Source organism: Sphingobacterium chungjuense (assembly GCF_011316935.1).
Lineage (GTDB): Bacteria > Bacteroidota > Bacteroidia > Sphingobacteriales > Sphingobacteriaceae > Sphingobacterium > Sphingobacterium chungjuense.
In genome coordinates, this window is the sequence record NZ_WLYS01000003.1 from 1 (window position 1) to 115,343 (window position 115,343).

At 42.7% G+C, this 115,343-nt stretch carries 87 protein-coding genes and 1 tRNA gene (1 of these 88 running past the window's edge); 46 read left to right on the plus strand and 42 right to left on the minus strand.

Annotation, left to right across the window (positions count from 1 at the left end; all coding sequences use genetic code 11):
* Window positions 1-254: 254 nt before the first annotated feature.
* The 4 genes from GKO22_RS07775 to GKO22_RS07790 all read left to right on the plus strand — a co-directional run bounded on the left by GKO22_RS07775 (window position 255) and on the right by GKO22_RS07790 (window position 3,512).
* Window positions 255-1,265 carry a ligand-binding sensor domain-containing protein gene (locus tag GKO22_RS07775; RefSeq protein ID WP_166333894.1) on the plus strand — a complete coding sequence of 337 codons (1,011 nt, stop codon included), beginning with the start codon at window positions 255-257 and terminating at the stop codon, window positions 1,263-1,265.
* A 148-nt stretch (window positions 1,266-1,413) separates the two neighbouring features.
* Entirely contained in the window at window positions 1,414-2,268 is an 855-nt protein-coding gene (locus GKO22_RS07780; protein ID WP_166333896.1) for a LytTR family DNA-binding domain-containing protein, read from the plus strand.
* 386 nt (window positions 2,269-2,654) lie between these two features.
* A complete protein-coding gene (locus GKO22_RS07785; protein ID WP_166333898.1) occupies window positions 2,655-3,113 on the plus strand; it encodes a CPBP family intramembrane glutamic endopeptidase in 459 nt (152 codons plus the stop codon).
* Between the two features lie 168 nt (window positions 3,114-3,281).
* Complete coding sequence (locus GKO22_RS07790) at window positions 3,282-3,512, plus strand: hypothetical protein (RefSeq protein WP_166333900.1); 231 nt, start codon at window positions 3,282-3,284, stop codon at window positions 3,510-3,512.
* 62 nt (window positions 3,513-3,574) lie between these two features.
* Here the strand turns inward: GKO22_RS07790 and GKO22_RS07795 are convergent, their stop codons facing one another.
* Complete coding sequence (locus GKO22_RS07795; protein ID WP_240920208.1) at window positions 3,575-3,979, minus strand: DUF4180 domain-containing protein; 405 nt, start codon at window positions 3,977-3,979, stop codon at window positions 3,575-3,577.
* A 210-nt stretch (window positions 3,980-4,189) separates the two neighbouring features.
* Here GKO22_RS07795 and GKO22_RS07800 point away from each other — a divergent pair, with 210 nt between their 5' ends.
* From GKO22_RS07800 to GKO22_RS07810, 3 genes are read left to right on the plus strand one after another with little or no spacing between them, the layout of a single operon-like run.
* On the plus strand, window positions 4,190-4,774 hold the full coding sequence (locus GKO22_RS07800) for a hypothetical protein (protein ID WP_166333902.1): 585 nt from the start codon (window positions 4,190-4,192) through the stop codon (window positions 4,772-4,774).
* 3 nt (window positions 4,775-4,777) lie between these two features.
* A complete protein-coding gene (locus GKO22_RS07805; protein ID WP_166333903.1) occupies window positions 4,778-6,898 on the plus strand; it encodes a cation:proton antiporter in 2,121 nt (706 codons plus the stop codon).
* A gap of 11 nt (window positions 6,899-6,909) precedes the next feature.
* On the plus strand, window positions 6,910-7,614 hold the full coding sequence (locus GKO22_RS07810) for a hypothetical protein (RefSeq protein WP_166333905.1): 705 nt from the start codon (window positions 6,910-6,912) through the stop codon (window positions 7,612-7,614).
* A gap of 101 nt (window positions 7,615-7,715) precedes the next feature.
* On the opposite strand, the gene GKO22_RS07815 is transcribed toward GKO22_RS07810, so the two are convergent.
* Window positions 7,716-10,793 carry a non-ribosomal peptide synthetase family protein gene (locus GKO22_RS07815; RefSeq protein WP_240920209.1) on the minus strand — a complete coding sequence of 1,026 codons (3,078 nt, stop codon included), beginning with the start codon at window positions 10,791-10,793 and terminating at the stop codon, window positions 7,716-7,718.
* A 702-nt stretch (window positions 10,794-11,495) separates the two neighbouring features.
* On the opposite strand from GKO22_RS07815, the gene GKO22_RS07820 reads away from it, so the two are divergent.
* From GKO22_RS07820 to GKO22_RS07855, 8 genes are all read left to right on the plus strand, one after another.
* A tRNA-Ser gene (locus GKO22_RS07820) sits at window positions 11,496-11,583 on the plus strand.
* Window positions 11,584-12,657: 1,074 nt separating this feature from the next.
* Window positions 12,658-13,710, plus strand: a complete 1,053-nt coding sequence (locus GKO22_RS07825) for a patatin-like phospholipase family protein (RefSeq protein WP_166333907.1) — start codon at window positions 12,658-12,660, stop codon at window positions 13,708-13,710.
* A gap of 123 nt (window positions 13,711-13,833) precedes the next feature.
* The gene (locus tag GKO22_RS07830) at window positions 13,834-14,799 is read left to right on the plus strand and encodes an ROK family protein (protein WP_166333909.1); all 966 of its coding nucleotides are present in this window, start codon (window positions 13,834-13,836) and stop codon (window positions 14,797-14,799) included.
* 89 nt (window positions 14,800-14,888) lie between these two features.
* Window positions 14,889-15,074: a CsbD family protein gene (locus GKO22_RS07835; RefSeq protein ID WP_066751133.1), complete on the plus strand. Its 186-nt coding sequence runs from the start codon at window positions 14,889-14,891 to the stop codon at window positions 15,072-15,074.
* Window positions 15,075-15,334: 260 nt separating this feature from the next.
* A complete protein-coding gene (gene sbnA, locus GKO22_RS07840) occupies window positions 15,335-16,309 on the plus strand; it encodes a 2,3-diaminopropionate biosynthesis protein SbnA (protein ID WP_166333911.1) in 975 nt (324 codons plus the stop codon).
* 10 nt (window positions 16,310-16,319) lie between these two features.
* On the plus strand, window positions 16,320-18,161 hold the full coding sequence (locus GKO22_RS07845) for an FAD/NAD(P)-binding protein (protein WP_166333913.1): 1,842 nt from the start codon (window positions 16,320-16,322) through the stop codon (window positions 18,159-18,161).
* On the plus strand, window positions 18,133-19,566 hold the full coding sequence (locus GKO22_RS07850; protein WP_166333915.1) for a Y4yA family PLP-dependent enzyme: 1,434 nt from the start codon (window positions 18,133-18,135) through the stop codon (window positions 19,564-19,566). The genes GKO22_RS07845 and GKO22_RS07850 overlap by 29 nt, the downstream gene beginning before the upstream one ends.
* 104 nt (window positions 19,567-19,670) lie before the next feature.
* Entirely contained in the window at window positions 19,671-20,324 is a 654-nt protein-coding gene (locus tag GKO22_RS07855; protein ID WP_166333917.1) for a hypothetical protein, read from the plus strand.
* Window positions 20,325-20,357: 33 nt separating this feature from the next.
* On the opposite strand, the gene gdhA is transcribed toward GKO22_RS07855, so the two are convergent.
* Window positions 20,358-21,692, minus strand: a complete 1,335-nt coding sequence (gene gdhA / locus GKO22_RS07860) for an NADP-specific glutamate dehydrogenase (RefSeq protein WP_166333919.1) — start codon at window positions 21,690-21,692, stop codon at window positions 20,358-20,360.
* 251 nt (window positions 21,693-21,943) lie between these two features.
* Here gdhA and GKO22_RS07865 point away from each other — a divergent pair, with 251 nt between their 5' ends.
* The 5 genes from GKO22_RS07865 (at window position 21,944) to GKO22_RS07885 (ending at window position 30,416) form a co-directional block, all read left to right on the plus strand.
* Complete coding sequence (locus GKO22_RS07865) at window positions 21,944-22,540, plus strand: RNA polymerase sigma factor (protein ID WP_166333921.1); 597 nt, start codon at window positions 21,944-21,946, stop codon at window positions 22,538-22,540.
* A gap of 81 nt (window positions 22,541-22,621) precedes the next feature.
* Window positions 22,622-23,728 (plus strand): FecR family protein, encoded by a 1,107-nt coding sequence (locus GKO22_RS07870; protein WP_166333923.1) that lies wholly within the window; start codon window positions 22,622-22,624, stop codon window positions 23,726-23,728.
* A gap of 3 nt (window positions 23,729-23,731) precedes the next feature.
* On the plus strand, window positions 23,732-26,824 hold the full coding sequence (locus tag GKO22_RS07875; protein ID WP_206367852.1) for a SusC/RagA family TonB-linked outer membrane protein: 3,093 nt from the start codon (window positions 23,732-23,734) through the stop codon (window positions 26,822-26,824).
* 30 nt (window positions 26,825-26,854) lie between these two features.
* Window positions 26,855-28,411 (plus strand): RagB/SusD family nutrient uptake outer membrane protein, encoded by a 1,557-nt coding sequence (locus tag GKO22_RS07880; protein WP_240920211.1) that lies wholly within the window; start codon window positions 26,855-26,857, stop codon window positions 28,409-28,411.
* Between the two features lie 88 nt (window positions 28,412-28,499).
* Complete coding sequence (locus GKO22_RS07885) at window positions 28,500-30,416, plus strand: alkaline phosphatase (protein ID WP_166333927.1); 1,917 nt, start codon at window positions 28,500-28,502, stop codon at window positions 30,414-30,416.
* Window positions 30,417-30,725: 309 nt separating this feature from the next.
* On the opposite strand, the gene GKO22_RS07890 is transcribed toward GKO22_RS07885, so the two are convergent.
* From GKO22_RS07890 to GKO22_RS07915, 6 genes are all read right to left on the minus strand, one after another.
* The gene (locus GKO22_RS07890; RefSeq protein WP_166333929.1) at window positions 30,726-31,274 is read right to left on the minus strand and encodes a hypothetical protein; all 549 of its coding nucleotides are present in this window, start codon (window positions 31,272-31,274) and stop codon (window positions 30,726-30,728) included.
* Between the two features lie 3 nt (window positions 31,275-31,277).
* Complete coding sequence (locus GKO22_RS07895; RefSeq protein WP_166333931.1) at window positions 31,278-33,026, minus strand: ATP-binding protein; 1,749 nt, start codon at window positions 33,024-33,026, stop codon at window positions 31,278-31,280.
* Between the two features lies 1 nt (window position 33,027).
* Window positions 33,028-34,047, minus strand: coding sequence for an SIR2 family protein (locus GKO22_RS07900; protein ID WP_166333933.1), 1,020 nt, complete (start codon window positions 34,045-34,047; stop codon window positions 33,028-33,030).
* Window positions 34,048-34,085: 38 nt separating this feature from the next.
* Window positions 34,086-34,316, minus strand: coding sequence for a hypothetical protein (locus GKO22_RS07905; protein WP_166333934.1), 231 nt, complete (start codon window positions 34,314-34,316; stop codon window positions 34,086-34,088).
* 120 nt (window positions 34,317-34,436) lie between these two features.
* Window positions 34,437-34,913 (minus strand): hypothetical protein, encoded by a 477-nt coding sequence (locus GKO22_RS07910; protein WP_166333936.1) that lies wholly within the window; start codon window positions 34,911-34,913, stop codon window positions 34,437-34,439.
* Window positions 34,914-35,285: 372 nt separating this feature from the next.
* The gene (locus tag GKO22_RS07915) at window positions 35,286-36,926 is read right to left on the minus strand and encodes a DUF4980 domain-containing protein (protein ID WP_166333938.1); all 1,641 of its coding nucleotides are present in this window, start codon (window positions 36,924-36,926) and stop codon (window positions 35,286-35,288) included.
* Between the two features lie 397 nt (window positions 36,927-37,323).
* Between GKO22_RS07915 and GKO22_RS07920 the strand changes: the two genes are divergently transcribed.
* The 3 genes from GKO22_RS07920 to GKO22_RS07930 all read left to right on the plus strand — a co-directional run bounded on the left by GKO22_RS07920 (window position 37,324) and on the right by GKO22_RS07930 (window position 40,550).
* Window positions 37,324-38,250, plus strand: coding sequence for a family 2A encapsulin nanocompartment shell protein (locus GKO22_RS07920; RefSeq protein ID WP_166333940.1), 927 nt, complete (start codon window positions 37,324-37,326; stop codon window positions 38,248-38,250).
* 31 nt (window positions 38,251-38,281) lie between these two features.
* Window positions 38,282-40,039, plus strand: a complete 1,758-nt coding sequence (locus GKO22_RS07925; RefSeq protein WP_166333942.1) for a family 2A encapsulin nanocompartment cargo protein cysteine desulfurase — start codon at window positions 38,282-38,284, stop codon at window positions 40,037-40,039.
* Window positions 40,040-40,103: 64 nt separating this feature from the next.
* Complete coding sequence (locus GKO22_RS07930) at window positions 40,104-40,550, plus strand: DUF4395 domain-containing protein (protein ID WP_166333944.1); 447 nt, start codon at window positions 40,104-40,106, stop codon at window positions 40,548-40,550.
* A gap of 42 nt (window positions 40,551-40,592) precedes the next feature.
* Here GKO22_RS07930 and GKO22_RS07935 read toward each other — a convergent pair whose 3' ends face one another.
* The 4 genes from GKO22_RS07935 to GKO22_RS07950 form a co-directional block, all read right to left on the minus strand.
* Window positions 40,593-41,258 (minus strand): DUF6624 domain-containing protein, encoded by a 666-nt coding sequence (locus GKO22_RS07935; RefSeq protein ID WP_206367853.1) that lies wholly within the window; start codon window positions 41,256-41,258, stop codon window positions 40,593-40,595.
* Between the two features lie 136 nt (window positions 41,259-41,394).
* Window positions 41,395-43,179, minus strand: a complete 1,785-nt coding sequence (locus GKO22_RS07940; protein WP_166333946.1) for an MGH1-like glycoside hydrolase domain-containing protein — start codon at window positions 43,177-43,179, stop codon at window positions 41,395-41,397.
* Window positions 43,180-43,324: 145 nt separating this feature from the next.
* A complete protein-coding gene (locus GKO22_RS07945; RefSeq protein ID WP_166333948.1) occupies window positions 43,325-44,041 on the minus strand; it encodes a DUF2490 domain-containing protein in 717 nt (238 codons plus the stop codon).
* Between the two features lie 39 nt (window positions 44,042-44,080).
* Window positions 44,081-45,385 carry a CitMHS family transporter gene (locus tag GKO22_RS07950; RefSeq protein ID WP_166333950.1) on the minus strand — a complete coding sequence of 435 codons (1,305 nt, stop codon included), beginning with the start codon at window positions 45,383-45,385 and terminating at the stop codon, window positions 44,081-44,083.
* A 185-nt stretch (window positions 45,386-45,570) separates the two neighbouring features.
* Between GKO22_RS07950 and GKO22_RS07955 the strand changes: the two genes are divergently transcribed.
* From GKO22_RS07955 to GKO22_RS07975, 5 genes are all read left to right on the plus strand, one after another.
* The gene (locus GKO22_RS07955; protein WP_166333952.1) at window positions 45,571-46,749 is read left to right on the plus strand and encodes a hypothetical protein; all 1,179 of its coding nucleotides are present in this window, start codon (window positions 45,571-45,573) and stop codon (window positions 46,747-46,749) included.
* A 417-nt stretch (window positions 46,750-47,166) separates the two neighbouring features.
* Window positions 47,167-50,370, plus strand: coding sequence for a SusC/RagA family TonB-linked outer membrane protein (locus tag GKO22_RS07960; protein ID WP_166333954.1), 3,204 nt, complete (start codon window positions 47,167-47,169; stop codon window positions 50,368-50,370).
* A 12-nt stretch (window positions 50,371-50,382) separates the two neighbouring features.
* On the plus strand, window positions 50,383-51,831 hold the full coding sequence (locus tag GKO22_RS07965) for a RagB/SusD family nutrient uptake outer membrane protein (RefSeq protein WP_166333956.1): 1,449 nt from the start codon (window positions 50,383-50,385) through the stop codon (window positions 51,829-51,831).
* Window positions 51,832-51,842: 11 nt separating this feature from the next.
* The gene (locus GKO22_RS07970; RefSeq protein WP_166333958.1) at window positions 51,843-54,083 is read left to right on the plus strand and encodes a redoxin domain-containing protein; all 2,241 of its coding nucleotides are present in this window, start codon (window positions 51,843-51,845) and stop codon (window positions 54,081-54,083) included.
* Window positions 54,080-56,245 (plus strand): S9 family peptidase, encoded by a 2,166-nt coding sequence (locus GKO22_RS07975; RefSeq protein WP_166333960.1) that lies wholly within the window; start codon window positions 54,080-54,082, stop codon window positions 56,243-56,245. Before GKO22_RS07970 ends, GKO22_RS07975 begins: the two co-directional genes overlap by 4 nt.
* 14 nt (window positions 56,246-56,259) lie before the next feature.
* Here the strand turns inward: GKO22_RS07975 and GKO22_RS07980 are convergent, their stop codons facing one another.
* Window positions 56,260-58,815 (minus strand): Kelch repeat-containing protein, encoded by a 2,556-nt coding sequence (locus GKO22_RS07980; RefSeq protein ID WP_166333962.1) that lies wholly within the window; start codon window positions 58,813-58,815, stop codon window positions 56,260-56,262.
* 300 nt (window positions 58,816-59,115) lie between these two features.
* Between GKO22_RS07980 and GKO22_RS07985 the strand changes: the two genes are divergently transcribed.
* From GKO22_RS07985 to GKO22_RS08005, 5 genes are all read left to right on the plus strand, one after another.
* Window positions 59,116-60,600: a glycoside hydrolase family 76 protein gene (locus GKO22_RS07985; RefSeq protein ID WP_166333964.1), complete on the plus strand. Its 1,485-nt coding sequence runs from the start codon at window positions 59,116-59,118 to the stop codon at window positions 60,598-60,600.
* A gap of 66 nt (window positions 60,601-60,666) precedes the next feature.
* Window positions 60,667-63,843 carry a SusC/RagA family TonB-linked outer membrane protein gene (locus GKO22_RS07990; RefSeq protein ID WP_166333966.1) on the plus strand — a complete coding sequence of 1,059 codons (3,177 nt, stop codon included), beginning with the start codon at window positions 60,667-60,669 and terminating at the stop codon, window positions 63,841-63,843.
* A 27-nt stretch (window positions 63,844-63,870) separates the two neighbouring features.
* Window positions 63,871-65,934, plus strand: a complete 2,064-nt coding sequence (locus GKO22_RS07995) for a RagB/SusD family nutrient uptake outer membrane protein (protein ID WP_166333968.1) — start codon at window positions 63,871-63,873, stop codon at window positions 65,932-65,934.
* A gap of 19 nt (window positions 65,935-65,953) precedes the next feature.
* Complete coding sequence (locus tag GKO22_RS08000) at window positions 65,954-66,769, plus strand: DUF3823 domain-containing protein (RefSeq protein WP_166333970.1); 816 nt, start codon at window positions 65,954-65,956, stop codon at window positions 66,767-66,769.
* 14 nt (window positions 66,770-66,783) lie between these two features.
* A complete protein-coding gene (locus GKO22_RS08005; protein WP_206367854.1) occupies window positions 66,784-68,988 on the plus strand; it encodes a hypothetical protein in 2,205 nt (734 codons plus the stop codon).
* A gap of 104 nt (window positions 68,989-69,092) precedes the next feature.
* On the opposite strand, the gene GKO22_RS08010 is transcribed toward GKO22_RS08005, so the two are convergent.
* Window positions 69,093-69,683, minus strand: a complete 591-nt coding sequence (locus GKO22_RS08010; RefSeq protein ID WP_166333972.1) for a hypothetical protein — start codon at window positions 69,681-69,683, stop codon at window positions 69,093-69,095.
* 387 nt (window positions 69,684-70,070) lie between these two features.
* Here GKO22_RS08010 and GKO22_RS08015 point away from each other — a divergent pair, with 387 nt between their 5' ends.
* Window positions 70,071-70,640 carry an AAA family ATPase gene (locus tag GKO22_RS08015; protein WP_166333974.1) on the plus strand — a complete coding sequence of 190 codons (570 nt, stop codon included), beginning with the start codon at window positions 70,071-70,073 and terminating at the stop codon, window positions 70,638-70,640.
* Window positions 70,641-70,684: 44 nt separating this feature from the next.
* On the opposite strand, the gene gloA2 is transcribed toward GKO22_RS08015, so the two are convergent.
* The 9 genes from gloA2 to dinB form a co-directional block, all read right to left on the minus strand.
* Window positions 70,685-71,071, minus strand: coding sequence for an SMU1112c/YaeR family gloxylase I-like metalloprotein (gloA2, locus tag GKO22_RS08020; RefSeq protein WP_166333976.1), 387 nt, complete (start codon window positions 71,069-71,071; stop codon window positions 70,685-70,687).
* Between the two features lie 37 nt (window positions 71,072-71,108).
* Window positions 71,109-71,840, minus strand: a complete 732-nt coding sequence (locus GKO22_RS08025; protein WP_166333978.1) for an HAD family hydrolase — start codon at window positions 71,838-71,840, stop codon at window positions 71,109-71,111.
* Entirely contained in the window at window positions 71,833-72,873 is a 1,041-nt protein-coding gene (locus GKO22_RS08030) for a lysylphosphatidylglycerol synthase transmembrane domain-containing protein (protein ID WP_166333980.1), read from the minus strand. Before GKO22_RS08030 ends, GKO22_RS08025 begins: the two co-directional genes overlap by 8 nt.
* A complete protein-coding gene (locus GKO22_RS08035) occupies window positions 72,851-73,834 on the minus strand; it encodes a CDP-alcohol phosphatidyltransferase family protein (protein ID WP_166333982.1) in 984 nt (327 codons plus the stop codon). Before GKO22_RS08035 ends, GKO22_RS08030 begins: the two co-directional genes overlap by 23 nt.
* On the minus strand, window positions 73,794-74,690 hold the full coding sequence (locus tag GKO22_RS08040) for a hypothetical protein (RefSeq protein WP_166333984.1): 897 nt from the start codon (window positions 74,688-74,690) through the stop codon (window positions 73,794-73,796). The genes GKO22_RS08035 and GKO22_RS08040 overlap by 41 nt, the downstream gene beginning before the upstream one ends.
* A 1-nt stretch (window position 74,691) precedes the next feature.
* Window positions 74,692-75,414, minus strand: a complete 723-nt coding sequence (locus GKO22_RS08045; RefSeq protein WP_166333986.1) for a nucleotidyltransferase family protein — start codon at window positions 75,412-75,414, stop codon at window positions 74,692-74,694.
* Window positions 75,415-75,519: 105 nt separating this feature from the next.
* Entirely contained in the window at window positions 75,520-76,848 is a 1,329-nt protein-coding gene (locus GKO22_RS08050; RefSeq protein ID WP_166333988.1) for an inositol-3-phosphate synthase, read from the minus strand.
* A gap of 289 nt (window positions 76,849-77,137) precedes the next feature.
* The gene (locus tag GKO22_RS08055) at window positions 77,138-80,194 is read right to left on the minus strand and encodes a DNA polymerase III subunit alpha (RefSeq protein ID WP_166333990.1); all 3,057 of its coding nucleotides are present in this window, start codon (window positions 80,192-80,194) and stop codon (window positions 77,138-77,140) included.
* A 12-nt stretch (window positions 80,195-80,206) separates the two neighbouring features.
* Window positions 80,207-81,391 carry a DNA polymerase IV gene (dinB, locus tag GKO22_RS08060; RefSeq protein ID WP_166333991.1) on the minus strand — a complete coding sequence of 395 codons (1,185 nt, stop codon included), beginning with the start codon at window positions 81,389-81,391 and terminating at the stop codon, window positions 80,207-80,209.
* An 81-nt stretch (window positions 81,392-81,472) separates the two neighbouring features.
* Here dinB and GKO22_RS08065 point away from each other — a divergent pair, with 81 nt between their 5' ends.
* Complete coding sequence (locus tag GKO22_RS08065) at window positions 81,473-81,712, plus strand: helix-turn-helix domain-containing protein (RefSeq protein WP_166333993.1); 240 nt, start codon at window positions 81,473-81,475, stop codon at window positions 81,710-81,712.
* A gap of 24 nt (window positions 81,713-81,736) precedes the next feature.
* Here the strand turns inward: GKO22_RS08065 and GKO22_RS08070 are convergent, their stop codons facing one another.
* Window positions 81,737-82,825, minus strand: coding sequence for a hypothetical protein (locus GKO22_RS08070; RefSeq protein WP_166333996.1), 1,089 nt, complete (start codon window positions 82,823-82,825; stop codon window positions 81,737-81,739).
* Between the two features lie 254 nt (window positions 82,826-83,079).
* Here GKO22_RS08070 and GKO22_RS08075 point away from each other — a divergent pair, with 254 nt between their 5' ends.
* Window positions 83,080-83,304: a hypothetical protein gene (locus tag GKO22_RS08075; protein ID WP_166333998.1), complete on the plus strand. Its 225-nt coding sequence runs from the start codon at window positions 83,080-83,082 to the stop codon at window positions 83,302-83,304.
* A gap of 44 nt (window positions 83,305-83,348) precedes the next feature.
* Here the strand turns inward: GKO22_RS08075 and GKO22_RS08080 are convergent, their stop codons facing one another.
* Genes GKO22_RS08080 through GKO22_RS08090 form a run of 3 tightly spaced genes read right to left on the minus strand, consistent with a single transcriptional unit; the run spans window position 83,349 to window position 86,731 of the window.
* Window positions 83,349-84,407, minus strand: coding sequence for a PA0069 family radical SAM protein (locus GKO22_RS08080; protein ID WP_240920213.1), 1,059 nt, complete (start codon window positions 84,405-84,407; stop codon window positions 83,349-83,351).
* A gap of 44 nt (window positions 84,408-84,451) precedes the next feature.
* Window positions 84,452-86,518 carry a polyphosphate kinase 1 gene (ppk1, locus tag GKO22_RS08085; RefSeq protein WP_166334002.1) on the minus strand — a complete coding sequence of 689 codons (2,067 nt, stop codon included), beginning with the start codon at window positions 86,516-86,518 and terminating at the stop codon, window positions 84,452-84,454.
* Between the two features lie 60 nt (window positions 86,519-86,578).
* Window positions 86,579-86,731, minus strand: a complete 153-nt coding sequence (locus GKO22_RS08090; protein WP_166334003.1) for a hypothetical protein — start codon at window positions 86,729-86,731, stop codon at window positions 86,579-86,581.
* Between the two features lie 269 nt (window positions 86,732-87,000).
* On the opposite strand from GKO22_RS08090, the gene GKO22_RS08095 reads away from it, so the two are divergent.
* The 3 genes from GKO22_RS08095 (at window position 87,001) to GKO22_RS08105 (ending at window position 93,091) form a co-directional block, all read left to right on the plus strand.
* Entirely contained in the window at window positions 87,001-87,303 is a 303-nt protein-coding gene (locus tag GKO22_RS08095; protein WP_166334005.1) for a hypothetical protein, read from the plus strand.
* Between the two features lie 85 nt (window positions 87,304-87,388).
* The gene (locus GKO22_RS08100; protein WP_240920215.1) at window positions 87,389-88,519 is read left to right on the plus strand and encodes an efflux RND transporter periplasmic adaptor subunit; all 1,131 of its coding nucleotides are present in this window, start codon (window positions 87,389-87,391) and stop codon (window positions 88,517-88,519) included.
* A 9-nt stretch (window positions 88,520-88,528) separates the two neighbouring features.
* Window positions 88,529-93,091, plus strand: coding sequence for an efflux RND transporter permease subunit (locus GKO22_RS08105; protein ID WP_166334007.1), 4,563 nt, complete (start codon window positions 88,529-88,531; stop codon window positions 93,089-93,091).
* 125 nt (window positions 93,092-93,216) lie between these two features.
* On the opposite strand, the gene GKO22_RS08110 is transcribed toward GKO22_RS08105, so the two are convergent.
* On the minus strand, window positions 93,217-94,425 hold the full coding sequence (locus tag GKO22_RS08110) for a pyridoxal phosphate-dependent aminotransferase (RefSeq protein WP_240920216.1): 1,209 nt from the start codon (window positions 94,423-94,425) through the stop codon (window positions 93,217-93,219).
* 95 nt (window positions 94,426-94,520) lie between these two features.
* Here GKO22_RS08110 and GKO22_RS08115 point away from each other — a divergent pair, with 95 nt between their 5' ends.
* Window positions 94,521-95,510: a bile acid:sodium symporter family protein gene (locus GKO22_RS08115; protein WP_166334009.1), complete on the plus strand. Its 990-nt coding sequence runs from the start codon at window positions 94,521-94,523 to the stop codon at window positions 95,508-95,510.
* Between the two features lie 31 nt (window positions 95,511-95,541).
* Here GKO22_RS08115 and GKO22_RS08120 read toward each other — a convergent pair whose 3' ends face one another.
* Window positions 95,542-96,210 carry a DUF4397 domain-containing protein gene (locus tag GKO22_RS08120; protein WP_166334011.1) on the minus strand — a complete coding sequence of 223 codons (669 nt, stop codon included), beginning with the start codon at window positions 96,208-96,210 and terminating at the stop codon, window positions 95,542-95,544.
* 238 nt (window positions 96,211-96,448) lie between these two features.
* On the opposite strand from GKO22_RS08120, the gene GKO22_RS08125 reads away from it, so the two are divergent.
* Window positions 96,449-96,952 carry a lipocalin-like domain-containing protein gene (locus tag GKO22_RS08125; protein WP_166334013.1) on the plus strand — a complete coding sequence of 168 codons (504 nt, stop codon included), beginning with the start codon at window positions 96,449-96,451 and terminating at the stop codon, window positions 96,950-96,952.
* An 87-nt stretch (window positions 96,953-97,039) separates the two neighbouring features.
* Window positions 97,040-98,953, plus strand: a complete 1,914-nt coding sequence (locus tag GKO22_RS08130; RefSeq protein ID WP_166334015.1) for an amidophosphoribosyltransferase — start codon at window positions 97,040-97,042, stop codon at window positions 98,951-98,953.
* A gap of 22 nt (window positions 98,954-98,975) precedes the next feature.
* On the opposite strand, the gene GKO22_RS08135 is transcribed toward GKO22_RS08130, so the two are convergent.
* Window positions 98,976-99,575, minus strand: coding sequence for an HPP family protein (locus tag GKO22_RS08135; RefSeq protein WP_166334017.1), 600 nt, complete (start codon window positions 99,573-99,575; stop codon window positions 98,976-98,978).
* Between the two features lie 56 nt (window positions 99,576-99,631).
* On the opposite strand from GKO22_RS08135, the gene GKO22_RS08140 reads away from it, so the two are divergent.
* On the plus strand, window positions 99,632-100,975 hold the full coding sequence (locus GKO22_RS08140; protein ID WP_166334019.1) for a neutral/alkaline non-lysosomal ceramidase N-terminal domain-containing protein: 1,344 nt from the start codon (window positions 99,632-99,634) through the stop codon (window positions 100,973-100,975).
* Between the two features lie 8 nt (window positions 100,976-100,983).
* Here GKO22_RS08140 and GKO22_RS08145 read toward each other — a convergent pair whose 3' ends face one another.
* Window positions 100,984-101,277: a SelT/SelW/SelH family protein gene (locus GKO22_RS08145; protein WP_166334021.1), complete on the minus strand. Its 294-nt coding sequence runs from the start codon at window positions 101,275-101,277 to the stop codon at window positions 100,984-100,986.
* 63 nt (window positions 101,278-101,340) lie between these two features.
* Between GKO22_RS08145 and GKO22_RS08150 the strand changes: the two genes are divergently transcribed.
* A complete protein-coding gene (locus GKO22_RS08150) occupies window positions 101,341-102,210 on the plus strand; it encodes a DUF808 domain-containing protein (protein WP_166334022.1) in 870 nt (289 codons plus the stop codon).
* Here GKO22_RS08150 and GKO22_RS08155 read toward each other — a convergent pair.
* A complete protein-coding gene (locus GKO22_RS08155) occupies window positions 102,207-103,088 on the minus strand; it encodes a YitT family protein (RefSeq protein ID WP_166334024.1) in 882 nt (293 codons plus the stop codon). The two genes, GKO22_RS08150 and GKO22_RS08155, sit on opposite strands and share 4 nt — an antisense overlap.
* Before the next feature lie 140 nt (window positions 103,089-103,228).
* On the opposite strand from GKO22_RS08155, the gene GKO22_RS08160 reads away from it, so the two are divergent.
* Together GKO22_RS08160 and GKO22_RS08165 are read left to right on the plus strand one after the other, a co-directional pair.
* Window positions 103,229-103,684 carry a hypothetical protein gene (locus GKO22_RS08160; RefSeq protein WP_166334026.1) on the plus strand — a complete coding sequence of 152 codons (456 nt, stop codon included), beginning with the start codon at window positions 103,229-103,231 and terminating at the stop codon, window positions 103,682-103,684.
* Window positions 103,685-103,751: 67 nt separating this feature from the next.
* Window positions 103,752-104,921 carry a lycopene cyclase family protein gene (locus tag GKO22_RS08165; protein WP_166334028.1) on the plus strand — a complete coding sequence of 390 codons (1,170 nt, stop codon included), beginning with the start codon at window positions 103,752-103,754 and terminating at the stop codon, window positions 104,919-104,921.
* A 459-nt stretch (window positions 104,922-105,380) separates the two neighbouring features.
* Here GKO22_RS08165 and GKO22_RS08170 read toward each other — a convergent pair whose 3' ends face one another.
* From GKO22_RS08170 to GKO22_RS08210, 9 genes are all read right to left on the minus strand, one after another.
* On the minus strand, window positions 105,381-109,073 hold the full coding sequence (locus GKO22_RS08170; protein WP_166334030.1) for an ATP-binding protein: 3,693 nt from the start codon (window positions 109,071-109,073) through the stop codon (window positions 105,381-105,383).
* 98 nt (window positions 109,074-109,171) lie between these two features.
* A complete protein-coding gene (locus GKO22_RS08175; RefSeq protein ID WP_166334032.1) occupies window positions 109,172-109,894 on the minus strand; it encodes a tRNA threonylcarbamoyladenosine dehydratase in 723 nt (240 codons plus the stop codon).
* Between the two features lie 14 nt (window positions 109,895-109,908).
* Window positions 109,909-110,565, minus strand: coding sequence for a TatD family hydrolase (locus tag GKO22_RS08180; protein ID WP_166334034.1), 657 nt, complete (start codon window positions 110,563-110,565; stop codon window positions 109,909-109,911).
* 17 nt (window positions 110,566-110,582) lie between these two features.
* Entirely contained in the window at window positions 110,583-110,954 is a 372-nt protein-coding gene (locus GKO22_RS08185; RefSeq protein WP_166334036.1) for a hypothetical protein, read from the minus strand.
* Entirely contained in the window at window positions 110,951-111,514 is a 564-nt protein-coding gene (locus GKO22_RS08190) for an NADPH-dependent FMN reductase (RefSeq protein WP_166334038.1), read from the minus strand. The genes GKO22_RS08185 and GKO22_RS08190 overlap by 4 nt, the downstream gene beginning before the upstream one ends.
* 48 nt (window positions 111,515-111,562) lie before the next feature.
* The gene (locus GKO22_RS08195; protein ID WP_240920218.1) at window positions 111,563-112,246 is read right to left on the minus strand and encodes a hypothetical protein; all 684 of its coding nucleotides are present in this window, start codon (window positions 112,244-112,246) and stop codon (window positions 111,563-111,565) included.
* Window positions 112,247-112,690: 444 nt separating this feature from the next.
* Window positions 112,691-113,812, minus strand: coding sequence for a lipid-A-disaccharide synthase (lpxB, locus tag GKO22_RS08200; RefSeq protein ID WP_166334040.1), 1,122 nt, complete (start codon window positions 113,810-113,812; stop codon window positions 112,691-112,693).
* A gap of 27 nt (window positions 113,813-113,839) precedes the next feature.
* Window positions 113,840-114,856 carry a WD40/YVTN/BNR-like repeat-containing protein gene (locus tag GKO22_RS08205; protein ID WP_240920219.1) on the minus strand — a complete coding sequence of 339 codons (1,017 nt, stop codon included), beginning with the start codon at window positions 114,854-114,856 and terminating at the stop codon, window positions 113,840-113,842.
* A gap of 24 nt (window positions 114,857-114,880) precedes the next feature.
* Window positions 114,881-115,343, minus strand: partial view of a YceH family protein gene (locus GKO22_RS08210; RefSeq protein WP_166334042.1) — the 3' portion only. Its footprint extends 197 nt past the window's final position; the window shows 463 of its 660 coding nt (coding positions 198-660); its start codon lies off the right edge, out of view; it ends in the stop codon at window positions 114,881-114,883.

The following is a 115,343-nucleotide window of genomic DNA, read 5'->3' on the forward strand; positions in this document are numbered from 1 at the left end:
CACGAAGGGCTGGGTAATCGTACGCCGATTGAAGCGGTCAGAAAAATACCCAAAAACGAAGCTGCAGAAGTACTAAAATAAATTAGAAAATAGCAGATTTTGCTGTCTGAAAAATGGGGTACTTACAACACGAGCGCTATTATTAACCGCTAAATCACTATTTTTAACGTAGTAACATTCAGGAATTCAAAATTGATTTTTTGCTTTCTGAAGTTTTGTGATCACTTAAAAATCTAACTTGTTATAATCGACTTATGAAGCTTTCGTCTTTATGTACCATTGTTTTATTGTTAACCATACTGAACGGCTGTACGCACGAAAGGAAAAGCAAGTCTGCGGTTGAAACGAAGCAGTCACACCATATCACCGTACCGAAGCATATTACGCGCACGATCAAACAGGATAAAAATGGCATTATATGGATCGCTGCATTTGACGGTGTGTTTCGGTATGATGGAGAATCCTTCGAAAACATTATGGAAGGCATCAGTACCGCTCGCTATTTCTCGATTTTAGAAGATCAAAAGGGCAGATTTTGGATATCTTCTGTAGGATCAGGTGTATTTCACTACGATGGGAAGTGCTTCGAACACTTTACGACTAAAGATGGGCTTGTGCATGACAACGTAACCGAAATCTTTGAAGATAGTGCTGGCGCTGTATGGTTCAGTACAGAAAATGGAATCAGTAAATACGACGGTCAGCGATTCCAAAACTTTATTATAAAGGAGGGAACGAAAGATAATGCCGTCAATGCCATCGTGGAAGATCAAAATGGAAATTACTGGGTAGGAACTAGAGGAAATCTTTACTTATACGATGGTACAGATTTCAATATAGTCACTCATCAAAATAGTTCATTGCAAAATGTGCGAAGCATTATAAAAGATCAAGAGGGACGCATTTGGTTGGGAGGTAATGATGGGCTCTGGCGATATGATCATACTGGTTTTACACAGTTATCGCAGGATTTTGTTGGCAATATCTACGAGGACGAGAAAGGTAATATCTTAACTAGTTCTTCGGAAAATCAAAATGACAACGTTCATCTCCAACACGATAAAAACAATGAAGTAAAAAACTGGAAAATAGTACGCTACGATAAAAATGATTTAGATAAGGCTGTGATTTCACCAACTGCTGTCATAGAAAATCAAAAAATGCTTTTTGGAATGTTGCAAAGTGCGGATAAAGACTTGTGGTTTGGGTCACTATATGGTATCAATCGCTTTGATGGTCATACCATTGAGGATTTTAAGCAATAAATAAAAGTTTCAGAAGTCAGTAATGGCTCAGTTCAATCTATAATAAAACGTCGTTAAATTGTTATCTATGCACATTATTATGCTTAGATTAGAAGTAACTATTTAGGCAAAAAAGTAAATCGTAAACGAATTTCAATTTTTACAGCATATGCTTAGTATCCAATATCCAAATCCCAGTAGTGAAACACGCAAGGAGCTGGTGTGGACATCAGCACTTGCGGGAGTTTTTCTTTACGTTCTTTTGTTAATCTACCAGCCGTTTGGCACCAGCCAATTCAATCATGAATACAAATATGTATTGCTTTTCCCGTATGCTTTAATAGCCGCTACCGCATTCGGAGTTGTAGGATGGCTAATTCCAAAGGCAAAGAACACTTGGACATTAGGTTTAGAGATCCTTAAAATGGCGCAAATACTTTTGATCACCTCGGTGTTGTCATACATTTACAATACGATATTTATCAGCAAGATTCCCATTTCGATCGAAAACTACGTGTATATGTTAATATACACATTGGCATTGTGGACTCCGATATCGATCATTTACCTACTGGCAAGGTATATTTATCTAAATAACAAACAAACTGAAATCATAGATAGGAGCGAGGTAGTCTCAGAAGAGTTTGCTAAAACCGATTTAGAAGATCTTAAACTGTGCATTGTTTCTGATTATGCCTTGGATAGCTTAGAAATTAGATGTGGTGATTTTTTATATGCTGAATCTGCTGACAACTATTGCAGCCTCTTTTTCTACCAGAACGGCATAGTGCATCATAAAATGATTAGAATTTCGCTGACCAAGTTAATAGAACGGATACCTGCTGATGGGATACAACAAGTACATCGTTCATTGGTGGTTAATCTAAACAAAGTGGTCAGTTTTAAAGGAAATAGTGCAGGCTATAAAATTTCGATGGAAAATGTGGGTAAGCCACTCAGTGTTTCTAGAAAATATATTAGTTCAACTATCCCATTTCTTAAAAAGCTGAACACTCGTCCCTAAACATTGTCAGTCGCCACTTTTGACTATTTCGTATTGCTTATGCATCCTACATTTGCCTGAAATACGAAATGAATATGAAAAAGCGCTCCTATTATCCAATCTTCGTGATTGGGTTCGTTATCTATTATTTGTTGGACATTAGTTTCTTTTCTGCATGCCAAAAACAGATTATGATTTGGATACAGTCTAAATCATTAGGACATGTTCTTACCTATGCTATAACTATACTTCCGCTACTCTTAACTACAGCTCTGTTGCGTAAGAGTCTCAAATATGTTTCTAGAAATTTAGGGGTTAATGGCAATCTGCTTGTTGGTATGTTATACGCTTTTTTATGTACTTTGCCAATGCTGGTCGCGTTTACACTAAGATTCGAACTGACTACGATGTCATTTGATACCATTATCATAAATACCATTTCATCGGCGTTTTTCGAAGAGCTTATATTTAGAGGCTTTCTATTTGGCATGTTGTACAGATTTACACACTTAGGTTTTCTACCCGCGGTTTTTCTAGGTTCGTTGCTTTTTGGTATCGCCCACCTCTATCAAAGTACAGATACGACTGAACTGGCTGGAATATTTATCATGACGTTTCTAGGATCTATCTTATTTGCGTGGATTTACAGCGAATGGAACTTTAACCTTTGGACTGCCATCTTCCTACATTGTTTTATGAATCTATATTGGTTGATTTTTAATGTGGATGATACAGCTCTAGGAGGAATTTATGCTAATGCATTTCGGTTTGCTACTATTTTTATCGCTATAGCCGGCACCATCATTTACAAGCAGAAATTTAATATTCCGATGAGTATAAGTCGTAAAGATTGGTGGCTAAAGTGATCCATAGATCAAAGAATTGCTAAGTGAAATTCAATAATTTTCCTAATTATTGTTAAAAAATACCTGCTTTTGGTAAAATATTGAATTTTTGCAATATCATTGTGATATTAATAAAATGGCGATCCAAAATGGAGCGTTATATATTTACAACCAAAAACTGATCTTTATATGTTTGCCTATTTTATACGACTGATAGTTGCACTATGTGCATATATAGTATTTCCCAATGATTTGCAGGCGCAACAGGGGAGTGAAATAGGAATCATTTCAAATGATATAGATAAGGTAGAATTAGATATGAACTTGGAGAATGATGTACCACTAAAAACACAAAACACTTCATTAATGAAAGTTAGAGGTCATTTAAAAACACCAGATCTAGCATTTATTTTTAGCTAAAGATTTTTCTTATAGAACTAGCTAAATCAAAGTTCGATTGCCTTCAAATATCTAGAGTCCTATTAATTAGATAATACCTCTATCGCTTCTTCTTTAGATTTAACAAAATTTACTTGTCGTCCTTTATTACTCTCTCTGATAAAGTCCTGTAAGCTATTACTAGTGTAGGCTGAGAAATCACCGACAATCACTAATCGAAGACGATAGTTGCTGAATTTTTGCAAAATATCACCAGCTAAACCACTTTTAAGATCGAAAAAACTAGGCGCCAGATTGTGCTCGTAAACAATCACACGCTCAGCGCCATGATAGTAAAGATTGCCTACTAGATCTGATCCATCTTCGCTATTTGTAACTACATCATCTCTTGAAGTCAATTCAGCAATTTCAAAATTTCCAATTTTATATACTTCTATTTTAATGTTTTCCATTTCTTCAAAGTTTTTAACCACTTTTTTAGGTAGCATTTCGCACCTATTAGGTATATATACGCCAATTGAATCCTCACTTTTAAGACTACGCTAACAATATAGCACGAATTGAGTGATTTCTATATCTTTTCTCAACAAATGCCACATCCATCCAACAATGGTACAATTACTGTAGATAAAAACAAATATGAAAATTGCCAGTTAATCAGGAAGACCATATTCTATCAAATCCAAACGAAATTCACGATGCGAACGACGTCTTTATATCTATCTGCAATTGTTATTATTTTCCTATCGGCCTGTGGTGGCGATAACTCAAGATCTGTCGAATTAGATAGACGCGAAGCGGCACTTGCAGAACGCGAGAAGCAGGTTGACTCCATTACCAAAGATTACCAAGCGCTATTAAACATGCGAGATAGCTTATCGCATATTAAGACGGTGCAACTTGACACGATCATCATGAATGCACCTTGGACAGATTCTTTGGTTGGCGAATGGGAGAGTAGATTGGTCTGTATATCCACGACTTGTCGGGGATATGTAATTGGCGATCAACGCACAGAACATTGGAGTTTCCTATCAGATAGCACTGGTCTTTATTTAGAAGTGACAGGTAAAGCCAAGTCTCCCAAAACATATCTGGCGAAAGCCTCCGCAAATAGAAATGAACTAACCTTGAAAGAACAAGAAACTGAAAGTGCTAGCCCAGCTTCTTTATTGTCATTTTCAGAAATTAGCAGCAGACAAATACGTGGGCAAAAACGCAACACCGGAGCAGACAATTGTAAACTAGTATTTTCCGTTCTTTTAACGCCGAGATCAAAATAAAACATGGTAAACTTAGCTATTCACGGATTCACTTTGCCGGTAGAAGATCCGATCATCAAGTTTTTAATCGAGTTGGTGATCATTCTCTTTATTCCGATTCTATTAAATAAAATTAAAGTTCCCCATCTTTTAGGGCTCATCATTGCAGGTGCTATTGTCGGGCCAAATGGCTTCAATATTTTGCTTCGCGATAGCAGCGTTGTTGTGATTGGTACGACCGGATTGCTGTATATCATGTTCTTGGCAGGACTAGAAATTGATATGGGCGACTTCAAAAAAAATAAATGGAAAAGCATTACCTTTTCTGTCTATACCTTTGCCGTACCATTTGCTTTAGGACTATTAGGAGGATACTATGTGCTAAATTTCTCTTTATTAACCTCCATTCTCTTCGCCAGTTTATTCAGCTCGCACACACTCATTGTATATCCATTAGTCAGCAGTTTGGGCGTGACCAAGAAAATCTCCGTAAACGTTACCGTTGGCGGTACCATGATTACCGATGTGCTTTCCTTATTAGTTTTGGCAGTCGTCGTCGGGATGACGCAAGGAGAAGTCGGAACGGCATTTTGGGTACAGCTCACCGTATCCATGATCTTATTTTCGTTGATCGTATTATTTGTATTCCCAATCATCGCTCGTTGGTTTTTCAAAACCATCCACGATAAAATATCCCAATACATTTTCGTCGTGGTGATTATCTATTTGGGTGCGCTTTTGGCAGAACTTGCCGGTGTAGAAGCCATCATCGGGGCATTTTTCGCCGGCTTGGCTTTGAATCGATTAATTCCGCATACCTCACCGCTGATGAACCGAGTTGAGTTTGTCGGCAATGCTTTATTCATACCTTTCTTTTTGATTAGCGTCGGTATGTTAATTGATTTTCGCGCATTTATTAGTAGCTGGGAAACATTAGGTGTTGCTGCAGTGATGTTGGTAGCTTCTATTGGCGGTAAATATGTTGCTGCGATATTAACGCAAAAAACTTTCCGTTTTACCAAAGATGAGGGCATGTTGATCTTTGGTATGAGTTCCGCATCAGCGGCAGCTACATTAGCAGCGGTACTCGTCGGTTACAATATCATTTTGGGCGAATCACCCAATGGCGAACCCATTCGATTGCTCAGCGAACATGTGCTCAACGGCAGTATTTTACTGATTTTAGTTTCCTGTACCATTTCTTCCTTCGTATCGATGTCCAGTGCCCAACGCATTGCGGAAGCAGAGAATGAGAAAACCGTGTCGGATAGTGATGGGCAGGAAGAGAAGATCTTGATGCCCATCAATAATGAAGAGATGACGCAAAAGATGATCAATCTGGGTCTACTGATTAAAAATAAAGGCACTAAAGAAGGTGTGTATGTAATGAACGTGATCAATGAGGAAACCAAGGAATCCTCCTTGAAAAATGCGGAAAAGATCCTGGAGAATGCGGTGAAATTAGGTGCTTCGGCAGATACCTTGATTACCCCAATCAAGCGATATGATAGCTCGGTCGTATCGGGGATTAATAATGTGATTAAAGAAAATGAAGTAACAGATTTGATCATCGGATTGCAGAAGGAGCGTGGCTTTACACCATCCTTTATCTATAACTTGTATAATGGATATCTCAAAAATGAGCATGTCAATCTGTTGCTGTATCATGCGATTCAGCCGCTTTCCACGATTAAGAATTATGTGGTTTTGATTCCGCCAAGAGCGGATCGTGAGCCCGGATTCTTTTACGCCTTGCTTCGGATCTGGAATATTGCCAAAAACTCTGGCGCTACCATGCACTTCTATGCCTCTGCGGCCATGATTGATGTACTACAACGCATTTTGAAAAAGTCAAATATCGAAGCAGAAATGAGCGAAATAGCGACTTGGGATGAGGCGCAACAAAAAGCAGAGGATCTTGGGCGTGATCAGGGACTCATTATTGTGATGGCGGATCGCAATCTATTCAGCTATGCTTCGCAAATGCATGCCGTCCCTGATTATTTGAATAGACAAGCGGTGGACAACAATTATATTCTCATTTATCCGTTCTCAAAAGAACGAAACATTGCGCAAGAATCTAGATCAGTAAATAATATTAATGATTTTGCCACCATCGGTAAATTGATCTCGAAGGTTTTTTAAATAGATTGATCATGAGTACTATATCTATTCCGATGCTTGTAGCACTATTATTTGCTGTGATAATAAATAATTCAGCGACTGCGCAGCAAGGGGAACTTAACCAACTGCAACGATCAACTGTGGGTGACTGTCAATGTCCGGAGAACATATATACTAGTTCTGCCCCTAATCATACATTTACATTTTCGAATGACAAGCAAATAGTGGTCTGCGGTTACGGAGTGGACGAGCAACAACCGGATGTCTTATCCGAATTTGTATTAGCAGAATGCGGAGTCGATACGGTAATCGATTTTTGGGGTGCTATGACGATTTGTCGATTGGGGTTTAAACCAGACACGCTATTCGTGCAGGAATTATATGAGTTGCCTACGGGCGATGATTTTCAGCTTCGCGAAATCGTATGGACGATAGAGGAATTTTCTTATAAAGGCGGCGAATTAATGCGGAAAAAACGTATAAATCGTAACTTAAAATTGTATGATAACGCCACTATTGAAAACGTGTTGTACCGATACAAAGAGGCCGATAACGTCTTAAACGAGGATAAAATGCTATTAGCGGATCAATTGTTTACCGCCGCTTTAAGCGCTCATGCAAAAGCGAAATCAGCCTTCTTGGATTTTCGTCGGCGTTTTCCAGAATTAAGTGGAGCGTACCTACAACAATATCGCATTCTCACCGAGATGCTTAGTGCATGGGAAGAAGGGAGATGAAGTGCTTTAGATATTGCGCATCTGCTGTTGATCTCTATCGAAGAAAAAATAGAGCGTCATTTTGGTTTCAAAATGACGCCCAGTAGTATTTTTATTTTTCGCTAATCTTTTATGACGCCCATGTATTTCAGGTAGGGTGTCATCAGTTTTTCGTCAAAAACTGGTGGCTCTAAATCCGAATCAGCTAAGAAACGCTTCGTGTTGGAGCGATCGTAATAATAGGTATTTTCATAGGCTTCTACCAAACACTTACCTTCGTGGATATCTTCTGTAAATAATGCTAACAAAGGATATATCGGTAATTGATCATCATTTATCCATTGTTCCAACCACTGATGGTATTCCATTCCATCCAACTTAAGATCGTAATACTCTTTCATTTTCGAGCAGAAATCTGTTAGTGAAACGTCGTTCTCTGCCAATGGAGAAAGGTGAAAATTTAAGCCTACGGATTCTTTTTTCTTACTGATATGCACAATCGCTTTGCACATATAATCTACGGTAGTCAATTCGTCTTTCAGCCCCATGACCAAAGGGAATGATTTGAGTTGCACACAGCTCCTGATTAGAGCGCCCCACCATTGATTCATCACGGTAGCACCAGAAGTACTATGACACACGGCAAACCCTAATCTAAAATTGATGATCGGCAATCCCTTGGCTTTGGCCTTTTCGGCGATACTTTCCATCACCCATTTGCTTTTGATGTATCCCAAATCTCGTGTTATGGCAGGCATATTCTGGTAAATGGAATCATCTTCGTACATCCACGTTTTTTGGGTAAATGGGCGACCCCAGCTAAATACACCCATCGAAGACAGTAATACGAGATATTTCGTCTTTTGATGAACAGCCAATTCAATAATATGGTGCAAACCATCTATATTTGGCTTTTTGATGAGAGAATAAGGTTGCACGTAACTAACCGAACTGCCAGAATGATAAATTACTTCCACCTTATCCGATATAAAGTCATAATCTTGATCACTGATGCCAAATTTATCTACGGATAGATCGCCGATCACTGCAACGGTACGATGGTCATATGCTGCCAACCACGGCAATTTGAACTTTGCAAAAGTGTCCTTGATTCTTTGTATGCCATCCTCGGCATTGGCAGCACGCACCAAGCTGTAGATCGTAGCAGTGGTATTTTTTAATAGCTCTTCGAGCAGATGCGAACCCACAAATCCTGTCACTCCAGTCAGAAATATATACTTGGGATTAGCTAATATAGCAGGGTCAGGCAGCGTAGTAATGTTGAAGTCTGTATGCAATTGGGCATCTTGAATCAGTTCTCTCTCCATCTCCTGTGCCCGAATTTTTTGAGAAACTTCCACTTGTTTCAATCGGTTTTCCACTTCGGTCACAAAAGAAGAAAGCGTCGTATAAAGGTATAATTCAGGCAAGGTAATTCTATTCCGTACCTTTTCTGGAAGCAATACATGCCAATGAGCAACCAGCAGCGAATAACCACCCAGTTCGAAAAAATCGTCATCATCGTGAACTTCCGTAATATCTAATAATTCTGACCAAATATGCTGTACCACATCCCGTAGATTATTTTCATTCCATATTGGCATAGGGGATGCTTCAGAAACCGTTTCTGGAATGATCAATTTTGCCTTATCTATTTTTCCAGCATGCGTAAGTGCCATTTTTTCGACAAAGACAATCTTATCGGGAATCATATATGCCGGCATCACCTGCTGTAGCTTTGTTTTAACAGCATGATGCGTTAAGGTTTGTAGATCCTGATGCTCGGCGAACTGCACAAATGCGATCAACGATGGTAAACCATTCGCTTTTTGCTGCACTTTGATAGCAGCACGCTGGATTTGTGGGAGTTTGGTCATATGGTGTTCAATTTCAGCCAGCTCTATACGGTATCCTCGTATTTTTACCTGCTCATCTCTTCTTCCAGAAAACTCCAAGTTACCATCGGATCGCCATTGGACAATATCACCGGTTTTATATAATGTACGATATTCGCCCAATTTTCCGTGAAGCCATTCCGGCGCCTCAATGAAAGATTTCTCAGTATCTTCCGGTCTATTCAAGTATCCTAAAGCCAATGGTAAACCACCGACATAGAGCTCGCCAGCAACAGCTGTGCCTACAGGTATTAAATTTTCATCCAACACGAATAGGTGTGCATACGGAACTGGATTGCCTATAATCCTTGGATTTGGTTCTTCCTTAAATTCGTAATTGGTGACCGCTACAGTGGCCTCAGTCGGACCATAACTATTGATAAGCTTGATTTTCTTGTACCAAGCTTTCACAGTAGCTTCTGTACAAGCTTCTCCACCTATTCCGATGGTATGCAATTGTCCAATGGATTTATTTGTAGGCAACGACGCCAATACCATTGGTGGCATCAAGGGCACCGTGTCAATGTTATGTGCTACTATGTAATCAAGTAATGATTCTCCGACTATTTTATTGTTGGGATAAAGATAAACCGTAGCTCCATTGACCAAAGGAACCCAAATATCAATGACAGCCGCATCAAAACTTGGAGAAGCAAATTGTAATGTCTTACTGTGATGATCTATACCTAAAATCGCTGCTTGATGCATCACAAAATGAAAAAAGGAGCGATGACCTATCATCACTCCCTTTGGAACTCCAGTACTTCCCGAAGTATATATCACATAAGAAGTAGATTCAGGATCAAAATTTACATCAATATTCTCTTTTGATAGGTTATTAAAGTCCGCATTATAATGCAATAAATCCAAAGATACAGAACGCGTATGGCGACGCTCTATTTTGTCTTGGTACAGATCCTCCGTTAATAAGAAATCTACAGCAGCATCTTCTATCATAAAATTAATGCGTGCCTCTGGCAGTTCCCCATCAATTGGCAGATAAGCTGCACCACTTTTCAGTACTGCTAAAAATGCGATAATTCTTCGAGCCGATTGAGCAATGCATACGCCAACAATACTGCCTGCTGTAATATCGTGCTCAAGGAGATAGGTGGCCAATTGATTAGCCTGTTGATTCAGTTCCTGATAAGTAATCTGAACATCACCATCGACCAAAGCGATTTTAGTCGGATTTTGATCACTTTGCTGCTCCAATGCTGTAACGACATTGGGATTTTCATTCCACAACTCTGATTGTTCAAAATCAGAATTTAGTTTACTGAACATTAATGCTTTTTCTTTCATAGGAATTTTAAATTAATGATTGTAATTAGGATTACGTTTGAGAAAAACGTACACCATCAGTGTACTGTTGGAGGGACAGTATGGAGGATGCATACAGCTATGACCTTTTAAAAAAAAGGTCGAAAACGATACGTCTATACACTTCTTTTCCATAACTGAGTTTTAAAATTTTGTCAGTGAAATGGGCGTAATTTATGGACTCATATGCCACTTAGCACTTGTAGAGCTATAGTAAAAGATGTTCTAAATCTAGTTTATACTGTACATGGCCGCTACAGGTAGCTTCTAAAATCATGAGAAAGCTCATCTTTAAATAACACATAAAATTCACACATATGACCTTATTTAATAATAAATAATTAGTGCTGAATTATTATTATTAATCAAGACACTATCGTCAATAATTTTAAAAACATATAATGCAGAAATACAATTATTTAAGACCGTAAATTATTACACGAATATCAATTGCTTCATTCATGGAATACATACCTAATGATATAAAGGTATAAAGAGATCATAATTAATAGTTTCTCATAGATGGTTTATTTACAAATAAACAAAAAACTTAAATAGGGTTTAGCATATTTTTGTTATTTTCTTCTTAAAAAATCATTAACGACCGTGTGAAAAACGTCGTCGAAGCACTTAATAATTGTTTGGTGTTAATGCGGATAAATACTATATTTGCACTCCATTCACGGATAGGTGTCAGAGTGGTTGAATGAGCAGACCTGGAAAGTCTGTATACGGGATGACCGTATCGAGGGTTCGAATCCCTCCCTCTCCGCAGGAAAAATCCCTTGTTGAAAGACAAGGGATTTTTTGCGTTATATTAATTCGAATACAAGCATAGGGTAGGGTTCGATCCGAAGGAGGTTTAAGGCTGAGTTTGGGGAATGTGAGGCTAAACCAATCCCTCCCTCTCCGCAGGAAAAATCCCTTGTTGAAAGACAAGGGATTTTTTGCGTTATATTAATTCGAACCGAAGCATAGGGTAGGGTTCGATCCGAAGGAGGTTTAAGGCTGAGTTTGGGGAATGTGGGGCTAAACCAATCCCTCCCTCTCCGCAGGAAAAATCCCTTGTTGAAAGACAAGGGATTTTTTGCTTTATATTAATTCGAACCGAAGCATAGGGTAGGGTTCGATCCGAAGGAGGTTTAAGATTGAGTTTGGGGAATGTGAGGCTAAACCAATCCCTCCCTCTCCGCAGGAAAAATCCCTTGTTGAAAGACAAGGGATTTTTTGCGCTATATTAATTCGAACCGAAGCATAGGGAGGGTTCGATCCGAAGGAGGTTGAAGGCTCGGAATTCTATATTAATGCGAAAACAGCAAAAACTAAAAAACCCTCTAAAAAGATGAGCTTTAAAGAGGGTTCATTTTTGTCATTTTGTATCAGTTGATACACCTTTGATACTAACGAATGTTAGTTGTAATTGTATCGCAAATATAAAATTATTCTTTGCATAAGGAAAGAAAGAAAAACCGTAAAACGATGCTTTGAATCTACTTCCAATATTTAAAACAATTGATTACTAGCTTACTTAGCACAATACCCCCTTAAAATTTGGGGATTTTAGTATGATTAAATACTTTTTAAAATAGGAGATCAGTGAATCTCTCTATTTAGCGTGCGAAATTTAGTGCAATTTCAGGACTACTGGCAGTTAGTCTATTACATGTACTTTCAAACTTAATATCCTGGTTGCAAGCAGCACTCACAAAACCGCAAGTCAAGTCAAAAAAGTTCAATACCAATAATCAAACAATTATACTATCATTTTAATATTATTACAACCTTCGCAGACCTGAATCATCTAAAGAAAAGTTTCTTTTATTAACTTTATCGAAAACAATACAGTATGAAGCGAATTTTATCAATTGATGGCGGAGGGATTCGTGGTATAATTCCAGGAATGGTTTTATTAACCATGGAGCAGCGGTTGCAAGAAAAGACTGGCAACCCCGAGGCACATCTGTCCGAGTATTTTGATTTTTTTGCCGGCACAAGTACAGGAGGCATCCTTACTTCGATTCTATTATGTCCGCATCCTGATGATGCGACTAAGCCACGTTTTTATGCTAAAGAAGCATTAGACATTTACCTCAAATACGGACCATCGATCTTTTCGACAACACGTTGGCGGCGATTTCTGAGTAAGTTTGGGTTTCTGACAGAACTATACGATGCAAAAACACTAGAAGTTACGCTGGAAAAATATTTTGGCGATGTGAAGTTAAGCGAGTTATTGAAGCCTGCTATTATGACAGCGTATAACATTGAATTACGTAAAAATCATATTTTTCGACAGCAGAAAGCAATCTCGCACGGCGTTACAAGGGACTTTTACATCAAAGATGTGTGTCGCGCAACGGCCGCAGCACCAACCTTTTTCTCAGTCGCTGAAATCTTTTCGCTTGCCGGGACGCGTTTTCCTTTATTAGATGGCGGAGTGTTTGCGCACAACCCAGCCTTAACTGGACTTTTGGAAATGCTAAAGACATACAACACCTTTGAAATAGACGATGTGCACATTTTGTCGCTAGGCACCGGCGCTGCTAAGAATGTATATGATTACGAAGATTTTAAGAAAAAATGGGCTATCTCGATTGGACCCGCATTGGTCGATATTATGACTAGCAGCTCTTCCGAGAGCAACGATTATTTTCTAAGACAACTGTTTCGATCCGTCAAAAAATCACGGCAATACACTCGCATAGAACCTGCCAACGTATCCTCCATATCTCCTGCAATGGACGATGCATCGCCCGGAAATATTCAAAAGCTAGTCTCACTCGCCGATAATGTCATTAGTGATTACGATGAAGTGCTGAATAAAGTTCTCGATGATCTTATTATCGATAAGAAACAACACAAAGACAATTCTATGTGGAATTTTCTTCGTAGAGATTAAGGTATCACCAATCGTAATTTTATATTTTGCTATATTCAAGTGTGTAAAAATCACACAAAGTACCTATATTAGCAATCGTGATGCTCGATGGAGCGATACCGTAAAATCAAGAAATAAAAAGAAATGTCTGTAGTGCAATCGGAGGAACGTGTAGTTCTTGGGATAGATATTGGAGGTACCAATACAAAGTTTGGATTAGTAAATGATCAAGGTGTGGTACTTGAAAGAGGAACTATACGCACCAATATTTACAAGGAAGTAAATGATTTTATTGATGCCTTATATTCGGCAGTAACTCCGTTGTTAGAAAAGCATTTGTCTGAGAAAGCTTTGACTGGTATAGGTTTAGGCGTGCCAAACGGCAATTTCTATACAGGTACGGTAGAGTATGCGCCAAATCTTCCTTGGAAAGGCGTTATTCCATTTGGAGAATTAATCTCAGAAAAATTTAGTGTACCATGTAAAATCACCAACGACGCGAATGCTGCTGCACAAGGCGAGATGTTATTCGGAGCTGCTCAGGGTATGAAAGATTTTATCATGATTACATTGGGAACGGGTGTTGGAAGCGGAATTGTAGCTAATGGAAGTCTAATCTACGGTCATGATGGCTTTGCTGGAGAATTAGGACATACCATCGTGAAACCTGGCGGTCGCAAGCATTGGAGCACCGGATCCGAAGGAAGTTTAGAATCATATGCCTCAGCAACAGGTATCGCCATCACGGCTAAAAAGATGCGCGCGGAATTTCCCGAATCCATGCTCAATAATTATCCAGAAGATGCTATTAACTCAAAGACCGTATTTGAATGCGCTTCTCAGGGAGATGCCATCGCGATCGAAGTTTTCCGCTACACAGGTCAGAAATTGGGCGAAGCATTGGCCAACTTTGTCATGTTTTCTTCTCCAGAAGCTATTCTATTATTTGGTGGCGTAATCCGTGCAGGTGATTTCATCTTGAATCCAGCAAAATTGCATATGGAAAGAAACCTTTTACCGATCTTCCGCAATAAAGTTAAAATTATTTTCAGCGGTCTAGATGAGTCAGACGCTGCTATTTTGGGCGCCAGTGCACTAATTCTTAGCTAAATCATTTTTCCTTCCGAAAATTTGTATCTACAAGCAAACATAATTTTAGACTGCTTGTTGTACTACTAAACAAACTTAAGGAGGATATCATGAGTGAATTAACATGGAAAGGCCGTTGGAACGAGCTTAAAGGAAAAGTAAAACAACAATACGGTAAATTAACTGATGACGATTTGACTTACGCAGAAGGTAAGGAAGATGAGTTGATCGGCCGTTTGCAAAAAGAAACTGGTAAAACCAAAGAAGAGGTTGAAACCTGGTTGAACAAACTATAGATTCTGTTTTCCCTGATCAGGGCACAGCATCAGCGTAGAAAGTGCGGATTATATGTATAATCCGCACTTTTTTGTTGCAAGAAAACGTAAAAATACAACCCCCTTCAAGCAAAACCTACATCGCATAAATTTGTTATATAATTTGGAAGGCTGATCTCGCAATCTTTGAATCGATCATGCCTTCGATAACGTTCGTTACCTAGAAGCGACTTGGTGATCACAAAGAATGGATAACAGATAATTTAGCAAGGGAGGTCACGATGCAACTCACACAAATCAAAAATCAGAAAAACGATATATTATCGTGTATTGGAAATACGCCACTCGTCCGATTCAATAACCTATTTTTAGGACTGGATTCGACCGTATACGGCAAACTAGAAATGTTGAATCCCGGTGGAAGCATCAAAGATCGCACAGCGCATAATATCATTCGCCACGCGATGAATCTCGGAAAGATAAATGCCAACAGTGTGATAATAGAGTCTACCTCTGGAAATATGGGGATTGGATTAGCTCGAATCTGCCACTTTTATGGCCTAAAACTTTTCTTGGTAACAGATCCACACATCAATCCATTAGCAGAGAAGATTTTGCGCACATTCCACGCCGAAATTGTAAAAGTGACTACGGATGACGGTACGGGTGGTTATCTTAATTCCAGATTGAAAAAGGTCGAGGAATTGCTGCAGGCAATACCAAATAGTTTTTGGCCAGATCAGTACCATAATATGGACAATCCAGCCGCGCATGAGCAAACGTTCAAAGAAATTGTTGAAGATCTGGGCACCGCACCCGATTATCTATTTATCCCTACCAGTACTTGTGGTACTTTGCGCGGATTTGCAGATGCGATCCAGCAAATGGGTGCGCAAACACGCATTGTCGCAGTTGATTCGGAGGGAAGTTTGATTTTTAAAGACAAACCAAGTCCAAGGTTAATTCCAGGAATGGGTGCCAGTCGTAAATCGCATTTTTTGCTTCAAGATCAAGTACACGATGTCGTGCATGTGAGTGATGCAGATTGTGTAACGGGTTGTCATCAATTGTTGGCTCAAGAAAGTATTTTGGCGGGCGGATCATCTGGTGCTGTCGTCAAAGCTATCGCTAGCTATCAACAGAATTTCTTGTCGGGACAACAAGTTGTCGCTATCATTCCAGATAACGGTGAGCGCTACCTCGACACCATTTATTCCACGGAGTGGTTGGAAAAACATGGCTTGAAAACGGATTAATGCCACGCGTATGATTTGGAAAAAAGAACATTTGTCTGCCGTAGCAAAGCAGTCACCAAACCTCATTAGCCAGCTAATCACCACGATTGATCAAATCAACAACGATGTGCGGCACAAAGGGATAAAACGCATTGGTATCGTAGGTGGTGGCCCAAAGGGAATGTATGCTTTAGAACGCCTATTGCACACGCTACAACAAACAGAATATGACGAACCCATACAGGTTTTGTGGTTTAATGAAAATCCACATTTTGGTAGTGGCAATAATTACTCTGTACAGCAGCCTGATAATTTACTCATAAATTACTGTATTGGTAATATCGACGGCTGGCTTCGCGACGATGTAAACACCGAAGTCAATGAACAGCTTTCTTTAACGGATTGGGTTGCTAAACATCAGACTACTGATGTAGAAGTAGCTCCCACAGATTTCGCGTCGCGTGCATTAGTCGGCTATTACTTGCAGGATATGCTGGCGCAATTGCATTCATCTTTACCAAATCAGGTGGCATTATCGCTCATTGTAGGTGCGGTGACAGATATTTCATATACCAATCAGTTCAAGATTTCCTTAGCAAACACCGATGACACTTTGCTAGTAGATTATCTCTTAATGGCGACGGGGCATTGTTACCAGAATGTGCCACCTTTTAAGATTTCAAAAGATGACGCACCGCAAGAATATATCGCTAGCGCTTATCCCGTCAATCGGTTAGACGCTTTACCAAAAGGTCGGCCTGTCGCAGTGATGGGACTCGGACTTACTTTTATTGACATTTGTTTGCAATTGACCGAAGGTCGAGGCGGTGTATTTACCGAATCAGGCACGTATATTCCATCTGGTGATGAGCCTGTTATTTATCCCTTTAGCCGCACCAATTTACCCATTCAACCCCGGGGCCCGATATACGGTGATGCACGGTATGTCGTTCGTACAAACACAAAACAAGCGTTGCAAGACTTAGCCGATGAACGAGCCGACCGGAAAATTGACTTTCAGCAAGAAGTATTGCCGATCCTGAATGCGGAAATACAATTTGCCTATTACAGCACGCTTTTACAATCTTCTGATGAGGAGACCGTGGAAAGATACATAGATGAACTATTTGCAGATGAAATATTCTCGATAGACCAATTATTATTTCCAAAAATGGATTCCTCAGCAAACCAACAGCAGGTTGCAATAACCTATCTGGATGAAAGCATTAAAAGGGCAGAAGAAGGGGAGTTGCACAATCCGTACATGGCAGCGGCAGCGGTTTGGCGCGAACTGACGCCGCAGATTGGCGAGTTGTATAACTTCGGTGGACTCACGGCCGCAAGTCACGCATATTTAGATAAGCAATTGTGGAGCGCTTGTTGCCGCACCAGTTTTGGACCACCGATCGCCAACATGAAAAAAATTAGCGCATTGGCCGATGCTGGAATTATTCAGTTTGCCATACCTCCACAATCACAGATCAGCTACGATGCCGACAAAAAAACTTTTCAAATTGGAAATGAAGAAGAATACCAAACAGTATCGTATCTCATTGATGGGCGCATTGCGCGCAGCGAGATTGTCCGGAAAAATTCTCCTTTATACGATCAATTACTCAATCGTCGATTAATCGAGATCTTTAAGAATGATACTTACCAGCCTGGCTGTATTGCTATCGAACAAGACGGCAGAACAACATCTACCAGCGATAATCAGGAGATTCCGCTTTATTTCTATGGTACGCCGACAGAAGGCATATTATTTGATAATGATTCCCTTTCTAGGGTTCGAAACAATTTGGCTAGTCCTTGGGCAGACCGTATTCTACAATTAATCAACACACATGACATCTACGCACAACACGAAAGATAGTAACCACCTACCGCTTACACCTATCATGCATCCGTGGATCCAGGATTTGGTGGCCAATTCGTCTTTACTGCATAAATCCGTCAGTAAATTCAGTTCGCCACTTAACGTACAATCTTTAGTTCCTTTTGAGGAAAATATACGAGCCTTCAAGTCAGTGTTTGACACCTATCAGCTTAAACATCGTGTTTATTTTGCGCGCAAAGCAAATAAGTGCGTTACCTATACTAAACAGGCTGCAGAACTGGGCGAAGGTGTCGATACGGCCAGTTTTGAGGAGCTTGCGCAATGTCTGGAGGCTGGCATAAATCCCACGCAACTGATATCAACTGCTGCTGTTAAAACGCAGCGATTAATGGAGTTGGCCGTAGATAACCACGTTACGATCGTCATTGATAATCTCGATGAACTGGACTTATTGGAAAAAGTAACTGAACGCACCGGTAAGCAAGCCAACATCAGCCTGCGTGTGGGCGGGTTTACGATGGATGAAGTTAAACTGCACACCCGATTTGGTTTCTCCATTTCCGAGGCTAAAAAGTTGATATTGGAAAATTTAGCCCATCATCCCAAGATGGAATATGTGGGTTTACATTTCCATCTCAATGGCTACTCTATTCCAGAGCGCGCATCAGCAATCGGACAATGTATTGAGCTAATTGATGCGCTCGCAGAGCAAGACGTGAAAACTTTCCACTTGGATATTGGCGGTGGTTATCTCGTAAATTATTTGTCAGATCGCTCAGAATGGGAAACTTTTCATAAGGAACTTAAGCGCGCCTTGCTCGAAGAACGTCCTGAGTTGACGTATCGTAATGATCCCTTAGGAATTGTAAAGATTGACGATACGCTATATGGTGAGGCGAAAGTGTACCCTTACTACAATGAAGTACACAAAGAAGGATTTTTGGACAGTATATTGACAAGTAACGTCAAAGGATATGATCAGCCTATTTACCAGTTATTGCGAGATCGTGAGATAGAAATGCGTATCGAACCGGGAAGATCACTATTGGATCAAACTGGTATTACCGTTGCACGCGTAGCATTTCGCAAGCATGATTCTGCCGGAAACCTGTTGGTTGGCTTGGAGATGAATCGTACACAGATGAAAAGTTCCAGTGCCGATTTTTTGTTGGATCCGATTCATTTGCCGCACAATTTGCTGGACTCGTCCGATGGTGAACAAGAAACTTTCGGTTATGTGGTTGGTGCGTATTGTTTAGAACAAGAATTTATTCTGCTTCGCAAAATCAAATTTCAAGGTACTCCAGCCGTTGGCGATTTATTGGTTTTTGTGAATACCGCAGGCTATATGATGCATTTCTTCGAATCGCAAGCGCATCAATTTGCGCTGGCAGAGAATGTGTTTTATAGTGGAGATAAGGAGTTTCGGTTGGATAGTTGATGATAGGCTTCGAAAAGACACTACCTTTTAATAGCTGGCAAATTATTTATCAGACTATTAAACTCTGGTATCTTGCATACAGTCCAATTTATATATCGATTATTATGAAAAAACTTGCGCTATTTCTATTTCTGATAGGTATAAATTGGGGGTTATTTGCCCAGAGACAAGCAATAGATACCGATATATTCGGAGATCTTAACTATCGCAGCAATGAAGGCAATTATAGGGCGACATTGAAGAAAAATATCTTTGACGATCTGGTCTTTAGTGATAATCAGCGTAATGAAATTACTTACGAAAAGAAGTATCTGCTCAATCAGTATCCCGGTATTCTAACCGATAATAATCAAAAGCGTACCGTCTTCTTAAATCTGATTCGAGAGAATCGTCGGAGTGAGGGCTACAAAGCAAAGTTTAGCATTGATATTTTTGATAAGCTTGTCATTGAAGACAATGAGGGATATAAATTGGAAGAAGGGAAGGATATTTTCGGTTCGATACAACGTGATGAGCGGATTAATGGTGTGAATACGAAGCTCAATAAAACCCTCAATGGTACGTTGGAATTTACTGCTGGAAGAGATAGAGCTTCCCTACAAAAAGAGTTCTCTAACAAACGGGTCTACAGCGATAGCATGGGCAATAGATTGGAGTTTTCAGCAGAAACTTGGCAGCGATTGGTAAAACGCTATAGAACAGAGGAAGACGCCTTTATGTCGTTAGTAGATCAATATTTAGGGCAAATTACGCCCTAAATATTGATCTGACAACTTCCTAATAGAAGTACGTTAAACAGCACCTTGATCCATCATCGCACCAGCGACTTTGATAAATCCGCCGATATTTGCTCCTTTCAGATAGTTAGGAATACTTGTTTTGCTATCCCCATATTGGATACAGGTTTCGTGAATATTTTGCATAATCTGCTTAAGTCTTTCGTCGACTTCCTCGCGCGACCAGGATTGACCGATCGCATTTTGCGACATTTCTAAACCAGAAACGGCAACACCACCGGCATTAGCCGCCTTTGCTGGACCAAATAAAACCTCATTTTCCTTAAACAAGTGAATCGCTTTGGCTGTCGATGGCATGTTGGCACCTTCGGCAACCAATATGCATCCTGATTTTATTAAGCGCTCGGCATCTTCCTCATCCAATTCGTTTTGTGTGGCACAAGGAAGTGCAATGTCGCACGCGAATTGCCAAGGCTTCTCGTCTGCATGAAAAGTAGCTGCTGGATACGTGGAAGTGTATTTTTCCAGTTCACGGCCAAGTGTAGCTATATGGGCTAGTTTTTCCGCGTCAAAACCGTCTTTATCATACAGCGTCCCCGAACTATTGGATAGCGTAATTACTTTTGCACCTAGTTCGATGGATTTTTCAGCGGCATATTGCGCCACGTTGCCGGCACCTGAGATACACACAACCAGTCCGCTAATATCCTTCTTCTGATGCGAAAGCATTTCTTGTACAAAATACAAAAGCCCATAACCCGTCGCTTCCGGACGAATATAAGAACCACCCCAAGCCGTATCTTTACCCGTAAGTACGCCGGTGAAATGATTGCGTAAACGCTTGTACTGACCGAAAAGAAAACCAATTTCTCGGCCGCCAACGCCAATATCGCCAGCAGGAACATCCGTATCCGACCCGATATGTCGGTGTAGCTCGGTCATGAAACTTTGGCAAAAACGCATTATCTCATGATCTGATTTCCCCTTCGGATTAAAATCTGAACCACCTTTTCCGCCTCCTAATGGTAATCCCGTCAAACTATTTTTAAAGACCTGCTCAAAGGCCAGAAACTTTAAAATACTAAGATTGACCGTCGGGGAGAAGCGCAAGCCACCCTTATAAGGCCCAATGGCACTATTCATCTGTACACGATAGCCACGGTTAACCTGTACTTCTTGCTTGTCATCTAACCACACCACACGGAAACTAACCACGCGTTCGGGTTCTGTAATGCGTTCTACAATTTTTGCCTGCAGCCAATCTTGATGGTTTTCCTGCATATAAGGAATCACGTCTTCCATGACCTCATCCACTGCTTGTAAAAATTCTGGCTGGTGTTGATTTCGTTCCGCAATGCTATGCAGCATGCTTTCGTAAGTTTCTATCATCTATAACTTTATTTCTACGTTTTTGATTTGTACGGGAGTGTACACATAGCATCATAACAATATGCCATATGCAAATTAAGATTTATTCGATAAATAGCGTAAGGATTCTTGGGATTATTTTGATTTTTCCTTCGCAAAATTAAGGTGCAATTTTTAATAATTTGATAACATAAGGAGCTAATGATCGCCCAGCGTTTTTAGATATTTTTGTCCAAAATCACCAACCCAAAGGCGATTTTGGAAACATCGGTATGAAAAGCGATTACTTGGAACAACAAGATGTACAGCAACTAGCTTTAGGCGATATCAGCGCCTTCAACCGCTTGTACGCACATTACCATAAGCAAGTGCACGCCAATATTTTGAAATTGGTGCATTCGCCAGAAAGTGCTAGCGAACTGCTTCAAGATGTGTTTGTATCCCTATGGCAGAATCGTTTCAAGTTCGAATCCAGAGAATCCGTTGGCGGTTGGCTATTTGTGGTCAGCTATAACAAATCCTTGAATAGCATTCGGCAGAAACTTAAAGAAACGGTCGAGTACGTCGGTGAATACCCGAATCTGTCCATCATAGCCGATAGCGCCGAGGACGATGAGGAACTGCACCGACAGCTTGCACTCATTGATGATGCGATTGCAATACTTCCTGCTCGTAAAAAGGAAGTATTTGAGTTGTGCCGCTACGAAGGTCTCTCCAAAGCAGATGTCGCAGCCCTGTTGGGCATTAGCCAACAATCGGTATCGGATTATCTCAAACAATCCAACAAAGCCATCAAGATGCACGTCATGCAGCACTATACATCCTATGTTCCAGAGGTGGTTTTGCTTTCTTTTCTATTGCAATTCTAAACTATCCATTTACAATTTGTTCATCATTACTTAACCTAAAAGGGCATCCCCAAAGGGGCAACGCTGGTGTATTTACTCCTGATGAAACACCAGATTGGAAAACGTATTGCTGCTTTATGGAAAGGACTGTTGAGCCAGAGAGAGAAAGAAAATCTTTTAGCGGATTTGGAGATACACGAAAGTGATCTGAAAAGTGAGCTGGAGAAATCTTTTACCAACGTTAATGAGCAAGAACAGACCAATCTGCTATCCGATCCAGAATATGCTGCCATATTGCGCCAAGTACATGCTAAGATTGATGTGCAAGAGCAGAAACCGCGTCGCATCTTCCAGCCATGGGCAGCTGCCGCAGCTATTTTGCTGCTAATTGGTGCCGCGGGAGTGATCTTCAAATATCAAAATCCGAAAGAGCCAAGTAAATCATTCGCACAAGCGAATGCCCAACCAACAGATACGATCACCGTACGCAATACCACGTCACAAGATCGTATTGCTCGTCTCAAAGACGGTTCCGTGGTCACGTTGTCCGCTGGTGCACAGCTCGCTTACGCACGTCAATACGGTGAGACCGATCGCGTACTTCATTTGCAAGGCAAGGCCACATTTGAGGTGGCACACGATACGGCCCGTCCATTCGTCGTGTGGACAGATAAATACAGTACGACCGCATTGGGTACGGTCTTTATGATCGATGCCACATCGAAGCAACAGATTGATATCGCGCTCTTATCAGGCAAGATCGTAGTGAAGAAAGCAGCTCATACTGGTCGTGCGATGGAAGATCAATATCTAGAAGCTGGGGATCAGTTATCGATTGATCGCCAAAATCAAAGGTTTGTATTTATTCCAGCAAAGCAAATCAAGCCCGTTAGTACGCCGCCAATAGTAGCGCCAGAAGTCACACCTGTGGAGCCCACCTTAGAATTTGCAGATGCGCCATTGCAATCCGTTTTTGAAACGATTGCCGTACGGAAACAAATTCAAATCAACACAACGAATTTAGATCTTGACGGATTGACATTTACGGGTGAGTTTTTGGAATCAGATTCCGCTGCCGCCATGGTTCGGGTGATCTGCCAGATGAATAATTTGCGCTGCGAAGAAACAGCAAATGGCTTGATCATCAGCCAAAAAACACCTATAAATCAAACAGTTTCTACCGAAATAAAAAACCAAACAACAAATTAATAGATGAAAAAGAGAAGCATTTTTAGAAATGTTCGGCTAGCCATGAGTGGAGTTGCATTCTTCCTCGCTGCCAATGCTTGGGCACAATCTACCGGCCAACTACGCGGTACGATTATGGACAATACGGGCACGTACATTCCAGGCGCCAATGTGCAACTGGTAGACGCCAGCGGCAAAGCCGTGGCTCAGGTATCTACCGATGCCAAAGGTATGTTCGTCTTAGAAGGCGTAAGCGCTACGACGCAATACCGCATTCGCGTGAGTATGGTGGGTTATCAATCGTATGAGATGGCTACCAAAACACTCAATGCAGGCGAGAGCAGCTCAATGCTGATCCGCCTAGAGCAACAACAATCCGAATTGGACGAGATTGTGGTGGTGGGTTACGGTCAGCAACGTCGTGGTGATTTGACCACAGCGGTCAGTTCATTACCAGATGTAGCTGATCAAGTCAATCGTCCGCTAAGCAATATCGCGGATATGATGCAGGGAAATGTGGCGGGTCTTACCGTCATGTCGCCAGGTGGCGATCCCAGCGCCAATCCAAAAGTAATGGTGCGCGGTATGGGTACGCTAAATGCCGAGGAACCATTGTATGTAGTAGATGGTATGCCTTACTATGGCGGTCCCATCAACCCGAATGATATTGAGAAAGTAGATGTCTTGAAAGATGCGGCTGCTGCCGCGATTTATGGTGCGCAAGCATCTTCAGGGGTGATCGTCATTACCACTAAAAGTGGTAAATCTGGAGCGCCAAGATTGAATGTAGATCTTTACCGCGGCTGGCAAACGGCAAGCAATCTGCCAACAGCGCTCAATGCAGCACAATATTCGCAAGCCTACAATCAAGCGTATGCCACTAGCGGCTTGAACTTGCAAGCGGGGCACGATGCGCAGCAAAATCCTTGGGGACAAGTAACGCGTACTAACTGGATGGACGAAATCTTCCAAACAGGAAATATCCTAAATGCCAATGCGCAAATATCTGGAGGCGGCGAAAAGTCTACGTATAGCAGTTCATTTGGCTACCACGACCGCGAAGGCATGTTGCTAAACACCGGTTACAAGCGTTTCGCTTACCGTTTAAAATCCGAGTTCCAATTGCATGATCGTTTCACCGTAGGACAAAATTTCTACGTGAACCAAACCACGACCCGTGGTACAAATACGACCAGTAGCTATAGCGGTGCTATTATCAATGCAATTTACATGAACCCCGCCGCACCAGTTTATGACGAAGCAGGCAATTTCCACGGAACCGTGCCGAGCGATTTGTCGGGCTTCTCCAGCATTTATGGCGATACCTACAATCCAGTAGCCTTGTTATTGCGACCTACGGTCAATAACCCAACCTTGAACCTGAACGGAAATGCCTTCGTGAAAGTAGATATCGTGGATGGACTGACCTTCAAATCCAATTTTGGCCTGAATATGAGACGCTATTCGTTGAAACGTTTTGATCCAAAAATTCCAGAGATCGGACGGGCTAACTTAAACAACTACCTGACGCACGAAGAATCCAAAGAAGACCGTTGGATCTGGGATCAGCAGTTGAACTACACCAAAAGCTTTGGCGATCACAACTTAGATGCGGTAGCCGTATTTTCAGTGCAAAAAACACGTTATGAGCAATTCTATGTACAGGGAATGGGCTTCGAACGTGAGGATGATTGGTACCAGTACATTGGTAATGCCGCATCGTTGCCAACATTGCCCACCAGTGCCGTTTGGGAAGATGCCTTAACTTCGGCTATTGCGCGTGTAAACTACAACTATGCCAACCGTTATTTCTTGGGCGCCAGTATTCGTAAAGATCGTACCTCTCGTTTGTCGTCACAAAATCGCTCAGATGTATTCCCATCTGTATCGGGTGCGTGGAAGATCTCTTCCGAACCTTTCTTCAACAGTTCCATTGTCAATGATTTAAAAGTGAGAGCATCTTGGGGACAGATTGGTAACATTCAATCCGTAGATCGCTATGCGTTCAACATCCCGTTATCGACCGGTACGCTGACGCCAATAGGCGCAGATGGGCAATTGGTGCGTCACTTTGCGGTGAACAAGCAATTTAATCCAAACTTGCTATGGGAGACTTCCCAATCATTCGATATTGGTCTAGATATGACCATTTTGAATAAGATCACAGTTGCAGCCGACTACTATGAGAAGAAAACGTTGGGTATGGTATACACCAATGATGCCAATCCACATGCCGGTTTCTCACAAGGACCAACGTCCAACATCGGTGATATCTTAAACAAAGGATTTGAAGGATCGGTACGTTACAACGATACTTTTGGTGAATGGCGCATAGGCATGCAAACCAACATTAGTGTCAATACCAATAAGGTGCTGAACCTAGATGGTTACTTCAATGACTTTATCCAACACGGTGATAATGTGCGTGGTGTGGTCTTGCCATACCGTTCTACGCCGGGAGAGCGATTGTATTCGTACTACTTGATTCCAAGTGCTGGTATCTTTAATTCACAAGCCGAAGTAGATGCACATGCTGTGAATGGTCAGCTGATTCAGCCGCAGGCTCGCCCCGGCGATTTACGTTTTGTAGATACCAATGGTGATGGTCGCATCAATGATGATGATCGCGTGTACATGGGTAGCGCTATTCCTAAATTCACGTACGGTTTCTCTTTCAACGTAGATTACAAGCGTTTTGATTTGAACGTGTTGACTTATGGTGTATCTGGCTCGAAGATTTTTAACGGATATAAATACACCGCATACAATGCAGCCTCAAACGGTTACAACTTAGATAGCCGCGTGCTAGGTGCTTGGACACCACAAAATACTAATAGCGATATTCCAATTCTTTCCCGTCAGGATCCAAACAATAACTTCGGTACAGCATCCGACTGGTACTTAGAAAGTGGCGATTATTTCCGTATCAAAAACATCACGCTAGGTTATACCTTGCCATTAGGCAAATTCCAGTCTCGTGTGTATATCGCTGCAGAGAATCCATTCACATTCACCTCGTACACCGGTATCGATCCAGAAGTAGGTAGCGTAGGATTGGATGTGGCTAACTATCCATTAGCGAAAACGTACACCGTCGGATTAAACGTTAACTTTTAACCTGTAGAATTACCCATCATGTCATTAAAAATGAATAAATATATCGCGTTGGCCTTACTAAGCATAGGCCTTACCGCGCAGTCTTGCTCGACTGACTTTACCGATCTTACGCCAGAAGGTACGATCACCGATGCCAATTATTGGAAAACGGAAGCAGATGCCATCTTTGCTTCGAATGGATTGTACGAGCACTTTACCGACGACGCCATGTTTGGCCGTGGACTGTTCTGGTACGTCAATGCATCCGACGATATGGTGACCGGACGTACCGATGCCGGTTCGGCGGCCGTGCGCAACTTCACCGCCAATGGTAATGAAAGTCGTGTGAATAGCATGTACAAGAAGTTTTACCAAATCATCCAACGGGCAAATACGATTATCAGTAAAGTGCCCACCATGGAGATTCAAGAAGCGACTAAGCAGCGCGTATTAGGCGAAGCCTACTTTATGCGTGGTTACGCTTATTTTTACCTAGCGCAATACTACGGCGATCAGCGTGCAGGAATTCCGATCGTGACCGAAGAAAACATGCTAGAGACCCGTTTTGAGCGTCCAACTCATGTGCGTGAAAACCTCGCCATGATCGAAGCCGATCTTTTGCGTGCCGCAAACATGTTGCCATTAGTTACGACGTATGGGTCAAGTGATTTGGGGCGTGCCAATAAAGATGCGGCTTATGCTTATTTGGCCAAAGCCAATGTGCAATGGGCCCGTTACGATGCCGCGAAATGGGCAGAAGTAGCCAAATACTGTGACCTCGTGACCAACTCAGGTTCTGGTCGCAAATTGATTGATACCAACAATCCGGAAGAAGACTTTGCCAGCGTGTTCTACATGGCGAACAATTACTCTTCTGAGTATATCTTTTCGGTGGTGTCCAACAAGGTTCGCGGATCCATCTTGCCAGCCGTCTTGTTTGAAAACACCGGCTATGGTCTGTACAATGGTTGGGGATATTTTCACCCGACATTAGAATTGTATAATTCTTTTGAGACGGGTGATCAACGCAAAAAAGCCACCATTTTGGAGTTCAATGACACGTACACGCTTTTTGGGGCGGAACGCAAATATTATTCGTCCAACTCCCAAACGGGTTTTCAGTTCAAGAAATACATGGAGCCGTTTAGATATCCTATTTCCCAGCATCTGAATCCGAATGGTGATTACCCGACTTCGGACTTGAATGTGCCATTGGTACGCTACGCGGATATTTTGCTGATGAAATCGGAAGCTCAGATTATGCAAGGGCAGAATGGCGATGCAGGCATCAACCTCGTACGTAATCGTGCTGGTTTAGCGGCCATCACCGGCGCAACAATGGTAGACTTGAAACGCGAGCGTCGCTCGGAGTTTGCCGGAGAATATACCGACCGTCACTCTGACCTGGTACGCTGGGGCGATGCGCAAGCCGCATATGCTAAGCCAGCAACAGGCAGACAGCACGTGACCAAGACTGATCCAGCATCTACTTTTACCACGATCACCGTATGGCCGGCACGTAACTACAATCCTGCTGTGCACCACGTGTGGCCAATTCCGCCGCAAGATGTGAGCAATGCAGGCATTGCACAGAATGAAGGCTGGTAAACAAGATTAGAATCAATAACTTTAAGCTATGCAAACCCGAAAGTTTTACGACGTATCGGGTGCGCATAGCTTTTTAAGAATAATACAGATGAGGAAGAATTTTTTGTGGATTGCATTCACTTGGCTTGCTGTAGGTAGTCAGCAGCAGCTGGTGGCGCAAGAAGCGCCCGATATGCGCCAACGTTTTGAGCAATTGATGTTTGCGGATAAAACCGCTGGGCAATTAGCGGTGTATGGCCACAGTCATAATGATTACGAGCAAGCCATCCCATTCTTGACGGCGTATCATGCTGGGATGGAATCCATCGAGGTGGATCTTTTCTTGCGTAAGGATAGCCTGTATGCGGCGCATGACAAAGAAGATATTCAAGTAGGGCGTACGCTGGAGCAATTGTATTTGCAACCCTTGGCAGCATTATACCGCGCCAATAACAATCATCCATTCGCCGATGCGAACAAAAATCTACAGCTCTTATTCGATTTTAAAGAAGATTACCAACGATTGATGCCTGCATTGATCAAGCTATTGCAGCAGTACGACTTTATGTTCGACCATCATAAATCAGCTCATCCAGTACGTGTGGTAATTAGTGGCAATATGCCGCCAGCAGAATTATTCTCTCAGTTTCCAACCTGGATCTTATTTGATGGTCGACCAAACGTAGACTACACCGAAGCGCAGCGTAAACATTTGGGGATGATTAGTCAAGATTTGAAGGCTTACAGCCAATGGAATGGCAAAGCTGTACCGCCAAAAGCCGAAATGCAAAAGATCATGGAAGATGCACAACGCGCGAAAGAATGGGGTATTTCTTTTCGCCTATGGGGCACAGCAGATAATGTGAATACATGGTTAGTACTCGAGAAAATGGGTGTGAGTTGGCTCAATACCGATCATCCAGCGAAGCTGAAAGTATATTTAGACGAGTTGAATGCTTCCCGTTTTCAGCTCGCCAATCCGTACGAAGTATATACGCCCAACTACAAAAGCGATGGTACAAATGCAGAGATCCGCAATGTGATTTTGCTGATTGGTGATGGGATGGGATTAGGCCATCTGCAAACGGCCATAATTGCCAATCGTGGCCAATCCAATATGCATAGCATGCGTCACATCGGTTTTTCATCCACCACATCGTATAGCCCCAGCAATACCGATTCTGGTGCAGGTGGCACAGCCATCGCGACAGGAACGAAAACCTATAATGGATACCTGAGCGTAGATACCAACGGAACCGCCTTGCCCGCTATTCCAGATCGCATCAGAAGTTTAGGGATGCGTTCCGGCATTATTTCTACTGGTGATGCTTCGGATGCGACACCCGCCTCTTTTTATGCCAAGAATCCCGATCGCAATGCTTCGGAAGCCATTACGCGGTCGCTCTTGACTAATTCCAGCGTAGATCTATTAATCGGCGGAACACCAGCACCTTACCGTACGAAACAATCCTATGAACAATTGAAAAACGAGTTGACGACGAATGGATTTACCTTGGTAAATAGTGTGGCGGATTATCAGCAATCCGACGCAGAGAAGATCATTACCTTTTTGCCAGACTCACTCACACGCCCAGTCAAAGAGGGCAGAGGTGCTGTGCTGTCGCAATTGTTGAACCTCACGATCAATAAGATGGATAAGCGCGACAAAGGTTTCTTTATCATGGCCGAAAGTGCGCAGATCGACTATGGCGGTCATGCCCGTGATTTGACGTATGTGGCAACCGAAACATTGGATTTCGATCAGGCCGTAGGAGAGGCTTTGCGCTTCGCGGATGCCGATGGCCATACCTTGGTTTTGGTGACGGCCGACCACGAGACTGGTGCGCTTAGTTTACTGGATGCAGATGCCGCAACAGGCAGCATTCAAGGGAATTTCGCTTCGAATGATCACAGTAGCATGCTGGTGCCTGTGATGGCTTACGGTCCCGGCGCACAGTCTTTTATTGGTTTTTATGAGAATACAGAAATATTTCATCGCTTGATGAAGCTCTTGGAGAAAAAGTAATAGATTTCAATATGCCAAAGGTTGCCTGTTTATGTGAATGGGCAACCTTTGTTGTTTTTTGGGGAGGTATTAGCTTTATCAACCTTATTAACCTTATCAAGCTTATTAACTAAAAAACGAGGTAGCGGCAATCTCTTTCGCTTTATATACTATTGAGTCGTTATTGACATATATTATTTTGATGAAGTACGTGATCCACCGTAATCAAAGATTTTTATGAGATTTACCATTCTTTAAAACAATTGATGTCGAATTTTTGATAGATATTATCATAATTTATCGCACCTATGCAGGGTGAATTCCAAAATTTCAACGGGTTCGATAGCTTAATTGATGAGAATCAATAAATTGACCACGGTTATATATTTCAAGTGTACAAGTTTCAGAAGGTATGTTTAAGATTATATATATTCCAACAGCATAACCACAAACATGCTCGGGATGCGTATTACCATCATAAGACCAAATGTCGTCTTCTCTACATTTTGTCATAGCGCGTAGTCTTTTTCTATCAGCCACTTTTTCTGCATCAGGCCTATTACTTTTCTTCATTTCGATCGCAATAAGGTTATCATATTGTACAATTTGACCTCGAGTGTGTACTATAAGGTCACTTTGAATTTTAATGACTTCCATGTCTTCGTCGATAATAGTCTTTATTTCTCCTCCCTGTTTACGATTATATTCTGTGTCAGCATAATAATTAGTAAAACCATACTTACTTAATTTCTCTGTGATATATATCGCTAAACGGCCGCAAAGATTTCTTTCAGCGATGTTACTAAAAATATTGTCTCGCTCTCTGATTACAAAAACGTCAAATGACTCTTTAAATATTTTAAATGCTATATCATGCATTATTTAAAATTTAGATTGTTTGCGAAGCGCAATAACAGCATTTTCAATGCTTTGTGTTGCATCTTTACTGCTCCACTGTCTCCAAAATTTAATTGTTGCACTATCAGGCTTTATTGTTGGTTCAGAAATTAGAACTCTTGTAGGGAGTAGTGAAGCGTCACCAACAATCAAAGCTTCTCCAATATCTAAAATTGGAAGAACTTCTGTCAATCCTACAAGATTATCTGGTAAAAGCCTTTTTATTACTGCCTGATCTTCCGAGTTGGACAGTCGTAAGGAAATAAAATTATTACATTGACTCAAAACAGTACGGTTTACCTCGGCAGGTCGTTGACTAATTACAGTAAGGCTGACTCCATATTTTCTACCTTCTTTCGCAATTCTTTCAAAACTTTTCAAACCAAGTTCGGAAGCACCGTCTTGATTTGTTCTTTCTGGAATGTACAGGTGAGCTTCATCACAAAGTAGACAAATTGGATGTTGATTTTCTTTCGTTGTCCATTGTTGAACTGTAAAAATAATTCTTGCAACCAAGCCAATTACTAAAGGTAAAATATCGGACGGCACTTCAGAAAAATCTAAAATTTTCACCCCTGATTTTTTGCCATTAAGTTCTGAACCATGCATCAACGCGCTACAAAAATCACTCAACCAATCTAATTGTAGTTCATCTTCAGAAATTTGAAATAAAAATCCTAAGCGTTTATCATCTTTCTTTGCTTCAAGACGCTGAATGAAGCGAGATAATTTCCCATTAAAATCTCCATTTTTACCTGCTGACGTAGAACCTGCAACACGCTCCGTATCCAAACGTTTAAGTTCGTCTAAAACAGTTTCTAATTTGTATGGTATTGGACTGTCAATTGTCAAGTTGTCAACAAATAGTTCATCTCCTATTGAAGTAAGGTAATCTCTCTTTTCTGTATATACCGTTCTCGAAAAAACCATTGCCTGATTCGGTGCATTACTATCACTACGGTCAAGTAACATTGCTAACATTTCTTCATAGGTCAATAACCAATACGGTAACATCAAAACACCGTTTGCTAGATTACCTCTTCTACCCAAATCAGAAGGATTGGCAATTCTGAAATGTTGTATTCCATCAGCTTTGAAGTTTTCTCCGCTGTATTCTCCGTGTATATCGAACAAAATGGAGTTTGCCATCGGCAATTTTGCTATTTGTTCAATTATTTTAGCTACACACCAAGACTTTCCTGAGCCTGTACTACCTACAATTACAGCATGTCTTTGAAAAAGCTTATCTCCATCTAAAAATGCTTCTGCATTTTCATCTATGGAATATTTTCCGATTGAGAGGGGAATCTTATAGTTCTCTTTGGTGGAAATTGTTTGCATAAATTTGGTTATGTTCTCTCCATCTATTGGAAAACACTTTGCTTCAATTTCAGGTACGGTATCAAGCGTTCTTTTAAAAACGTTTTTCTTTTCTCCGTGTTTATTCAATAAAGTTCCAATCAAATTTACTTTCAGAATGTTTTCTGTAAAAAGGAAATTGTTTAACCCCAAATTGTCTCCTGCTGGCTGTTCTTCATCAGAAGCCTTACGAGTTATTCGATTGATAATTCCGATCAAATGTTGCCCTGCTTTTGAACTTTGGATTGCTACCAAGTGGTTGACTTGCAGTTTTCTTAGTTTGTCAAGTTCATCAACCTTTATGATAAGTGTTGCCGTATCAACACTAAAAACTGTTCCGATAGAAGAATTGTCTTCAAAAGTGAATATTGCCATATTATTGTATTCGTTTAAGATATTCCCCCAAGTTCCAATAGCTAACGTTTTTAATTATATGTTCTCCTTGACTTGACGAATATATTTTGGTGTCTTTACCATTTATTTCTTCCATTAAGATATAATTCCTACAGCCCCCATCAATTATTGTTTCTTTTGTCTTGGATGTTAATTCTTTCGTGAGAACAATGATTGGTTTTGTTTTTATTTGTTGAATGAGTTTTGGTTGTACGTGAACATCATTAAAACCGTATCCAATACATAAATAACCGTTTGCGTTTTGAATTTCTGTATCTGCTTGTGTGAAGATGGTTCTATATGGCTCATTATGCGTCTCGGCATATTTACTAAGTCCTGGTGTTACAATCAATGGTTTGCAATCCTGTGGAATATCTTTGCGCAAAGGCAAATGAATATTTTCTTTACTTGATGTTTCAAACCAATCTAGTGAGCCGTGAACTTTCCAAATATTAACTTGTCCACCAAATCCCTTTATTTTTGCCAAAGCGTTTGTGTGAATGTTATCCGAAAAATGTCCAATATAGTTTTGAGAATATCCAGTACAAATAAATGCTTCGGAAGCACTTGCACAATACTCTGCAATGCGGTCGTAATTAGTTGTTACTACGGAAAGTTTCCTGTTCGTTGTTGAAAGCAAATGTTTCATCAATATTACCAATGGTACTTCTTTAGCATTCAAAACAAATTGTTCGTATGCACTCAAATCGGATTCCGAAATCAACATCCAAGTGGCTTTAATCACTTCTTTGAGAACATTCTCATTGAGTTGTATATTCAACAACGTTTTTTCTAAATCTTGAAACTCTTCAAGACCTTTCTTAAACGCCTCAAGTTGAGTATTATCTATTTCATTATCAAAAGACAATGTACTCTTTAGATATTCTCCAAGTCTCCACATCGACGGTAAGCCAAAAGGAACAGACGCTCCGCTACCCAGTATTATCAAGGGGACTTTGTTAGTCCAGTCTTGAAGTTGCTTTAATATTGCTTCAAAATCCATCTTAAAGATTATAAAAGATCATCACTCTGTTTAGCCTATCAATCAACAGGCTTATTCAACGACTTATACAATCCAGCCAAACCATCAATGATTGTCTGTTGTTGCTCGATTTGTTTTTGTTGGTTTTCCAAGATCTGATCTACCTTCCAGTACCAAAGAAACACCTTGCGTAACAGTAGAAAGACGATCACATAAACAGCGAGTATCAAAAGCATTTGAAAAAGTTCTAATACGCCGATAAAGCAAAGTGGTAATAATGAAATATTCATAGGTGTGTTCGGGTTAATAACAACACTAAGATAGGCGATTAGCTCAATATAAAAAATGCGGATTCCCGTAAAAGAGATAAATGTGGCTGTAGGTCGACTTTGGATTATTACTATCGCTCTCTAAGGCTTAGGTATGGTATAATACATCATTGCATTGTATTGGCTCGGAGGCAGGGCTATGCCATCTAAAGTAATTTCGGAGAGGTGTGTGTTATTATTGGAAAATCTCCATTTGGTTTCCAAAATATGCACAGCAGATTCACCCATTAGCTCCGCACTTTGTATGCTATAGCTTATCCAATCTAAAATATCGCTTGGAGGTGTAGTGGACTGAACAGCCAAAACAGGATTATCTTTTCCATTTACCACATCAAACGAAGTTAGCACCGTTTTTCCTGCTTTGTCTTTAGCGATTACATTGGCTTTCAATTTATCTAAATCTATTTGCTGCAAGCTATCCAATGTGCTGACTTCGCTAAAATCTAGGAAGAAGTGATAGGTATGCGGAACAGGGGCAGTGCTCACTTCACAACTTACTAAGTTAAATGCGCTAACTAAGATGATAAGAATGTAGGTAAAGCATTTTTGAGTTTTCATATAGCAAGCTGGCGAGACTAGTTCATGTTTGGTCTATTTATTTTATCTAATATAATAAAAAAAAGTAGCACTTTATCATTTCGACAATTTACAATCGGATGTCAAGTCCGAACGGAAACGCGACATTGCGAAGCCGAGGTATCAAGGTGCCACAGTCCATTGATCGGCATCTCCTTAACCTTTGATCGGCATGTACCTCACGTTTGTACGTACAGTAATAATACATAACCAATACAGTACCAATACATAAAATGCCTATGTTAGTTACACTAACAATACACTAACGATACGGGAAAGGTTAAGTAATGGTGAATCAATCGTGAATCAATGGCCAAACAATAACCAAGATCTTACCCCAAATAAGCGATGCATTTACTTCCAAATAGATTTCGCCTCAAAGACCTCGAGGTTAGTCACATCAATATTATTGCCCCAGAAATGGAAACCTTCCGTATTCTTACGATCTGGTTTACGCTTCATGGAGTACGAATACCGACCGCCATCAATGAACACCTCGATAGACGTATTATCGATAAAGATATCAGCTGTTAGCTCCATGCTGGTCATATCTTCGGGCGAATAGAAAACCCCATTGATCGTATTATGATTCATGTCGTACCCGATGATGCGCTGTCCGAACAGGTTAAATCCGGCATCCGTCGCGTGCGATAGCTTAAAAGTGGTTTTGATGCGCAATTGCTTGGCATCGTAATAGGGTTTTAGCTTTTCATTAGCCTGATCAGATGTGAGATTAGACCATTTCTGTACCGGAGTAAATAGACTTTCGACTTCCTTGACAGGCTGGCTGAACAGGCGAACGCCATTATTAGTTTGCTTCAAGGTCAGCTCCGTAGGCAAAAGAAACATGCCGTTGAATGGCATGCCCGGATGCTCTACGCGCCCCCAGCCAATCTGGATCCGTCGGCCATCGCTAGCTGGAATATTGGAGAACGTTTGTGCCGCATAGATCGTTCCTGTTCCTAGTTGATGCTTGCCACTTTCTGGTGTAAATATTTTGCCATCAAAAGAACCAATCATATACGTGTTGGACGCGCCGTACATCACCCATTTCTTATTATTTTCATCCCCATCAATCGGCAATTCGAACAATTCCGGACATTCCCAGAAACCCGTGGTATGACTTTCGTATGTCCAATCTTTCAGATTTGCAGAAGTATAAATCGATTGACCATCGCGCTCATTCAACACCATCACCCAATGATTGCTAGGTGCATACCAGATTATTTTCGGATCACGCGTGTCGCGGCTATTCCATTTCTCCTTGCTATCAATCACGGGATTGTTGGCGTATTTCGTCCAAGTGCGGCCATTGTCTAAGCTATACGCCATACATTGCACTTGTCTCTCGCCCGTTTCTGCTGTGTAAGATGCCACCATCGCAGGCTTTCCATCTTTCCCAAATCCAGAAGTATTATCATAATCAATCACGGCCGAACCCGAAAACATCGTACCCATTTTGTCTGGATGCAATGCTACAGGAAGTTCTTCCCAATGTACCAGATCTTTGCTCACCGCGTGCCCCCAAGACATGTTTTCCCATTCTTTTTCGTAGGGATTATGCTGATAGAAGAGGTGGTATTCGCCGGCATAAAATATCAGCCCGTTAGGATCATTGACCCAACCACGTTTTGTGGTGTAATGAAATTGCGGTCGGTTTACTTCCTGATAAATGGAATCTTGTCCTGCGATCTTATCATCCTGATAAATTTGGCTAAGTGCACTTTCATCCCCATCATAACTCAGGGTAATCGTTTTGCCTTGGTAGGCCGATACATCGGTGAAAACCCAATATTCTGGATCACCATTCGCTAGGCGAATATTGAACTTCCGATCCTCTTGTCCGTCGACCAACATTGTCATCACTTGCCGATCAACTTGCTGCGATATAGGGAAATTAATATAGCGCTTGGTCACTTTTATTTTGATGTCGGCGGCCTGCACGGAAAGCGCAAGACACAGGAAGGCGAGGGTACTGGAGGCTAATTTATTCATAAGGATAGCGTTCGTCACGAAACGGTTTTTTGTACGTATTTATCAAAACTGCACAATTTGAGCATAGTTACCTATCACAATCGTATCAATTTTGCATGATATTGAATCATGCTATTGACAAATCATTCCATTACAGTTTCAATAAACAATATCCCCTGCCACATAAAAGCATACCACAAAATAAAGTATATTACTTTAATAGATTATTTTTGTTTCTGAAAGAATATTTGTTAACTTAGTTTTAGTTTAGGTGGGCTCAATATCTTGGCTGTGAGGGGATTTCAGCTTCGCCATAATCAGCTTGGCACGAGACGGGATAGAATGGGAAATACACGATCGCTGATATGCACACTCACTATTAATTCAACTTAGAACAGCATTATTAAAATCAGAGACAATGAGTGAACAATCAAAACAGGGACAAACTGCATTAGGTGATGTCGCGGCAAGGCATTTGGCCATCGCCACGAGAACCGCGCCACAATTAGAGAGCATTTCGCCGAGATGGTTGGTACATCTGTTGGAATGGATTCCGGTCGAATCAGGCGTGTTTCGCCTCAACAAAGTGGTGGGCGAAGATAGTATTGAAGTGGATTGCTCACGCAGGGATGAAAGCATCTTACCACATACGCATGTGGATTACGATGAGAATCCCCGTGAATATAATCTTAGTGCGGTGAATACCTTGGTCGATGTGCACACACGCGTCTCTGATTTATACAGCAAACCGTACAATCAGATCAGTGAACAACTCCGCCTTACGATCGAAAAAATCAAAGAACGGCAAGAAAGCGAATTAATTAATAATAAGGACTACGGTATTTTAAGTAATGTAGCGACCAAGCAGATTGTCAAGACCAGAGCGGGTGCACCCACGCCCGACGATTTAGATGAATTGCTGACCAAAGTGTGGAAGCAACCTGGATTTTTCCTCTTGCATCCATTGGCAATCGCTGCTTTTGGCAGAGAATGTACGCGCCGTGGTGTGCCACCACCAACAGTTTCTTTGTTTGGCTCGCAGTTTCTGACTTGGCGTGGTGTACCACTTATTCCGAGCGACAAGGTGCCGATTGTGAAAGGTAAGACTAAAGTAATCCTGATCCGGACAGGCGAATCGCGGCAAGGGATTATCGGATTGTACCAGCCGAATGTACCAGGAGAATTGACGCGCGGGCTATCTGTGAAGTTTACTGGAATCAACGACAAAGCAATCGCTACTTATTTAATATCGTTGTATTGCTCACTGGTGATTCTTGTGGATGATGCGGTGGCCGTTTTAGAGAATGTGGATATCAACAATTACCACGAATACAATTATAAATAGGAATGCTATAGTTGATTAATTGTAAACAAATATGTCTAACTCTCCGAGTGATTTCGAAAATTTCTTGACTGCCGAAGCGAATAGGTATTTCAACGAATTGCCCACAGGTGCTCCGCAAAAAGAACTACACGACGTAAAAGCACGTGAGATTGTGTCGCAATCACGCGATGAAAACCGCGTGAAAACAAGCGATATTTCTGATCCACTGCAAGCAAGACCGAGTCCGGAAACGATCCAATGGACTAACGATTTTGAGGATGTGGCGAATCAGTTGAATGCTATTACTGGTGCTACAACCCAGCACAGACCATCGTACACAGGCCAGGCAAATACGGGACTTGCTGATCCATTTGCTTTAAAACTGCCATTTCAGGAAACTTACGAGCAGCCTATTTGGCATTTAGCAGAAAACTTCAAGAGGATTGATTCCGTCGGGCAGGCATCGCCGTTGCAGAAAGCTAGCAGCGAAGCTGCATTTTATTTCTTACCACAAGAAGTCGCGACGCATGTGCCCGCTAGCGGTGCGGTACAGACCAATCCTCACAAATCGGCAACCACTTCAAAATTTGATGTGCACGCCATCCGCAATGACTTTCCTATTTTGCGTGAAAGTATCCGTGGTCACCAGCTGATCTGGTTGGATAATGCCGCAACCACACAAAAGCCACAAGTAGTAATTGATCGATTGGCGCACTTTTACGCGCATGAAAACTCAAACATTCATCGTGCGGCACACGAGTTGGCTGCGCGATCTACGGATGCTTACGAAGATGCTCGCAATGTAGTGAAAGACTTTTTGCATGCACGATCTGTCAACGAAATTGTCTTTACGCGTGGCACGACGGAAGCTATTAACTTGGTTTCCAGCACTTGGGGCGAACAGAATTTAGGGTCGCAAGATGAGGTTATCCTTAGTAATTTGGAACATCATGCGAACATTGTGCCTTGGCAATTATTAAGTAAACGCAAGGGTTTTAAGATTCGGGTGATTCCGGTCGATGAGGATGGCAACTTGCTGGTCGAGGAGTATGCAAAGTTGCTCAACTCGAATACGAAGTTGGTGGCTTTTACGCATGTTAGCAATGCCTTGGGCACGGTGACGCCAGCAAAACGCATCATCGACTTAGCACATCATGCTGGAGCCAAGGTGCTGCTGGATGGCGCGCAGTCTGTATCGCATATCGCTATCAATTTACAAGATCTTGATCCGGACTTCTTTGTGTTCTCGGGGCATAAAATCTTTGGCCCTACGGGAATTGGCGTACTTTATGGTAAAGAAGAATTGCTCAATGCGATTCCGCCATACCAAGGTGGTGGAAACATGATTAAAGATGTTCGTTTTGATCACACAACGTTTCATGACGCCCCCAATAAGTTTGAAGCCGGCACAGGCAATATCGCAGATGCGGTGGGATTGGGAGCCGCATTGAGGTATGTGCAACATATCGGATTATCCGCCATTTGCCAGTACGAACACGAATTGCTTCAATACGCTACTAACTTGCTACGACAAGTGCCAGGCTTGACGTTGATCGGTACAGCGCGAGAGAAAGCGAGTGTACTTTCTCTCACGCTGAAAGGCTTAAGTAATGAAGAAGTGGGAGTAGCACTGAATGAGGTGGGCATTGCTGTACGCACAGGACATCATTGCGCGCAGCCTATCCTTCGCAGACTTGGGTACGAATCGTCTGTTAGACCGTCGATTGCTTTTTATAATACGCATCAGGAGATTGATATTTTAGTAAATACCATAGAAAAAATCGTGTGGCAGGGTAGACGCTACCACTAATAAGACGATTAATATCTAACTTAGCCCTGCGAAAACACCTTATCAAATTAGGGAGGTCGAAAATATGGAAGTAGCAAATGATAATGCAAAAAAAATGTACGGTGATGCAGGGGTGATCCGATTGATTGCTGCGCAAGTACTTGTATTGAGCATCATAGCGTTATGGTCTGGATCACAGATCATAATGGGCTTTCTAGTGATTGATTTTGCTATTAGAGCCTTTACGTACAGTATGTCGCCACTAAAATGGTCTGCACAAAAGTTGGCTAAAGGATTAGATAGTACGCCGCGGCCTATATTTTTGCCCCCCAAACGCTTTGCTGCCTTGTTGGGATTTATCTTTTCTACCTCGTGGTTGCTCTTTCTTTTGCTAAGCTGGCCAGTGGCCACTTTGGTTATCGGGATTACGCTAATCGTGGCGGCCTCGCTCGAAGCGCTTTTTGAAGTGTGCTTAGGATGTTATGTATACAATTGGGTCGTTTCTCCTTTGATGCAACGGCGAAGGAATTAGTTTCACATTGAACTAAATTGTAGCATCCTATAACTATTTAAGTTACAACTCATTTTTAATCCAGCCAACGGCTTTTCGCCACTCATTAAACTTCATCTTTCGATCTTCATAATCTTGGGGCGGTAACTGGTTTTCACTTTTCACCCGATTTCGCATGATCAAGATTTGCTCTTCCATACTATTTAGCCCTATTTCTTTTCTCCTGCGGTTCACTTTTTCGAGTGAATCAAATGTGTTTGGGTTTAATTGCCCTGTCTCATCCCAATCGAACTGCGTTCCATACAGTTGAGGCTTATCTTCAAACACTGCAACTCTATCCGATAGGTACGCTAAATTTACAGGATCTGCCCTCTTCTCATCTACTGCAAGTACCAACAACGCAAGACTCTTTTTCATAAAATCGGGATTGCTAATGGAATGCTGAATGATTAACCAAGCGGCATCACTTGCTTCTTTACCCACTTTGTCCATGGTGGGATATCCAATCTTATCTATTATCTCATCTAATACCCGTGCATTTTTAAGATGGAGTTTTTCCATCTCCTCATTATAGCCCTCACTAAGTCTGCCTAATGCGATCAGTCTGTCTCTAAGCTCTAAATCCGCATTTTTCAGGTTGATTATTAAAGTACTTGCATCGTGATAATCCATTTTGCTTAAGAAGATTTGATTGGATAAAGCTAAGAAATTATTACCCGTAGTTGCCACCAATGCGGCTGTAGATGTGTACCGCGGAAATTGCTCCTTTGGCTAGAATCTTGAAGTCAGGCATTATTTTCATCCCAATATATTAATTCGGTCGCCATGTGTTTCAGGTAATGCTTCGAATTCGTAATGTTTTTGATCATTTCTTTAACTTAACCGTAAGCTTACTATTCAGATTTTCACTTGTCGCTACCAGTTTGTTGTCTACCCATACGCAGAGCATACTTTGATCCCCCGACTTAGCTTCGTCCCAATCTTTTTTCCAGACAATATCGACATCGTGATCGTGGTAACGGAGCTTCCCGAGATAGAAGTGATCCCATTCTTCGGCAGGTACCAAAGGCTCAATTGCAAACTGATCTTCGTGCATGGCCTTGAAACCGATAAGATCCTCAATCACAATATCAGGGTAAGTGGAGTGAAAATAATCCTGCTCGCCGCCAATTCGCTCTCCATCACTCGGTATATACCATTCGCCAATATTGGGTTTGACCGGATCGTGCAACGTTGTGAGTTGGCTGATGTGGTGATACAATAGTTGACGATCCGCTTCGGTAACCTCTTCTTTGTAATTACGCAAGTAGTTGGCAAAGGCCTTGTATACGACCGAATTTTGAAATGGCCATCCTCGACCATTCCAAGCATAAGCCTGTTCATTGTAATAAGGGTGTTGCTTTTCAGCAGTCGTCATTCCCTTAGCTCCTGCAAAACCTTCGGCCTTGCCGAAAAGCTCCCAAGCTTGAGCGTAACGTGCCTGTTCTTTTTCAGGAATCATATTGAAATACCAAGGTGTATATCCGACGGATTCGCGTACGCGGGCCTCGAAATCACGAATTCCAAAAGCATTATCACCGGCGCTGTAGGTATGGAAAAATTGATCTTCCTCATTCCACAATACGTCCATCACCTGCTGTTGCAGAGCGGTAGCACGCTGCTTATACACTTCCGATTTCCGTTGCGCTTCCGAGCCCCCCGATTTATCTAAAGCATGCAAAGTGCTTAATGCATTCAAATTGCCATACGCATAACTATTTACCGATGGTCTGGCCAGATAAAAATCTGGATAACCTTTTCGATACGCGGTGGGGTATTGCTTTGCATAGCTCGATTCTGCCGCTTTACCGGTAGTATTCCATCCGAGGTAATATTCTTTCCAGTTGTCGCGCGTGTATAGATCGTAAGCTCCTTTACTTTCGATTAATCCCAGCACGGCCGAAAGGCTGAATTCCATCCCGTCGTACAGATCCAGAATTTTGTACAATCCTTGCGTTTTTGCATCGTCGGCTTTCACGGTAAATAAGCTATCCCACACGGCTTGATGATGCTCCAAATGGGGAAGCATCTCGTGCATCCAATCGGCATTGGGATGGATACGCAAATACGCATCAACACCATCCACCATCCAGCTAGAGAAATGATGGCTTTCCGGCCGACTCATGTAGGTTAGAAAGTTTCCGTTTTCCCGTTGATTGAGTCGGGATGCCGAGCCAGCCATAAAGTATTCTGCATACGACTGCAGATATTTGGGATCGCGCAACCAGCGTACATCATAAAATTGATGACCAGCAGGGCAGGTGATCGCTCCGCTCAATGAAGCCCAAGGTTTATCGCCAAAGAACTCAGTCACTACCCAATAATCTTTACCATCCAGCGGATCCGCATACGGTCTAAGATGTTTGCTCATCATCCACCAGCGGTAATTGTATACCCGATTGATATCGGTATTAGAGCTGCTAAAAAGCGGTATATTTTCTTGTAAAAAAGCTTCATTGTTCGTTGCATCAAAAGGGCCATCAGAATTTGGACGATCGGCATAAGAGTTGAACTCTGCTACATTCGCAGAAAGATCTGTAGAAGCCAATTGCTGTAAACGCTGGCGTTCATCTTCGTACGTTTGATATTTTGCGGAGCTACACGAAGACATGCAAATAATCAAGCCTATTGAGCATAAGGAAAAGGTTTTTAGCAATTGATTACGGAAGGAAAAGGGCATATAAAGATTTACGGTGGTCTAAATTATCTTCCTAAATATAAGGTTTAGGCGCAGTAAAAGCAACCGAACCCATTCATTAATCTGGCTTATACGTTCTGATTCTTCTTTTTAGACTTTTACGCACGCTGACGGTCAAATAATAGTCTGTAGGTGCGGGATGGCCATTGAATTGTACAATTACCCCTGGCTCTACAGATAGCGTCGGACTTACTCTTTTTGCTAACAGTGTAGAGATACGATAACTATCGAAAGGTTGTTCTCTCTCTAGGTTCATACGGATTTCGTGTCGAAAGATAAGACCCCATACCGAATTCTCCGCTCGATCCAGTTTCCAAAAGGAGTTAAATAAATAACGGGCTCGGAACACAAAAAAATCACTATTGAACATATAACGTTCCTCCAATCGAAAACGATGCGCAATGTTATACCTCGAACTTACCATATTGTTGAACGTGATCTGTTGAAAAAGACGATGCTCTGGTCTGGAAAATTTCTCACCCAGACTATTATAGGGCTCCAAAAGTAAAAACATATAACCACCGCCTACATAGGCATTGGGGTTAATACGGCGCTCTACCGAACCATTGATTAAACTCAGTCTACTGTTTTGAACGGGGACGTCGTAAAAACGTTGCTGCAAGTTGGCAGAGAAACGCCAATTGTCTGAAATATCACCCTGCAAGTTGAAGTGATACCAACTATTTAAACCTCCTGGTTGAGCGATAATGCGAGGCAAATTGACAAAACATAGCATCACGAAAATGATCCATAATTTTTTATTGAATATATGCATACGATAAGAATTTAGAAATAGTGTATGAAGAGACTCTGTTTATACAATTTGGAGTATGTACAGAAAGGCTATCAAAATCAAGCTGAAAGCCCACGTATAGAAAAATGAATAGCGAATATGCTTGCCCAAATCAAGGCCAGATAAGCCTAATGCCAACCAAACTGCTGGCGATAATGGACTGACGAATGTGCCCACAATATTGCCCACCATCATGACGTGCATCGCAGAAAGAGGATCAACGCCGTAGTGTGTAGTTACTTCTAAGATCACCGGAAACAAGGCAAAATACGTGGCATCGGTACTGAGAATTAATTCTAGCGGTAAGCCCAAAAATCCAATGATGACATGCAAATAAGGAATCGAAGCATCTGGAAGAATCTTTAGCAAATCATGCGACATCGCTTCTAGCATTCCCGTACCATTTAAAACACCTAATAGAACGCCCGCAGCAACAATGATGATAGCCATGAGTAAGCTGCCTGGTGCATGCTTTTGTATCACTTCCAATTGCATTTTCTTTGCCGGATAATTGATGACAAGCGCGATGCTGGTACCAATCATAAACACTAAACTAGATGGAACAGCATCGAAGAAAAGACTGGAAATCACCAAAATGGCCACTAGTAAATTGATCCATAACGGGATTTTAGTACCGCCAACACGATGGATTGCATCTTTCTGTATGATCTGCTCTTCCACACCGTAAGCTTCGTGCAGTGGCGGGTTTTTAGCCGCACGCCTTTGCTCTCGCAGACCGAATATATAAGCGACCACAATCATTAGGAAAATGCCTATTAATTGTATAGGTATAAGCGGTTTCCAAATATCTGTCGGTTGCATGCCAAGCACAATTGCGGCGCGTCCAGTCGGACCAGCCCAAGGAATTAGATTAACAATGCTAGCGCTAATACCGATAAGCATGAGCAATAAGTACGGATTCATATTCAACCTGCGGTATAGCGGTAAGAGCGCAGGTATGGTAATGAGAAAAGTCGCAGCGCCCGATCCATCCAGATGTACCACGGCTGCGATCACGACGGTACCACAAGTAATGGCGATTCTATTAGATTTTGTGAGCTGCAAAATCTTAGAGATCATCGGGTCGAACAAACCGATATCATTAAGTACTCCAAAGAAAATAATGGCGAAGATAAACATCACCGCTATTTCGAATACTTTCGCCACCCCCGCTTTGTAGTATTCGGTGATCTGAGAAAGATCAAAACCTGCTAAAAGCGCGGCTATAATTGGAATGGTACATAATACGACAAAAGGAGAAAAATATCTGCTCATCATCAGGGCAACAATAGAGACAAGCATGACAATACCAATAATACTTAGCATAGAGACAGGTGGTTAAAGTTTATAAAATGGTCTATTATTCTTGGCGAATATGGTGTAAAGCTACATGGCTAAATGCTAAATGAGCACCTTTATATTATTTCTTAAATTAATTTTTTTAACTTTTATTTTTCCGAAAAACATTATTTTTTTCGGAAATTGACAAAAAAGTTAGTTTTACGTAGATTATGGAGATTTTATCAGGAAAAGAAGAAATATATTATCTGATTAGAAAGGTCATTAAACAGTTCGAGTGTAAGCATGGTCAAAAAATAATCTGTAATACCAATCGAGAAAATTACGCTGCGATAGCTAGGGAATTGAGTGCTATTACCGTCAACTTACCCTATTCAGCTCGAGAAAAACAACATCAAGATTACCCAGAACCATCCGCGCAAGAGCAGTCGGTGCAATACCCACATCGTAAATATGATCTCACGGGTGGCCAGATAAAGGATGTGTATTTTGGACAGGTAAAAAAGCCTAGAGCACACATGGTCGATGCGTGCTATATCTATCTATATGGCGTAGGTCGCTTAGGTTTTGAAAATGATCCGTCCGATCCTAATCTATTACGTGCGGAAGTAGATTCAGAAGAAACCTTCGAAAAGAAAACACTCCAGTCAAGACGAACATTCCTGATCTATATGAGTATCATTCTGATACTCTTCACAGCAATTAATATATACTTTTGGTTTTCAACAAATCAGGCGAAGACTGATACCATATGGACGACGTATAAGCCCACCGCGGAGGAAATCAGTGCGGTGACTGGCGTTTGGTTATATCAAACGGGCGCGCCACAAGCACGATCTAATGAAGCCAATAGATTTCGCCGCTACGCAACAAATATTGTGATCATCAAGCAAGTAGGAGATCGCCTGATGATGCAACGACATGGTGCCACCATAAATCATCACGGTTATGTAGAATTTACCTCTCCAGGCACGCTTTCCATTCATTCCTATGTAGCGAAAGGGAAGGGTGGTACATTAATAAATCCTAGTCATTCGCTAACCGTGATAAGACCAAAGGATAGTGTGATGTACACCGTTTCGTCCACGTGGAGCTTTGAGTCGGATGACAAAAATGATATCATCGGAGCGCGAAATATTTATACCAAATTGGGAACAGGAGGGACGCTGCTCCCGATTTTCAACACACCGGAAAATGCGGCTTGCCATTGCAAAATTGTGGAATGGACACGAAACGATGGAAGCAGCGAACGATTTAATCTAACGTACGAAAAGATTCAACCAGGAAGTATGACGGAAGATTTAGATGAATCGAGTTTGATCCTACGAAAACCTAAGTCAGGAGTATTGTTGTCAAAACCGGCTGATAAGGAAGATTTAGAACATATTTAGCGCAGCATTTTACGAAGTAATCAATGCCCTAAGACAAGTTTGTTTTAAAAAACTACTAAAATGATAGATTATATAGGAAAATAATATATATTTGCTACATGATATTTGAGAGGTATCCCTAAAAGGCACCTTCGAAGTCTCACAAAATTGATAGATATGCAAACAGAACCATCACGACAATCTGACTTGAAACCAACTTCCTTAGCTATGACTACCGCATGCCTCCCATGTATGCGAATGTGTAGCTAGTCCCGCATTCCAGACCATCTGCATTTACCTGAATGGGTAAAATTTTATCCATTTCGTATTAATCATCTTTTTTTTCACCCAACTGAGTGTCTTGATAACATTGGGTTATTTGCGCAAAGCGAATAAACTAGGTTATTCTGCGTACTCTCCAAATTCTTTATTGAAGTTATGAAACCTACCATTGTTTTGCGGTATGTATGTGGCCTACTGATTCTCATGCTGAGCCATCTCCCACAGGTACTGAAAGCGCAAGATTCGCCACGCACTATCGTGAATGCAAACTTTCGCGGTATCGTCGTCGACGCACAAAATCGAACACCAATAGAAGGTGCTACCGTTACCTTATACGGTGTTACCCATTCGGTGACAACCAATCGCCAAGGCGTATTTACTTTCGTGACCGGACAAAATTTACCAGCACGAGTTGTGGTTTCTTCCATTGGTTATGACCAGCAGACCGCTACCATCAACAATCCCGGCGATACCGTTCTTCTCGTACGAAGCAACAGTACCTTAGATGAGGTGATTGTGGTCGGGTATGGCACGCAGAAAAAACGCGAATTTACCGGCGCTGCGGCCAACATTTCGGGAGAAAGCCTAAAAGATATCCCAGTACAAAGTTTTGATCAGGCCTTATTAGGAAAAGCGGCTGGCGTAAGTGTGTCATTGCCCAACGGGTTGCTCAACAATCCGCCTGTCATTCGTGTACGCGGTGTCAATTCAATTTCGTTGAGTTCGTATCCGCTGGTAGTAATCGACGGAATCCCGGTCGTAAGTGGTGACATCGGTACGACGAATTTACCCAACAATCCACTGGCCGACATTAATCCGGCAGATATTGAATCCATCGATGTGTTGAAAGACGCAGCCTCTACATCAATCTACGGCTCTCGTGCGGCTGGTGGTGTATTATTAGTAACGACTAAAAAAGGAAAAGCCGGACGAACCAAAGTGAATTATGATGCTTGGGCTTCCGTAGTCACCGCTGCGCGATTACCTAAGCTACTCAACGCGACGCAATACATTGACATTAAAAATGAAGCCGTCCGCAATAGCAAGTTATTATCTGGTAATCAAAATAATCCAGCCGTGGCCGATGCGCTATTTTTCCCTCAGTACGATGAGGCCGGCAACTTGGTAGAGACCAATTGGTACGATCATGTATACAATACGGGATTCAGTCACAATCATAGTCTGTCCATCAGCGGCGCTACCGAAAAGACGCAATATTACATGTCTGGCAACTTTTCTGATCAGGAAGGATTCTTTGCTCGGAATAAGTTTGATCGCCAAGGTTTACGTTTTAACATCGAGCACAAGGTAAACGATTGGTTTTCCGTAGGTAGTAACCTGAATTACAATAAAACCTTTAATCAAGCACAAAACTCAGGATCTTTAGCGAATAGTCAATTGTTTTTGGTGGGTGGAGCACGTTTGGCTTTAGCGTTGCCGCCTAACGTATCGGCCTACAATCCGGATGGCACATATAATTTGAGTAGCACCGGTCTGCTCGGTCCTGGCGCCAATCTTTTCGCCAACACACTATACAACCCAGAGGCCTTATTTGAGTACAGCAGATATACTACGGCAAATGATCATATCATCGGAAATATCCATGCACAACTACAGCTCGCGCCGGGATTGAAGTTTACGAGTACCTACGCACTCGATCGCAACATCACTACGAACAAGACTTATTTAAGTCCTAATCTTGGATCGTCAGCGTATTCCAACGGTGGTACGGCTACCAATTTGAGTGGTTTGCGCAACAATTGGAATTTCACCAATGCGGTGAATTACGATCGTACATTCGGCACCAAACATGAGCTCGGCTTACTAGTAGGTTATGATATCCAGAAGTATGAGAATGATATTTGGAACACCACACTAAACAATGCGGCTGATCCATTTTTCGAAAGTTTCCAAGGAAGTTGGGCAACAATATCTGCCGCTGGCGGATTGCTGACCGAACAATTCTTCCGATCGACTTTCTCTAGGGCGTCCTATAATTATGATCGGCGCTATTTTCTAACAGCCAACTTCCGTCGCGATGGCAACTCCGCTCTGGGTATCAATAATAAGTACGGTGACTTCGGTGGAGTATCTGCCGGCTGGTCTATCTTCGAAGAAAGCTTCTATAGCGAACGATTGGGTGATATTCTTGGGGATTTACGCGTTCGCGGAAGCTGGGGTAAAGTGGGTAATGGTAATCTAACCGCTTTTCAAGCCTTGAATTTATTTAGTTCTGCCTTATACGGCGGCGTGTCGACTTGGAATCTGTTTCAGGCGGGAAATGAAAATCTAGGTTGGGAGACTTCTGAACAGACCAATGTGGGGTTGAGCGCGAGCTTATTCAAGCGTAAACTAAATGTAGAAATCGATTATTTCAGAAATAATGTCAACGGACTGATCTTAAGTGCTCCACAAGCACCATCTAAAGGAATTCCAACAAATAGTATTGCACAAAACGTGGGCAGTATGTACAATCGAGGTCTAGAAGTCGCGCTGCACGGTGACATTATTCGCACTCAAGATTTCTCTTGGAACGCAGCGTTCAACATTACCTTCGTCAAGAATAGAGTGACTTCATTGGCCGAAGGCAATAGCGATATCATTGGTTATACACATACCACCACCGAAGCCAACAATATCACGCGGGTCGGTTATGCTGTGGGAAGTCTATATGGTGCACAAACCGATGGCGTGAATCCAGAAAATGGTCGCAGAATCTTTATCAATCGAGATGGCGAGCGCGTGCAATATAGTGCTGTCGTGGCGCCAGGGCAGAGCAACTGGACGTATTTAGACGGCAGCAGAGCCAATCCAATTACGGTAGCAGATTATCAAGTGCTCGGCAATGCCTTACCGACTTATTATGGTGGTTTTAATAATAGCTTCCGTTACAAAGATTTTGACGCGACGGTACACTTCACCTATGGCGGTGGCAACAAATTGATGAACGGCACACGTGGTACGTTACTAGATCAACGATTCTTTAACAACTCAACAGAAGTATTAAACCGATGGACTGAAGTAGGGCAGCAGACCGATATTCCACGTTTGGTATACAATGACGTGATCTCCAATGGATCGGCAGGATTCTCGATCTCAGATAATGCGGAGAAAGCCGATTTTCTACGCTTACAACAAGTGGTACTAGGATACACCCTTCGTCCAGCTTCGTTTGCACGCTTAGGCCTGTCGAGTATTCGTCTTTACGCGCAAGCATCTAATCTATTTCTGATCACCGGATACACTGGTGCCGATCCAGAATCTTCTTCGAATGGTAACTCCGTCACATCGATGGGTGTAGAGAAGAACTCTATCGGACAAGGTCGTACGTGGACAGCAGGCCTTAATGTTTCATTTTAACACCTAGAAAACATGCAACTCAAAAACAACCTCAGAAAATATATTACAGGAATAGCTATTACCACCACTTTATTACAGGCATGTAAGAGTGAGTCTGGATTGTATCCAGTACCCGAAACCACCATATCTGATCGTAACGTATTTGACACACCAGCGCGAATCGAAGGATTGGTCAATGGTATTTATCGTAATTTGAAGGCGGCCAGTCTTTATGGTGGACGTTACCTGATGTATCAGGACGTGCGTGGAGAAGATTTTATCAATGTAACCCTGAATAGTTTTACAGGGTTTGACAGTTGGAACAATTCCTATAGCTCGGGTTCCAACGATATCAACAACCTATGGTCGGCAGCTTATACTACCATTAACTCTGCTAACATCGTTATTCAAGGTTTAGAAAATACGACTGTTGTTTCCGAAGCGGCTGCTGCAGCCTATACAGCAGAAGCTAAATTCTTACGCGCACTATCTTATTTCAGTCTGATTACGGTGTTTGCGCAACCGTATACCCTAGATCAAGGCGCTTCGCCCGGCATACCATTGCGTCTGCAAGCAGAAACAAGTACAGCTAACAACGCACTGGCGCCTAGTACCGTAGCAGAAGTGTATGCACAAATCATACAAGATTTGAACGATGCGGAGCAAGCTTTGCCTGATAATTACGCTACTGCCTTGTTGAATACAACCCGCGCGCATAAAAATACCGCTACCGCATTAAAAACACGCGTGTACCTTACGACGGGAAACTTTCCAAAAGTAATCGAGGAAGCGGCGAAGATCGTTCCTCAAACCGTTGCACCATTTTCAGCACAGCGAGGTGTATCACATGCGCTTCAAAGCGACATTCAAGTGCTTTTTAGTAGCAATTATACCACTACGGAATCCGTTCTTAGCATGCCGATGACACCGACAGATGCACTTTCTGGTCAATCTGCCATTGGTTTTGTATATTTGGTAAACAGGGAATATTATTTGAATCCTACTGGTATTTTAGCCAGTGAACAATGGAGTACAACGGATGTACGCCGCAACTTGTTACAAACTACGGCTGGTCGACAATATTTACGAAAATATGCCAAGGCATCGCCATTTGTAGATTATATTCCGGTGATACGATATGCGGAAGTGTTGTTGAATTATGCGGAAGCAGCAGCAGAGGGAGGCCAGTTGGATTTAGCTAGCTCATTATTGCTAGCAGTACACCGCCGCTCGGATCCTAACTTTACTTTAGCAGCTGATATCGCTACCAATCAAAGTCGCCTACTTACTGCTATAGCGCAAGAGCGGAGAATTGAGCTATTAGGAGAAGGTTTTGGCGGGCAAGATCTGTTACGTAAATTACAAGCGCTTCCAGCGAAGGGCGACGCGAATATTCAAACACCGCGCGTCGAGCTAAGTGCACAAAACTATATTTTTCCACCGCCCAACACGGAAATAGCAACGAATTCATTATTTAGATAAACACACTGACAATGAGAAAAAGTATATATACCATTTATATCAGCTGCCTGACTGGCTTAAGTTTGGCAGCTTGGAATCCAGCGCAAGCACAAGATACTGCACTGAAATTAAAGGGAACGGTGAAAAATTCAGATAGCGAATATGTCTATCTGCATCACTTCGAAAACAAAACCTTTACGGTGATTGATTCGGCGAAAGTAAGCAAGAAGAAATATTCGTTCAGTACGCGCTTGCCGCTACCTGATTTATATGGTGTTTCACTAAACCGGGACGATTTGCCGAGCTATGTATTTTTAGACAAAGGTGCGAACATCATCGCTTTGGATGGAGATGCTGCTAATGGCGAAAGCATAAAGGTAAGCGGATCGAATAGTCACGCACTTTTTGAGTCATACAAGAAAGAAAAGGATCTCGACATTAGCCGCTTTATCAAACAGCATCCTGACGAGATTGTGTCCAGTTATGTATTGTACAGAGATTGGTCATATAAGTTGTCGCCCGAAGAGTTAGAGCGCAACATCGGTTTGTTGAGTCCTGCACAACAACAATCCCGCTATACCAACGATCTCCGCAAGATTATCGAAGTTGTGCGTCAGGTGGCGGTCGGCAAAAAGGCGCCAGCTATTGTGGCGGCAGATCAACAAGGAAAAGAGGTCGCACTGTACGACAATTTAGGAAAATACACACTGATTGATTTTTGGGCTTCCTGGTGTCCGCCATGTCGCCGGGAAAACCCAAATATCGTGGCCAATTATAAAAAATATAAAGATCAAGGTTTTCAGATATACGCAGTTTCTTTGGACAAAAAGAAAGATGCGTGGCTGAAAGGTATTGAGGACGATAAACTCACTTGGTTGCATGTATCCGAGTTACGTTATTGGGATAGCGATATTGCGGCAGCATACGCCGTACGTGCTATTCCAGCCAACTTTTTGATCGACGATCAAGGCATCATCGTCGCGAAGAATGTAAAGGGCGAGCGTTTGGGTGTGATACTGGATAGCTTATTCAATGGCTCACAGAACCAAGACGGATCAAAGGTTGGTCTCGGTTGGTCGAATAATACCTTCAAAGGCCAGGATCCGATTGCCTTTGAATCGACCGAAAACCAGCCGATAGACCAGCAGCAAAAGCAAACGTACAGCAGCGACAAACGCGTGTTTTTTAGTAACGAAAATGCCGGCGCGCGACTTAACGCTCTTTCTAAATCCGACGATGGTGTTTATCACGTATTGATATCACCAGAGCGCACACCGATCAATCAAAGTCCATGGTACGGATTTGAGGTGTGGTCGGCCAAAGACACCACGATCAAGGTGCAGATCAACTACGCCTCGGGTTTCTATCATCGCTATGATCCCAAGATTAGTCGTAGCACAGATGTGTGGGAGAAAGTGAAAGACTTGGAGTTCATTAAGGAAGGTGATAAAACAAAGGCTGTTCGCTTTAATCTAAAAATTAGCCCTAACCGCACTTGGATAGCCGCGCAAGAAAATATTCCTTCGCAGAAAGTCTATGCTTGGTTAGAGAATGTAAATCCAACAATAAAACTAGCTAAAGAAGAAGTGGGTAAAACGGCGCTGAATGCGCCGCTTTACGTGTATGGCGCTGGCAATCCAAATAGTAAGAAACGTGTGATTGTGATGGGTCGGCAACATCCGCCTGAAATCACAGGGCATTACGCCTATGCAGGATTCGTGGAGTATTTATTGGGAGATACACCGGATGCACATGCTTTTCGCGAAGAGTTTTACCTGTATTTCATTCCAGTTGTAAATCCGGATGGGGTAGATGGCGGACATTGGCGTGCGAATGCGAATGGCGCCGATCTAAACCGGGATTGGGATGCATTTCACCAGCCAGAAACACAGGCGCTACGCGATTATTTTCAAAAAGAGATCAAAGCACAGGGAAGAGAATTGTATTTTGCCATTGATTTTCACTCGACCGCACGAGATATTTACTATACGGTAGATCCTCAATTAAAGAGTCGTTTTCCAGGTTTCGTGCCCGAATGGATTGCTACGTTGCGTAATGCCGTTCCTGGTTATGAGCCCCATGTGAAACCATTGTATTACGAAGGGCCGACTTTCACCGCTTATAGTTATTTTTATAAAAACTATCATGCCGAGGCTTTGGTTTATGAGATTGGCGACGATACGGAGCCAAAGTTTATTGACCAGAAAGCTAGATTATCGGCGCAAACACTCATTCAGAAACTAACAGCAGCAGACACTAAACAATCATTATGATCCAAATCAAAACGTATAACATACTCTATGTCGTTATTGGTTTCGTACTTTGCCAGCCATTAATTGCGCAAGAGCAACCCATACGAATCAGCGACCTCACGAAGATTAAAAATATCACCGATCTACAGGTTCGTCCAGATGGGAGCGAAGTAGCTTATGCGGTCAAAGAGATTATTGCCGACACGGCTACCACAGGTGGATACGCTTATCAAACGAAGTGGTTTACAAAAAGTCTATCATCCAACGCCAAAAGTAGCACCGAAGAACACGATAAACAGATCGACCAAATAAGCTACGGAAGCGACGGTAAACGGTGGGCGATCGTTAAAAGAAAAGGAAAAGACAAGCAACTGTATGCGTATCCAAATGCAACGATAGATACGGGGTCATTTCATCATAGCATTCCATATCCTGTGGAGCAGGTGCGGTTTAGCGCCGATGGAAAGCAGGCTTTAGTGGCCGTGCGATTGACCTTGCATGATTTGGTAACGAGCAAAGATTTCAATCCAAAGGATGTGCTTCCCGAATGGTCTTACGAAAGGCCAGGCGATACCAACAATCAATCTTTGCGAAAATCTGCGGCACCGCCAGATGCAGATGGCGATGCGCAACAGGTAGCAGCTTACCTGCTGCAGAACGAAGAGAAAAACTTGGCCAAGCTGACCAATAAATTACAATTTCAGACGGAAAGCTCTACCACAGGTACGCTTTACTTTACGCATTGGTATACCGTTGATTTGATCAATGCAAATGTGGCTAAGCCACTCACTTCGGGTTTCCGCTCTTATCAACGTGCCGCTTTTCTATCGGCAGACCAAGTAATTGCTAGCGTTGATCGGGATACCGTAGCGCATCCTGATCGGATCAACACTTCCGATATCGTGCTGATTAACATTAAAAACGGCACACAACAACGCGTAATTGGTGATGGTATTTACCGCTATCAATTGGAAGCAGTCGCGTCGTCAGGTAAGAAAATAGCCGTCTCTCGGGTAGAAGCCAACACACTAACACAAGGTCAGCTGTATGTCTATGACACCAAAGACTGGAAAAGCCAAGCCATCGTGCACGATAGAAATCAAGCGCAGGTACAATTTGGTGTGAAAGATTCCGAACTGTATTTCGTGTCGTTCAGCAATGGAGGTAAAGTCGTGAATCGGGCGGATTTATCTTCTGGTAAAGTCTCGGTACTCACATCGGTCGATGAGGGTGTTAGCGACTATTGGGTTGATAAAAATCAAGCAGTTTTCGCCAAAACCACTTTTGCCAATCCTTCGGAATTGTATGTGGCTCAAGCAAATTTCGCAGCACCTAAAGTTATTACGGAGTTAAACTCCTCTTGGCTAGCTGGAAAATCCATTGCCAAACCTGAAAAGTTTACGTTTACGAATGAGCTTGGCTTAGCAGTAGAATATTGGTTGCTCAAACCACAGCAATCCAGTACAACGGCAAAGAGCCCGCTTTTAGTGCAGATTCATGGTGGTCCAGCTTCCATGTTTGGCCCAGGCGATGGCAGCATGTGGCACGAATATCAATATTTCGTAGCCAAAGGTTACGGCGTATTGTATGGCAATCCACGCGGCTCCAACGGTTATGGAGAAGCATTTTTGCAAGCCAATTATCGGGATTGGGGCAAAGGTCCTTCCTCTGATGTATTCGCAGCAGTTGACACAGTGGTTTCTCAAGGTTGGGTAGACAGGAACAATTTGTACGTGACTGGCGGTTCTTACGGCGCATTTTTGACGGCTTGGATCATCGCACACGATTCGCGCTTCCGCGCGGCATCCAGCCAACGTGGCGTCTATGATTTGTATACTTTCTTTGGCAGCGGCAACGTATGGCCAATGTTGAAACGCTATTTTGGCGGTTTTCCTTGGGAAGATGGCATTAAGGAAGTTTTGGAAGAGCAATCACCTATAACTTACGCCACTCAAATTCGTACACCATTGCTCATTTTCCATGGAGAAAATGATAACCGGACAGGGCCAACACAGAGCGATTACTTGTACAAAGAATTGAAATACCTCGGCAGAGACGTAGAATACGTACGCCATCCAGATGCCGATCACGAAATTACCCGTTCGGGAAATGTCGCTCAGCGTATAGATCAGATGCTGCGTACGTATGAGTTCTTCGAACGTTTTCGCAATGCTGATCACTAATTACTTGGCAGCGCTTATCCCTTTATCAACTCATTAAAACTAATAGGATAAGTTTCTCCCAACAACTGCTGATAGTGTTCCGTAAAACGAGTATAGAAACGGCTGGCTTGTGTTGTTGAATTTAATTTTTGCAATGCAGTCAGCCCTTTCTTTAAAGCCATTTCATGAATAGGATCTAGTACCATTAATAGTTCGGCTGCAGCAAATAAAGAATTCCAGTTTTCTTGCTGCTCCATCAGGAGCATTGTTTTTTGTAAGCTCAATATGAGTTCGTTTTCCAATTTGCTTTTTGCCTCGTCAAACAGTGGATCGTCCGATCCCATCAAGAATGAACCTCTTCGTATAAGCTGGCTGATATCTTCTGATATCAAGTCATTGTCAGTAGCAGTTCGATGCCGCAAAACCGTATAATCGCAGTAACAAGGAGGCGAAATAGCCACGCGATAATGTCCATTTTTATAAACAATCTCTACACCTTCGACGGTGCTCAAAGCTTTTCTCAAATTATTGATAGTTACGCCTCTAGAAGTTTTTACTTTATCTTTAGGTTTATCTGGCCAGACTAGATGGCTCAATAAATTGGAGCTGATGCCAGCCGAATCGCTATGAATGAGGATCAAACAGAAAACCTGACGTAATCTCGTGCTAAAGAGATGCGAGATATCATTACCTCGCCGATCGAGCACCGTAAAATCGCCATACAACAAAATACTATTTTTATCAGGGTGCTTCCAGCTCGGTGCTTTCGTAGTAGTTTCTATGTCGATTTTAGGTTTTGCTGTTTGGGAAATGAACCTTTCTTCGGACGGCGAAACTTGTTTTGTAAAGTGCTTTTTTCGATAAATTAGGATAGCTCCCGTGGCAATAATGAGGGCACTGAAACCAATCCACCAAGTACCCTGTGCTTTCGTTGACTTCGAAAAAGCGTGCAGCTGCGATTGACTGATGGCGGGGAAATCCAATTCATACACCGACAATTTGGATCGGATATCATCATCAGACTCTTGCACGATCGCGATTAATTTTTGCAGATTTTTATCATGATAGAGCTTGGCGCGCGTACTGATCTTGTCAGAATAGATTGGAATAGAATCTCCTAACTGTTCATAACTGCCATCTGCTAACGAAAAGCGGCGCAACTGGATCAGCGAATGGGAAACATGCTCTGGATAACCCAATAGATACAGCCATTGGTCATTGGGAATCACCAATCCGCGCGCAGGTACAAAATGATGCTCTTTCCAATCCAGTTGCCACAGTTTTTTAGTTCTGCCACCCGCTAGATCCAGTTCATAGAGATCATAAAAATACTTTCGACCTACAATATGTTGCCCAGATTCATTCCCCATGCCACCAAACAAGTACATCTTTTTGGTGACGTCTCCATACCCCATCGAGGTGAAGTATCGTGGTAGTATCTCGTCTTTGGAGACATTCTGCGCTGCAGTCCAATCAGATTTGTCAATCTCATAGCGCCTCAAATCATTGTTGTACAACATGTTTCCAAATCCGCCAAAAACAAACAAGGAACGCCGATCGGCCAAGTAGTGCGCTGCATGATGATTTAATTCCAATCCCAGATAGGCATCACTTTCAATTCGCCAAGTATAATCGTCCAAACTCAAACTAGCGATCGTGGGACCTTCGTGAGGATGCTCATAAAACGTCTCGTATACGTACAATCGATTTTCGATAGAATCGAGAAAACTATTGCCCAACTTAATCAATACCGGACAAGGATTGGTAAAACGAATCGCTTCCGTAAAACCTCCGCGTAGATGATGAATGTACAAGGAGTCGCTATTGAAGTAATAGGCCAGTTGCCGCTTTACATCGTATTCAGATCCTGATTTTCGACTGGAGTACATTGCGCCACTGCGCTGCCAATGATAGGCGCGGTTGAGTAACCAAGTCACATTGGTTACTTTGCCATATGCATTGCCCGAAGCATCATGCAAGATCGAACCAGCACTTTCTCTCATGGGAAATAGGAGCTGCTGGCGATCATCTGCAATGACCAACTCACGTATCGAAAAGGAGGGTACATCAATCAAGTAATCACTTTTACCAAATATGACCGTAGGTGAATAACTCTTCAGCTGTGGTACACGTACGCTTTCTATGGCAAAATTCCCAATCGCCAGTGAAATCATGCCCTTGCTCAAATCGTAGGTCAGGCGAATCGGTAACCATCTCTGCTTATTAAGCTTATCAATGCCGATAGCCAAGCGGATCAGACTACTTTTTCCTTCCTCATTAAACCGAAAAACTGCCTCATGATCCTCTTTATCAAAATACAGGTTATACGTCGGATTTTGACCTTTATCCTTCAGCCGAATCAAATAACCAGAAGTGCCATCATCGCGGATGTGCAGATCAAAGTTGATCTTCAAAACTCCCTCGAATTTCGGATGATTTTGCTCAAATAGTCGGATGGTAGAACGCTGTTCGATCGGCTGATGATTGCCAGTCAACTCGATTCCCTGCGCCAAAATATCCTCTAAAAATAGAAAGTTGGAAAGACACAAAAATAGAAATACGCGTATAGGTAGAGTAGTTGCTGTCATCATGGAGTTTATCGGGGGACTTTTGAGTCCGCATCATGGGTAGTGTTGTTACATCAAATGTAAATAAAAAACTCAATAAACGTTTTAGCAAAGATTACGTCAGGGATAAGATTACGCTGGAAATTCTACCATTTCGGACTTCTGATTTTGCATTATTTAATAGGGTTAATACTTTCTACAGATGTTATTAAACCCATTTTAACCCATAAATTAACCCCTAGCGCTCTATATTGCTTTCGTTATGATCGGCTAGCTCTAACCAAGCAAGCTCTAACTAAAATTATAAACCAAATTCTCAACATCATGCAATTAAACCGTATTGCTCAAGTTGCTTTCCGTGTCGCGCTTATGGGTGTGGCGATGACTAGCAGTGGGATGTCATCCTGCTCTCAAAACACCGTACAACCTGTCGAAGTCGAAGAGACTATAGATGACTCTGCCATGGAGCTGGCGTTACGCAATCTCGAACGTTCTATCGCTCTCGTCGACATTACGATCGAAAAACAATTTGATCCCCAAACTTTGGAGATGCGTCGCTTCTATAATCCATTCACGCAAGTAAAATCGGATGAACGCGGATCAGTCTGGATGTACACTGCTGGAATTGAATCGGTCAACGCCATATTAGCTGGTCTGAAAAAAACGAAGGAAGCCGGGGAAACAACATTATACGATCAACATTATCAGCGCTATGTACAACTGCTGGACAATTTGTATGATAACGCCGATTACTATTTGGGGACATTCGAATTGGTTTCCTATACCCAAACAAAAGAATGGTCGGTATACGCGGTCGATCGAGTGAGCCAAAAAGGGCAAGCGAACGTCACGGGCGTACTCAACGTGTATGACGATCAGATGTGGCTGATCCGTGAATTGTTGGAATCCTACAAACTCACGGGCAATGAAGCGTATTTGCAAAAAGCGGAATACTTGACAGAATATGTGCTGGATGGCTGGGATACGACCATTGATGAGCAAGGCAGAGAAAATGGCGGAATTCCGTGGGGACCAGGCTACACCACCAAACATGCTTGTAGCAATGGACCACTCATCACGCCTCTGGTCTGGTTGCATGATCTATACAAAGGCAAATCGGAACAGATTGAAAAGCGTTACATCGATCCGAACGACAAGCAAACGCGTTTGACAATGTCAGTAAACAAAGCCGATTATTACCTCGATTATGCGAAAGCAACCTACGCATGGCAAAAATCCCATTTGCTCAACAATAACGGCGTGTACAGTGACATGATGGGCGGATGTGTGCCGAATTGTGATATTCAGTACACAATGGTGAATGGCACGCGCTATCGCGCCAACACGCCGTTGAAGGACGCTGTAGGCGAAGCTTTTACGTACAATAGTGGTACGATGCTTTCGGGCGGAGCAGACCTATACCGTGCTACGGGCGACGAAGCCTACGCGCGCGATGTGCGCGATCTTTCGCAGAAAAGTTTTACCAACTTTGCAACATTGGGCAAAGATGTACCGAAGTACCACAGTTTTGGTACAGATGGATTCAAGAATTGGTTCAATGGCATTCTGCTCCGCGGATATCAGGAATCTGCCGGATTGAATGCGCAAAATAGCGCGTATCTCAACGCATTTCAACGCAATCTAGATTACGGTTATGAACGATTTAACAACAATGGTTATCTGCCCACCAATTTACTAACCGGCTGGGGCAGTGATCGGGATGGACAAGGCGTAGAAGGCATGTTTATGTTCACTTACGCGGCACAATATGCTTTATTGAGCCAGCATCATCTCTATACGGCGGATTAACCATCGGCCAAAAACCTAAAGACCTATTTTAAACAAGTGATATAACCAACTACAAACCAGTTAACCATGAAGGTAATCTCAAAAAGAAGCGTCACTAAGGTGATGCAAGTTTTGATGCTGCTGGCTATGCTGTGTCCGCTCTTTTCCCGAGCCCAAACCGCTGTACGCGGCGTGGTCTCCAATGCGCAGGGACAGCCATTAGCCAGTGTATCAGTCGTCGTGAAAGGCGCTACTCCACAGATCGCTACCAGCACAGATGCACAAGGACGATATGCTATTAACGTTCCTGCCGATGCCGTTTTGCAGTATAGCTATATCGGTTTCAAGACGGCAGAAACTTCCGTTAACAGTCGCTCTACGATCAACATCAGCTTAGAAGCCGAAGATCAAAGTGTAGAAGAAGTGGTCGTCGTCGGCTACGGAACGCAACGTAAGCAGACATTGACAGGTGCTGTTTCTGGCGTGAAGGGATCAGAAATGCGTGCCACGCGAAATGAAAATCCACAAAACATGCTGACCGGCCGTATTGCTGGCGTGCGTGTATGGCAACAAAGTGCTGAGCCAGGTGCATATCGTGCGAATTTTGATATTCGCGGTATGGGAGCACCTTTAGTGATTATCGATGGCGTACCGCGTTCCATTCAAGATTTTCAACGCCTTAATCCCAACGATATCGAAGATGTATCGGTATTGAAAGATGCATCGGCCTCCATTTATGGTGTCCGTTCGGCAAATGGCGTGATGTTGGTGACCACACGCAAGGGAAAAGCAGGAACGGTTTCCGTTGGTTACAATGGTTCATACACCTTTCAACGCCCGTCCAACATGCCATTTTTGGCCACTGCAGCAGAAGCCATGACTTTGTACAATGAACGTTCCATGAACAACATCAATGGCGGCAACTGGGTGTATACAGAAAAAGATTTCGAAGATTTTCGTAACGGAACACGGCGTTCATCCGATTGGACTTCGTTGATATTCTCCGAAGTTTCTCCGCAAACTGCACACGATGTGAGCGTGTCGGGCGGATCGGAAAAAACGCAGTACTACGTGGGTGCAGGTTATAATTTTCAGGAAGGATTTTTTCGCAGTGGCGATTTGAATTACCATAAATTCAATTTACGATCTAACCTGACGACTGAGATTACGAAAGGATTGAAACTGGAGCTTAATCTAGCTGGCATGTCCGACGTGCAGAACAATCCGTACCATAGCGCCGTCGATATTATTCGTAATTATTGGAGCCAAGGCATGCTCTTTCCAGCGTTCGCTGATCCAGAAGGAACATTGATTAATTATGAAGGTATTGCTTTAGAGCAGAATACCGTGCCGATGATCTATTCAGACATCGCCGGTTATCGCAAAAATAAGATGAAGACTTTTCAGTCATCCGCCGCGTTGAACTTTGATTTTGGCACCTTATCAGAATCCTTGCAGGGATTAACCGCCAGAGGATTATTGTCTTATGATTATCGTGGAGATAATAATAGTACGTTTCGTCGCGAATATTATCAGTATGCGCTAGATCCGATTTCGGGAACGTACAACCAAAAGCTGTTTGACTTGAGTAGTCCGAACCGTATGCGTCGCGAGTTTTTCGAGAAACAACAGATCCTAAGTCAGTTCACCTTAAACTTCGAACGTTCTTTCGGGAATGGTCATACCTTAAATACCTTGATTGGTTGGGAAACCCAAAAGAATGATGGCGATAATTTCTTTGGTATGAAAAATCTGGCCTTCGGTTCCGATATCTTATTAACTGGTGTCGAGGAAGGGCAGATGACGGGGATGTCGGGTGGCATTTCCGATTATTACAATGAAGCGAAGCAAGCGGCCTTCGGCCGGGTAAATTACGATCTCAAAGGACGTTATATTGCCGAATTCCTGTTCCGCTATGATGGCTCGTCTCGCTTTGCGAAAGAGAATCAGTGGGGATTTTTCCCATCAGGATCTGCCGCTTGGCGTATTTCTGAAGAGCCTTTCTTCAAATCTTTAGACGGCTTGCGCTTCATTGACCAATTCAAAGTACGCGCGAGTTATGGTTTGCTTGGGGATGATTTGGCGGGAGATTGGGATTTTGGCTGGATTGCGGGCTATAATTATCCAGCGACCAGCGGCAATGCCGAAAACGGGTATTATAACCAGTATGCCCCAGGATACATTTTTGGCGATCAATTCGTCACCGGTGTTACGCGTAAAGCGATTGCCAATCGCATGCTGACTTGGTATCAAGCCAGAACTTTCAATATCGGTCTAGATATGGATATGTGGAATGGCAAGTTTGGTTTCACCTTAGATTACTTTGATCGTAGAAGAAGTGGATTATTCCAACGCCGCAGCGGTGATTTTCCAACCGTTATTGGGATGACTGCACCCTTAGAAAATGTAAATAGCGATCAACATTACGGGATGGATTTAGAGATTCGCCACCGCAACCAAATCGGAGATTTTGGCTACAGCCTGAAAGCCATCGCCACCATTACACGGAACAAATACTTATTTGGTGCACAGAATGGACCGTACCGCAACTCCTACGACAAATGGCGCAATGACAATCTCAACCAGCGCTATCAAGGACAGCAATTTGGCTATGTTTCTGACGGCCGTTTTATGGATTGGAATGATATCCGTACTTATCCGATCTACACCGAACGCGATCAGCTTCCCGGCGATTACAAATACTTGGATTGGAATGGCGACGGCGAGATCAGTGGTCTGGATGAGCATCCTTTTGCTTTCGACCAAACACCGTGGATGAATTACAGTATGAATATTCAGGCCAACTACAAAAACTTTGATTTGGCGATGCTTTTCCAAGGTTCGGCTTTGGGATCCATGCAATACCAAGAACCGTTGTATTCTATTTGGGGCAGCAATGGTGGCGGTACGCTGACGCAATTTCTGGATCGCTGGCATCCACTAGATCCTACGGCAGATCCATATGATCCTTCGATCGAATGGGTGCAAGGACATTACGGCTACACCGGAAGATATCCACGACCAAACTCAGAGTTTAACCGCGTAAGCACCGCTTATCTACGTCTCAAGAGTTTAGAATTAGGCTATACATTGCCCGCTTTTGCGCGCTATCCCAATATGCGTCTTCGCGTTTTTGCCAACACGTACAATGTGTTTACCATCACCGCAGTCAAATTTGTGGATCCAGAGCATCCAGACAGCGACTTAGGACGGATGTATCCATTGAATAAGACCTACACGATGGGCGTATCCTTAAATTTTTAATGTAGAGCAGACCAAGAACTGAAGAATATGAAACGACTTATTCCATTTATAGTAATAGCACTATTGGCTGCCATGAGCCAATCCTGCGTGAAGCTAGACATTATACCCAAAAACATTGTCACGGATAATGAATTGTTCAACACGCCGGCTAGTGTAGACATTTATATGGCGCGGATGTACAGCCGCATGCCTTTCGAAGATTTTAAATACATGGGTCAATGGGGTTTTGAAAATAACGGTTGGCTCAATTCCATCGGTATCGATGGTACCGGCGAAGCCGTTAATCGCGATGGTATCACGACCGCTTTCACGGGAGAACGCACCGCTTACTGGGGGCAAGCTTTTGAACTCATCCGCGATGCCAATCATCTTTTGGAAACGCTGCCGCAATATCAGGCGAACTTTAGTGATGAATTGTATAATCATTATCTGGGCGAAGCTTATTATATCCGGGCTACTGTATTCTACACGATGGCCAAACGTTTTGGAGGAATCCCGTTGGTGACCAAAGTGATTCAGTATCCAGCTAATGATGCTGAGATTGAAGTAGCACGCGCTACTGAAGAAGAAACGTGGGATCAGGTATTAGCCGATTTTGACCAAGCGATTGAATTGCTACAAGAACGCAGTCCGCAAGAAGGCTATGCTAACAAATACGTGGCATTATCATTTAAGGCGCAAGCGATGTTGTATGCTGGCAGTGTGGCGAAATACAATGAAACGGTATCCGGTCGTTTAACAGGCGTTGGCCGCAAAACGCAAGTGCGCGTTATTGGATTCGAAGAATCCCGCTGGCAAGCTGCTTCCCGTCGTTATTTCGAAGAATCGTATAAAGCGGCTCGTCGGGTCATGCAAGATGGTGGATTTGCACTTTATCGTCGCCGTTGGATCGCAGGTGATAAGCAGGCGCAATACCAGAATATGGTCGACATGTTTTCTGATTTAAGTAGTTCAGAGAATATCTATGTGAAGCGCTATCTATTTCCAACGCTCACCCATGCATTTGATGCCTACAATATGCCGTTTTCATTCCGAGCACCGCTTTCCGCAGGTACTTGTCCGACGCTGGATTTTGTCGAGCTTTTTGAAGGATTTCCAAGATATCCTGACGGAAAGATTCGAGTGACCACGGGCAATAACAATGCATCGGGCGATTATGTGATGTATGATAATCCGCTGGAATTTTTCAAAGATGCAGAGCCACGCTTACGTGCGTATGTGATTTTTCCGTCCGACGAATTCCGTACGCGGCAGATCGATGTGCGAGCCGGCGTATACACGGGAGTAACGCCTATAAAACCATTTTTTTCCAATTATGCGTACAATACTGCTGATGAGCGGTATCAAAACTTGCCGATCTTCAATGGATCTAACAAAACCTTGTACTTAAGTCCACGTGAAGGCAACGGACAGCAAACGCTGCAGTACCAAGGGCAAACCATGACTGCCGCTGGACAAGATGGTCCGTTTTTCGATAACGGTGAAGCGACGCTGACGGGATTGTACGTACGTAAATGGTTGCAAACTACGACGAACATCGAAACGGGTGAAGGAAAATCTGCACAGCCATTTATCTTGATGCGCTATGCGGAAGTATTACTTACAGCGGCAGAAGCGGCCATCGAATTAGAATTAGCGGGCGCACCATCTCCAGATGGGAGTAGCTTATTGCAAGTGGCAACAGACAATATCAACCAGATTAGAGAACGGGCTGGTGCCAGCTTGTTGATCGGCTCGCTAACTCCCGATAACGCTGGCCGTGATATCGTACGTAAGGAACGTCGTAAAGAACTCGCTTTCGAGCATAAATCGAAATGGGATATTCGCCGCTGGCGTGTAAACCACTACGAAGGACGCGATGGCTTCTGGGGCGAAACGCGTGACAAAAACTTCTATAGCAACAACGAGAATTACCGCTTCCGAGGATTGTATCCTTTCTTCTCCACGCAAGAAGGCAAATACTTCTTTGACACACGCTTCCAGTGGGTGTCATCCAAGACATTTGGTTACCAACCGATTGATTATTACTTCGCTATCCCGGGAGGCGAAGTAGCCAAAAGTCCATTAATTGACCAACAACCTAACCGATAACGAGATGAGACACAGAAATATGAAATATAGCATAATACTGGTGCTAATCACCGTATTGATGAGCAATAGCGCTTGTAGTTTTTTTGAATTAGACAATTATGATGCACCTGATGTCACGCTAAACGGTGAGGTGGTCGACGTCCTGACGGGAAAGCCCGTATTGACCGATCAAGGATCGGAAGGGACACGCGTTCGGCTAACCGAATTGAGCTGGGGCGACAATGTAGAGCACAATCCAGATTTCTATTGCATGCCAGATGGCAAATTTCAGAACACCAAACTCTTTAAAGGCAATTATCATATCACCGTCGATGGTCCGTTTATTCCATTGCAACGTCGCGGAACAGATGGCACTATCATCGCGGACGAAAGTATCGTGATGGATCTAGAGAATACGCATAATGTACGTATGGAAGTGCAGCCCTTTTTGCAAGTAGAATGGGTAGGAGAGCCAACGGTGAGTAATGGCAAGATTACCGCGCAAGTGCGCGTAACACGCGGTGTGAATCCAGCTGATTTTAAAGCAAAGGTGGAGCCTATGGGCAATTATAACGATAATCTGCTCAACATGACGGATATTCAGTTTTTTGTAAGCTATTCGTCGAGTATTGGCTATCGTGCACGTGACGAACGCTGGTCTACGCGTATCGATTACTCTGGTAATGATTTCAATTCTTTATTTGGCGAGACCATCACCGTTACGTCCAATGGACAGATTCCGACGGGTAGAACGGTATTTATTCGCGCGGCCGCGCGAATAAATTATGACACGCCAGTAGGTAGTGGCGTACGACGCTGGAATTATAATGAAGCCAAAGAAGTGTTGGTGAACTAAAAATGTAACAAAGCATGCATAAAGTAAATAATCAAATCCGCTGGAAACCTTGGTACTTGACTTTTGGAATCTGTCTCGCAGCGGCTAGTCCGCTATGGGCACAGCAAAAGCCCGATGCCGTAAAGACCACTTTCCAAACCTCTAGCGAATGGCGAACAACGATTGATAACCGCGCAGACGCCGTTATGATCTACGGTGTGAAAGGCAATCCTTCGGATAAACGCAAGAAATGGCCATTTCCGGATCGTGTCAAATCGTGGAAGGATAGAGGTTATACGATCCACTTCATGACAGGAATAGCTTGGGGCGAATACCAAGACTATTTCACCGGCGCTTGGGATGGCAAAATGCATTTGGATGAAGGTCAGGTAACGCAACAGCAAGATACCTTGTGGCACGGACATATGGTACCGTACTTAGTGCCAACAGACAATTTCATTCAGTATATGAATGAGGAGCACATCAAGCCTGTGATCGATGCGGGGATTGATGCCATCTTCTTAGAAGAACCCGAATTCTGGGCCAGAGCTGGCTATAGCGAAGCCTTTAAACAAGAGTGGAAGAAGTATTATGGTTTCGATTGGCGTGCACAGCACGAATCACCCGAAAACACCTATCTCTCGAATAAACTGAAATACTGGCTGTATTATAATGCATTGGATAAGGTATTCACCTTCGCCAAAGAATATGGAAAAACGAAAGGTATGGACATAAAATGTTATGTGCCGACGCATTCGCTAGTGAATTATTCGCAGTGGATGATTGTCTCGCCAGAAGCGAGTTTGGCTTCCTTGCCCGTAGTCGATGGCTACATTGCGCAAGTGTGGACAGGCACTTCGCGCGAGCCCAATTTCTTCGAAGGCAAAGAACGTGAACGCGTTTTTGAAACCGCTTATCTGGAATATGGTTCGATGGAATCAATGACAGCACCGACGGGCCGCAAGATGTTCTTCTTGACCGATCCGATCGAAGATCGTGCAAAAGATTGGGATGATTACAAGCGCAACTATCAAGCAACGTTCACAGCACAATTACTTTATCCGAACATTGCTGACTTTGAAATCATGCCTTGGCCAGAACGCATCTATGAAGGTTTGTACCGAGTATCTGCCAACAGTGAGGAGAAAGCAAAGATTCCAAAACCGTATGCTACGCAGATGCAGGTGATGGTCAATTCATTGAACCATATGCCTAAAAGCGACAATAAATTGTCGGGAAGCGCGGGCGTATCGGTTTTGATGGGCAATTCGCTGATGTTTCAGCGATTTCCAACCCATGCTGGATACGACGACCCGCAGTTGGCTAACTTCTACGGCCTGACTTTGCCTTTTGTAAAGAAAGGCGTTCCTGTGAAGACGGTGCATATTGAAAATTTGGGTTATCCAGCAGCTCTAGCAGAAACTAAAGTTTTGCTCATGACTTATGCCAATATGAAGCCACTGGATGCTATTGCACACCAACAAATCGCAGATTGGGTACAGCAAGGTGGACAGCTTGTATACAGCGGCCGCGATAATGATCCATTTCAAACAGTGCAAGAATGGTGGAATACAGAAGGAAATAATTATGCAGCACCGTCCGATCATTTGATGGAAAAAATGGGGATCTCAGCTAGCGCCAAAGAAGGTGTTTATGTTTATGGTAAAGGTGCTGTGCATATCCTGCGTTACGATCCGAAAGAATATGTGCTCGCGGCAAATAAAGCGACGCCTTTGTTGAAAGCGGCAGAAGCGCGTTATACGGCATCGACCAAAGCACAACTTGTTTATAAAAATCATTTCTACCTACAACGTGGAATGTATGAATTGGTTGCCGTCATGGACGAAAGTAATAGTACGGATTCTTATACGTTGCAAGGTCAATTGATCGATCTGTTTGATCCGACACTTCCCGTTTATACGAAGCGTACTATTGCACCTAGCGAACAAGGTTATTACCTCAATGTGGAACTGGTAAAGGATAAAGATAGACCGCAGGTCTTAGCAGGTGCAAGTCGTATTAGTGAGGAGAGGGTATCAAAAAGTGCCTACAGCTATATCGCCAAAAGCCCGATAGAAACCACCAATATTTCTAGAGTACTTTTGCCAAAACAGCCTAAAAGCGTATTGGTGAATGGTCAGGAAACTTTTGATGTTAAAAATTGGGACACTGGCTCAAAAACCTATTTGTTAGGTTTTGAAAATAACCCCGATGGGGTAGAAGTGAACATGTTGTGGTAAGCATCGTTTGATGTGGTTTAATTTTGTGTTGTTCGACCGATCTCCGTGCAGGAGATCGGTTTTTTTTACGGCGTCAAAGACGAGAAAATGAATAGGTGAGCTGCTTACTTCATCTCGAAAAGATCGTCATCGGTCACTTCCTGATTATTACCTTTCGCTTCGTCATAAACTGGACGACCAACAGCCAAAGATCTCAACATATCTTTCCATGCTAATTCCGCATCTCGGGTGGATGCGGTCAAATCATTTTGCGCGTACATGGCCATCTCTTGTAGATGCACATATTTACCGCCAGAGATTGGAATGAAAGCTTCCGTCAACGTTACATCGTTAGGATAGGAGATTACATAATAATAGGTAGATCCGAAATCTGAAGTTCCCTCTTTCAATTTGGAGAGATCAATATCGTGCACAATAGATCCAAGTAGGTACATGGGTTGTCGAGCAGCTTGGTATTCACCCCATAAGATAACGTCTTTCCTAGGAGAAGATCCTGCATGCTTATCAAACAGACTACGAATCTCAGACAGTTTGATATGTGCATTTCCAAAATACGTATTGCCATGAAACAGAATGCGCATTTGAAGGCTATCATTGCGGTATTCATTCATAGCATCTCGCGAGTACGTGTTTTTAGAAGCGATTCTCTTATTTACAACAGAGCAGCCCATCAAAGCCGCCAAGTAAAATGTCATCAAACTTATCTTAAAAAAATAGGTGCGATAGCTCATCATATGATAATCTAGATTTAGACGTTGTGGTTAGTATTATCCCAATATAGAGAATTATTTTTGAATTAAAACTTGTATTATTAATAGATTCGTAGATCAGAATATTGTTTATCGCGCTAACTTAGTGTACTATTCACTTCACTTTGTTTTCCGCATCTTAATTTCCATCTCTGTGTTTCCATCTAGGTATTTATTCCTTCACCGTACCTAATGATGGCTTTCCCCAAACTAATTCCCACTAGTATTTGTAGCTGTTCAGCTCAAAACAAGCCATTGAAATTCTATTAGAGACAATCCGTCTCGTCTTCTCAGCGTGCGTAAAACAGAAATTTATTAAATTATTAAAAGTCAATGAAATCAACTTATTTTTATATTATAACAGGTGGGCCAGGTGTCGGAAAAACCGCACTGATCGAAGAACTGAATCGACAAGGATTCAGCACCGTGCCAGAAGATGCACGCCGAATTATTAAAGAGCAGATAGATTTGGGAGGAGATGGCCTCCCTTGGAAAGATAAAGCACATTATGCCCATCTCATGTACCGAGCGGCCATCAAAAACTACCAACAAGCTATACAGGACAACGATTCTCAAGTTCGTTTTTTTGATCGGGGATTACTGGACACCATTTGCTATATGCGCATGGAAGATATCGCGATACCAGCAAGCATATTGGATCAAATAGCCAATTATCCATATGCCCATTTGGTATTTATCTTACCACCGTGGCAAGAAATATATCATACAGACGAGGAACGAAAACAAAATTGGGAGGAAGCTGAATTCACGTTCCAGCAGATGAAGGAAACGTATTTAGCATTCGGGTATGATGTGATTGAACTACCAAAGACATCAGTAAGCGAACGCGCGACATTTATTTTAGATCATATCGCAAAGCATACCAATGAACGTCGATACTAAACATAGGGCTTTACAGGGGGGCAGTTTGCGTTTCGGCTTGCATATTACCCCTCGTAAATCTCTATCGGCAAATCATCTGGGTCACTAAAAAAGGTAAATTTCTTACCCGTAAACTCGTCGATACGAACCGGTTCAGCGATGATGTGTTTAGTAGCTAGATAGGCAACGGCTTCTTGTATATTATCTACTGCAAAAGCAATGTGCCGCAATCCGGTGGCCTCGGGTCTGCTAGGTCTTGCGGGAGGTTTAGGAAAAGAGAAAAGCTCAATAAGGTACTGCCCATTAATCGCCAAATCCAACTTGTAGGACCGTCTTTCTGCTCTGTAAACCTCTTGCATGATTTCAAATCCCAAGATTTGCGTATAAAAAACTTTAGATCTTTCGTAATCAGAAGCGATGATGGCAATGTGATGTAAGGATTTGATTTTCATGCGTAGCAATGGTTTACGATCTTTTTACGAAGATAGATTATTTTTTCGTTGACAGATCAGCATCTTCAAACACAATGTCCAACACTTCGTTAATATCCGAAATCGTATACGTTGGTTTAACGTCCGAATCGATATCATGCTCCAAGCTATTACCTTTGAGCCAAGCCGTCTGGCAACCACAATTATTTCCTGGCTCAATATCTTTGGAAAGCGAATCGCCAATGACCAAACATTCTGCTGGAGATAGCTTGATCGCTTCAATGCCTAAACTGTAAATCTGAGGATCAGGCTTACGTACACCGACCACTGCCGATTCGATGACGTGATCAAAAAAATGATCTATCTTATAGTCCTCTAATACCGCCCGTAAATTGCCATAAAAGTTAGACACCATAACCATGGGTATCTTATTCGCTAGTAAAGAAAGTACTGTCTTCGCTTTTGCTATATGATATTTAGCAAAATCATATCCACCGCTGGCAATTGGAGTGATCAGATCATCATCTAAACGGTAGTTTAGTGTTTTCAAAAACTCAAATTGCGCTGCAACTTTGGCCAGAAGCACTTGCTCCATGTTGAAATCTGGTAGAATTATTCTTTCCAGTGCCGCTTTGCGTTCTGTATGCACATAAGCTTGATAAAATGCCTCTTGCGTCACGTTTATTTCTAACCTTACGTAGAGATCCCATAAGATGGTAGACCAATGATCTCCTTTTGAGTCTAAGGTACCACCAAAATCGAAAAGTAGACCTTTAATAGTATTATTCATGTGATAGTTCTTTGAGATTTTCCTCCACGTCTAGTGGAGCGGTTTTATTTCTCACGAGTAAAGTAAGTAGCAATCCGATAACAATCCAAATTAATTCTCTGATACGCGTAGCCAATCCGATAAATACGCCCGCGCTAGCCGAAAAGCCTACAACAGACATGGCTAGTGCCATGCCTCCTTCACGCGTGCCCAGTTGCATAGGGAAGAAGAATATCAAGTTAGCAAATAGGGAAGATCCTGAGCTTACAATGATGGCCTCTATGTAATTCATCTCCAATCCAAGCGCTCGCGCTATCAGATAAATCTCTACACAGCCAATCACTCTTGCGAAGAATTCCCAAAATAGAGAGGAGTAAAATTTTGGTTTTCGATGCTTATACAAATCGTTGATCTGCATATCTATCTCGGTAAATAACGTCTCATTCTTCTGCTGCAAACGCTTGGCTGCCTTTCCAATGAACGGTAATTTGGTCGCGACTCGAAATACACTGTTTAGAATACCGTGCTTCGAAATCCGTGATACCCAAAACAGTAATCCACCAGCTAATGCAATAATGACGACACAAGTTGCGATCACTGTGGGGCTAACAGGTAGATAGAAAATAATTAAGCCGATGGACAACACCCAAAACACCAAATGCGAAAGGATGTGCATCATACCATATAGCAATACAGAAGAGCTGGCTTTTGCCTTTCCGAGTGCCGGTGTGAGCGACATGATGCGATAAGGTTCGCCACCAAGTGCTACAAAAGGCGTGATATAGTTGATTGCATATCCGGAGATAGTAAGTTGAAGAATACGACCGAAACTTATCTTAGCACCTTCGTAATTGTTTTCTCGAATAATGTCGCGAAAAGCCAATGCGTTCATAAAATAAATGACAAACCAGCTTAATAAGACCGGAATAAACCAGATACCGGTCTGTTGCAAATTAGCCCAGATATTATCGATCCCTAGCGCATACACCATGTAGACCAAGCTACCGATGCCCAGTAGGATAAATACGACTTTATAAAGCGTTTTCGTGCTCATACAAGCTTTTGCGTTCGATCGCTGACCAGAAATGTTTGCTCACGCGCTCCTGTCTATACACCATATAAATGAGAATAGGAGTAAGTACCAAAATATCAAATACGAAATATAGCCAAACCTGATCTATAGAAATCCATAAAAACAAAAATAGCACCCGCGTATTAAACTGTACGATGTTGGTGTATTTCATCAATGGTTTATTTTGCGCTCTGAAATCTCGGATGAGATTGAGGGGCAATCCATTTTTATATTGGCTTTTGATTACTGCTAATAGCTTTTGTAGCCAAGGAGAAAGTCGTTCCTGCAGGCGCGTGTAGCCTATATATCCATTCAACACGAACTTCGAGAAAGTATCTTTTTTCCAACTCAATTTTTCAAAATCTATTTGTAGATCATGTACATTGTCCAGCTCACTTCCGTTTTCACCTTTGATAAAGAAAAGGTGAACATTGCGATAATAATCGGCCATGGCCGATTGGAAAACATGTGCTACACCAGCCAAAACTCCAGGTATCCAGACCCAGGCAGACCAGCCTTGATCCATCAGCCGAAGGCATAATGCAATATGAATAGCCGCAAACCAAAAATCTCCGGCGAAGCCGTCGAGAATCCTTCCAAAGCGACTTTTCTGGTTGGTCAATCGCGCTAATTGCCCATCCGCAGAATCCAACGAGTTGGCAAATACGAGCAATAGCATCCCGATGGCATTGATCCAGAGATCTGGATAGTAAAACAGTATGCCAGCCGCAACGCCGATGAAAATGCTGGTGATAGTGACGGCATTGGGACTAATACCTGCACGCGCACATATTTTGGCGATGAATAGGCCGATGGGACGATAAAACCAAATATCGATGCGTTCTTCGGTATCGGAAGATTTGAGCGATTGCTCGAATTCGGACTCGATCGGTTGGTCGGTATTATGATTTTCCACTAATGGTTGCGGATTTTTTTGTTTCATTCTGGGTAGATAATTTCTTAAATAAGAAATGGGCGATTACTTTTGCAGCTTCTTCTCTGCATGGCGCAAAACTTGGCCAATCGTTTAGATCTATGATATGTATGCTGCCATCTTTTTGTATGATAGCATCTCCACCGTATATTTCCACACCTAAAACTTCGGCTGAGCGTTCGGCCAATTGGTGAAGCTGTTTAGCATCGTAGTTATAATGATTCGTATGGCCGTTAATTTGTTCATATTCCTCATACTTATGATGCTTCACTTCATAAGGGTAAAAGCTGTAAAAAAACGACGTGCCGCGCACCGCATAGAATTTAACGAGGTCACCACGCAGATGACGGGATATGACCGCTTCTTTGATATTCCGCAAGGCATATTCTTCGATAATATTCTGTGCTTGCGCAATGGTAGCTGCAAATGTCACATCTTCTTTGTGAATGGCATGAAAATCTCCACGTTTGATCCACAAGCCATCTTCAGCCAATGATAAGGCATCAGTAGATAAAGGCTGATGTGTCTGCTGCACAACGCTCGCTGGATAGGAAATACCATTGGCCAAAAGATGCTCGGTCATATTTTTTCGAAAGCAATTTCGGATGCTGTACGACGAATTGAAGATAGGCATTCCGCCGTCTTCCAATTGCTGTAAGCGTAGTAATAAAGGTCTACTACGCCCCATGCTAATGATACCATCGCTATCAGAAATACCGATTTGCATAAAAGATTCTTCATCGCACAATCTAACGGCAGCACCGAAAGAGGTGAGTTCATCGCAAACGAGGCGCATGATAGCGGCATCATTGCCAATGTGGTTAGGAGAGAAGTTCTTCCTTCTATTTATAGCCAGTATATTCATTTTAATTTTTGCCACATTCCCCAATTTCCATCAGATAAGCCTCGGCTTGTTTTTGGTCGGATAGATGATCAACATCCACGATCTTGTCGAAGACGTGGCCTTCCACGACCAATGATTTTTCTAAAAGACTTCGTTGATAGTTACGCATTCTACTTTGTCCGAGTTGAATTTGTTCATGGGCAATCTGCGCTGCGCGAATACGCAGTCCGTAGATACCACCAGAAACTAGATTGGTATTTTGTGTCTTTACGTCTGAAAAAAGTTCAATTCGATGATATTCATCCATTGCGATATACAAAGGGCTCTCGTCGTCTATAAAAGAGGTAACACCCATATACGCATCTGCTGATTTTCGCGACCTAAACTGTGTGATGTAGTTGGCAAATTCTCGATCCGAAAAAATAGTGTCCGTCGTCGTTACCACACATTCTTCCCAAGTCGGATTGGCCTGTAGTAGTTCGCCCAAGCTATGTAATGAACTTTCGGTATCAAAGACATAAGGATGTATAGGAACTCCAAAATCGTTGGTCTTCAAGAAATTTTGCAAGTCAACGGATACGCTATTGACGATAACGTGTACATGAGCGGCACCATTCTTGGCAAAGATCCTAATTAGTCGTTCAATCATAGCTATGCCACAGATCGGAAGGAGGGGTTTTGAGAGCTCGATACCTTCATTTTTTAACCTCGATCCTTGACCGGCAGCTATAATGGCAAATTCCATTTGGCTTTTCTTTATTGGTTAAGTTTTAATAACTAGGGAAGACAAAACATACTTTATGCTAAATCTAAGTGCTTCGCCTTCCCAATATCTATATATACAATAGGTTTACTGAATGCTTTCTATCAATTCTTGATAATAATCTAGTCCCAAGTGCGTAATAAGATCCTCGCCCTTAATATGTCTCAAAGTATTCTGAAGCTTCATCAATTGCTTGAAGATATCATGCTCTGCTGGAAGTCCCGGTGCAGTCTGTGGAGATTTTAAGTAAAATGACAACCACTCCTGTACGCCATGCATCTCAGCACGCTGAGCCAAATCGATAAAAAGTGCTAAATCCAGCACAACGGGAGCAGCTAAGATCGAGTCGCGACACAAAAAGTTGATTTTGATCTGCATCTTATAGCCCATCCACCCAAAAATATCAATATTGTCCCAAGACTCTTTGTTATCACCATGTGGTGGGTAGTAGTTGATGCGGACTTTGTGGTAAAGATCGCCGTAAAGCTCTGGGTTTTTGTTCGCATCCAATATTTCTTCCAGTACCGATAATTTAGATACTTCTTTGGTCTTAAAGTTATCTGGATCATCTAATACCAAGCCATCGCGATTACCTAAAATATTGGTCGAGAACCAACCTTCTACACCCAATGCACGTGCTTGCAATCCAGGTGCTACGATGGTTTTCATCAGGGTTTGTCCGGTTTTAAAATCTTTTCCTGCAATAGCTACATTGTTTTCTAAAGCCAATTCTACGATAGCTGGGGCATCACAAGTTAGATTCGGAGCACCATTGACATAAGGCACACCTTCCAATATTGCAGCATAGCAATACAACATACTCGGTGGGATACGGTCGTCGTTATTGTCCAATGCTTGTTCCAGCTTTGGAAGTTCTGTGAAGATATCTTCTGCATCGATGTATTTTTCCGTCGATCCACACCAAACGATAACTACCCGATCTAGGTTATTTTCCGCCTTGAATGTCTTAATATCTTCGCGAAGTGCTTCGATCAATTCACGATGTGTCGTCTGAGTCTTTACATGATCTCCATCTAGATTTTTGACAAAATCACGGTTGAATACCGCTTTCATCGGAACGATTTTTTCTAAATCTTCTCGTACAGCTTCCAATTGATGTGCTTCTAATACTTTGGCTTTGCTAGCTGCTTCGAATACATTGTCGGCATATAAATCCCAACCACCAAACACGATATCCTGTAAGCCTGCCAAAGGCACAAAATCTTTAATCAATGGATTACGATCTTCTGTTCTCTTCCCTAATCGGATACGACTCATTTGAGAAACTGATCCAATTGGTAGAGATAATCCTTTGTTTATCGAAGCTACTCCAGCAATTAATGTAGTCGCAACAGCGCCCAGTCCTGGCATCAAAATTCCCAGCTTGCCCGTTGCCTCTTTGATTTTATATTCCATTTTACAGTAGTGAATGAATGTTTACAATATGTTAATACGGTTGTAAAAATGGGTTAAAAGTTTGGTTTAGCATATGACCAATTGTTAAATTAAAGTAAATATTTGACTATTCGGTACGTATGGTTAGTTTGACTGTTAGCAATATTACACAATATTCAACGTGATGTTTAATTTTGAATATAAGCTAGTTATACAAAATTTAACTAACTGACCATTTAAGTCACAGGGTTAGTTTCTTACATCAGGTAATTTTTAAATATATAAAAATTTATAGAGAGTTTACCTAAAGTTAACGCATCTTTTGTCGCGGAAGATTGACTTCGTGCGCTTGCGGATAAGGCTTTCGATTCGTCATACTTACATCTTCTTGTATTCTGCGTTGGGTATCGTACTGTCTTTTCTGATCATACGCATAACGGGGATCGGGAATAAATGCCATTTTTGCCATTTTATGGATCGTGATGGTCGGAAAGTGATAATCTACTTCGACGATGCCCAACAGCAAATAACATCCGCCACCTTTGAAAGGATAATTGGCCAAGCTATCTGGGAAATGCGCTGTATCAAAATAGTTTCCTTGCACATCTACCCAAGTGCCAAAGTACATCGTTCCACGTTTGGTAGGTACGTGTTTTCTCGAAATCAGATAAGCCAGCATCTTCACTTGCTTTTTGTGCTGTTGAGTTAATTCGTTGACCATTACGGTGCCACGATAACGAGTTTGCAGCAGATCAAAAGGTGAGCAGGAGGTAGGAAATCCCAATAATTCGATTTCGTCGAAAGCATCTTCAAAAGCAGATCGCTCCAGTTTAGGCAATGTATATTCGCGAGCGGGCTCATGCAACAAGACCGGCTGCTGAGTTTGTGGTTTGAAAGATACCAACAACAAACGCGCGTGTACCAACAACTCACTTTTGCTCTTTCCAGTAAAGCGAAGTGCACCGATAAAAATCAAAGTTTGTATGCTTTCTATACCCATTGGTACACGACGAAGTAAATCCTCTAACGAAATATATGCGCCATGTTTGAGTCGTTGGGCGACAATTTGATCGGCTAATTTGGATTCTAAGCCTTGCAAATGCATAAAACCCAAATACACATCGGTACCGTACAAAGTGGTGATGATATCGCTATGGTTTACACAAGGATTTTGTATCGTGGCGCCCGACATGCGCGCTTCATGGATATATACCTCGGTACGATAGAAGCCACCTTGATTATTGATCACAGCGACCATAAACTCCATCGGATAATACACCTTTAGGTACAGACTTTGGTAACTTTCTACCGCATAAGAAGCCGAATGTGCTTTGCAAAAGGAATACCCTGCAAACGACTCAATCTGTCGATAAACTTCCTGACTAAGCTGTGGATCATGTCCTTTCTGGGCGCAAGAATCAAAGAAGTTGTTGCGCACACGTTGTAACGCTTCCAGTGAGCGGCCTTTGCCACTCATCGCACGACGCAGTACATCACCATCTGCGGCTGATAAACCGCCAAAGTGCATCGCAATCTTGATCACATCTTCCTGATACACCATAATGCCGTATGTCTCGCCCAGATGTTCGCGAAATACATCGTGCATGTACTCAAACTGATCGGGATAATTGTGTCGGAAAATATATTCTTTCATCATGCCCGACTGCGCTACTCCAGGTCGTATAATGGATGAGGCGGCTACCAAGGTGCGATAATCGGCACACTTTAGCCGACGCAACAATCCGCGCATCGCAGGCGATTCGATGTAAAAGCAACCAATCGTTTGTCCACGCGCGAGGTGATCGTTGCACAGTGCTTCTTCTTTGGAAATTTGCGTATTGCGAATGTCAATCGTTATGCCTCGATTTTGCGCAATAATCTTCACCGCATCGTTGATGCTGCCGATACCACGCTGACTAAGAATGTCAAACTTCTCCAGTCCAATGCTCTCGGCCACATGCATATCAAATTGCACAATCGGGAAACCTTTGGGTGGCAATTCCAATGCCGAATACTGCGTAATCGGTTCTTCCGAAATCAATATACCGCAGGCGTGCATACTCCGCTGATTCGGGTATTTCTCTAGCATATTGACATAATGATGTATCTTGCGCACTACGGAGTTGGTATCGTGCTGATCCATGGATTGTGTAGCCAATGCATCCAACTCTTCTTTGGGCAAACCAAATACTTTACCTAGCTCTCGGAAGATAGAGCGGTATTTGAATGCTATGTTGGTGCCGCAAAAAGCCACATGATCTTTACCATAGCGATCAAAGATATAGTGCAGAATAATGTCGCGCTCCTGCCAACCCCAATCGATATCAAAATCGGGTGGTACTTTACGATTTAGATTGAGGAAGCGCTCGAAATACAGATCCAATTCTAACGGGCAGATATCTGTGATGCCCAAGCAATACGCGATAATACTATTGGCACCGCTACCACGGCCAATATGCATAAACCCTTGGCTGTTGCTGTATTGCACAATATCCCACGTGATCAAGAAATAACCACTAAAATTGAGCTCATCAATCACTTTGAGTTCGCGTTCGGCACGTTGCCTAGCCAGCGTATGGTTATTAGCTCCATATCGTCGAAGCAGTCCCTTTTCGGTAAGCTCTGTGAGCAATAATCGGTCGCCCTCTCGGCCATCGGTGAAATGTTTTTTGTTTTTAGGTGTAGTGTATTCAAAGTCAAAAGAACAGCTCGCTAACAGCTGCGCTGTATTCGCTACGATTTGAGGATAAGCTTGAAAAATGGCGAGCAAATCTTGTACTGATAGAAAGTACTCATCTGGACGGCAGCAGTCTTCCTTGTGGAGCTTGGAAAGCAATACGTTGCGATCTATCGCGCGCAAAATACGGTGCAGTTGATATGATTCCTCGTTACTGATGGTGATCGGAGCTAAGATCACCATCTTGGGAAGATAACGTTGCCACTGTGGGCGGATCAATAGATTGATTTCATGCGGTTTTACACCGATGTATTCCTGTTCACCTAATACTTCAGGAGCTTTACTCATGGTGTAGATGACCGCTGTGTCGGGCAGGGCAGGGCATTTTGGGAGCAACGCCGTTTCTTCCAAATTGTGCGTGGTGCGCAATTGACAGATAGCACCGACGCCACGACTATTTTTAGCGAGCAGAATGTAATAAAGTTCGTTGTTTTCTCGCATTTCCATTCCCACGACAGGCTTAATATGCTCCTGATGACATTTCTGCGTAAATTCATAAATGCCCGTTACGGTGTTGATATCGGTGAGCGCCAACGATGTTGCGCCGGCCGCCGCCGCTTGCTTTACGAGCTTTTCAATGGATAGCGTTCCGTAACGAAGACTATGATAAGATCGGCAATTGAGGTACATAAGCGTTCGGGATTAATGTTCAGGATTTTCCTGTTTGCTGAATTTTGGGTTTTCCAATTTCTTAACTCCTCCGGCACGATTTACTTTATCGTATCCGAAGCGTGTTTTTATCTGATCCATCGCTTGGTAGAGCGCCACCATTTCCTGTGTATCTTCAAATAGATTGATTTGTAAGCTACCGCGCACCAAGTTGGTGAAACGCACGCCGATCAGTCGAATGCGCATACGTCGATTATATAGTTTATCGAAAAGTTCCAAAGCACAGCACGATAAGGTATGATCGGCCGAGGTATAAGCCACGCGGCATTGTCTAGTTTCGGTATCGAAATTTGCATAACGTAGCTTGATCACCACGGTAGAGGTAAGCCATTGTTCGGTGCGTAGCTGATAAGCCAGCTTTTCGACCATACTGCCGATAATACTTCGCAATTTTACCAAGTCAATGGTATCTGTACTGAAAGTATTTTCTGTCGAAATGGATTTCCGTTCGGAATAAGCTTGCACCGGATTACTATCTATGCCATTGGCTTTTTTCCAAAGATCCAGTCCATTTTTCCCAATCATTTGCTGCAGCACTTCAACCGGCATATCGGCCAAGGTGTGAATTTGGCGAATGCCAATGCGCGATAGCAATTGAAAAGTACTATCGCCAACCATTGGAATCTTTCGGATGGATAGCGGATTGAGAAATGGCCGCACGCTATTGGCTTCGATTTGCTTACGACCGATTGGTTTGGCTTCGCCCGTACCAATCTTCGCTACGGTTTTGTTGACCGAAAGGGCAAAACTAATCGGTAAGCCTGTCTCCTTGGTGACGCGCTGTGCCAATTCTTCTGTCCAGCGGTATGCCCCAAAAAAACGATCCATGCCTGTTATATCCAAGTAATGCTCGTCAATGCTTGCTTTCTCTACCACGGGCGATTGCTCTTCGATAATCTCGGTAACCGTGTGCGAAAGTTGGGAATACATTTCCATATCTCCTTTGATGACTTTGGCTTCCGGACATAATCGTAAGGCCATTTTGATGGGCATAGCCGAACGCACACCATAATAACGTGCTTCGTACGAACAAGATGCAACTACACCACGATCCCCACCACCGATAATGACAGGGGAACCGTACAACTCGCTGTTTTTCAACCGTTCGCAAGACACAAAGAAGGTGTCCAGATCCATATGTACAATGGCGCGTTCCATTATCATCCTTTCTATTATTTTTAACAAACTTACTAGGTTTAGCTAAAAATATTAGTATTATTGTTGTTCCAAATTAGGACAATGTTGTATCTATCTGAAAACATACGCTATCTACGATCCAAAGCGGGCAAGTCACAGCGAGCCCTAGCCGAGCAGCTTGGGATTACGCGTGCACGCTACTCGAAGTATGAGTATGGTACCGCAGAGCCGCCTTTGGAAATTTTATTGAAAATATCGGATTATTACCACGTTACGATCAATGTGTTGATCGCGGTATCCATACCAGATTGTTTAACTGTTAGACAACATCAAGAGCAATAATGGGAGAGTAGTGTAAGAGTGTTATTAAAAATAGTAACCTAAGTTGATGTTGAACCTTCCTTGTAATTTAGCATCTGGATTACCTCGGCTAAAATCATCGACAAAATTGCCTCCGAACCAAGAATGGTTGTATCCAGCAGCATATTCTACGTAGGTGATTACTGGGCCTATATTAGCGCGTACACCGGTGACATTCATATAAGAGTTTTCAAAAGCTCTACGCGCTTTTTGCATGTAGCCAAAATCATTATAAGCAGTAAGTTGTTTTAATATTCCTCGATTTATATCCATACGTCTAGACACACCAAATGTATACAGATTAAAATTTGTTGCGACTTCGTAGGCAGATCCATAAGCTGCCATTTCAATCACTTCATTGGATTCGCCTTCCGCATTTCGGGGATTCATCACGGCATGTACAAAGCTCGCTTTGAGATTCCACTTTCGGTAATCTGCCTCATAGGCCAATGCGCCAGCATAATGATTACCTACTTCTTGCGTATCCATATTATATATCCCACCATATTGTCCGGAAATACCGATGCGTTGTTTGACCGCTCCCAGCGTCTTATAAACAAGATTACCATTTACCTGATTGTTCTTTTTATTGCGCCCTACAACATCATAGGCAAAACGACTATATGAAAGTTCTACATCTCCGCCCACATCCAATGTTTCTGCATTTTTGAAGAAAGCGATATCATAATCCCAATGTTCCTTTCGGCGCAGGTATCGAATACCCATGTCATAATTATCTTCCAAACCAACATAATAGCCGATATTGAAAAACCAATTGTTAGAGGCATAAGGCTGGAGTCCAAAAGGAACAGAAGCCAACCCGACCTGAATCTGCTCGCCTTCCCGAAATTCATATCCCATCCAAGCATGCTTTAAAAATCCACCTCCAAAAGAAGCAGCATACTGTCGATACTCAGCGTCTAGCAACACTTTCTTATAAGCCGCTTTTACATTTAGGAGTAATACATCGTAGAGAATAGCTCCACCTTGATCGCGCTGCTGCTGATCCCAAGAGTTGTACAAGTAATTGAAACGCAACGCACCTCCAAGATGGACTTGTAAAGAGTCTTGGGCGATCGAAGGTTTAGATAACATAAAACATACTAGTGAAAGTACGATGTACTTCACCGCTGGTAAAAAATAGTTTGGCATCAATATATTAGTAAAAGACAAATAGTATTTGCAGCATTAAAATTAATTATAAATTTAATTTTAATGTAATTTTATATAATATTTATCAATTATTTTTTCCGCGTAAGATTCTGTATAAGTATAAATACCTAAAAACTTGTATGTGTTAAACAAGAAATCATCCATGCTGTTTTTTCTATGAACAATAAAATAAGATTATGAACAGAAAGAACTATGTATTAGGAATATTAGCAGCTGCTGTGTTGGCGCTGAGTGCTTGCAACAATCATCCTCGTGAAGAAGCAGAACAACCACGTATGCCAGAAGATCGCACGTTAGATCCTCATGAGGCACCATCTTCTACGACAGATACAGCTCATCGTGATACGATGCCTACAGCAGATACACTTAATACCAGAAATCCTGCTCAGCCAAATTTTTAATCAGCAGATAAGGTATATGGCGATATTAACATCTTCCGATCAGCTCAAAATAAGCGAAGCTGATCGGAAGATGTAGATCGTCTAAAATGTGTTTTAGAAAACGAATGAGTATCCTGATTAAGCCCACATTTTCGAGCATGTAATTTAAAATTGTCTTTGATGATTTGGGCAATATTTCCCGAACCACGCATACGATTCCCAAACGTGCTATTATTCAATTGTCCATGGTGGCAAGATGCAATTTGATGCAAGATTTTATCCGCCCGATCGGGATAAGTTTTTTCCAACCAGTCTTTAAAAAGTACCGCAATTTCTCCATTTAACCGTACAATGGTATAACCTGCCCAACGAGCACCATGATCACTGGCTGCCTGCAATACCGCTGGTATTTCATGATCCGTTAATCCCGGAATAATCGGTGCACACATAATTCCCGTAGGAATTCCTCGCGCACTCAGCTCTTCCAATGTCCGGAGCCGCTCGCGCGCTGTGGCAGTTCTGGGTTCTAGTTTTTGCCGCGTCGCTTCTGTTAATGAGTTGATCGACAGATAAACGGCACACAGTTGCTTTTTTGCCATCTCTTCCAAAATGTCCATATCGCGTTTTACCAAGCTATTTTTGGTGATGATGCCTATAGGTTGCCCATGATCCAAAGCGATTTGAAGTATCTGACGGGTAAGCTGGTATTTGCGTTCGATGGGTTGGTAACAATCGGTATTTCCAGAGAGTGAAATAGTATCTGCTTGCCAAGATTTTCTGCTGATAAACTCTTGGAATAATGCTGGAGCATTTTCTTTAACCAAAATCTTGCTTTCGAAATCAATGCCGGCACTATATCCCCAATATTGATGCGAATTGCGAGCATAACAATATATGCAACCATGCTCACAGCCTTGATAAGGATTGGCCGAATAAGCCATGCCCACATCCGGGCTATCGACCTTATTCACTAAAGTTTTGGGATGTACTGTTGTTTGAAAAGTGCGCGTAGGTTCTTCTTCCCATTCGTCAATACCTTCCACATGGTGCTGCCCATATTCATTTGTAAAAAAACGATTCTGTGGATTGTATTGAGCACCTCTGCCTTTGGTATAGTGTTTCATATTGCGCATCTCTATGAAACAAATATACTAATATTTTTAGCAATCTATTGCGTCAATTCTTTAAGATATTGATGGATTTTCCACTGCGAACGATAAGATTCCTGTTCATCTTCTACATATTCATTGCTCAGATTTTCATCCAGCAGTCTGGCTTTCACATTATCTTTCAGCTGTATATTCAGCATATCTTTCAACTGTTTTTTAATGTCCGGAGCGGTAATATGGATAGCTGCCTCAACGCGATGATCCAAATTGCGAGTCATCCAGTCGGCAGAGGAGATGTAGATATCTTCCTTGCCGCCGTTGTAGAAGTACATAACGCGTGCGTGTTCTAAATATTCGTCTATAATACTGATTGCCCGAATAGGTTGTTTGAAACGTTTTTGATTGATTGCACAATAAATACCACGCACAATCAAGTCGATTTCTACACCGACTTCGGCAGCCTCATATAGTTTCTTGATCAAATCCTTGTCGCTTAGTGAATTCACCTTCACGATCATATGTCCTTTGCGGCCAGCGCGCACTTCAGCGATCTCCTTATCGATGTAGATCACCAATTTGTTGCGCATCGTAGTGGGGCATACCAACAATTGTTTGCAGGCAGATAGCTGATGATCCAGATCTACTTTTGGCTTCTCCAAGGCATTAAACACCTTATTGATATCAGCCATAATCCGGCGATCGCTGGTCATCACGCAATAATCACCATACAGTGCTGCTGTTTTTTCATTGATATTTCCCGTGCTTACAAAACCATACTGAATGGTTTTTTCGTTTGCGCGCTTTTTTATCACACATAGTTTGGCGTGCACTTTTTTGTTTGGTATACCCAATAATACCCGAATACCTTCCATTTCGAATCGATCTTTCCATTCGAGATTGTGCTCCTCATCAAATCGGGCACGCAGCTCCACCATCACAGTTACTTCTTTACCATTGCGCGACGCATTGACAAGCGCATTAGCAATTTTAGAATTGGTTGCCATGCGGTAGATCGTGACGCGAATAGACTTCACATCCGGGTCCATCGCGGCTTCGCGAAGCAAATCAATGACAGGATCAAAAGTATGATAGGGGAAGGAGAGTAACACGTCTTTTTTCGTAATCACATCGGTAATACGCTTTCCTTCCACAAAAGCGGGATGATCAAAAGAAGTACGCTCAGCGGGCTTGGTATATGCCTTAAACACGTCTGGAAAATCCATAAAATGTTTGAAATTATGAATTTTCTGCCCTGGGATGATGCTATCTTTCTTACTTAAGTTGAGTTTTTTGATTAAAAACTCAACCAAATTGGTATCCATGTTTTTGTCAAAAACAAAACGCGTTGGCTTTCCTTTACGCCGATTTTTGACAGCTTTCGTGATTTTTTCTACCAAACTGGTATTGACATCGTTGTCTAGATCAAAATCAGCATCTTTACTAATTTTAAATGCATGCGCATGAAATTCATCAAACCCAAAATAAGAAAAGATATGCGGCAGATTGACTTTGATTACATCTTCTAACAAGACCACCACTTTGTCGTTTTTGCGCTCGGAGGGAACGATTAGAAATCGACCAACTACACGAGTAGGCAACTCGATGATTGCAAACTTTGTCTCGTAGAGCCATTGCGACTTCTTCATGGCAATACCAAGATAAAGACTTTTATCGCGGAGATAGGGCATGGGGCGTACGTCATCCAGCAATAGTGGGATGATATTACTTTCTACCTTCTCACTGTAGTAGTTTTTGACGAAAGCGATCTGCTCCTCGCTCAGCTCATCAGCAGAAGTGATAAAGGTATTTTGTTTGGCCATTTCTTTCCGGACATTTTTCCAGATCTGGTCAAACTTCTTTTGTTGTCGGACGACAATATTATGTACTTCTTCCAAGATCACCGATGGATCGTCAAAAAAAGAGGACATCGCCGTCTTGTCTTTGATTTCCGACGACCGTTTTAAACCTGCTACTCGCACCCGAAAGAATTCATCTAAATTATTGGAAAATATTCCCAAAAATTTGATGCGCATCGATAGTGGAACACTCGGATCTGCCGCTTCTTGTAAGACGCGCGCATTAAAACTTAACCAACTGATATCTCTTGGATTGTACTTTTTAGACATGTAATGTGCTCTATTGCTCCAAAATTAGTCCTTGCATGTGTGCATAATATTAAGATAATGTTAATTCAATTTTTTCCCAGATTCAATCAGCTCGCAAGCAATTGCCCGTGCCAATGACACCGATGGTGCATTTTTTTTCTCAGATTTCTGTCTGATGAAAGGATGCTTCGATGCATTGCTATCGGAATGAGATAGTTTTTTCTTACGCCACATGTTTACTAGGTTTATAACCAATATCTGATCGATTGGTTTCGTAAATACGCTCAATACTTATGCTAAATATAAGACATAATCAGCAACTCTTTGTCTGCAATGTAAAATTTATATAGGATTATCATTATATCCTTTACTTATCGAAACAATCTGTGGGTAGTAGTGTCCGATAAACACTATATTTGGCTATTGATATGGTTACTAAGATAATTCATCTTCTGTCGCTACTTAGTTTTCTCAATATGCTCACCTTTGATAAGAGTCGGCATATGGAAATACTATTTGGGCAATCAGAAATGGTGACCGACACCCTAGTCGAGTTTATCTTAGAGGACATCATGCATATCGACGGTGACCCGATTTGCGATCCCGACGATCCAGAAATTGTATACGAAGATTTTCGTGATATTAATCAAGAAGTAACGGCTATACTCCCCGTATTTTTATTTTTTGCTGGTTACTTATTTTCTGATGTCGGCAACTTTCGGCAACATGATCACCCAGATTACGTATCTAAGATGCGATCCATCCCGGAGTACTACACCTTTCTGTACAGACTAAGGCCATTCTAAATTCTTTCCAGATTCTTATTTTATTATTGCCCACAATGACCGTGGGCGAACCATGTACATTTTAGTTTTTTTACCGTAATTATTTATGAGGAATAGAATTTTTGCTTGGGTGATTGGTATGTCGAGCCTATCTATGATGGCTGGCTGCTCGGCCTCAAGCAATCAGAGCGAAACAGAGACAAAGAAAACAGGTAGATCCATCCCTGTTACTAATCTTATTGAGATGGATACCACCGTTTATAAGCAGTATATCGCCGATATACAAGCTTATAAAAACGTGGAAATGCGTTCGCGTTTGACCGGATTTTTGGAAAGTATTCATGTAGATGAAGGTGCTCAAGTACGAAAAGGACAGGTGCTATTTCGCCTAAATTCGGACGAGTACAAATCCGAATTGGCCAAAGCCACGGCTTTACGTAGCAGTGCTCAGGCAGATGCCAAAAAGATCGAACTAGAGATCGAACGCACCAGAAAATTGGTCGATAAAAACATCGTCAGTGAAACCGAATACGAGCTACTAGAGGTGCAGTTGCGTGCTGCCAAGGCCAAAATCGCCGAATCGGACGCGATGGTACAACAAGCACAGACGCAACTTTCTTTTGCTCAGATTCGCGCGCCATTTGATGGTCGTATCAACCGTATTCTACTAAAAGAAGGCTCTTTATTAAATGAGGGAAGCCTATTAACCACCATATCAGATCTTAGTCAAGTCAACGTGTACTTTGATATTTCCGAAGCGGAATACCTCACATTAGCCAAAGATTCCAACTTTAACCGGAATAGCTACCGCAAAGAAGTACAATTACTCCTTGCTAATGGAGATCGTTATCCGAGCAAAGGTTTTGCGGAGATTGTAGAAAGTGAATTTGAGTCGCAAACAGGATCTATCTCCCTACGCGCTCGTTTCCCGAATGAGAAACTGTTGCTAAGCCACGGTGCTTCCGGTAAGATTGCAGTACCATTAGCCACAGGAAATTTGCTATTCGTACATCAAAAATCGGTCGTAGAAATCCAAGACAAGGTATATGCCTATGTGCTACAGAAAGACAATACCATCAAGATGACACCATTCGACGCGGGTCAACGTGTCGGCCATTTTTATGTAGTCAACAAAGGACTGAATAAAGATGACAAAGTGGTATTTGAAGGGCTGCAGGGTTTGCGTGATGGCATGACCATCAATCCGAAACCAGCCGAGTTTGTAGAACAAGACTAAGATCTAAACATGTTTGAAAATTTCATAAGAAAACCAGTGCTATCGCTGGTTATATCCATATTTATTACCCTTTTGGGCTTATTAGCCCTTTTTACGATTCCGATCACACAATTTCCGGATATCGTACCACCATCTGTCGTAGTAGCCGCCAACTATACAGGTGCCAATGCCGAAGTAAGTACCAATGCCGTCGCGATTCCGCTAGAGCGCGCGATCAACGGTGTGGCCGGGATGACGTACATGAACTCCGTCACCACAAATAATGGAACAACGCTAATTCAAGTGTTTTTTAAAGTTGGTGTTGATCCTGATATCGCGGCTGTAAACGTGCAGAATAGGGTGACGACCGTCTTAGACGAATTGCCCGAAGAAGTTATCAAGGCGGGTGTAACCACGGAGAAAGAAGTCAACAGTATGTTGATGTATCTCAATATATTCACCGACGACGAAACAGCGGACGAACGCTTTATCTACAACTTTACCGATATCAACATTCTTAAAGAGCTGAAACGTATCGAAGGGGTCGGCTTTGCTCAGATCATGGGTATGCGCGATTATGCGATGCGTATTTGGGTGAAACCTTCTCGATTGACAGCCTACGCGATCTCCACCGATGAAGTCATTGAAGCTTTGCGAAGACAAAATATCGAAGCCGCTCCCGGACAGACAGGGATTAGTTCGGATAAGATGGTCAATATGCAGCAATATGTGCTGAAATATCCCGGTAAGTTTTCGGAAATATCCGAGTACGAAAACATTCCGATTCGCGCGAACGCAGATGGTACCATTATCCGAATCCGTGATGTAGCCAACGTAGAGTTTGGCTCTTTGGATTACGAAATGATGTCTAAAACCGATGGCCGGCCTTCGGCTTCTATCATGTTGAAGCAGTTACCCGGATCCAATGCGCAAGACGTGATCCAACGCGTAAAGGATAAAATGGCTGAGCTAAAAGAAACCTCATTCCCGTCGGGAATGACCTATACGATGGGTTACGACGTATCACGATTCTTAGATGCTTCGATCTCCAGTGTATTGAAAACATTGGTGGAAGCCTTTTTACTCGTGTTCTTAGTTGTATTTATTTTCTTGCAGAATTTCCGAGCTACGTTGATTCCGATTCTAGCCGTACCGGTTTGTTTGATCGGAGCGATCTTCTTTATGCAGATGATGGGCTTCTCGATCAACTTACTTACTTTATTCGCCTTGGTTTTGGCCATTGGTATTGTGGTGGATAATGGTATCGTGGTGGTCGAAGCGGTGTACGCCAAGATGGAAGAAGAACATATGCAACCTTTTGAAGCGACCTTATCGGCGATGAAAGAGGTAGGATCTGCCGTAATTGCTATTACTTTAGTCATGTCCGCCGTATTTGTTCCGGTCGCTTTTTTGGATGGCCCTGTAGGTATTTTCTATCGTCAGTTTTCATTAACCTTAGCAGCGGCGATTGTCATTTCAGGTATCAATGCTTTGACCTTGACGCCGGCATTATGTGCTATTATGCTGCGCTCACCACACGATAAGAAAGAGACGAACAATTGGTTGGATCGTTTTTTCAGAGGTTTCAACAAAGTGTATGATCGCATATCGGGCCGATACAAAAATCTCTTGATCAGAACCAGCGGTCGCCGTGCGATTACTTTAGGCTTGCTAGTGATTTTCTTTATCGCCACTTGGGGCAGTAGTGCTATTTTGCCTTCTGGTTTTATTCCTACGGAAGATCAAGGAATGATTTATGTAGCTGTCACCACACCTGCGGGCGCCACCGTCGATCGTACAGAGCGTGTGCTGGACGAGGTGGATGAAATTGCGCGTGACTTGGATATGGTCGAAACGGTATCCACCTTGGCGGGTTATAGTATTGTAACCGAAGTTTCGGGTTCGTCTTATGGTATGGGAATGATTAACCTGAAAGCGTGGGATGATCGAGAAGAATCGGTCAATGATGTGATCCGAATCTTGCAAGAAAAGACCGCACACATTAGTGATGGGGTAATTGAGTTTTTCCCACCACCTACAGTTCCTGGATTTGGTAATTCATCGGGTTTCGAGTTACGTTTGTTGGATAAATCTGGCAATGATGATTTGCAAGGAACGGCAGACGTACTAAACACATTTTTGGAGGAACTGGACGCAGATCCAGCTATTGAATCCGCTACATCGACGTATAATGTCAATTTCCCACAATACTTGTTGGAGATTGATTACGATTTGGCCGCTAAAATGGGTATCTCCGTAGAAAATGCGATGAATACCTTGCAAACGCTCATGGGAAGTTTTTACGCAACCAACTTCATTCGTTACGGACAGATGTATAAGGTGATGGTGCAGTCCACCGCGCAATCACGCAGCCGTCCGGAAGATGTATTGCAGATGCACGTAAAGACCAAGGATAATAGCATGGTTCCCTATTCTGCCTTTATCAGAATGAAACGAGTGTATGGTCCGGAGCAGATTACCCGATACAACATGTTTAATTCGGCGATGATCACTGGACAGGCAGCAGCTGGATTTAGTTCCGGACAAGCCATTGAAGCGGTTGAAAAGGTGGCTGAATCATTGCCACAAGGCTTTAGTATCGAATGGTCGGGGATGACCAGAGAACAAAAAATATCGGGTAATCAGGCATTGTACGTGTTCGCATTGTGTTTGGTGTTTGTATACCTGTTATTATGTGCTCAGTACGAGAGCTTCTTGTTGCCACTACCAGTTATTCTTTGTTTGCCAGCGGGTATTTTTGGGGCTTTTATATTCTTGAAGTTATTCGGCCTAGAAAACAATATCTATGCGCAGGTTGCACTCGTCATGCTGATTGGTTTATTGGGTAAGAATGCGATTCTAATTGTAGAATACGCCATCTTGAAGCAAAAACAAGGTGCGACTATTCTAGATGGCGCGATTGAAGGTGCGGTTGCGCGTTTGCGCCCGATCTTGATGACTTCCTTTGCATTCGTTGCAGGTTTAATTCCTTTGATGTTGGCTTCAGGCGCAGGTGCATTGGGTAACCGAAGTATCGGTACTGCCTCTGTCGGTGGTATGGTGGTCGGTACATTACTTGGTGTCATCATCATTCCTGGTTTAGTGGTTTTATTCTCCAAAAAACCAAAAGAGAAACGTGGCGCTGCTGGTACCAAGATTATTGGAATAGTGATTTTCTGTGGTCTGTTTATCTCGTCTTGTACCGTCCCTAAGAAAATGGCGAAGCCAGAAGAAATGGCTACACCAACCTCATTTAATGAGGCTGCGGCCGACTCGGCCGAAAATCTGGCACGCTTACCGTGGCGCGAGGTTTTCAAAGATGAACTTCTGGTTTCTCTGATTGATACGGCACTCGTGCAGAATCGGGATTTACAGCAAGCACTTCGCCGTATCGAGTCCGCGCAGGCGTATTTCAAGCAGCGTAAAGCAGCGTTGTTGCCACAATTGGAAGCGGCAGCAGAGGCGGGTTTGGTCAAATACGGACATTATACCGAAGAGGGAATTGGTAATTACGATTCCAATTTTTCGGAAAACTTGACCGATAAGGAGAAGATTCCGGAGCCCGCTATACCCGATTATTTTGTTGGTCTGCGTTCTTCTTGGGAATTGGACCTTTGGGGCAAATTGCGTAATAGGCGAGAAGCGGCCTTTCAAACAATCTTGGCAGAAAATGAAGCGCGTCGTCTCTTGGAAACCGAATTAGTGTCTAACATTGCGGAAACTTACTATGAATTGATGGCGCTGGATCGTAAGGTCGCAGTATACGATGAAAATATCCAATTGCATGAGGATGTATTGGAATTGATGCAAATACAGAAAGACGCCGGTAAAGCCACTGAGCTAGGCGTGCAGCAGTTCAAGGCATTGTTGGCTAACACTAAAGCAAGTCGTGCTTTGGTGAAACAAGAGATCGTGATGCATGAGCATCACATCAATTCGTTAATCGGACGTTTTTATCAGCCTATTGCACGAGCAACGCAAGACAAATCGACTTGGCCGCTATTTGACACGCTGCAAGTAGGTACGCCAGATCAGTTAGTGAACAATCGACCAGATATACGTTCGGCCTACTTTAGCATGTTGTCTTCGGCCAATGAGCAAGAAGCAGCTCGACTCAACTTTTTGCCTTCGGTAGCGGTAAGCCCATATCTAGGCCTACAAAGTTTTCATTTAGATCAGTTATTTAATGTGAATCGCTCGGTGACGTATGGCATTTTGGGGAGCATCACGATGCCGATCTTCAATCAACGTAACCTGCAAACGCAATATGCCATGATGCAAGCCAATTATGGCGTGGCATTTTTGGAGTATGAGAAAAGGGTATTAAATGCCTTCAACGAAGTATCTAATATCGTGCAGACCCAAGAAGCGATCGAAGATCGTGCGGTGCATGTGATTGATAATGTAGAAGCCTTGAATGCATCTATTGATGCGGCGAACGAATTATTTTTCGCCGGTCGCGTAACGTATCTAGATATTTTCACGGCACAAAAGGAAGCCGTAGATGCGCAGATAAATGCCGTAAGCGTGATGAAAGAACGAGCAATCAATCAAATATTGCTCTATAAAGCACTGGGAGGTGGATGGCGATAACCTATTGACAAATACTACCTTATGTTGTCTTAAATTAGGTAATATCGAGACGGCGGGTTCACTTGAACCCGCCGTCACCGCTTATGGCATGCTGAAAAGCTGCGCAAAGCGCAGTTCAGTATGAATTAATCCACTAATTTGCCAAGCGCTTCTTTGATACGACGCAATGCTTCACGTAGACTATCATCCGAAGCCGCGTAAGACAAACGGATGTAATTGTTATTACCAAAAGAATCACCACCCACAGTCGCGACATGACCAACGTTTAATAAGTACAAAGCCAAATCAGCTGAATCCTTAATCACATTTCCATTTGCATCTTTCTTTCCGAAGAACGAACTGATCTCTGGGAAGAAGTAAAAAGCGCCTTCTGGCAGGTTAGTTTTCACACCCGGAATATCTTGCAATAGATCGTATACCAACTGACGACGACGTGCAAAAGCTTCTTTCATCTCGTTCACGCTATCCAAGCCTTGTTCGTAAGCCACAATACCCGCGCGTTGTGCGATTGAGCATGTTCCCGAAGTAGTTTGTCCTTGTAGTTTATCATTTGCTGCCGCAATTTCCTTGCTAGCGGCAATATATCCCAAACGCCATCCCGTCATCGCAAATGCTTTCGAGAACCCATTCACGATAATCACACGATCTTTGATCGCATCGAATTGCGCGATAGAAGCATGCGCAGTTCCAAAGTTGATGTGCTCATAAATCTCATCCGAGATAATGAAGATGTTTGGATGTTGTTCAAACACTTTTGCCAAAGCAGCTAACTCGTCCTGACTGTACACCGAACCTGTCGGGTTACAAGGGGAGGAGAACATAAACAACTTGGTGTTTGGTGTGATGGCTGCTTCCAACTGCGCTGGCGTAATCTTAAAATCAGACTCAATCTCTGTATTGATAAATACGGATTTACCTTCAGCCAAAGTCACCATTTCGGAATAAGAAACCCAATATGGAGTAGGGATGATCACCTCATCACCCGGATTAATCAAGGTGAGGATTACATTAGACAATGATTGCTTCGCACCGGTAGAAACCACAATCTGCGAAATATCATAGTCCAAATTATTTTCCTTCTTCAGCTTCTCTACAATAGCTTGGCGAAGATCCGGATAGCCCGGTACGGGCGAATAACGGGTATAGTTTTCATCCAATGCCTTCTTTGCGGCTTCCTTCACGTGCTCCGGCGTATTGAAGTCCGGTTCACCCACGCTAAGACTGATCACATTGATTCCTTGTGATGCTAATTCACGACCTAATTTGGTCATTTTTAAGGTTGCTGACTCAGATAAATTATTTATCCTGTCTGATAGAAATGAAGTTGTACTCATGGTATTACAAATATATTACATAGTTTGCAGTATAAGGCCGACTTCCTTACAAATTTGTCATAATTACTATATTTGCCCTCCAACGCAAAAACAACATGAAATTAAAATTCGATCCCTTTATATTATTTCTATTTCTATCGATTCTGATTGCTTATGTATTCCCTGATTTGGTGCTGATACAAGAAGGACAATTGGTAGAAACGGCCACCTCGGTAGGTGTAGCTCTAATATTCTTCTTTTACGGATTGAAGCTGAGCTTCCAGAAGATCAAAGATGGCTTGTCTAACTGGCGTTTACATGTAGCTGTACAGAGCTACACGTTTTTGCTATTCCCTTTGTTGGTATTGGCTTTTCGCCCGCTGGTACAAACGGCCTTGCAAGAGCAGTTTTGGCTTTCCTTCTTTTTCTTAGCGGCACTACCATCTACTGTTTCGTCTTCGGTCGTGATGGTATCCATTGCCAAAGGCAATATCCCAGCCGCAATCTTCAACGCCAGCATTTCTGGACTTATCGGCGTGATCGTGACCCCGCTGTGGATGCAATTTTTTCTGGATTTTGGAGAAGTCGAAGTACTTGGAGATGTTTATTTAGGTTTATTCAAAGAAATTATCCTCCCTGTTGTACTCGGTTTATTTCTACAACGTTTCCTTGGCGCTTGGGCTGCCAAATACAACAAAACGCTGTCTAATTTCGACAAGGCAGTGATCTTACTTATTGTCTATAGCAGCTTCGCGGAATCTTTTGTTAGTGGTATTTTTGACACCATTGATAGCACTTATCTCCTTGCTGTCTTTGGAGGAACGGTGTGTTTATTCTTTGCGATCTGGTTTATTGTAGATCTAATTAACAAGAAAGTGCTGAAGTTCAATCGGGCAGATCACATTACCGCACTGTTTTGTGGTTCCAAAAAATCCTTAACCCATGGCAGTGTATTCGGAAAATTTTTGTTTGTCAACAGCACTTCTGCGGGCTTGTATTTCCTGCCGCTGATGATTTTCCATGCTTTTCAGATTCTGGTGGTCACCATCATCGCGCAGCGCTACCATAAGCAGGCAGAAGAAAGCGACGCTACTACGTCGCACTAAGTAATAGCATCGCTTTACGACTTGGTCAAGATTAATTAGAAACCAATCGCAATGGATTCGCTGTATTTCCCTGCGTACCTAATAAGATCAATGTTCTATGAAAGCCTGCTCTCAAATCAATATTTTGCGAAGTAGCTAGAACATTCCCAGACTGGTCACGTACAGAATAGGTATAGCTTCCTGCTTTAAGGGGTACAAAGATTTGGCTTTCAGCGACAGAAGTTGCTGTTTCTTGACCACGTGGTGCAATATCTTCGATAGCTTCATCGCCTTGATAGACTTGTACACTACCCACATTATTAGCCAGATGAAGTAAACGTACAGCCGCAGCGGCACCAAGATCTTGAAGGACGGAATCTTTCGTAAGAATTACTTTAGGCGCAGCTGCCGTACCAAAGGCAAAGCTAGAATAATAGGTATAGGGTTCGATTTTAAAAGTCGTGTCGACCAAATTCTGCGCTGCTGCACCACGAAATGAAAATTGTCGATTTCCAATAGCGATATCATAGCTCCTAGCTGTTGAATAATCGCCTGTATGAAAATTGTTACGATCCAATGCAAAAGTCAGGCGAGGCTCTTCGGCGTAGGCGTTAATGATCGTCATGACCGCAAAAGGTTGTCGCACATTGTCGTCTTTCATACAGCTGTTGAAGAGTACAATAACGGATAGTATAAATAGTAATTTTACCGTGTTTTTCATGTCAAGGTGTACTTAAATGCTTATTTCTTATTTTTTTCTACGTCTAAGTGAACGCTTTACAAATTATATATGCTACAATTGGTCAACTTATATTTTATTGGCAATGTAATTGCATCTTCCGGCTTGGTCTAGCACATCATGTGGAAGTCATATAAAGTATTTTCAGTATACCGGTAAACTAATTCATACAAAATTCCGTTATCTTAGTGTATAGACCACTTAATAAAGCCATCAAACTATGACATCAATAAAAAATGAATTGACAGGCGCATGGAAGTTGCTATCTTATATTGAGATATCAACCAGTGGTGCCGATTCATTTTTCCCGCTTGGAAATAACCCAAACGGCATACTAATTTATTCTGCGGATGGGTATATGTCTGTGCAAATAGCAGGGACTGACGATAAAGATGAATCTTTATTAGAAGATAGTGTCAAATACTCCGACATCAACTATCGCAATTTTCTGTTTTTTAGCGGATCCTATCACATAGACAATCGGCAAGCCACCGTGATTCACGATGTCATTACTTCCGTCACACCAGCACTGATTGGGAAAACCGTGGAGCGCGATGTCACTTTCGAAGCTGATATTTTGTATTTAAAGTCTACCAGACCCATTTTATCCAACGGAAAAATGGTTAATAGCTACATGACATGGCAGCGAATGGACAAACCAGATCTCAGCCAACGAAAAGATAGACTTGCCAATAGGAGTAATCACAAGATTAGTATCCTCTAGTTCCAACTTTATTCCGGTCGTTTTACGCATTTTGTTTGCAGGATTATGTACAATAATTCTGTACCTTTGTCACTTCTAAAAGGAACTATGAGTGACGCAATAAAACACGAGTGCGGAATTGCCATGATCCGCTTATTAAAACCCCTCTCTTACTACCAAGAAAAGTATGGAACGCCCTATTATGGCATCAACAAACTCTATCTTTTGATGGAGAAACAGCATAATAGAGGTCAGGATGGAGCAGGAATAGCGACGATTAAGTTTGATGTAAAACCGGGTAACCGTTACATCTCACGATACAGAGCGATGGGATCTACCGCAGTAGCAGATATTTTTGAATATGTGCAAAAGAAATTTGCCGCAGTAAACAAAGCTTACCCCGAGCAATCCAAAGACCCACAATGGCTGAAAGACAATGTCAGTTTTACAGGAGAAGTATTGTTGGGACACCTTCGCTACGGGACACACGGCAAAAATAGTATCGAGAGCTGTCATCCTTTTCTTCGGCAGAACAACTGGATGACCAGAAACTTGGTGTTAGCCGGTAACTTCAACATGACCAACGTAGATGAGCTACTCCAACAGCTTTACGATCTGGGTCAGCACCCGAAAGAGCAGGCCGATACGGTAACTGTTTTAGAAAAAATTGGTCATTTCTTAGATGAAGAAAATCAAGAATTATTCGATCAGGCCAAGCGCGACGGTTTTTCGAATATCGAAATAAGTGGACAGATTGGTAAAAACTTGGATGTTTCCAAAATTTTGACCCGCTCAGCCAAGACGTGGGATGGTGGCTATACCATTGCTGGTATTTTCGGTCATGGAGATGCTTTTGTGATGCGCGATCCGGCAGGAATTCGTCCCGCATTTTATTATCAGGATGAAGAAGTGCTAGTAGTGGCTTCGGAGCGTCCAGTCATTCAGACAGCGTTCAATATTCCATTGGGAAGTGTGCAAGAAATCAAACCGGGATATGCCTTGATTGCCAAAAAAGATGGCACGATCACACAAGAAATGTTTCGCGAACCAGCCATTCAGAAGTCTTGTTCTTTCGAACGCATCTATTTCTCCCGCGGTTCGGATGCCGACATCTATAAAGAGCGTAAAGCTTTAGGTAAATTGCTTTGTCCGCAAGTACTCAATGCAGTACAGCACGATATCAAGAATACCGTATTTAGTTTTATTCCTAATACGGCAGAAGTATCCTACTATGGGATGATGGAAGGTGTGCAAGAATACGTACGTAGACATCAGAAAGAAGTACTATTGCAACGTGCTGATAAAATATCGGATAAGGAATTGGACGATATGTTGAGCATTCATCCTCGCTTTGAAAAACTGAATGTGAAGGATGCAAAATTGCGGACTTTCATTACGCAAGATGCCGACCGCCAAGATATGGTACAGCACGTATACGACACCACGTATGGTATAGTACGTGATCACGAAGATACCATCGTTGCTATCGATGATTCTATCGTACGCGGTACCACATTAAAGCAAAGTATTCTAACAATCTTGGATCGCCTAAATCCAAAGAAAATCGTGATCGTATCTTCGGCACCACAGATCCGTTACCCGGATTGTTATGGTATAGATATGTCGAGAATGGGCGAATTTGTCGCTTTCGAAGCCGCTATTTCTCTATTGAAACAACGTGGATTGGCACACATCATTGAAGATGTATACCAGAAATGTTTGGCTTCATTAAATAAACCAAAAGATGAAGTAGATAATTACGTAAAAGCGATCTATGAGCCTTTTGAAGCGCAGGAAATATCAGACGAAATTGCTCGCATCATCAAACCACACCACTTAAACGCGGAAGTGGAAGTGCTTTTCCAAACGCTAGACAACTTGCATATTGCCTGTCCAAACCACTTAGGAGATTGGTATTTCTCGGGAGATTATCCAACACCTGGCGGAAATAAAGTCGTGAATCGCGCCTTTATGAACTGGATGGAAGGTAAAAATGTACGTGCTTACTTTAGCAGCAACTAATCACAAAAAACGCTTTCAATCTTCAGGATTGAAAGCGTTTTTTGATTTGTCGGCGACGTGATCGTCTCAGTCGAGATCGTTTTACGGGATAATGTCGTTTGGTAGTGATATTGTTAAAGATTAGCGCCACTACCAAAAGAATCACAGCGCCTGATAACACCGGGCTAAGTACGTACAGATAACCCATGCTGGATATTTTCGTGCCGCTCGCTACCGCAATCAACGCAGTCGCTCCACCCGGCGGATGTAGAGTACGTGTGAATTGCATAGCGACAATCGCAAAAGCAACCGCTAAGGGTGCGGTAATCCAGATGATGTCTGGAAATAATTTACCCACGGTAACGCCTACTAAGGCAGATACGACGTGTCCGCCAACGAGATTGCGAGGTTGCGCCAACGGACTTTGAATAGCGCCATAGATCAACACGCTGGATGCGCCAAAAGAGCCAATCAGAAATATGCTTTCGAGGTGTGGCAATTGGAAAGATTGCAGCAAAGCGATGATTCCGATACCGATAAATGCGCCGAGAAATGACCAGAATTGTTCCTTAAAATCAACCAGGGTTTCTTTGTAAAATACGTAGCGATAAACCCTAAAATGCCTGTTAATACCTTTCTTCATGCTAATTGTGATTCGCTGTCCGAAATTACACATTGAAGAAACAAATACGTCCTTTTATGATGAAAAAAGCGATAAAAATATTCCTGATTACCGCGCTTTCGGTTTTCTTAATTCTATTGGCCTTGATCGAGCGAATCGATCGTACGCCAATGAACGAAACCGCACATTTTAAGACATGGAAAACGTTTATTAGCCAAAAAGAATTTATGGCACAAGACGGTGCGACGCAAGTAGGCTGGGCAAAAGTCAATATCACGCCTTCCACATCAACCCCCATGGCGGGCTATGGCAATCGATGGGGCAAGCACTATGAAGCGGTTCACGATTCACTTTATGTACGCGTCATCGCGGTAAAAAATCCAAGTACCACGATTTATTTCCTCTCGGCCGATATGTTGATTATTCCGCCCAATATTACCAATAGGCTAGAATCATTGCTTAGGAGAGAAAGCATTTCATTATCTAATGTGCATTTGAGTGCCACGCATACCCACCACGGACAAGGCGGTTGGGGACTAAAACTTGCAGGCAGGCTGTTCGCCGGAGCGTATGATGAAGACACAGAGATAAGACTAGCAAATCAATTCCGCGACGCCATTATCCAGTCTACAGCATACCTAGAATCTGCACAGATTTATTTTGATGAGATTGAGGATACGGATAATATTCGCAATCGCCTTCCGGTAGAAGATGGCCTAATAGATCCATGGATTCGAAATTTGATATTTAAACGTGCTGACAGCACGCAAGCGGAATTAGTGACTTATGGCGCACATCCTACCGTGCTCAACAGAAAATTCCTGCAGTTATCACGCGATTATCCAGGTATGTTGCTTGATTCTATTGAGCGTAAAAAGGGGCACTTTGGTTTATTTATGGCTGGTGCTGTTGGAAGTATGGGCGCGTTGAGTGAAGGCGATTCTGATATCGCTTGGGCTAAGGGGATGGCGCATGGTTTGTATTCAAACATGCAAGATAGCGAGCTAGATGGTCACCGATTATTAGCTGACGTGATCGTGAGCGATTATATAGAAGTACCAATGCCAGAGCAATCTGCACGGATTAGCTTGAGTTATGCTTTACGTCCATGGGTATTCCGTACTTTCTTTGGATCGTACCCCACCTACATTAAAATCACGAAAATTGGTGACGTTTTGATGCTGGGTATGCCAGCCGATTTTTCGGGCGAGATCATGACGGAGTTAGATCGTTACGCGCAGGAGCGCGGTCTACACTTGATGATTACGAGCTTCAATGGCGGATACGTCGGGTATATCACCCCAGACAAATGGTACGATACCGATCTGTATGAAACGACGACCATGTCTTGGAATGGATTTCATTCGGGTGGTTATTTTACCCAAGTAGCCAAAGACATTATCGATAAGTTTGCGCAATAAAGTGTTTATCAGTCTTGTTTATCGTCTTTTTTGTCAGAGTGCCCCAATGATTTTTGTGGGTTGACCTCATCACGGATTAATTGTTTGAGGGCTTTGATGTCTGGAAAGCCACCTTCGCGTTTGCGATCATATACCACGCGCTCGTCAATACGGATCTGATATCTACCGCTTAGGGCGCTTGGAATGAGCGTTACACCGTGTACATCATCCACAAAGGTCGTCAGTAATTCTTGCGCCATATAGGCGGCGCGAAGCATCCATCCGCATTTCGGACAATATTCTATTTGTATCGTCGGTTTCATGATGACAAGATAGATTTTTTTGCGAGATATTACCTACATTTAGTCCCAATATACATGCTACCTATGGCTTCAGGATTTTTTGCAATATTAGACGATATCGGCGCTCTTATGGACGATGTCGCCGTAACGAGTAAGATCGCAACCCGCAAAACAGCGGGTATTCTGGGTGATGATCTCGCGGTCAATGCTGAGAAAGCCACTGGCTTTTTGGCTAATCGCGAAATTCCGGTATTGTGGGCGATTACCAAGGGTTCTTTTATCAACAAACTGATTATCGTTCCGGTAGCATTACTATTGAATGCTTTCTTTCCCGTTGCTATTCAAGTGATCTTGGTTCTAGGCGGATTTTATTTAGCGTATGAAGGTGTGGAGAAGATCGTAGAATTCTTATTTCATCGCAAAAAAGCCGGTCACGAAGTCGTAGCGGAAGCGAATGTCGATGCGGCCGCGATGGAAAAAGCAAAAGTTCGCTCTGCCATTACGACCGATTTTATCCTTTCGGTAGAAATTGTGATTATCGCGCTGGGGACGGTATTGGATCGTAGCACCACCATACAAGTTGTCACCGTTTCTGTTGTTGCGCTCTTGGCCACTATTGGTGTTTATGGCATCGTGGCACTCATCGTGCGCATGGACGATGCAGGCTATCACTTAATCAAAAAGTCGGATAACCAAGGATTCCGTGCGAAACTGGGAAATGTGTTGGTGAAGGCTTTGCCGATTGTCATCAAAACCCTAGGCGTGATCGGTACCATAGCCTTAATCTTGGTTTCTGGCGGCATCTTCGTACACAATGTAGACTTCTTTCACGGCATACTGCCTAGTCTACCAAGCATACTCACCGAAGTACTGATCGGTCTGATAGCGGGCTTAGTAGCGCTATTTGCCGTATTCCTCGGCAAAAAAGTCATGGGAGCGTTTCGTAAAGCTTAGTGCTTTACGATTTCTTTCACAATTCCACCTTGAGGTTCGCGCACGGTTTGCGTGAAGATAAATGCTTTGGGATCGATAGCATGCACAATATTGCGCAATTTGCGCACTTCTAAGCGCGTGACAATGGTGAAGATGATATCCACATCTGTGCTATGCTCAAAAGATTCTTTCATAAAGCCACGTTCACCTTTATAAACCGTAATACCGCGATTTAGGGACAGCACCAACGCGCGTTTCACTGCCTCACTATCCGATGATACGATGGTTACACCTGTGTAAGCTTCAATACCTTCGATGACATATTTTGTGGTCTGGCTCGCGATTAGATAAGTCAAGATCGCGTACAAGGCCGTTTCGATCCCGATAAATGCGGCAGCGATAATGAATATAATCACATTCATACCCAAAATAATTTCGGTAATGGTAAAGCTACTTCGTTTGAAGGTTAGCAAGGCCAACACCTCCATACCATCAAATGTACCGCCACCACGCATGGAAAGACCGATGCCAATTCCCATAAAAAAACCACCGAACATTGCCACTAAAAGTCGATCGTGCGTAAGCTCAGGAAAGGAAACAAAATGCATGGTCAAAGCAATCAAGATGATTGTTAAGCTACTACGTATCGCAAAATTTCGCCCTACTTTGGCAAATGATAATACGATAAATGGAACGTTTAGCAACACTAATACGATGCCCAGATTCCAACCGTACACTTCGTGTAATAATAGCGAGATTCCGGTGACTCCACCATCTAGAAAGTGATTAGGAACCAAAAAACTTTTAAGCGCAAAACTAGCCGATAAGACACCAAGTATTAGAAATAGAACATCATAAATCGTGAAAAGCGAACCATGTTTTTGGGAAGAAACAGACATAATAGACTAAAGCAATTGTGGTATGGTTATGTTATTAAATCGGGTAAATGCACCCAAAGGCCAAATATATCATTATCTTTCACTATTTCGAAACTATTACCTAAGTTTGATAAGCGGCACAAGCTGCATTTCCATCTACTATGACGCGACAGACTTTGTTATGCTTGCTTTTCTTCCCTTTGTTGCTATGGAGCAATACCTTAGAAGATCTCCGAAATAAATATCCTGAAGTCGTTGCAGATAGCGAATTGTGCAAAAATCTAATCCAAAATTTGTCGGATAAAAAAGATTTATCAGCCATAGAGCAAGCCTATCTGGGAGCAATACAGACCATCTGGGCCAATCACACCAAAAGTCCGATCAGCAAATGGAAGACTTTTCAACGCGGTAAAGATAACCTCGAAGCCGCTGTGAAAGCGTCACCAAATAATATTGAAATTCGCATGCTACGCTACTCTGTACAAAGCAACTGTCCGAAATTCTTAAACTATTATGACAAGATGGATGCAGATAGAGGCTATATCGTGGAAAACAGGGCGCAGATCAAATCTCCCGCCTTGCTTAAGATCTACCATGATCTTTTGAAGTCCTCCTAGCTCAATTCGGATCGCCTATTGATGGTTAATCTCACAAACTTTTAAACCTTCTCAACGTTTTACGGAAATGCAGCAATCCGCTAAGAATTATCACATTGCCGTTTTAGGAGCTGGCATCTCTGGAGTCACCTTGCTTTTAGAAGGGTTAAAGCAGCAACTTTGGAAAGATAAATCTATTTTACTGATCGGCGATTCCTTAGCAAATACCTCAAACAAGCGGATATCATTCTGGTCGGGTACGGAAGATCTTGTGCCCGAATTCCCACACTTAAAATGGAATAAGCTTGCTGTTGTCTCAAACGAGGGAAGCAAAATACCATTGCAACTAGATGAATATGCATACTACAGTTTTGATGCAGCAGCCTACCGGCAGCACGCTTTGGCAGAACTTAGTCAATACAACAATGTTACTATCATCGAAGCAAAAGTAAAGCATGTTGAACAAGATGATACACATTGCGAAATCCATACTGATCGTGGGCGTTTTGTCGCAGACTATGTTTTTCAGACAGTCTATCAAAAGCCTGTATTAAAGCCGAAGAGCCTGTATTTCTTACAGCACTTTACAGGCTGGAAAATCCGTACAGAGCAAGTATTTTGGCAAAATGATGAAGCGATTATGATGGATTATCGCACTACCCAAGAACATGGAACTTCATTTATCTACGCCTTACCTGCTTCGCAGCATGAAATATTCGTGGAGTATACAATCTTCTCCCAAACGTTGATCGCTAGGGAAGAATATGCGGAAAAGCTAGATTTATACTTGCGGGAAGTTTGTGGAGTAACAGAATATGAAATTTTGGAAGAGGAGTATGGCGTCATTCCGATGACGGATCACCATTTTAAACGACGCGATGGCCGTGTGGTTTTTCTAGGGTCAGCAGGAGGGGATACGCGCGGATCTACCGGCTACACCTTCACCAATGTCAAGCGGACAATAGCTCAAATTTTACGATCGTTTAAAAATGGAACGTGGCCAAATTTAAATTTCCCTCAGCAGCATAAAGAACAGTTTTATGATGCGATTTTACTGCATGTATTAGCCCAAGGAAAATACCCTGGGCATGCGCTATTTGCTGATTTGTTTCGGAAAGCGCGTGCTTCGCACGTCTTTCAATTTTTAGATGGTCAGTCCAATTTTCAGAATGACCTTCGCATTATGTTGAGCTTACGCACATGGCCATTTATAGTCGGCATGCTGCGGACGCTACGTTTGATGATAATCAAAAGATAATTAGCTCGCTTCCGCTAAATCCATGTCTTCAGCAGCTTCTTCTTGTAGAATCGCCATTAACAATAGGTAATATCCTTTTTCCAACCCTAATTTTGCTGCTTTTGTTTCGATAGTATTCATAGCCTTTATTTTTTGGTGTGTGAATGATATTGTTTTACGGTAAGACTATTCCAAACGCAATGCCAAACACAAAGATTTTGAGTAGAAGAAGCGCAATCAGGTATTATGGCTCGCCGTTATAACGTATAATGCCCCCCGATGCGAGCATTTTACTCACGATGAAGCATAAATCGCTTTTAAATAGATATAGAAGGCATCTAATGCTGTCGCTTACACTGCGGAAAACACCTATGGGATACTTTAGAGTTGTGGTATATAAGAATTGGCAGACTACCCGACACAGAAATAGATCGGGTAGTTTAATGTGGTATTAACGAGGATAGCTGCTGTACGCAGTTACTAGTTGATGGGCAAACTAAAGTGGAAAGTAGATCCTTCGCCCCAAATACTTTCTGCCCAGATACGACCATAATGTCGCTGTACGATTTCGGCTGATAAATAAAGACCGATCCCAAAGCCGGCAATATTTTCCATGCCTTTATTTTTTACGCGATAATAGCGGTCAAATAGATGATCAATATCTTCCGTTTTGATACCCATCCCAAAGTCTCGTATACTCACGATGATCATGCTATCTGCTTTGCGTGTACTTACCACTACCTTTTTTCCACTAGGCGAATACTTCACCGCGTTGCTAATCAAATTGTACAACACCGAGCTAATTTTCTCTCGATCTGCAGATAACATGACTGAATCCAATTCTTCATAACTAATTTCATGACTGTCGGATACATCCTTGGCCATATCAATGGTTTCTGCAATTAAGGTACGCAGGCAAAACGGCTTTGGTTCTAAATGGATTTTACCAGAATCTAAGCGTGAAACGTTTAGAAATCCATTTATTAGGGTATTCATCTTCTTTAGTTGAGAGAAGAGCTTGTCTAATTTATCGGCAGCGAAATCGTCGGCATTTGTTTGTGCTTTGCGCTGCAGGATTTGCGCATAACCGCTCATGGCCGTCAACGGTGTCTTCAGTTCGTGACTCACCATCGCGATAAAATCATCTTTCCGCTGGCTATCGGCCTTGGGTTCGGTGATGTCCAACAAAGTTCCAATAATGCCCACGACTTCGCCGTCTTCGTCAAGTTCCACTTTACCGGTCGAGTGCAACCATTTTCTAGCAGAACCATCCGCAGGCTGAATTTGGTATTCTGTACTAAAGCGTCCTTTGCTATCGACCGCATTTTGGATCGCCTCCAAGAATGGCATGCGATATTCGGCCACAATAATCGGTATCGTTTGGTCGAATAATAAAGGTATTCCGGTAGGAATACCATGCAATCGGTAAGCGATATCGGAGAAGAATAGATTGTTGCTACCCCAATCAGTTCGCCAAGTACCAAGATTGGCCGCTTCCATCGACAATAGCAATGTATCAGAGGTCTTCTCCAACGCTTTTCGGGCATTGATTAAAGTCGTTACATCAGCTGCCACAGCCATCACACCGGTGATGCGATTGTCGGAGTGAATCGCCTCAATGGTTAGATTTAGATAGGTGGTTTCTACTACATCATTGCGCTTGATGCTCAATGGGAATTCTGATGATATAAAACGTTCGCCCGTGCGATACACGTGATCTTTGATCTCTCGCATGCCCTGAGTTACTAATTCGGGAATAGCATCGAACAATGGCTTGCCCAGCGTATCTTGGGCAGCGCGACCCCAATACTGCAACATGCAATCGTTCGCCATATTAATGATATAATCTGATCCTTGATAGATCGCAATAGCCACCGGCGCATTGGTAATCAGCGCGCGCAATTGTTGCTCCGCCTGATTGCGTACGCTCATAATCTTGATTTGCGCGCGCACCTTGGTAAGCAGTTCTGCTGCCGCAAATGGTTTTACCAAATAATCATCAGCACCTGCTTCTAGACCATCAATGCGCGCTTCGGCTCCGGCTCGCGCCGAGAGAAAGATCATCGGCAAGCGCGCAGTGTGAGTATGATTGCGGATGAGTTGGAGCAGCTCTTTGCCATCCATCACCGGCATCATGATATCGCTCAATACCAGATCGGGCAGATTGGCCTGTATGCTATTCCAAGCGGTAGCACCATTCGTAGCTACGTCAACTTGAAAATAAGGTGTGAGCAAGCGTTTGAGATAGGCACGCATATCGGCATTGTCATCTACCACCAGAATGCGCATATTCATCATATGCGTTTCATCTTCGGGATTTTCTAAAATAGTAACTGGCGGCGACTGAAAATTCGTATCATCTTCTTGCTCCAACAAACTGACTGCTTCTTGTATAAATGCGCCTTTCAAGGCGGATGTATCGACATCGATGTCCGATTCAGAAACTAAGCCCACAGGTAGATGCTCTTTGCCCAGAGGAATGCGAACGATAAACGTTGATCCTACACCTTCTTGGCTTTCCACGCTGATATCACCACCATGCAACAACACCAGTTCGTGTACCAAAGAAAGGCCGATCCCAGATCCTTCGTGTGTACGTCCAGATGCGTTTTCCACCCGATGAAAACGCTCAAACATGTACGGCAATTCCTTCGCTGGAATTCCCGTACCCGTATCCTTAACACGCAGGTAAGCATCGTTTTCAGCCTCGCTGATAGAGATCTGAATGCTTCCTTCCCAGGTAAATTTAAAGGCGTTGGACAGTAAATTCAAAACGATCTTCTCCCACATTTGCCGATCAACATATACCTCTTCGGAAATCGTAGCAGCGTCAACGATCAATTTCATACCGGCTTTTTCGATAATCGATCGAAAACTACTAGCCAAATCGCCGGTTAGCTCACCTAGATCGACCTTCTGATAGACGGCTTGCGTGCGACCTGCTTCTACCCGGCTATAATCCAATAGATTATTGACCAACTTGAGCAAACGTAGTGCATTGCGATGTGTCGATTCTATCGGCGCTTGCAGGTTAGTAGGTAATGTCTCATCCTGTAAAATATCTTCCAGCGGACCCAACATCAAGGTAAGAGGAGTACGAAACTCATGACTTACATTACTAAAGAATAAGGTCTTAGATCGATCTATCTCTGCTAATGCTTCGGCACGTTTTAATTCTTGCTCATAGGCAAACACATTAGAAAATGCCGTATTATACGTGTTTTTTAGCTGTTCGTAGAAATTCCAGTAATCACTATCCAATGCTCGGCGAGCGCTGACGCCCGCTACTAAAAAACATGACGCTTCTTCCTGTCCGCTAATGCGGATTGGTAGTATAACGGCAGATGTAGGGCATTCGGGATAGGGCTGACATTCATACTCGCCAAAAATACGGGTCAAGTTTTTGACCTCAATCATCGATCCACCATGTCTCACTTCTTGTAGAGGCCAGCTATTCGTATTGTCTAGAAGATTTAAGATTTCGGGAGTAAGTTTACTATCATTTGGCAAACCAGATGAACTGATTAATTTCACCAAATCTTGCTGGCTATCTACTTGATAAAGCATCAAATAGGGCAAGTCCAATGCACAATCAGGTTGTAGATTACGCGTCACATCCGCGATATCTTGTATGCTTTTGGCTTCGCCTAATGCTGCACCCAAATCACGTAAAACTTTGGTACGACGACCACTAAGAATCTTAACGGTTGTCTCAGTAATCGGATGAAAAATTCCTCCTACGCCACCAGATTCATCACGAATTGGCGCAAACGAAAACGTCATAAAGGCCTCTTCCAGATAACCGTAACGATCTAAGAACATCCGTTGATCGTTGATATAGGTTCCTTCGCCTTGCTCGCCCCGTGTAAAAGCGTCACCGACTACCTCTAAAGCGGTTTCCCAACAAATTCGAAAATTTTGTCCCATCGATTCGGGGTGCTTAGCACCACAGATCGGCCGATAGCTATCATTATAGATTTGTATGGTTTCTGGCCCCCAAGCAATCAGTATTGGAAAAGTGGAAGAAAGACAGAGACTGACAGAAGTACGCAAACTTTGCGGCCAATTTTCTACTGGTCCTAGTGCCGTCTTCGACCAATCCATACTCCGGATCAGTGCACCCATCTCGCCACCTCCAGAAAGGAATTGAGGAATATCTTCGTTTGTATTCATGTAGTAAATGTTCGGTATATCCTACCGATAGGATGCCAGCCGACTGATGTTAAAAATACGTATTTCCTTTCTGATTTACTACAGGATAATACGCTACATTATCGCTGAATCAAATCGCGAATAGCAGCCGAAGCAATCGCACCACCGAATGCCGCTGGCAGATATGACATCGTGCCATAGGCCGACTTTTTGTAATTGCTCCCATCGGTATACAACAAAGATGCTTTATCTGGTAATTCGGTCGAAAAAGCTACTTTAACGCCATTTTCAATATCATGCTTACGTAGTTTCTTGCGGATGTGTCGCGCTAGTTTGCAGTTGTACGAATCACTGATATCACCGATGCGTATTTTGGTAGGATCTACCTTACCACCAGCGCCCATCGAACTAATAAAAGGTATTTTAGCGGCGAAAGCCGAACGGATCAAGAATAATTTGGGCGTGATACTATCAATTGCCTCAATGATATAATCTGGCTTTAGATCGATAAAATGAGGGATGCGATCTGGTATCACAAATTCTTCAAAAACCTGTAACTCTAGCTCAGGATTAATCGCTAGCAATCGCTCACGCATGATTTGCGCTTTGGAGACGCCATGATTCGTGGCTAATGCGGGAAGCTGCCTGTTTCTGTTCGAAGGATCTACCGTATCACCATCTATAATCGTCATTTTGCCCACACCACTGCGACATACAAACTCTGCCGCAAAAGATCCTACACCACCTAATCCAAGCACCATTACGTGTGCATTGGTCAGGGTTTTAATGGCGTCGCCGCCAATCAAAGCTTCCGTACGAGAAAGCCACGATACATCTTTCATTCTTATTGCAAATACTAATTAAATACCTCTTCAAAATTAGACCATAATTGCGCTTGCAATTCGTCCATGCTCAAATTCCGAACGCGGCAAAAATACGTATAAATTTGGGAGATCGGTATGTCCGAATTGTCGGTCTCCAAAAAGAGGCGACCTAGTGGAATACTGCGGATCAATTGATCCTGACGACCTCTTAAGATGTCTGCGCCAAGCGACAGATAAAAGCTTTGCTGCAATAGTTGCTCCGCCAGTTCCTTGCTCTTGTTAAATCCATGTATGATGATGGGAGTGGCCATTTTTGCTACCTTGATCTGCTCAATCACTTCCTGATAGGCACGTACGCAGTGTACGATCACTGGCTTGGCGAATTCAGTAGCCAACACAAGTTGCGCAAAGAATACAGACTCTTGGGTTTGCCATGGCGTATCTGTTATTTTATCCAATCCGCATTCTCCAATAGCCAAGATGCTTGGGTTATCGCATAGCATTTGCTGAAACATATCTAGCTGCGCTTTACCGTCATCGAAGATATACCACGGATGAATACCTACCGAGCAAGGTTCATCCATTATCTCCTCTTTGCCAACGATCACATTACGTATCCTGCGCACTGATAATGCGGTATCGGTACCAAAGTGCGTATGTACATCAATAAAAGAAGGTCTATCTTGCACGATGAACATTCGGTTTGCTACTTGGAGCCGTATCTTTTGACAATACGTAGCGCGCTATATTTTTGAATATCAAAATGCGGCTCTTCCAATGTCAATTCTGTAGGATATGGCATTCCCTTATCAAAAAAGTAAATCTTAGTCACACTGCCATAATCATTGGTAGGGAAGAGGTCGGCACATTGCTCATATTGTGCCTTAGCTTGATCACCAACGGTGACAGCATAGACACGAACGATACCACCTTTATTCTGCTCATTGCGCACAAAAGCGACTTCTTCAAAATCTCCCGGAACATCTTTTATATTGGGCTGGCTGTAACTATCGTAGATAAAATAGCCTAACAACAGGACTAAAGCGCCAACGAACCAAATTATTTTACGTGATTTCATGATGTTTTTTTAGAATCTAATATTTTTTGCATCTCCCTTTTGGTCTTGCGCACCTTAGCTTCCAACTGACTGCGGAATAAGGCATTCGTAATTCCTTTATTATCTTCAAAGTTAGCAGGAAACTCCGGGAGCGATAAATGTTCTATAACCGTACCACCATCACGTGGCATGCGTGCTAGCGCAATCTCCATGACGCTTTGGCCACCACGTGCACCAAAGCTCGTGGAAAGCAGGAAAAGGTGGGCGTCTTGATAGGGTTTTCTTCCTTTGATTCGGCTTACCCAGTCAATCAGATTTTTGTATCCTGCGGAGTAATTGCCATTATGCTCCGCAAATGAGATAATTATGAGGTCTGCTGCATCCAAACGTGCTGCAAAATCATGAGCCAGCTGAGGCACACCATTTTCTCTTTCTCGATCTGCCGAATAGATCGGCATCTCAAAATCATGAATATGCAAGATTTCGACTTCGTCCTCTTTGTAGTATTTTGATACGCTGGTCGCGAATTTCTGATTGATGGACTTGGAGCTATTAGAAGCGCCAAATGCTAAAACTTTCATGTTTAAAAGTAAGATAATCTTTGTGAACGCACAACCGCAAATGGCTAGCTATTCTGGACGAGCTTCTACCACGACCTTGCCCTCAAGACCGGGCGATCCAGAATAAACTTGTCCTTGTGGAATACCACCCATGCGCGGGCCACCCATTCCAATGCGACTCATTACCAGCGCAACATCCGTTGGCGGATTCACACGACGACCACCTGCACTGGCATCGATCTTTAAATGTTGTTTGGATTTACGATCTTCTTGCTGTGGCACTAATCCGTTCGGATCGTAATGAACAGTGACATTACCCCCGTCACCATTGGGATGCGTGCGCGTACCATTCATGGCATCAATGCCTCGCGCAATTACATACAATGACTGGAATTTAGCAAAATTGATATCAATATCGAAGTTAGATGCGTTATTCTTACTACCAATACCTGAAAAGACCACATCTTTTCCGATCTCGGCATAGCCAATATTCAGTTGTACATCTTTCAATCCATAGAATTGCAGCGAAGCGCGATCTTTCATAACGAGTGTATCGATGTGCAAAGTCATGATGGAATCACGACCTTTGTTACGGAATGTCTTGCTTTTCTTTTTAGACAAAACCAATTTTCCAATATGCTCTTCGATGCGATTTTCTTCCTCTTTATCTTGTGCTGTAGCTACTTGGCTATACGTGAGGCAAGCAGTCAACAACATACTAAATAGCAATGGTAAGCCAATTAAGCGTTTCATAAGCGTGTAATTTTATATTTAGACCCGATGCGATAGGAATAGGTTTAATAAATTGCGGAGAGAGTTTATATCGTTGAGAAAGTTAATACATTAGGTTGCCACAGCCTTCGTGCCTCGGTTTCGCAAAGACGGTGGATTCAATGATTATCTCAAGAAAACACAAAGACTTAACCTTTCGAATAATGTCCAATTACCATTTTAGCAAAAAACATTGGGTATAGATCGCCTATTGGTTCGGCATTCCTTAACCTTTAGCGTATGGTTAGTGTATCGATAGTGTAACTAACATAGGCATTTTATGTAATGGTACTGTATCCGTAATGTATTGAAACTATACTTATACAGGTGGATTAAACGCCGGTAAAACATTAAGCTGATGGCGAGCAATAGACACTGCCACAGCTTTGAGTTTCGGCTCCGGAAATACGTAATTTCGAGGATCGACTATTGCGCTGCGCGCAGATAACCGACAATCTTACTTGCCGTTCTGGCAGATGCGCCTGGCTCACCTAATTTCTCACGCAATACATCGTAGTTCTCTAGCACGCTGGCACGATGCGCTGGATTAGTAATCAATTCGCCGATTTCATCCGCGATATTACTGGCTGTGCAATCCTTTTGAATGAGTTCGTGCACAGACAGATAATCATTGATCAAATTCACCAGAGAGATGAAACGCACCTTTATCAATTTCCGTGCAATTGCGATGCTGAGCGGATTTGCTTTATACACCACCACCTGTGGCACACGCAAAATAGCCGTTTCCAGAGTGGCCGTACCACTGGTTACGACCGCAGCAACCGCATGCTTTAACAGATCGTAGGTTTGATCGAAAACAATCTTAATCGGCATATCGCCAATTATATCTTTGTAGTAAGCTTCATCAAAATTTGGAGCACCTGCAATCACTACTTGATGCGAAGGGAATTTGTGATACAGCTCCGCCATCTCCGGCAAGATTCGTTCAATTTCCATTTTGCGACTGCCAGGCAATAGCGCGATAATATCTTCTTTCGGCGAGAGTCCGTTGTCGGCTACAAAATTTAAATTGACTTCGTGCTTGGAAATTGCATCTAGCAGTGGATTTCCCACGTAATCGACAGGATAATGGTACTCTTTATAAAAGTCAACTTCAAATGGTAAAATACAGAACATGTGATCTACCACCTTTTTGATTTTATACACGCGTTTCTGATTCCACGCCCAGATCTTGGGCGAGATATAGTAGCTCGTGGTGATGCCATTCTTCTTGGCGAAGTCCGCAATCTTTAGATTAAAACCTGGAAAATCGATCAGAATCACCGTGTCTGGACGCACGCGTAGAAGATCTTGCTTTACAGATCGAAGATTTCTAGCAATGGAAGATAAGTTCATCACCACTTCTACAAAGCCCATAAAAGCCATTTGAGAGGTGTGGATCAATGCTTTTTTTCCACTCTCGGCTTCCATCAGGGAGCCGCCCACGATGGCGAATTCTGCTTCTTTATCTTCCTCTTTTAATGCCTTTATCAAGTTCGCTCCATGCAGATCGCCTGATGCTTCACCCGCTATGATATAATACTTCATACTTATTTTTACGCTTCTATTGTAGACCTACTTCCACTGAAGTACGCTAATTTGTCCGTTACTGCCAGCCAGATAGACTCTTTTTCCAGTACGGGATTTGCCAAGAACATTATAACTATCTGTCGAAATGGTATTCCAATGCTGTCCACCATCGGTAGAGATATCGGTGCCTGACGTTCCTGTTGCTACTAATTTTCGTTTGTTCACGTGCAGCACTGCCGATCTAAATCCGCCGACAGGCTTGGCTGGCGTGATCCAATTTTCGCCACCATCATGGGTGAGGTATACATTATGTTCATTGCATTGATCGTGCAGATAATCGCCACCTACAACCACACCTCTTTTGTTATTCCAGAAGCTCAATGAAAAAATTCCTTGACTACTAGCGCCGCTGATGATGGGAGTCAGCATCTTATGCATTAACATTTTCTTTTCATTTCTACGATACAGAGCAGCAAAAGATCCGCCACTGCCAATCCAAAGATTATCACCTTGTACCTGCAATCCTGTACCACTAGCTGCAAAACCTACTTCGCCGGGCTCTGCAAAGAGCAATAAACTACCGGAAACATCTTCCCAAGTTTCGCCTCGATCTGTCGTTTGTAGCAATTGGAAAAATCCATCAATCGGATCGCCAATAGCAAAACCGCGATCACCGTAAAAATCCATTCCGTTTAAGAAAATTTCTGGATCATCATTGTGATAGACTTCTGTCCAAGATTTTCCGCCATCCATAGTACGTAAAATCACTGCAGGCGCACCCGCACTCACAATCACCGCTTCATAGTTGCTAAAGACCGCGATATCTCGGAAATCAGTTTCCTCATAACCTTTCGGTCCGACCCATTCCCAAGATTTGCCTTTATCCAATGATTTGCCCACCGTGCCATTCGTACCGCTCACCCAAATCACGCGTTCTCCGAAGGTGTCTAATCCTCGAAAACCGCAATTGGCTTTTTGTGTTAATGGCTCAATGCTTTGTCCGAAGCTCACAAAAGCTGCAAAGCAACATAATCCTGTCAACATGGATGAAAATAGTTTCATAAGAGTATGCGTATTGGTTTCTGGTTAGGTTAGCTCAGTCATCAGCTTATCAAAAGCCGATTGCAACTTTTCTAGTTGCTCTTCCAATTGTGTTACACGATCTGTCAACGCTTCTATTTGTTCGTTCGATCCTGATCTGGTAGTCGGTTGCTCAGATTCGTATTCGGCTTCATTAAACTCCGTTAGTAGCTGAATATATCTAATCTCCTTTTGTCCAGCACGTTTTGGTGCTATCTGTACAAAAGCAGGTTCTGTATTTTCTAATTTGTTCAGAAGCTGTGCCACCTCATCGATAGATTCAAAATCGTACAAACGCCCCGAATTACTGTTGATCTCCCCAGGCGTCAAAGGCCCACGAAGTAGTAACAAGCAAATAATAGCTAATTCTTGTGGCAAGAGCGGATATTGTATCGCCAAATTATGCTTGTACTTCACCGCCCGGCTGCCGCCACCCACTACAGTAGATACCAAACCAAGCTTTCGCAAA

Coding starts and splice junctions, on each gene's coding strand:
- GKO22_RS08010 (WP_166333972.1), bottom strand. CDS start 69,683: ATGACATTTTACTTGGCGGCTTTGATGGGCTGCTCTGTTGTAAATAAG.
- gdhA (WP_166333919.1), bottom strand. CDS start 21,692: ATGATAGAAACTTACGAAAGCATGCTGCATAGCATTGCGGAACGAAAT.
- GKO22_RS07805 (WP_166333903.1), top strand. CDS start 4,778: ATGGTAAACTTAGCTATTCACGGATTCACTTTGCCGGTAGAAGATCCG.
- lpxB (WP_166334040.1), bottom strand. CDS start 113,812: ATGAAGTATTATATCATAGCGGGTGAAGCATCAGGCGATCTGCATGGA.
- GKO22_RS08105 (WP_166334007.1), top strand. CDS start 88,529: ATGTTTGAAAATTTCATAAGAAAACCAGTGCTATCGCTGGTTATATCC.
- GKO22_RS08160 (WP_166334026.1), top strand. CDS start 103,229: ATGACGCGACAGACTTTGTTATGCTTGCTTTTCTTCCCTTTGTTGCTA.
- dinB (WP_166333991.1), bottom strand. CDS start 81,391: ATGGAACGCGCCATTGTACATATGGATCTGGACACCTTCTTTGTGTCT.
- GKO22_RS07875 (WP_206367852.1), top strand. CDS start 23,732: ATGAAAAAGAGAAGCATTTTTAGAAATGTTCGGCTAGCCATGAGTGGA.
- GKO22_RS07870 (WP_166333923.1), top strand. CDS start 22,622: ATGAAACACCAGATTGGAAAACGTATTGCTGCTTTATGGAAAGGACTG.
- GKO22_RS07980 (WP_166333962.1), bottom strand. CDS start 58,815: ATGATGACAGCAACTACTCTACCTATACGCGTATTTCTATTTTTGTGT.
- GKO22_RS08155 (WP_166334024.1), bottom strand. CDS start 103,088: ATGTCTGTTTCTTCCCAAAAACATGGTTCGCTTTTCACGATTTATGAT.
- GKO22_RS08095 (WP_166334005.1), top strand. CDS start 87,001: ATGGAAATACTATTTGGGCAATCAGAAATGGTGACCGACACCCTAGTC.
- GKO22_RS08115 (WP_166334009.1), top strand. CDS start 94,521: ATGAAATTAAAATTCGATCCCTTTATATTATTTCTATTTCTATCGATT.
- GKO22_RS07900 (WP_166333933.1), bottom strand. CDS start 34,047: ATGGATTTTGAAGCAATATTAAAGCAACTTCAAGACTGGACTAACAAA.
- GKO22_RS08070 (WP_166333996.1), bottom strand. CDS start 82,825: ATGTTATCTAAACCTTCGATCGCCCAAGACTCTTTACAAGTCCATCTT.
- GKO22_RS08120 (WP_166334011.1), bottom strand. CDS start 96,210: ATGAAAAACACGGTAAAATTACTATTTATACTATCCGTTATTGTACTC.
- GKO22_RS08205 (WP_240920219.1), bottom strand. CDS start 114,856: ATGAAACTATTTTCATCCATGTTGACAGGATTATGTTGCTTTGCAGCT.
- GKO22_RS07890 (WP_166333929.1), bottom strand. CDS start 31,274: ATGCATGATATAGCATTTAAAATATTTAAAGAGTCATTTGACGTTTTT.
- GKO22_RS07895 (WP_166333931.1), bottom strand. CDS start 33,026: ATGGCAATATTCACTTTTGAAGACAATTCTTCTATCGGAACAGTTTTT.
- GKO22_RS08030 (WP_166333980.1), bottom strand. CDS start 72,873: ATGAGCACGAAAACGCTTTATAAAGTCGTATTTATCCTACTGGGCATC.
- GKO22_RS07920 (WP_166333940.1), top strand. CDS start 37,324: ATGAGTGAACAATCAAAACAGGGACAAACTGCATTAGGTGATGTCGCG.
- GKO22_RS07985 (WP_166333964.1), top strand. CDS start 59,116: ATGCAATTAAACCGTATTGCTCAAGTTGCTTTCCGTGTCGCGCTTATG.
- GKO22_RS07830 (WP_166333909.1), top strand. CDS start 13,834: ATGTCTGTAGTGCAATCGGAGGAACGTGTAGTTCTTGGGATAGATATT.
- GKO22_RS08190 (WP_166334038.1), bottom strand. CDS start 111,514: ATGAAAGTTTTAGCATTTGGCGCTTCTAATAGCTCCAAGTCCATCAAT.
- GKO22_RS08165 (WP_166334028.1), top strand. CDS start 103,752: ATGCAGCAATCCGCTAAGAATTATCACATTGCCGTTTTAGGAGCTGGC.
- GKO22_RS08090 (WP_166334003.1), bottom strand. CDS start 86,731: ATGTGGCGTAAGAAAAAACTATCTCATTCCGATAGCAATGCATCGAAG.
- GKO22_RS08000 (WP_166333970.1), top strand. CDS start 65,954: ATGAAATATAGCATAATACTGGTGCTAATCACCGTATTGATGAGCAAT.
- GKO22_RS07945 (WP_166333948.1), bottom strand. CDS start 44,041: ATGCATATATTCAATAAAAAATTATGGATCATTTTCGTGATGCTATGT.
- GKO22_RS07785 (WP_166333898.1), top strand. CDS start 2,655: ATGTCATTTGATACCATTATCATAAATACCATTTCATCGGCGTTTTTC.
- GKO22_RS08065 (WP_166333993.1), top strand. CDS start 81,473: ATGTTGTATCTATCTGAAAACATACGCTATCTACGATCCAAAGCGGGC.
- GKO22_RS08040 (WP_166333984.1), bottom strand. CDS start 74,690: ATGAATATACTGGCTATAAATAGAAGGAAGAACTTCTCTCCTAACCAC.
- GKO22_RS07940 (WP_166333946.1), bottom strand. CDS start 43,179: ATGTCTTCGTGTAGCTCCGCAAAATATCAAACGTACGAAGATGAACGC.
- GKO22_RS08150 (WP_166334022.1), top strand. CDS start 101,341: ATGGCTTCAGGATTTTTTGCAATATTAGACGATATCGGCGCTCTTATG.
- GKO22_RS08045 (WP_166333986.1), bottom strand. CDS start 75,414: ATGGAATTTGCCATTATAGCTGCCGGTCAAGGATCGAGGTTAAAAAAT.
- GKO22_RS07865 (WP_166333921.1), top strand. CDS start 21,944: ATGAAAAGCGATTACTTGGAACAACAAGATGTACAGCAACTAGCTTTA.
- sbnA (WP_166333911.1), top strand. CDS start 15,335: ATGCAACTCACACAAATCAAAAATCAGAAAAACGATATATTATCGTGT.
- GKO22_RS07915 (WP_166333938.1), bottom strand. CDS start 36,926: ATGAATAAATTAGCCTCCAGTACCCTCGCCTTCCTGTGTCTTGCGCTT.
- gloA2 (WP_166333976.1), bottom strand. CDS start 71,071: ATGAAAATCAAATCCTTACATCACATTGCCATCATCGCTTCTGATTAC.
- GKO22_RS07910 (WP_166333936.1), bottom strand. CDS start 34,913: ATGAAAACTCAAAAATGCTTTACCTACATTCTTATCATCTTAGTTAGC.
- GKO22_RS08170 (WP_166334030.1), bottom strand. CDS start 109,073: ATGAATACAAACGAAGATATTCCTCAATTCCTTTCTGGAGGTGGCGAG.
- GKO22_RS07930 (WP_166333944.1), top strand. CDS start 40,104: ATGGAAGTAGCAAATGATAATGCAAAAAAAATGTACGGTGATGCAGGG.
- GKO22_RS08015 (WP_166333974.1), top strand. CDS start 70,071: ATGAAATCAACTTATTTTTATATTATAACAGGTGGGCCAGGTGTCGGA.
- GKO22_RS07835 (WP_066751133.1), top strand. CDS start 14,889: ATGAGTGAATTAACATGGAAAGGCCGTTGGAACGAGCTTAAAGGAAAA.
- GKO22_RS07795 (WP_240920208.1), bottom strand. CDS start 3,979: ATGCTACCTAAAAAAGTGGTTAAAAACTTTGAAGAAATGGAAAACATT.
- GKO22_RS07790 (WP_166333900.1), top strand. CDS start 3,282: ATGTTTGCCTATTTTATACGACTGATAGTTGCACTATGTGCATATATA.
- GKO22_RS07960 (WP_166333954.1), top strand. CDS start 47,167: ATGAAACCTACCATTGTTTTGCGGTATGTATGTGGCCTACTGATTCTC.
- GKO22_RS08050 (WP_166333988.1), bottom strand. CDS start 76,848: ATGGAATATAAAATCAAAGAGGCAACGGGCAAGCTGGGAATTTTGATG.
- GKO22_RS07775 (WP_166333894.1), top strand. CDS start 255: ATGAAGCTTTCGTCTTTATGTACCATTGTTTTATTGTTAACCATACTG.
- GKO22_RS08135 (WP_166334017.1), bottom strand. CDS start 99,575: ATGAAGAAAGGTATTAACAGGCATTTTAGGGTTTATCGCTACGTATTT.
- GKO22_RS07850 (WP_166333915.1), top strand. CDS start 18,133: ATGACATCTACGCACAACACGAAAGATAGTAACCACCTACCGCTTACA.
- GKO22_RS08100 (WP_240920215.1), top strand. CDS start 87,389: ATGAGGAATAGAATTTTTGCTTGGGTGATTGGTATGTCGAGCCTATCT.
- GKO22_RS07810 (WP_166333905.1), top strand. CDS start 6,910: ATGAGTACTATATCTATTCCGATGCTTGTAGCACTATTATTTGCTGTG.
- GKO22_RS07995 (WP_166333968.1), top strand. CDS start 63,871: ATGAAACGACTTATTCCATTTATAGTAATAGCACTATTGGCTGCCATG.
- GKO22_RS07925 (WP_166333942.1), top strand. CDS start 38,282: ATGTCTAACTCTCCGAGTGATTTCGAAAATTTCTTGACTGCCGAAGCG.
- GKO22_RS08080 (WP_240920213.1), bottom strand. CDS start 84,407: ATGAAACACTATACCAAAGGCAGAGGTGCTCAATACAATCCACAGAAT.
- GKO22_RS08140 (WP_166334019.1), top strand. CDS start 99,632: ATGATGAAAAAAGCGATAAAAATATTCCTGATTACCGCGCTTTCGGTT.
- GKO22_RS08130 (WP_166334015.1), top strand. CDS start 97,040: ATGAGTGACGCAATAAAACACGAGTGCGGAATTGCCATGATCCGCTTA.
- GKO22_RS07780 (WP_166333896.1), top strand. CDS start 1,414: ATGCTTAGTATCCAATATCCAAATCCCAGTAGTGAAACACGCAAGGAG.
- GKO22_RS07905 (WP_166333934.1), bottom strand. CDS start 34,316: ATGAATATTTCATTATTACCACTTTGCTTTATCGGCGTATTAGAACTT.
- GKO22_RS08125 (WP_166334013.1), top strand. CDS start 96,449: ATGACATCAATAAAAAATGAATTGACAGGCGCATGGAAGTTGCTATCT.
- GKO22_RS07845 (WP_166333913.1), top strand. CDS start 16,320: ATGATTTGGAAAAAAGAACATTTGTCTGCCGTAGCAAAGCAGTCACCA.
- GKO22_RS07975 (WP_166333960.1), top strand. CDS start 54,080: ATGATCCAAATCAAAACGTATAACATACTCTATGTCGTTATTGGTTTC.
- GKO22_RS08175 (WP_166334032.1), bottom strand. CDS start 109,894: ATGAAAGATGTATCGTGGCTTTCTCGTACGGAAGCTTTGATTGGCGGC.
- GKO22_RS07955 (WP_166333952.1), top strand. CDS start 45,571: ATGGAGATTTTATCAGGAAAAGAAGAAATATATTATCTGATTAGAAAG.
- GKO22_RS07880 (WP_240920211.1), top strand. CDS start 26,855: ATGAATAAATATATCGCGTTGGCCTTACTAAGCATAGGCCTTACCGCG.
- GKO22_RS07965 (WP_166333956.1), top strand. CDS start 50,383: ATGCAACTCAAAAACAACCTCAGAAAATATATTACAGGAATAGCTATT.
- GKO22_RS08195 (WP_240920218.1), bottom strand. CDS start 112,246: ATGAAACGCTTAATTGGCTTACCATTGCTATTTAGTATGTTGTTGACT.
- GKO22_RS07855 (WP_166333917.1), top strand. CDS start 19,671: ATGAAAAAACTTGCGCTATTTCTATTTCTGATAGGTATAAATTGGGGG.
- GKO22_RS07970 (WP_166333958.1), top strand. CDS start 51,843: ATGAGAAAAAGTATATATACCATTTATATCAGCTGCCTGACTGGCTTA.
- GKO22_RS08055 (WP_166333990.1), bottom strand. CDS start 80,194: ATGTACCTCAATTGCCGATCTTATCATAGTCTTCGTTACGGAACGCTA.
- GKO22_RS07815 (WP_240920209.1), bottom strand. CDS start 10,793: ATGAAAGAAAAAGCATTAATGTTCAGTAAACTAAATTCTGATTTTGAA.
- GKO22_RS07990 (WP_166333966.1), top strand. CDS start 60,667: ATGAAGGTAATCTCAAAAAGAAGCGTCACTAAGGTGATGCAAGTTTTG.
- GKO22_RS07825 (WP_166333907.1), top strand. CDS start 12,658: ATGAAGCGAATTTTATCAATTGATGGCGGAGGGATTCGTGGTATAATT.
- GKO22_RS08005 (WP_206367854.1), top strand. CDS start 66,784: ATGCATAAAGTAAATAATCAAATCCGCTGGAAACCTTGGTACTTGACT.
- GKO22_RS07885 (WP_166333927.1), top strand. CDS start 28,500: ATGAGGAAGAATTTTTTGTGGATTGCATTCACTTGGCTTGCTGTAGGT.
- GKO22_RS08075 (WP_166333998.1), top strand. CDS start 83,080: ATGAACAGAAAGAACTATGTATTAGGAATATTAGCAGCTGCTGTGTTG.
- GKO22_RS08025 (WP_166333978.1), bottom strand. CDS start 71,840: ATGAATAATACTATTAAAGGTCTACTTTTCGATTTTGGTGGTACCTTA.
- GKO22_RS08145 (WP_166334021.1), bottom strand. CDS start 101,277: ATGAAACCGACGATACAAATAGAATATTGTCCGAAATGCGGATGGATG.
- ppk1 (WP_166334002.1), bottom strand. CDS start 86,518: ATGTCTAAAAAGTACAATCCAAGAGATATCAGTTGGTTAAGTTTTAAT.
- GKO22_RS07800 (WP_166333902.1), top strand. CDS start 4,190: ATGCGAACGACGTCTTTATATCTATCTGCAATTGTTATTATTTTCCTA.
- GKO22_RS08110 (WP_240920216.1), bottom strand. CDS start 94,425: ATGAGTACAACTTCATTTCTATCAGACAGGATAAATAATTTATCTGAG.
- GKO22_RS07950 (WP_166333950.1), bottom strand. CDS start 45,385: ATGCTAAGTATTATTGGTATTGTCATGCTTGTCTCTATTGTTGCCCTG.
- GKO22_RS08035 (WP_166333982.1), bottom strand. CDS start 73,834: ATGAAACAAAAAAATCCGCAACCATTAGTGGAAAATCATAATACCGAC.
- GKO22_RS08185 (WP_166334036.1), bottom strand. CDS start 110,954: ATGAAATCACGTAAAATAATTTGGTTCGTTGGCGCTTTAGTCCTGTTG.